We start from the raw sequence: 115343 nt of genomic DNA on the forward strand, positions 1-115343 counted from the left end.
GAGGTCATGGTATCAGATGTCCTACGGAGGGTTATTCTCCAACCACGGGGACTTCGATTCAGTCAATTGATTCGGGGAAATTCACGGATGGAAGTCATTGTATCCTTCTTAGCCTTGTTGGAACTCTTAAAGTCAGGTAAAATACGTTGTGAACAAAGTGCCGAGCAACAGGATATTCATGTGTTTCCAACAGAAAAAGCTTGGGAGTTCGCTGAAGGGGAGTAGATGATGCTGTTTCGTGAAAGAGAAATTGCCGGTGTAGAAGCCCTGCTGCTTGTTGCTGACGAGCCCTTAAAAAAAGATCGTTTAGCTGAAATTCTTCAATTGTGCACGGACGATATATCTGAAATTCTGCTTGAGCTAAAGGAGCGCTACGCCCTACCCACCAGTGGCCTTACACTCGTAGAAGTCAATGGGGGATACAAGCTCGGAACGAAACCAGAGATGTCTCAATATATAGAAATACTCTATCACCAACCCGCTCAAGGACTTTCAGGGGCCGCCTTGGAAGTGCTTGCAATCATAGCCTATAAACAACCAGTTACCAAAGGAGAAGTGGATTTCCTCAGGGGGGTACAATCCGACCGAGCCTTATCAACCCTCGTTGAAAAAGGCCTAGTCAAGGAAGTTGGTCGTAAAGACGGACCAGGTCGACCTATCCTCTACGGCACCACAGAACAATTCTTACTTCACTTCAGTCTCACATCGCTCGATGAATTACCCGATCTAAACTTTGAAAGCCTGCAAGATGTTGCTTCGACCAAAGAAGAATAAAAATAGATGCCTTAATGGGCATCTTTTTTATTTCAGTATAATTCCGCCTCCTTCGGGCATCCTAAACTTTTAGGAGAACACTTCGGAGGGATTTAAGTGCGGATTCTAGCACTCCTGATCGCCGGTTTAATATGGATCGGATTAACCCTATTGGTTCGCGCAACTGTAGATTTTAAATACTGCCGTAGTGAAGAGAATGACCATCTTGAAATCAAACTTTCTGCACTTCATGGATTGTGGACATTTCGCATGTCAATCCCCACAGTGCAGCTTGAATGGGAGAAAGGTCCACAAATCGAAGTACAGCAGTCGTCGGTGGCACCAACCGGGGAGAAGAGAAAGGGCCGGAGACGGATTAAATTCCGCTATTTCCGACGCAGTTTTTTTTATCATTTGATTCCACAAATTCCTAGAATTCTCCACCACTTGCAGCAAGCTAAAAATAAATTTTACCGAGGAATCCATTGTACTTACGTGAATTGGAAGATCGGCATTGGGTATGAAGATCCGTGTCATACCGCATGGGCTGCAGGCACCTTCTGGGGTATGCTGGGGTATTCTCTCGCGAGACTCTATCGGCAAGTTACGATGGAGGCACGAGAACCCCAAATATTTGTCGAACCGAATTTTAAAAAGATCGGCTTTTCCTGTGACCTTCACTGCATATTCAATTTGAGAATCGGACATATTATGTTCGTAGGATTGGACTTAGTTCGGGTTTTTATCCGTGAAAAAGGGGGTAGGCATAAAATGGGGAATCATCCAATTGAAGCTTTAATGAAGACGGCTATGGAAAGCATCCAGCAGATGGTTGATGTCAATACGATTGTGGGAGATCCAGTCGAATCACCTGATGGTTCAGTAATCATTCCCGTCTCCAAGGTGGCTTGTGGCTTCGCTGCAGGTGGAAGTGAATTTCCTCCGCCTGACGGAGATCGGGATCGGGGAGAAGAAAAAGGAGACAAAGCCGCTGCATTACCATTCGGTGGAGGGAGCGGTGCAGGTGTCTCGGTTCAGCCTGTTGGTTTTTTAGTCGTCGGGCATGGGCAGGTTCGATTGCTTCCCGTGGATCACAATGTCATTGTCGATCGAGTAATCGATGAAGTTCCTAACTTGATGGATAAGGTCGCAAGCATGTTTAAGAAGGAAAATCCTCAGAATCAGAAAGAGGAAGTGACCAAAGAAGATATTATTATTATAGGTGATCATTAAATAGAGTGTACATAAGAGCGGTAATACAAGCATAGAGCTGGTATTACCGCTCTTATTTTCGCTTATATATCTACTCTAAAAGCCTTTAAAATGACTAAAAGTGAGCCGAAAAGCTACTGCCCCCCAGTTCCTTTTGCCCCTTTGAAGATGCACCATAGCCTCCCTGAAGGTCTAATCTTCCCCGACCCCTCATAAACATTTAGTCAAGGGGGAGTGGGACATGGTAAATGCCATCTGGTTATTTATGCTTGCCACAGGCATTATCGTAGCGGCTCTAAACGGGAGGATTGATGCGGTCACAGTCTCCGCCATGAAAGCTGCAGAATTAGGTGTAGAGACTGCGATTGGCTTGATCGGCGTAATGAGCCTTTGGCTAGGACTGATGAAGCTGGCAGAGGAAGCAGGGTTCATACGTGCTTTAGCCCGCATATTTGGTCCAGTGATCCGAAGAATATTTCCTTCCTTAAAACCAGACAGTCCAGCACTCGGTGCAATCATAATGAATTTGAGTGCAAACATTTTGGGTTTAGGGAATGCCGCAACCCCTTTTGGTTTAAAAGCCATGCAGGAACTCCAAAAGGAGAATCCTAATCCAGAGGTAGCAAGTCCGGCAATGATCACTTTCTTAGCCTTGAATACTTCTTGTATAACATTGATTCCAGCGACGATTATTGGAGTACGTCTAAAAGCAGAATCCGTAAATCCAACGGAGATCATCGGGACAACCATTTTTGCTACGGGTTGTGCAATGACCCTGGCTATCTTTGTAGATTATCTGATTCGCCGGAGGGCTAAACGATGAGGCTTATTGCCGAAATATCGCGGTGGGCAATCCCACTGCTCTTACTCATTATCCCCATAGCAGCCTATCTCCGTAAGGTCCCGGTCTATGAGTCGTTTGTAACGGGTGCGGAAGAGGGCTTAAAGACGGGTATTCGGATATTACCCTATTTAGTTGCCATGCTCGTTTCCATCCGCGTCTTTGCGGACTCAGGGGCCTTGGATATCTTATCTCGGTTATTACGACCCCTCTTCCTTCGATTAGGACTTGAGTCTGATCTCACCGCGATCATTCCCTTAGCTGTGATGCGTCCTCTGAGTGGCTCCGGTGCTTTAGGAGTGGCAACTCAATTGATTAATCAGTATGGCCCAGATTCTATGATCGGGCGAATAGCCTCTACCTTACAGGGGAGTACGGATACGACCTTCTTTGTCCTTACTGTCTACTTTGGATCCGTAGGCATCAAGAAATATCGTTATGCGCTTAAGTTGGGACTTTTTGCTGACCTAATCGGCTTAGTCGCTTCAATATGGATTGTGCTTTATACGTTTTATTAATAGCTTCTTTGAGCATACTAAGGATGAGCTAAAGGAGGCCGTCTTAGTATGCTTTTTGTCGTATTACCAGCTTACAATGAAGAAGCTGGGCTCAAGGAACTCCTTGACGATATTGAACGTTCAAGTCGTGAGATCCCAACACAGATTATTGTCGTAAATGATGCAAGTACAGATCATACATTTCAGATTGCTAAGGAATATGCTGAGGAATTTGACAATGTGAATGTCCTTTCACACGAGCGGAACAAAGGGCTAGGTGGAGCATTAATGACAGGCTTCAAGCACGCTTTTCGGCTTCGTGAAGACCTAAAAGGACAGAGGGCAGGGGTGGAGCAAACAGGCTGTACAGAGGATGTTATCCTTACGATGGACGCAGATAACACACACCCAGCGGATCGGATTCCACTGATGCTCGCAGAGATATATTCCGGAGCAGATCTTGTTGTTGCCTCTCGCTATGCACCTGGAGGAGAACAGCATGGCCTTAATATCATGCGTAGGACGCTTTCTTGGGGAGCAGGAAAAATCATGAGCTTCTTCTTTCCTGTTTCCGGGCTTAAAGATTATTCCTGCGGTTATAGAGCTTATCGAGCTACAACTTTGGAGCAAGTATACCAAAATTATGGGGAACAAATGATAGAAAATCGCAGTTTTGCCGCGATGGTTGAGCTATTAGTTAAGGTTGTCAGTTACTGCCGAGAAGTTCGTGAAATTCCTTTTTCTCTACACTATGAAAAGAAGATGGGAAAAAGTAAAATGAGGATTATGGCAACGATCTTCGGATATGTTTCACTGATTATCCGTTTGAAAAAAGAAACTTGGGGTTCAATGGAATGGGCTGGAGAGTAAAGAGTGTTTTTTGGGGAATCTTAGTTCTGGGGGCCTTAGTCCGGCTAATAGGGGTAACGAATCCATTACTTGATGATCAGGGTTGGAGACAAGCGGATACGGCAAGTATGGCCTTGAATATGTTAGGGCATCTGGGGTATTTTCCGGATGTCCTTTTTCCCCTGTTGAATTACGATGGGGTAGGCCCACAAAGGGTAGAACTCGAATTTCCGTTTTTACCCTATCTTCTTGCGATAACCTGGACAATTTTAGGATGGGCAGATATATGGGGAAGGCTTTGGGCGATTTCTTTTTCCCTCATAACCCTCTGGGGGATTTTCGAATGTGGACGACTTATTTTCTCGGAGCGGGTGGGATTATGGGCTACCGTTATTTATGCAGTAATGCCTTTAACTGCCTATTATGGCAGGGTTATCATGCCAGAACCCGTTGCCCAAGCGTTTAGCATATGGGCGCTCTATTTCATTCTTTTATGGCGAAAAGAGCCTTCAAGTAAAAGACTTTTTCTTGCTGCACTTCTCATGGCAGCAGCTATATTAGCCAAACTCCCCCAACTAATGATTTTTCCAGCGGCAATAGTCAGCGGCTTTTGGCCAATTAGAGGAAAGCTGCGTGCAATGTTAAAGTATTGCCTACTAGCACTATTCCTACCTATGCTATACTATTCTTGGGTACATAGTGGTGCAGGCGAAGCAAGTCAATTTGTATCAGGAATTCTCTCAGATCAAGTCCTTGAGGGCCCAAAAATGTTTATGACTCAGTTGAAAAATCATCTGTGGGAAGGGTTCGGGTTTCCTCTGCTTCTTCTAGCGGGAGTTGGTTTCCTGAGAATGGTGTGGGTAGCAATACCCCGTAAAATTGTTTCCCTCCAAAAACCGAAAGATGATTATGGAGGATTCCTGGGTATCATTCTGTGGTGCTTGATAAGTCTAATTTATCTTGGAGCAATATGCATCAGGATCCCCTTAGATTACTATCTTGTTCCCGTGGCGTTGCCGCTTGTCCTTTGTGCGGGTTATGCTTTAGATGTATTCGAAGACATACCGGGTTTTGTTCTGGGAGTACTTCTCGTAGGTTTGCTCTTTGTGAGTCAGACCCTCGTAAATGCACCCAAATATACCTGGAATGATCGTTATTTAGTTCAGGCAATTTGGATACGCGAGCATACGAAGACGGAGCAAATCTTGATATTAAGTGACTCCCCGCCAATGACTCTGTATTATGCGCAAAGGTATGGGTTTCGTCTGAAAAGTGTAGAGGATCTGAAGGCTTGGGAAGAACTTCAAGCAATCCCAGGTAACTATTTAGTGGCGCTTCCGGGTTCAAGAGGAGAAGAGTTTTGGAATCGCGTCGAAGCGGAATATCCCCAAGTCGGACCGGGGGTATATCGTTTAGAGAAAAAATAACTCATATCTTGGGAGTTGAATAGATGAACGTTAAAAAAGAAATGAATGACCCTCCTGAGGGTGAGCGCTTGCAAAAAGTCATAGCCCAAGCTGGAATTGCCTCGCGACGTCATGCAGAGCAGATGATTCTTGACGGGCGTGTGCAGGTGAATGGTGAGAAGGTGGTCGTGCTCGGAACAAAAGTCCTACCTAAGGATAGAATTCTCGTCGATGGACGGGAGATTAATTCACTCCGTGAAACCTATGATTATTATTTGCTTCATAAACCCACAGGTTATATTACGAGTGCGAAAGACCCTCAAGGTAGAAAAACGGTGATGGATCTCCTGCAAAAGGTCGAACAGAGGGTTTATCCTGTCGGACGCTTAGATTACGATACTTCGGGTTTGCTGGTCTTAACGAATGATGGGGAATTAGCACATCGCTTGATGCATCCTTCTTATGGAGTGGAGAAGACCTATCAGGTCGAGGTCCAAGGTGCTGTTCCTCCGAAAGCTCTGCTTCAGTTAGGGAAGGGAATTGATCTTGAAGATGGAAAAACAGCCCCGGCACAAGTCCGAGTGATTTCCCAGAAAGGCCAGGGCTCTTTGCAACGTCTAGAAATTACAATACATGAGGGGCGTAACCGCCAGGTTCGACGTATGTTCGAGGCGATTGGTTTTCCAGTGGTCACTTTAAAGCGAATTCGCTTTGGACCACTTCAGCTTGAAGCCACTTTGAGTATGGGAAAATACCGTCCTTTGACTGTCAAAGAAATTAGCCAACTACGTCGAGCTGTAGAACTGAATTGAGATTGATGCAAAAGCCTAGTGATTCATTTGGAGTGAGTGATCGAGTCTTTTATTCCACTTTTCGATATCACGTCCACCAAAGTTCTGGAGGGCATTTGCTACGGAATTAACCTTTTCATGCTCCGTGGTAATGACGACGAGAAAATGACCCGTACGAACTTCATGCTCATAATGGCGGGCACGTTCGGGGCTTAGTCCATAACTCATTAAGGCTTCGGGTAATCCTTGCCCATGCGGTCGATGAAGCAAATCATTCGCTAAAGGTCCAGCCACCACACATTCTCCTAGATTGGGGATATCCATGGGTGGTGCTTGAACTAACCAGGCATTAAAACGGTCTAGGTTTTTCTCAGCAGGGACAAATGCCAACTCATTGGCAATTTCTTCATTGAAGCTACCTTGATGGAGATAGCCGCTGCGAACGATGACCGAGATATAACTGTTGGCTAAAGATTCTCCCTGGATTTCTTCGACAGCTTCTTTCGTTTGTTGTGGACCTTTGAATATCGCAAGAATCGTTCTAGACATTCTTTATCCCCCTTATTGATTTTTGTTAGTATACCCATAAAAAACAGGGTTCACACAAAATAGGCAGGAGAAAATGAAATCTATGACGAATTTCAATTGTTAATCCTTCGATACCTTAAAATTGTTTTTTTCGACAAGCAAGGATATATTAGATGTTTTTCTCACAGAAAGATTCGACGGGGAGATGGGCAATGAAAATTCGTATTGGGAATGAAGTTCTTACAGAACATATCCGGGTGAAGATTCGTCTGGATTTTAAAGGAGAAGGTAAAAGCGGGCGCTTCTTGTTTGGAGGTAAAAGCCGTGAGGAAATTGCCGAGCAGGTTAGGGAACAGGAAGTTGCTATGTTAAGGAACGTACCCCTGCAGGGTATTTTTCTTGAGGATATTGACCTAAGCCTCGATTTATACATTGTCAGCCAATCTGACGGACGTAAAAAGCGCGAGGTGGCCTATGCACCTGTGCTACTCACACTGAGATTAGAAAATTTAGATGATCTTTTACCTTTGATTCTCAAGCCGGAATTTCGTAAGATTGAATTCTTGAGCCCGGAAAGTCTGGCGATTCATCGGCTTGATGTGGAACGTCTCTTCTTTCGTATGAGTCAGTGTCTACAAGAAGAAATAAAAAAGGTCGAGCATAGATTTCAGTAGGATTCCACTCAATTGACTCAGCTTAAACAGCTGGGTTTTTTTTATCCCAAAAGGGTCGATTTTTGCATTCTATTGGTGCTTGCATGATTAATTGAGAATTGCGAATAATAACTTTCGACTTAATATCTATGCAAATGTTTGGAAAGGTGGAATGTTTAATGCCTTGGACCCAAAATTATGCAGCGCTCGGAGGGAGTATTGGCCTAACAGCCCTGGTTGTTTCTTTGCCAATCTTCTTTTTACTGTGGGCGCTTGCAATCAAGCGAATGAAAGGGCATATTGCCGGGATTCTGACACTACTCCTGACGATTGTCGTTGTCATTCTTGTTTACAGAATGCCTGTCACAGTTGCACTTTCAGCGAGTTTATATGGAATCGTTAATGGAATTTGGCCTATCGCTTGGATTGTCGTTACTGCGGTATTCTTATATAATTTAACGGTCGAAGCAGGACAATTCGATATTATTAAGAGTTCCATTTCTTCGATTTCTGATGATCGGCGTTTACAGGCTTTGCTTGTAGCCTTTTGCTTCGGTGCTTTCTTAGAAGGAGCAGCAGGTTTCGGTGCACCAGTCGCAATTTCAGCTTCAATTCTTATCGGGTTGGGTTTTGAACCCTTATATGCTGCTGGTATATGTTTAATTGCAAATACCGCTCCGGTTGCCTTCGGTGCCATTGGTGCTCCGATTATTACAGCGGGCGCTGTCACCGGAATGGGAGATTTTGTTATCTCACAAGCTATCGGGCGTCAGCTTCCCTTTTTATCGCTCCTGATTCCACTTTATCTTGTTGTGTTGATGTCAGGTTGGAAAGGAGCGAAAGAAGTGCTCCCCGCAGCTTTGGTAGCTGGCTTTTCCTTTGCTATTGCACAATGGTGGTCCTCGAACTATCTAGGTGCGTATTTGCCAGATATTATCTCCTCACTGACCTCGTTAGTCGCGCTTACTCTATTCTTGCGGTACTGGAAGCCGAAAAATATCTGGCGCTTTCCTAGGGAGCGGGATAAAAAAGAGGAGAAAGCAGCAGTTAGACATAATTATTCTGCAGGGCAAATTGCTAAAGCGTGGTCTCCCTTTGTTATCCTAACCGTGATGGTCGCTATCTGGGGAACTCCAAGTTTTAAAGCTTGGGCCACAAAAGCGGGTCTTTTTGTGTCAATTCCTCATTGGCCAGGACTTGATGGGATGGTTTACAAAGCAGCCCCAATCGTACCTAAACCTGCATTATATGCAGCAAGTTATAAATGGGACTGGTTCACTGCAGGGGGAACTGCTATCTTGATAGCAGCTATAATTTCTATGTTTGTGCTAGGTGTTAAGCCAGGTAAAGCACTGGAGGTCTTCGGCAAGACCCTCAAACAGTTGACGTTTTCCCTTGTTACAATAGCCACGGTTCTAGGTTTTGCATATCTCGCCAACTACTCTGGACTATCGTATACTCTTGGAATTCTCTTTGCGTCAACAGGCGCCGTTTTCCCCTTCTTATCTCCTGTTCTTGGTTGGTTGGGAGTATTCCTCACGGGCTCAGATACCTCTGCGAATGCTCTATTTGGAAAGCTTCAGCAAGTCACAGCAGAGCAAATTGGGGTTAATCCAGTATTAACCGTTGCAGCGAACAGCTCCGGTGGGGTTGTCGGGAAGATGATTTCACCTCAATCGATCGCAGTAGCAGCTGCAGCGACTTCTTTAGTTGGTCGAGAATCAGAGCTCTTAAGATATACCTTGAAGCATTCACTTTTACTTCTCCTCCTTGTTTGTATCATGGTCACCTTGCAAGCCTATGTTGTCCCAGGCATGATTCCGTCGATCACGGCAGCATTACATTAATGCAATCGAGATTTTAGTTATCTAAGTTAAATGTCAAAGATTCTAAACGTCTTTTGTAAATACGGAAGGAGATATTCCTTCCGTTTCCATTTTTATAAGCATTATTGCAATTTTCTCCTTAAGTTCGACAGAATTCGCGAAGGATAGTGATTTATTTCTTTAATCTTTCTATGTATTGCAAATCGTGAGAATTTATCGTACAATTGTACATGGCTCGGAGGTCAGACCATTTAAAATATTCTAAAAGGTCTGACCGAATAGATGCAAAGGGGAGGTTAGAGGTTAGATTAAATACAATTAACTTTTGGACTTATTAAAAAAGTAACAAAAGGAAATTATTTATTGATTCATTTTGCTAAAAACATTAATTAACAATCAAAAGTATAGAAAGGTGGAATTATGATGCCGTGGACACAAAATTACACAGCACTAGGTGGTAGCCTAGGCTTAACGGCACTTGCAGTCTCAATCCCGATTTTCTTCTTGTTCTGGGCTTTAGCCGTGAAGGGAATGAAGGGGTATGTTGCTGGATTACTTACTCTCCTCATTACAATCGTTGATGTTGTTCTTGTTTATAAGATGCCTGTTTCTATAGCACTTTCCGCAACAGCTTATGGTATGCTCTACGGACTTTGGCCGATTGCATGGATTGTAATCACAGCAGTGTACTTATACAATTTGACCGTTGAATCGGGTCAATTCGAAGTTATTAAAAGTTCTATCGCCTCGATTTCGAATGACCGCCGTATTCAAGCACTTATTGTTGCCTTCTGTTTTGGTGCCTTCCTAGAAGGAGCTGCGGGTTTTGGAGCTCCAGTTGCAATCACGGGTGCTCTTCTCATCGGACTTGGATTCGAACCGCTTAAAGCTGCAGGGCTTTGCTTAATCGCAAATACTGCTCCAGTTGCTTTTGGGGCCATCGGTGCTCCGATCATCACCGCGGGAGCAGTCACAGGTATGGGAGATTTCGTTATTTCTCAAGCCATAGGCCGCCAACTTCCGTTCTTATCTGTCATTATTCCACTTTATCTCGTTGTCTTAATGGCAGGCTGGAAATCTGCGAAAGAAGTTCTACCTGCAATCGCAGTTTCAGGCGTATCCTTCGCAGTAGCACAATGGTGGTCTTCAAACTTCCTTGGTGCTTATCTCCCAGATATTATATCTTCCTTAACCTCTCTCGTTTGCACCACGGTCTTCTTAAGATTCTGGAAACCTAAAACGATATGGCGTTTTCCACATGAGAAAGGCGAGAAGGAGCCGGAAACCCAAAAATATACTGCAGGTCAAATTGCTAAAGCATGGTCTCCATTTGCTATTCTTACTGTAATGGTTACCATTTGGGGAACTCCAGCCTTCAAAGATTTGATTCTCAACAAGCTTCATCTTGCTGTTTATATCAATTGGCCTGGACTAGATGGTCTCGTATACAAAGCTGCTCCGATCGTTGCTAAGCCAACAGTATATGCAGCTTCCTTCAAATGGGACTTCTTATCTGCAGGTGGAACCGCAATCTTAATCGCTGCAATAATCAGCGCGTTTATCTTAGGAATTAAGCCCGCGCAGGCGGTAAAAGTATTTGGCCAAACCATTAAACAATTGATTTATCCAGTGATCAATATGGCCGCTGTGCTCGGTTTCGCTTATCTAGCAAACTACTCCGGTCTCTCCTATACCCTTGGACTTCTGTTTGCATCCACAGGTAAGGTATTCCCGCTTCTTTCCCCAGTTCTTGGTTGGTTAGGTGTTTTCTTGACGGGTTCGGATACCTCAGCAAATGCCTTGTTTGGTAAACTTCAACAAGTAACAGCCGAGCAAATTGGAATTAATCCCGTTCTAACGGTTGCTGCGAATAGTGCAGGTGGGGTTGTTGGTAAAATGATTTCTCCACAATCCATCGCGGTTGCAGCTGCAGCCACCACCTTGGTAGGTCGGGAGTCTGAACTCTTCAAATTCACAGTAAAACACTCACTCTTCTTGTTGGCCGTTATTATGGTGATGATCTATCTTCAAGCTTACGTGGTCCCAGGAATGATTCCGACGATGGCTGCAGCGATACACTAATTGATAATTAATGGATAGACTTCTTCCCTGAAATAGGTTATAATATAAAAACTGATTATTTTTGCATTAGATGTGGGAAGTAGGAAACTGCTTCCCACATATTTTTCTAGAGCAAAGGAGTACCCATCATGGATTTGAAGCCCATCAAGACAAAGCGAATATATGAAGAGATTATCGAGCAGATTCGAGTTTTAGTTACTGAGGGGCACCTCCAGCCAGGGGATCGCTTACCCTCCGAACGTGAACTCGCAGTACAACTTGACGTCAGCCGTGCCTCTGTTCGTGAGGCACTGAGTGCACTTGAAATGATGGGCCTCTTGGAAATTCGAAGTGGGGAAGGAACCTTTATTAAAAAGATAAATATTGATTCGGTTGTAACTCCATTGACTTGGGTCTTGAGTATGGAAAAAGACACTGTATTGGAATTGCTTGAAGTCCGGAAAATGATTGAGGGTCAAGCTGTGGCTCTGGCTGCAACTCGAGCAAAATCAGAAAATCTTCGTGAATTGGAAGAAGCGCTAAAGTTAATGGATGAGGATTTACAGACCGGGCAATTGGGGGAGGATGCTGATCATCGCTTCCATTATGCTATAGCCAAAGCAAGTCAAAATAAAATCCTTCTGCGCTTGATGAATGCTATATCGGATACGATGCATCAGACTCTTAAAGCGAGCCGGATAAGGCTCTATGAAGGGCAAGGTGCGCCCGAAAGACTTTATCAGGAACACAGCCTTGTCTTAGATGCCATTCAACAACAAAATCCAGAACAGGCGAGGCGCATTATGCTTGATCATTTAGCTGGAGTAGAAAACAAGTTATTGATGTACTATTCCGTGAATAAGATTTAAGGGCTATTTTCAAGACTGGCTGCACTATTTCGAAGAAGAGGAAGATTTCTGATAATTTTTTTTATTGAAATTATCAGAAAAGATATTAGAATCAGAATAGAGATATATATTTTAATAAACTGAAATATATCTAGCCTTTAAAAGTTCTGCATGCTAAACTAAGAACATAGAGAAGCTATTTAAAGGAGTAGGGGAAGTTGGATCTTAAACCAATCAAAACACGCAAGATATATGAAGAAATCGTCGAGCAAATTCGCGATCTTGTAGCCAATGGAGACCTTAAACCCGGTGATCGCTTACCCTCAGAGCGAGATTTAGTTGAACGGTTACAAGTCAGTCGTGCTTCGATTCGTGAAGCTTTAAGTGCCTTAGAGATGATGGGACTCCTCGAAGTTCGAAGCGGAGAAGGGACTTTTGTCCGTAAACTGCGCTCAGAGTCGGTAGTGGCACCACTTGCCTGGATGCTTACGATGGAAAAGGGAACAGTTCTGGAATTACTCGAGGTTCGGAAAATTCTTGAAGTTCAGGCTGTCAGTATTGCCGCAGAACGAGCAGATGAAGCTGATATCAGGGAGCTCTTCGCAGCCTTGGAAAGTATGAGATCGGAATTGAGCAGTCCGACGTCTGATGGTACAGCAGATCACCGCTTTCATTATGCCATTACAAGGGCGACAAAAAATAAGATTATGATTCGACTCATGGATACTATATCTGATCTCATGCAATATATGTTGAAGACAAGTCGAGCAAAATTGTATGAAGGAAAATATACTCCTGCTTTACTTTTTCAAGAGCATATGGGGATTTATGGAGCGATTAAAGGCAAGGATAGCCGAAAAGCGCGTGAGCTTATGCTTCACCATTTAAACGGAGTCGAAGAAGAGATTATTAAAGGTTTCAAGAATTAAGGACGGGGATTAGACATCCCTGTTCTTTTATTTTTGAGCATAAAGGGTTATAATTTTTAAATAGAAATGAGGTGAACTATGCTTAATAATTGTCAGATCGTTTATCATAATCAGAACTGTTTAAATACTAAAAAACCTTATGCTCATTCTTGTCGATTATGTATTGATGCTTGCCCTCATCAGGCCATCTCGGAATATAAAGAAATTAACGCCAAACAGTGTACAGAGTGTGGGGTCTGTATGGCCGTCTGCCCCAGTGATGGATTCGTTGACCGAAATACGGATATGCTTCATAACTTTATTGAAACGAGCGATGCAATTATCTTGAACTGTCCGCAGGCTATTCCAGCTGGATTTGAGATTCCCTGTCTTGGGGTAATCGACCGTGAGTTATGGACAACTCTAATGCTTGCTGCACGGGATAAAGAAGTAAAAGTATATACAGGAAAATGTGCTGAATGTCCAGATAAGAAAGCATGTATCCATAGCGTTAGAGCGTTCAAGGAAATCCACGAGGATTGGCAAGACCACCCATCGGTGTTGATTCAGGTTTCCCCAGATCAAGGAGTGGAAACCACACTTTCAAATCTCACACGTAAAGCTGAAGCTTCAGAGAAGGGGGGATGGAAGAAGAAAGGTTGGGAAAAGATAGAGTCCATCTTACCAGGATTGACTGCAGACGAGGCGTACCTAATTCCCCGAACAAAGCAATTATTGACAAAGCACATGGAGTTTAATCCAGAGCAAAAGATTCCTATCCCCGCTTTGAAGATAAGTGATCAGTGTACGAGCTGTGGAGTTTGCGCAGCAATATGCCCTCAAACTGCGCTCTCGAAAAAAGAAAATGGGGATGAGCTCACCTTAGTGTATGAACCCTATAAGTGTGTTCGATGTCAACGCTGCGTTAATATTTGTAATCCAAAGGCTTTAAGCTTTAGTACGAAACCCTTATCCCATCGTTTATTAACAGGGAAGATACTCATTCATAAGGGAAGTCCGCGCCATTGTATTCGCTGCGGAAAGCAAGTCTTTGATCGTTCAGAGCCCGCGATGTGTATTGCTTGTGCGTCAACGAATCCTAACGAGGAAGGATTCTTTATGTAGGATGACAGAAATAGCCATAGTGTAATGTAATAAGAACACGGCATATCATGCCGTGTTCTTATCGTTAGGTTTACATATACTATTTGATGTATTCGTTTCTTTCTTTTCCCAGCCGAAGCGACGGAAAAGGTAGGGAGCACCGAAAGAGGTCCAGAGTCCGGCTAAGGCATAGACGGGCAAATAAAACCCAACCCAGTCATGAGTCAGAGGCCGGAGAAGGAGAATATAGAGAAGCAGAATTCCCAAGCCAGTGACTGTTTTATAGAGCGAATGTCGCCAAGGGGTTCTTTCCTGATAGTCGAGGAAATGGTCCTCGAGAAAATAGCCGCTCGTAAACCCGAGGACGAAGCCGCCCATCTGGAAGCCTTCTTTGGAATGGTAAACAATTAGCGCCAAGAGTGGGAGAAGAATAGAAAGCACGAGGTTTATAGGAAGAGAAAAGGGGAGCTTAAAGAGACGTTGATCAAGCAGGTCGAAACACCAGACGATAAATAATCCCAGTACCCAACCCGCCAAAACGTCTCCGGGCCAGTGAACCCCTAAGTAAAGTCGAGAAAATCCAATTCCGAAGATCATGAGGATACCGAAAACCTTCCAAGCGATCTGAGGATATCTCCTCCAAAGGTATGGATAAAACGTTGCTACACCTTGACTGTGACCACTTGGGAAGGAGTAACCTGGTGCAGAGGAGGTATAGATTGAGCGAATACCCTCTTGACCTATAGGTCTTTGGAACTTGAACACATCCTTTAACCAGGAATTGAGCGCCATGGAAAAGAGAAAAAGTACTGCTAATCGAAAGCCAAAGCGCTTATCTAAGTTCCAAAAGATAAAGGCAAGCATGAAAATATAAACGGGCTCGCTCCCTAGAAAGCTCAGTAGGACAAAGAGGGCGTCTAAAAATTCATTGTGAACGGATTGTATCCATTGATAAAATTCTATCATTGTCAGAATCAGGAGTGGTGGTGTGAACCGCAGTTACAGCCTGGACCGTGAATATGCTGATGGGTATGTTTTGGCTTCTCGTCGCTTTTACGAACGGGTTCTCTTAAGAGTTGGTCCATGAGATGGCGGGTATGAGAAACGGGTTGCTCTTGAATTTCTAAGGCAAGGTTCATTGTCTTGCGAATCTCGTCAGAAGTGACACCTAATGCTTTGGCATCTGTAACGGCTGAGCGAAGGGTCGCTAGAGAATTGGTAGCTGCAGAAGCAGAGATCTGAATAAGTAAAGTCGTTCGTGCATCAAGTTCCATAATTTTTCCTCCCATATAAAAGTTAAGAACTACTATACCATAAAAAGAACCTCAGACACAAAAATCGAGGCTCTCCAATTTTCCAAATCAGATAAATATATGGTAATATAACATATTGATTGTGAAGTTAAGGAAGGAACTAGTATGAGTAAGGAAAGAATTGTTGTTATAGGAGCAGGTGCGGCGGGTTTAATGGCTGCTGGACAAGCGGCTTTCAAAGGAACCGAGGTTTTGCTCGTTGAGAAAATGGAAAAACCGGGGCGTAAGATTGCGATTTCTGGTAAAGGAAGATGTAACTTAACAAATGCAGAAAACGTCGGTGATTTCATCCAAAATTACCCGGGAAATGGTCGATTTTTACATGGAATACTCCGTGAGTTCGATAATGTGAGGTTGTGTGAGTTTTTTGCCCATTATGGGGTTGATACTAAAGTTGAACGGGGAGGCAGGGTTTTCCCTGTATCCGACGACGCAGAAGCTGTTGTTCAGGCCTTATTACAGTTCATCGCGGAAGCAGGTGTCGATCTTCGGACAAATCAAACGGTGGACGAAATATTAGTTTCAGATGGAAGAGTTGAAGGTGTCCGTTTGAATAATCGTGAAGTACTTAAAGCAAGCGCAGTGGTGCTTTGCACTGGGGGAGGATCTTACCCTGGGACCGGTTCAACTGGGGATGGGTATCGTATCGCTAAGAAACTCGGTCACAAAGTCATCACTCCACGCCCCTCTCTTGTCCCGTTAAAAACGATGGAGAATTGGGTTAAAGAGCTTCAAGGACTCTCTTTGCGTAATGTTGAGGCGACTTTATGGTATGGGCGGAAGAAGCAGAAAACCGAATTTGGGGAAATGCTCTTCACACATTTTGGAGTATCAGGACCCATCATCCTAACCTTAAGCCGTTGGGCAGGTGAGGCACTAGCACATAGCGAAAAGGTTGAACTGAAAATCAATTTAAAACCCGCCTTAACCCCTGAGCAGTTGGATTTGCGATTGCAAAGAGATTTTCAAAAGTTTGCCAACAAGCAGTTTAAGAATTCTTTAGATGAGATTCTTCCTAAAAGTTTAATTCCTGTCATTATGGATTTATCCAAAATCCCCGCAGATCGTGTGGTTCACCAAATTACTCGAGAAGAAAGAAAACGCCTGGCACAATTAATGCAAGGGTTGACTTTGACAATCAAAGAGACTCTTCCCTTGGCAGCGGCGATTGTAACAGCAGGTGGAGTTGATGTCAAAGAGATTGATCCGAAAACGATGGCTTCGAAGCGTGTTGAAGGTCTTTTCTGGGCAGGGGAAGTTGTAGATGTGGACGGAGTAACTGGGGGATATAATCTTCAGGCTGCCTTCGCTATGGGTTATCGTGCAGGACGAGCCGCCTCAGATTACCTTTATTATTCACGGGTCTGAGCAACGAGTTTGGCGCATACACTGTTTTTGAGGTGAGTGTTCATGCGCCGAAGGAGAAAAATACCAGGAAATTATACTAAAAGCCTGCCGCAAAGAATTGAGCAAGGCGTCATCCGGACCTTAATCATTGCTTCTGTTCTCTTGGTCTTAGCTCAAATGGGTTTCGGGCTTGCGAAAGATCCAGTCGATTTTTATATCTCTGTTGCTCAGAAAGTAGAAGCCCCAGCGCTGGATATTACTCCTGCTTCAACTGCAGTGAGCCCGGAAATCAACCAAGGTAACACCATGGATAAGACGTGGAACCTAACCCTTAAAGCAAGTCCAGCTGCGCCCATTCGTGTAGTGCAAAATGGTCGTGTTCTGGGAACCTTAACACGAGGAGAATTGGAAGTACCTGTTCAGGCGGGGACGCTCCAACTGGATGGGACAAATGTTTCCCAAATTGTTCGAGTACAAGTCATTAAAAAGGATTCACAGCTCCATGATCCACGACTTAATCAAAGTCTTATTATTGAACATAACCTCCAGAATTTGCGTGTGGGCCCTTAGTGTCCGTTGGACCTTTGGGCCTTGTAAAAATGGACTTTGTAGAATATAATTCTTTTAATATCCATGAACTGAGTAATCCTGCTTCTTAAGTAGGAAATAGGTGGGCTAATCAGGGTAGCACATAACGGTAGGACGGTTATTCGAAAGTATCTTTTTTAGTCGTGTTTAAATGAATAGAGGAAGGATGGTAGGACGGTGAACTTGATGCGAAGGCACCGTTAGGTGTCTTTTTCTTATGTCGTATTTATTAGGGAAAAAGATGTTTTGAGTCCGTATATACGGTTATCCTAATTAAACGGAATAAAATTCGAAAGGAATGGATTGAATATGGTAGCAGAAAGTAAAAAGATTGCAATGGCAGCTCTTCGGATGTCCATGACAGAAAGTCGTGAAGAAGAAGCACATCTAAAGGACGGATTTGGGCGTCATGGAATCCATACAGTTGCAGTGGATTATGGCGGGGAATACATTTCCTCCGTGAGAAAAGTCATTGAACGTGCGGTCGTCGCCGCTAAGCGTGAAGGGGTAATCAAAGAAACCCACGGAGATGAAGGTGCTGTGGCTGGAGCGACACGTGAGGCTTTAAGTCAGATTATGCCAAAGGCAATGGGTTTAAATATCGGTGGAAAGATTGGGATTGCTCGCAGGGATGAACACTTAAGTGTCGCTGTCTTTTTCGGAGTTGGCTTATTGCATCTGGATGAGGTCGCAGTGGGCCTAGGTCACCGAGTAGCTCCCAAAGAATTCAAGGAGTGATAGAGGATGAGAGGAGTTCGTGGTGCGATTACGGTTGAGGAAAATAGTGCAGAAAAGATCAGGAACGCGACTCAGGAACTTTTAAGTGAGATACTAGAAAAAAATTCTCTATCCACAGAGGATATCGTCAGTGCTTTTTTTACAGTCACCCCTGATTTGGACGCTGATTTCCCTGCTTCAAGTGCGCGGAAGATGGGATGGGATCTCGTTCCAATGCTCGACTCCTACGAAATAGCAGTTCCAGGAGCACTCCCTCATTGTATTCGGGTTTTGCTCCATGTTGAGACTCCGCTTTCCCAAAAGGAGATTCGACATATTTATTTGCGCGAAGCTGGAAAATTGCGAAAAGACCTCGCACACCTTCCAGAGATTTAAAGTGATTTACATTCCTCAAGATTAGGCCTAAAATACAACTTAAAGTCATTTTCTGAGAACACTAGGATTGAGGTGCTAAGTTCTCGGAAAGTTACTGAAGAAAAATAGTTTTGAGGAAGGAGGATGTTTGGTGAACTTAATTGCTCGAAGTAAGGAAAAAGGTTCAAAAAGAACAATAGTTCAAGTGGGGGATGTTAGTATCGGCGGACCTCAGCTTGTTATGATAGCTGGACCCTGTGCCATTGAAGGTTTTGATCAGTTTTTGAATACTGCAGAAGAAGTAAAACGTCAAGGCGCTAAAATTCTTCGTGGAGGAGCCTATAAGCCCAGAACGTCGCCTTATGCCTTTCGCGGAAAGGGTGAGGATGGCTTAGAAATTTTATCTGAAGTTAAGAAGATAACTGGCTTACCCGTTGTCACCGAGGTTATGGATGCTCGCGACTTAGATAAAATCGTTGATGTTACAGACATGTTGCAGATTGGTTCGAGAAACATGCAGAATTTCACGCTTCTCAGTGAAGTCGGAAAAACTCGTATACCAGTACTCCTGAAGCGAGGTTTAGCTGCAACATTGGAAGAGTGGCTCCTGGCTGCCGAGTATATACTTACTGAAGGTAATGCAAATGTCGTCTTATGTGAACGCGGGATTCGCACTTTTGAGACTTACACCCGTAATACAGTCGATATTACTGCAATTCCCGCGATGAAAGAATTGTCTCATTTACCTATTCTTCTCGATCCGAGTCATGGAACTGGGAAATGGTCTCTTGTTCACCCAGTTGCACTAGCGGGAGTTGCCGCTGGTGCTGATGGGATTATGGTCGAGGTTCATCCTAACCCAGAAGAGGCTATGAGTGATGGGGCTCAGTCATTGAATTTTGAACATTTCGCTGACCTTATGAGGGATATTAAGCCAATAGCGCTTGCTGTCGGAAGAACGGTTTATCCCACTTCTGCACCGAGTCAAAAGCAATCGAGGATGTAGGCCCCTTTCGGGATGTAGTACAGTAAACTTTCGCTAACATAAAAAGTGAAGCGAATACAAATATAAGTAGGATGGTAGTAAGGAGTTGGGATCATGATTATTGTTTTGAAACGTGGATCCAGTGAAGCACAAGTGCAGGAGATTAGTGATTGGTTAATTCAGGAAGAGTTTAAGGTGCACCTGTCACAGGGCGTGGAGAAGACCTTGATTGGTGCCATTGGTGATCGGTCAAGGCTTGAGGCTCTTGATCTCGAGGCATTGCCTTGTGTAGAGAAGGTTGTTCCGATTCTTGCTCCCTATAAACTCGTGAGTCGGGAGTTCCAAAGTGGGAACTCCATTATTCGCGTCGGAGAGCATGAGATCGGTGGAGAAGAAATTCATATCATGGCAGGACCGTGTAGTGTAGAGAGTCGATCTCAGATTCTCGAAACGGCACACGCCGTAAAAGAAGCTGGAGCTACTTTTTTAAGGGGCGGAGCTTTCAAACCCCGCACCTCACCCTATGCCTTTCAGGGCTTAGAGGAAGAAGGTCTAAAGCTTTTAGCTGAAGCTCGGGAACAAACCGGATTATATGTTATTACAGAAGTGGTAGATGTGCGCGACGTAGAGCTCGTTGCCCATTATACGGATATCCTTCAGATTGGCGCACGGAACATGCAGAATTTCTTCTTGCTTAAGGAAGTGGCGAAGACCAATAAGCCAATTATGTTAAAAAGAGGTCCCTCAGCAACCCTAGAAGAGTGGATGATGGCGGCAGAATATATCATGGATGGTGGAAACTATCAAGTTATTTTCTGTGAGCGGGGAATTCGCACCTTCGAAAATTATACCAGAAATACCCTTGACTTAAGTATGGTGCCTGCGCTTAAGTCTCTCTCTCATCTGCCGGTCATAGTTGACCCTAGTCATGGGACAGGACGCTGGAATCTCGTTCCCTCAATGGCCAAGGCTGCAGTAGCTGCTGGAGCGGATGGACTCATCATTGAGGTTCATCCGCGTCCAGAAAAGGCAGTATCCGACGGGAAACAGTCTTTAACGATTCCCAACTTCCAAGCCATGATGAAGGAATTGGAGAAGTTGTCGATCGTACTTGGACGCCCTTTGAAGGGAGCACGACAATAATGGGGAAAGATTTCGAGGTCGCACTTTCTCCGGGATGGAGGGGATCAAGAACTCCTCAGGCTTGCATCATAGGATTAGGGCTAATTGGAGGTTCCTGGGCGGGGGCTTTGGCACGTCTCGGCTGGAAGGTATGTGCTGTGGATAGTGATGAACGAAGTCTCGGTGCTGCGAAATCAATAGGGTGGATTAAAGAGGGCTGGACTGAGATTCCTGAAAAAGTAGATTTTGATTTAATGATCTTGGCTTTGCCTATTTCTTCCTTGTCAGATTGCTTTTCTCAGATTGTAGGACGCGTTCAGCCTGGGGCAGTAATCACAGATGTGGGGAGTATAAAAAAAGAAATATGTGAGTTATCGAAAGACCTTCAAGATGTATATTTTATCGGCGGACATCCTATGACAGGATCGGAAAGGAATGGCTTTTCCGCCGCTCATCCGGACCTATTTAAGGGGTATCCCTATGTCATCACTCCACAAACCCACTGTCCAGAAGAAGTTATAAACCTCTTTTCTGAATTGCTTCAAAGTCTTGGAGCAACGGTAATTTATAGGGATCATGAGGTTCATGATCGTGAGGTCGCAATGGTGAGTCATGTCCCCCATCTCTTGGCACTCGCCTTGGCATTATCTGCTTCAGAGGGCTTTCCAGAAGGAAAACCGCTTGAGCTTGCTGGCCGAAGTTTCAGAGAATTTACACGGCTAGTGGATAGCTCCCCGGAAATGTGGCGTGATATTCTGATCCGAAATGCGCCTGCAATTTTAAGTTCCTTAGATATTTGGGAAGAGAAGATTCAGGAAATTCGGTGCAAGATTCGAAATTTTGATGGTGAAGGTATCATAAACGTATTCGAGAGGGCTCAACAGGCAAGAGGCCGAGTTTTGAATCGGAGGTTAGCAGATGAATAAAGAAAATCAGGGGGTCTTTATCAAACCGGCAAAACGGATTCAGGGAGAAATCGAGGTCCCCGGAGATAAGTCGATATCCCACCGAGCAGCTTTGTTTGGCGGTATGGCTCAGGGTAAAACACATATCACTAATTTTCTTCCCGGACAAGATTGTTTGAGTACCTTAACATGCTTAGGGAGCTTGGGCGTTGAATGGGAACGTCAAGGTACAGAGGTCTGGATCAAGGGACAGGGATTTCGGAGTTGGGAAGAACCTTCAGATGTATTGGATGTAGGAAATTCTGGAACCACCATTCGATTGTTTCTAGGTGTGCTAGCGGGAAGTCCTTTTAGCACGACTTTAACAGGTGATGCGTCAATTCGCTCTAGGCCGATGCGTCGAGTAACTGCTCCTTTACATGAGATGGGAGCTAGGATTCTGGGTCGGCAGGGGGGAAGTTATGCTCCTCTGACGATTCAAGGAGGCGGACTAGCAGGAATCGAATTTCATTCCCCCGTGGCCTCTGCTCAAGTAAAGTCTGCCGTCCTACTCGCCGGGCTCCGGGCACAAGGAGAAACGATGGTAACAGAGCCGCACCTGTCAAGGGATCATACGGAACGTATGTTGCGTGGTTTTGGTGTTCAAGTTTCCAGCGCAGGAAGGACAGTTCGTGTAACGGGGGGAGCTAATCTAACAGGTCAAGAGGTGTCAGTACCGGGAGATATTTCTTCGGCGGCCTTCTTTCTTGTCTTGGGAAGCTTAATCTCTCAAGGTGAGATTCTTATCCGAAATGTCGGGATCAATCCAACGAGGACTGGGATCTTAGATGCCCTTTTGGAGATGGGGGCAGACATCCAGGTCGAAGAGAGGACTGAAGTGTGCGGGGAGCCCCGAGCGAATCTCAGAGTTCGACCGACAAACCTACATGGAATAGAAGTTAAAGGGGAGATCATCCCGCGCTTGATTGATGAAATTCCAATTCTAGCTGTGGCCGCAAGCTTAGCAGAAGGTGAAACCATCATTCGCGATGCCTCAGAACTTCGGGTTAAAGAAACCGATCGGATTTGTAATGTGGTCGAGGGTCTTCGCGGTATGGGTGCTAACATAGAAGAACTTCCAGATGGGTTGCGTATTCAAGGAAGACCATCACTTCCAGGTGGAGTGGCAAGAAGTCATGGAGATCATCGTTTAGCGATGGCCTGGTCTGTCGCAGGCTTGTTATCTGAGGATGGAGTAAGCGTCGAGGGAATGGAAGCTGCAGCAGTCTCCTTCCCAAACTTCTTGATGATGTTAACAGACCTAATAAAGAATTAAATGAATTTGATTTTTGCATAGGCCACTGCCTATGTTTTTTTTTGCACATGGAAGGATTTGAAAAAAATCTGTCGAATTGTCTATTCAGAAAAATCAAAATATGAAGAATATTGATATCGTTTTTTATTCCATTTTTTCAAATAACCCAAGCAGTCAGGTTCTAAATTATTGCTTCAGTGGAGTAAGAATAATCAGAGTATTCCTAAAGAAACATAAAATATATAAAGTTTTAATTATTTAGAAATCTTTTTGAAAGAAGGAAGGATTTTTCTCGGAAGTGTCGAATTTATAAAATACTAGCAAAGCTTAATATTCTGAATATTAGAAAGCTAGTAACTTTTCTGGTCTTACCAGTGGATAACCTGTATGGTCAGCTACTACTATAAACTGACCGTACCGTATTGAGAGGGGGAATGTTTAAACAGAAAAGGATCAATCGTAGTTATTCTTTTTTACTATCCGGTAGTCCCTTATACATCACTGCTAGGCATAGAAGATGAGGGGAATTTTGAGAGGGGGATTAAAAGTACATGCCAATTAAGTACATGCAAAATTATGATCCGATGGGTAATGTAGTTTTATCAACATTCATGGCTGCGTTGCCAATTCTTGTTTTACTCTATTTACTCGCACTTCATCCACATAAGGATAAACATGGCAATAAGCATATGGGTATTTTCGCTCCTTATGCAGCGGTCACCGCAGCAATTGTAGCTATTCTAGTTGCTATATTCATGATGAAGATGCCAGTTCCTTCCGCTCTAGCTGCTTTTGGTTATGGAGCGCTTAGCGGTTTATTCCCAATCGGTTGGATTATCTTCGGCGCTATTTTCCTTTATAATACAACGTTAATCACAGGTAAATTCGAAATTCTTAAGAACTCAGTTGCTTCTCTCTCTCCAGACCGCCGTTTACAGGCACTGCTTATCGCCTTCAGCTTTGGAGCCTTCATTGAAGGAGCTTCTGGTTTTGGAACTCCAGTTGCGGTGTCTGGTGCTATCATGGTGGGCTTGGGCTTCCGCCCGATGACTGCTGCTGTTATCTGCTTGATTGCGAATACTGCTCCAGTTGCTTGGGGAGCAATCGGTACTCCGATTCTTACCTTAGGTCAAGTTTCAGGAATTCCTGCTGAGCTTATCAGTATGCAAGCAGGTCGTCAACTTCCGTTCTTCTCTCTCATCGTTCCTTTCTGGCTCGTTGCGACCCTAGTCTTCATGGATAAAGGATCCTGGAAGGATGTCTGGGAAGTATGGCCTGCAACTTTAGTTTCGGGTGCTTCCTTCGCTATCACTCAGTTTGCAATGTCTCAAGCTGGAAACGTTATGCTCGTAGATATCGGTTCAGGTATCGTGAGTATGGCTGCGACCGCCCTCTTCTTAAAAGTCTGGAAGCCGAAAAACATCATGGGTCACGACGATTCTCATGATAACAAAGTGGGTGCGGCTACTCAGCTTAATAAGAAGAAACCTATCGAACTTCCCAAATATACAATGGGACAATTGATTCAAGCTTGGCTTCCATGGGCTTTCCTTGCTATCGCTGTATTCCTCTGGGGTATGAAGGATGTTAAGGCTTTCTTGAATGGCATCTTTAATCCACAATTCCCAGTTCCGTACCTGAATAAATTGGTATTCCATATGCCTCCTGTCGGTTCAGGAACATCCCCGATGGCTGCAGTTTATGGCTTTAACATCTTGACAATGGCTGGTACTGGGATTCTGTTAGCGGCTGTTATCTCTGGAATTTTTGTCTTAAGGCTTTCTGCTGCTCAGTGGAAACAAGCGTTCCATATGACTGTCACTCGGTTGGTAGTGCCCCTCACTGTTATTTGCAGCGTTTTAGGATTAGGGTACTTGACCCGTTACGCTGGAACAGATGCTATCCTTGGCTTGGCCTTCACTAAGACTGGTTCGGCCTATCCGTTCTTCGCCTCCATGCTTGGTTGGTTAGGGGTATTCCTAACAGGTAGTGATACATCTTCCAATGCTATGTTTGGTGGTCTACAAAAAATTACGGCTGACCAACTTGGTTTGAACCCGGTTCTCATCGTTACTGCGAACAGTACCGGTGGTGTTATGGGTAAGATGATCGATGCTCAAAGTATCGTAGTTGCGACGGTTGCTTGTTATGAAAACCATAACGAAGGTATGGCTGCAGTAGGACCAATCTTCCGTGCGGTTATCTGGCACAGCTTGGCCTTAGCCATCTTGCTCAGCGGACTTGTCTGGGCTCAGGCTTACATCTTCCCATGGATGCAGGTTCATATGTAAGAAAAATTCAGATCTTCAAAAGGTTACTCCTGGAACGAGGAGTAACCTTTTTTTATTTTTTTAGCTGAGATGACCAGTGCTTTCTAACGAAATGTTTCCGTGTTCGTGTGGGTGGGATAGCGTATCGCAGCATCAAGGTAGACATATTCGGAATCTTGTTCCTGCCTTACCATCCCAACAATTCCTTGATCATGACATTCATTTAAGTAATTTTGAATAAAATATTGGTAGGCCCTTTCGTTCCACGGATCTGTGAACTCATCAACACTTTGAAGATAGGATTCTATAGGAACACGCAAACGGCGATGATAAACCTGTAACGTTGTTATCTCAGGAGTATGTTCTTCTCGTATCGAATCCATAACATTCATTATTTTGACCTCCCGTACATGATAGTTTAGAATTATCCTTAAAGACTCCAGATGGAGTAAAGGGATTATATGAAATAAGTTGCTTTATAGTATTTACATTGCTGTCGTAATTAAGCTAATATTCTTAGTAAGACCTAAGACGAGTGCATAGTATCAGATGGGGTTAGGTGGATTAGGAGTGAATGAATATCGAGAATGATCAAGACCAAAGCAATAGGATTCAAGAGAGTATGAATCAAGGCGTTAAAAATCAAGAAGAAACGAATCAAGAAGATTTTGCTCAAAGCCGAGAACCGCGTAGAAAATTGTCCTGGGTCGATTTAGTCTTTGCACTTCTGGGGATTGCAATACTTTATGTTAGTCTAGGATTTGCTACAGCCTGGGTCGCAGGTTGGTGGCCTTATGAAAGAGTACTTCTCTATGTTAATGGATTTATGACTCAAGGACTCTTTCTTCTTCTTATTTGGTCATTAACCCGCATCCGCGGGTGGAAGTGGACCGACTTTGGGTGGAGTTCGCTCGAAGGAAGAAAATATTTAGGTAGTGTAGTCACTTTTTATCTACTCACTTGGATTATTAATATTTTATATGGTGCCTATCTTCTTCAAAAAGGCTTTACGCCGCCAGAAACGGATGTTTACACCCAGTTATTAGGTAACGTAACCTTGTTTACTTTTATTTTGAATCTCCTCCTCGCAGGTATCATAGCCCCGATCATGGAAGAAACTCTTTTTCGAGGGATAATATTTGGAAGCTTGCAAACGTATCTCGGAAAATGGACAGCCGCAGTAGTAAGTGCCGCCATTTTCTCAGGCTTACATTTTCAAGCGTATGGCTTTCTTCCACGGTTTGTCTTAGGAATGGTACTTGCCTATCTTTACATGAAGCATAAATCGATATATCCCTCGATGGCTATGCATGCTTTGAATAATATTGTGGCCCTATGCCTCGTAGCCTTTGTCAGAGGACTTTAAACAAATAAACTGATGATGCTGCGTCCGGCATAAAAGGTCTACCCTAAAAGCATAAAAGATAAAGCTTAAATGTCTGTGAGAAGTAAAACTCTCCCAGACATTTTTTCGTGTATAAATCTTCCTTTTAAACTAGACAATAATAAGGCTGAAAAGCTTGGAGAATAGAAGGTGAGAGTAAAATGCCCAAGTCGGATTCATATTACCAGTGGGCGAGTAGTAGGGGGATCTCCCGAAGAAACTTTCTGAAATTCTGTACTTTGATGGGGGCAATGTTAGGTTTGGATGCCGGAGAAATTCCTAAAATCGTCCAAGCCTTGGAAACTAAGCCACGAATGCCTGTCATCTATCTTAATCTTCAGGAATGTACCTGCTGTGGAGAGTCCTTCATACGTTCAGCCCATCCGTTGATTTCAGATTTAATTCTTAATATGATTTCTTTGGATTACATGGAGGTTCTACAAGCAGCCGCAGGGGAACAAGCTGAAGCTTCGCGCCTGAAGACTATGAAGGATTTTCATGGACAATACCTTCTCGTCGTTGAAGGAAGCGCTACCATAGGTGATGGTGGGGTGTACTGTACCCTTGGTGGAAAAACAACTTCAAGTATCTTAGCCGAAACAGCTGAGGGTGCTGTCGCTGTGGTGGCATATGGCTCTTGTGCTACAAATGCGTGTGTACAAGGGGCTTATCCCAATCCCACCGAAGCGGTACCGATACGGCGTGTTATTAAGAATCGGCCTGTTATTGATGTTCCGGGTTGTCCGCCGATAGCTGAAGTAATTACGGGAACGATTGTTCATTATTTGACCTATGGGAAAATTCCTGAGCTTACGAATCAAGGACGGCCAAAAGCCTTTTATCAACATCGTGTCCACGATAATTGTAATCGGAGAGCCTTTTTCGATTCGGGGCAATTTGTGGAGGTCTTTGATGATGCAGGCGCGAAGCAAGGGTGGTGTCTCTATAAAATGGGGTGCAAAGGCCCTACGACTTATAATGCTTGTGCCATTACTCAATGGAATGAAGGGTTAAGCTATCCCATTAAATCAGGACATCCCTGTATTGGTTGTTCAGAAAATAACTTTTATGATAATACTCCCTTCTATACACATCTGGCAGAAATACCGAATAACGCCATTGGTAAAGATGCTGACCAAATTGGGCTAGCGGCGTTAGCTGTGGCAGGAGTTGGAGTAGCTGCCCATGGAACAGCGACACTGCTTACGAAGGCCAAGGAAAAAGAAGAGAAGAGGAAGAAATAAAATGGCGACGAGAATTGTTGTTGATCCCGTTACTCGGATTGAAGGACATCTTCGAATCGAGGCTGTGGTTGATGGGAATAAGATTACGGATGCAGTAAGTTCTGGGACCGTATTCCGAGGAATCGAAAAGATTGTTGAAAATCGTGACCCGCGAGATGTTTGGGCCTTTGTTCAGCGTATCTGTGGGGTATGTACCCATATTCATGCTATAGCATCGATTCGATCTGTCGAGGATGCGCTTGATATCCGAATTCCTAAGAATGCAAATTATATTCGTAATATCATGACTCTAAGTCAATTCGTCCATGACCATGTTGTGCACTTTTATCACCTGCATGGCTTTGATTGGATCGACGTGGTAAATGCCTTGAAAGCTGATCCCGTACAAACGAGTGCTTTAGCACGCTCAATCTCGAATTGGCCGATGTCCTCTGAAGGGTATTTCCGAGATGTACAAACGAAAGTGAAGACACTTGTCGAAAGCGGCCAGTTAGGAATTTTTGCTAACGCCTACTGGGGGCATCCTGCTTATCGCTTGCCACCTGAAGCCAATTTACTCGGAGTAGCTCATTATCTAGAAGCGCTTAACTGGCAAAAAGAAATCGTTAAGATCCATACGATATTTGGCGGAAAAAATCCACATCCAAATTACCTGGTCGGTGGAATGGCCAGCACCATTAATATCAATGATAATAGTGTTATTAATATGGAACGCTTAAACTTAGTAAAATCCAAAATCGATGAGGCTGTTACCTTTGTCGATCAGGTGCTTATCCCAGATATTATTGCGATTGCGAGCTTCTATAAAAAAGACCTCTTTGGTGGGGGGGTACGGAACTACCTGTGCTTTGGTGGTTTGCCTTTAACAGATATTCGAGAAAAGGACAGTTTCTTATTTCCTGCTGGCGTTGTATTAGATAGAGATCTAAGCAAGGTCTATGATGTGGATCTTAAAGATCCAGAGCATATTCAGGAGTTTGTGTCGCATTCTTGGTATAAATATGATGATCCTCATGCCGGGCTTCATCCTTGGCAAGGGCAGACCGATCCGTCTTATGATGGTCCGAAGCCTCCCTATCAGAATTTGGATGAGAGTAAAGGGTACAGTTGGATAAAGACTCCTCGTTGGAAAGGACACGAAATGGAGGTCGGTCCATTAGCCCGTGTCGTTGTGGGTTATGCCCGAGGGGATAAGAACATTAAAATGTTAGTCGATGATGCTTTGAAACGCTTGGATCTTCCCATTACTGCACTCTATTCAACACTAGGGAGGACTTTAGCTAGAGCCCTAGAGACCAAATACTGCGCCAATCAGCTGTCGGGCTTCTATAACGATTTAGTAGCTAATATCAAGGCAGGGGATAGCCAAACGTTTAACGGAGAGAAATGGGATCCCCCAAAATGGCCAACTGAAGCCCAAGGCGTTGGTTTCTGTGAAGCACCGCGTGGAGCCTTGGGGCATTGGATCAGGATTAAGAATGGAAAAGTAAGCGCGTATCAAGCAGTTGTTCCCACGACTTGGAATGCCTCCCCACGAGATGGGAAGGGGAAAAAGGGAGCGTACGAGGCGTCTCTGCTAGATACTCCGATGGCGGTTGAAGGGCAACCTCTTGAACTGTTACGGACGATTCATTCTTTTGATCCGTGTTTGGCCTGTTCGACCCATTTAATTAATCCAGATGGGGATTCATTATCCCAGGTAAGAATTCTCTAAGGAGGGAAACTCATGGAAGGAGCTAGGAAGGGTAGCGGGCACCACTCCGGACGTGAACTTGTTTATGTTTGGGAATTGCCGGTGCGAGTATTTCATTGGATTAATGCACTTGCCATTGTTGTTTTGTTCATTACCGGGATGTATATAGGAAATCCGTTTAGCATAGGGCAAGGGGAAGCTGTCCAAGGATTTTTCATGGGGAAGATGCGGTATTGGCATAGTATTTTCGCCTTTTTATTTAGCATTAATCTTTTTGTGAGATTATATTGGTTTTGGAAAGGGAATGATTATTCGAAGCTGAAATTCTGGAGAAAAAATTTTTGGCAGGATTTCGTTGCCACACTTAAGTATTATTCTTTTATCACTAGAGAGCATACAGTTCATGTTGGACACAATGCCTTAGCTCAATTCATGTATTTATTTTTCGTATGGCTTGCAGGCGGATTCATGATAATTAGCGGTTTCGCCATGCGAGGAGGAAATAATCCCGAGGGAATATGGCAGACTCTTTTCGGTTGGGTGGTCCCTGGCTTAGGTGGAGAATATCAGGTGAGAAATCTTCACCATTTATTTGCCTGGGGGTTTGCAGTTTTTTTATTAGGGCATCTCTATATGGTAATCCGCCAGGATATTCTCGATGATGATGGGACAGTATCCTCAATTATCAACGGATATAAGACTGAGCTCACTCGAGAACCAGAGAATAATCCAGAGGGGGTATAACTATGAACGAAGAAATTGGGATTCTAGCTCTAGATCAATTGGTTGATCAGGGGGAAGGACAAGGAATCTTAGATGAATTGCGTCAGGTTATTCCTCCTTCGGTCGAAGTACTTGGGCATCAATCGACAGCTTTTGGACTCTTGGACTTTATTGAACAGCACAAGCATTTAATTGTTTTGGATAGGGATTCGAGTACTTATGGAAAAGGCACGACACTCGGAGAAGTGGAGTATTGGGGACAATTAACGGGTGGAATGCCAGAAGATATCGTTGTAATTGGGGGGGATTCAGTTCAGGAGTCAATCGTCCCTATCTTGGAATGCATAGACCGTTGGAATAGTGTGGAAAGTTGAGTTAAACATCAAATGGTTGAAGAATCGGTAGAGTAATAGATTGTTTGAGTTTGGGACATCATGGTATAATTAAATGTCATCCATAAATAAGTTTAAAGTAATCGAGGTAGGAGAATTTAAGGTGAATATACAAATCGCTATTGATGGCCCAGCAGGTGCAGGTAAGAGCACTGTGGCGAAAGCAATCGCTGAGAAGCTTGGTCTATTTTATGTGGATACAGGGGCGATGTACCGAGTTATTACCTATAAAGCCCTTCGTCTAAATATTCCACTTGATAAGGAAGAGGCAGTTTCACTGCTGGCGTGGGAGACAGAGATCCAGCTTGACCATTCCGAAGCAAAAAAAGTGTATTGTGATGGGGAGGATGTAACGGAAGCGATTCGGAATCCTGAAATCTCCCGATCTGTATCTGTTGTTGCAGCTTATCCTAAAGTCAGGGAAAGACTAGTAGAACTTCAACGCTGTGAAGCAGAGCGTGGTGGAGTGGTGATGGATGGACGAGATATCGGGACCTATGTCTTGCCCCAGGCGAACCTTAAGATTTTTCTAACTGCTTCCCTAGATGAAAGGGCAAAACGACGCTGGCTTGAACTTGAACGATCGGGCAAGAAGCTCGCTATCGAAGACGTTGAGATAGATATGGAGAAACGAGACCGATCGGATGCAGAACGAGAAGTGTCCCCTTTAGTTCCCGCTTCGGATGCGATAATCCTAGATACCACGGGCTTGACTGTGGAAGATATTGTCGGACGAATACTTGCACTCATTAAGGAATAAAGTGGTGGAGGCTACAAATGAGTTTATATCAGTTAGCTAAGGGCCTGTTCCGATTTAAATTCCGTATCATGGGTTGGAAAGTCCATGGCTTAGAAAATTTCCCACCCGATGGTCCGGTGATCATGGTCAGCAACCATGTGAGCCTGTGGGATCCCATAGTCGCTGCAAGCGCTGTTCCGCGAAATGTTTCTTATATGGCAAAAGAAGAGCTTTTTTCGATTCCACTTCTTGGACTAATTATTCGGAAGTTGGGAACCTTCCCCGTCAAACGAGGACAAGGGGATATGAGTGCTATCCGAAATTCACTCAGTATTCTCAAAGAAGGTAAAGTACTGGGCTTATTTCCGGAAGGAACACGATCGAAGACGGGAGAAACTCAAAAAGCTCTACCAGGCATGGTTTTATTAATGGAGAAGAGTAAGGCCCCCATTGTGCCGGTCAAAGTCTATGGGACAAGGCACCTTTTCACTCAGGGTTGGGGGAAATTCGGGGTGGTTATCGGAACTCCTTTGACTTCGGAACTGCTCAAAGCGCCTGAAGGAATCGAGGATCGGCGTGAATGGGTCGCCGAAAAAATTATGGATGTCTTAAGTAAGCTTGATTCAAATCCAGTGGATTTGCCCTAAAGTGTACAATGCATTTTTTTCCGAACGAGAGGGCAATTTAAACCTAATGAAGGAATTTTACGAATGATATCGAAATTATTCGTTATGGTAATTAAGGAGGGGCAAAATTGAAGGTTATTCGGGCAGAAAAAGCCGGATTTTGCTTCGGTGTGAAACGGGCTTTGGATATGGCTGAACGTACAGTCCATACTTCGCCGACTGCGTCGTTAGGTCCTTTGATTCACAACAAACAGGTCGTAGAGAAAATGGCGAATCAAGGGGTACGGGTTGTCGAGGCAGTGAAGGAAGCACATAAGGGAGACACTTTGATTATTCGCTCTCATGGTGTTCCGCCAGAAGTGTATCAAGAAGCCCAAGGAAGCCAAATCCAAATTGTCGATGCGACTTGCCCATTTGTTCAAAAAGCGCAACGTTTGGCTGAACAAGCATCGAAGGGGAGTCATGTGATAGTTGTTGGAGATAAATTGCACCCCGAAGTTCAAGGAATTCTTGGTTGGGCTGGTAAGAATGCGATGGCGATTGAAAAACTTGAAGAAGCCATCGTGCTTCCTTTTTATGAAAAGCTTTCCGTCCTTGCTCAGACGACTCAACCTGCGGCAAATTTTCAGGTGATTGTCGAGGAGTTGCGCAAGCATACAAATGAGCTCATCGTACATAATACCATTTGTAATGCAACTGAGGAACGGCAAACGGTTGCCCGTGAGCTCGCAGGCAAAGTCGATGTGATGATCGTCGTCGGTGGCAAAAACAGTGCGAATACACGCAAATTAGCTGGGATTTGTTCTGAACTAACGAGGACGCATTTAATTGAGACCGCAGCAGAATTGGAAGAAGACTGGCTTGAGGGGGTTGGAACAGTCGGGTTAACGGCAGGGGCCTCTACGCCAGATTGGATAATTGAGGAGGTTTATAACAAGATGTCTGACATGGGACAAAATGAATTTGAGACCAATGAAACGATGGATATGGAAAGCTGGGCCGATAGTATGCAAAAACTTCATCGGGGTGCCTTGGTAACAGGGACAGTGGTGAAGATTACTCATGATGAAGTCATTGTAGATTTAGGCTGGAAATCTGAAGGGATTATTTCCTTAAGAGAGCTTTCTGTGGCTCAAGGAGTTGAACCGAGTGAAGTTGTTTCCCTCGGAGAAAAGATTAAAGCGGTCGTTCTTCGGGTGGAAAATGAAGAAGGTCATCCCTTGCTCTCTAAGCGTAGAGCAGATGAGGAGTCGGCTGGAGAGCGCCTAGAACATCTTGCTGAGTCTAAAGAGGAGATCCAGGCGAAGGTTGCGGATGTCGTCAAAGGTGGATTAATTGTTGATGTCGGAATGCGTGGCTTTGTACCTGCTTCCCAGATTCAACTTGGATTTGTAGAGGACTTGAATCAGTTCAAAGGAAAAACGCTGCGGTTACGCGTGATTGAATTTGATCCCTCAAAGCGCCGAGTCGTACTTTCGCAAAAGGCTATTCTTGAAGAAGAGCAAGTCTCAAAACGAGCCCAACGTTTTGAAACCCTTCAAGAAGGGGAAGTCGTATCTGGTGTGGTCCGGCGACTCGCACAATTTGGTGCCTTTGTTGATATTGGTGGGGTTGATGGGCTTCTCCATATCTCAGATATGGCTTATACACGGGTCAAGAATCCTTCGGATTATGTCAATGTCGGAGACGAAGTAGAGGTTCAAGTGCTTAGACTCGATAAAGAGCATGGAAAAGTATCTCTTGGCTTAAAGCAGTTAAAAGCTAGTCCGTGGGATACCGCTTCTGCGAAGTATGCTTTAGGATCGGTGGTTACGGGGAAAGTAGTACGCATTGCACCCTTCGGAGCTTTCGTTCAGTTGGAAGACGGTTTAGATGCCTTGATTCATATCTCTCAGCTATCGGAGAAACGCGTCAATAAAGTTGAGGAAGTCGTTAAAGTGGGGGATATGGTTCAAGCAAAGGTGATTGAGTGCAAACCAGAAGAAAAACGGATGAGCTTAAGTATCCGTGAGGCTACCGCTGAGGCTCAAGCTGTGCAAGATGCTGAGCTTCTGGCAGGTCAGACTGAGACTCCTCGAGTAACGATTGGAGATATCTTCAATAAAGAAGCCTAAAAGTTTTTGAGATTTAGCATCTATGACTTCTTGCATGTATGCAGGAAGTCATTTGCTGTCCATAGAATAATACGTTAATACTTTTTATGTACGGAACATAAAGCGAGGGATAAGCAGTGCCAAAACAACGAAAACGCTCTTTCCTTGGAAAGTTGCCTAAACCACTGCATGGAGTTGACTATTACTTATTAATTTCTATACTTGCTATTCTTGCTTATGGGCTGGTTATGGTTCTCACGGCCGGTTCAGTCCGTGGCTTTAATGAGACTCAGGATTCCTTCTTTTATGTTTTAAAGCAGATGAGATGGGCCCTATTTGGCGGGGGCGTTGCCCTTGTAGTTACTCGTATCCCCTATGCTTTCTTGAGACGCTTCGCGGGGATAGGCATCGGAATTACTCTAATACTGTTACTTGCCGTTCTCGTTACGGACAAGGGAATGGAAGTCAACGGATCCTCACGTTGGATTAAGATTGGCCCAGTAAATGTCCAGCCCTCGGAAATTGCTAAGATCTCCTTAGTTCTCTTTTTAGCTAATTTTCTTGATCGATATCCAGTAAAACGTATTAAGGATCTGGTGATTCCTGCGATAGTCCTCATCCCAATCCTGGGGTTGGTCTATAAGCAGCCTGATCTGGGGACCACGATGGTTCTCGTTTTCACAGCGGCCGCTTTGCTTTGGCAGACTGAAATCCCAACGCGTTGGTTTCTGATTGCTATTCCAAGTTTGGGAATTCCGCTCGTTTATCTAATTCATAGAACTTCTTATCAATGGGATCGAATTCTCGTCTGGCTTGACCCATGGAAGTACGCGAGTGGGATGGGATATCAGATTACGAACGCTGAAATTGCATTCGGATCGGGAGGACTTTTCGGAATAGGCTTGGGACGAAGTTTGCAAAAGTTTGGCTTTTTGCCTGAGGCCTATACTGACATGATCTTTGCACTGATTGGTGAGGAATTAGGCTTTTTGGGTACGTTGCTATTGATTAGCTTATTTTTCTTTTTCTATGCGAGAGGGTTTTATATCTCTCAAAATTGCCCTGATCGTTTTGGACGTTTGATGGCTTTTGGAATTACGATGTCGCTTGCTACACAAACAGCAATGAATCTGGCGGTGGTTACAGGTGTGATGCCGGTGACAGGGATTACGTTACCCTTAGTGTCCTATGGCGGAAGCTCACTTGTCATTACCTTGGTAGAAATCGGAATCTTGCTGAATATATCGCGCTATTCACAGATTGATATACCTCAGATTCGTTCTGGTGCAACCGTGGCCGATTGAAGGACGAATTTTACGGGAATAATAGGGAAAGTCAGGTACGCAGGAGGCGATACATTTGGCTTTTCCCTTGGGAGACTGGTTAGTTTTCACTATTGGAATATTAGCCTTCGTGGAGTGGCGCACGTTAAATTGTGATCCAAGTCTTAGAATTCTGCCCTTCGCGTGGATAGTGGGTTGGATTCTCGAGAATGCATTGATCCTCCCACAGGCTTGGCATTGGCACTTCTCACGCCTATTCGTCCTTTTATGTTTTTCGTGGATTGCCTGGAAACGGACTCCAGAACGTAAGGTATTCCCCATGCTTATGACAGGTCTTACCTTATTGGGGCAAGATTTATTCTTAATTAATGAACCAGGAATTTTTGCCTATGATCAATGGGTTTTTGCTTTTCTTCTCATGTGTATTGCTTCCTTCAGTGCTCAAAGTCTATGGGGCATGGCCTTGGGCATGTCGGGTGGAATCCTCTTGAATTTAGGTTTCTCTGTTTTCTTATTTGACGGGATTGTAAGGCATTACGATTTGCCTGATCCGTTCCTATGGCATTTTAGCATTACAGCCCTCGTTGGTCTTGTTGTATTGAAGCACGTTCGAAACTATTACCAAGTAAAACAAGCGAAGTCCCGATGCCCCGTACCTATCATCCTTCCGAGGGAATCTATAGCTAAAGATATAAATTCTCTTGAAGAGCATGAATCCACGCTTACCTAGAAGGGTGAGAACAAAGAGAGGATGAAACAGTTTGCCAAAAGGCTTAGTCGTTGCGGCTGTAATTGAAGGTAGCATCGCAGAAGAAATGGAAATAACTCGTGGGGATCGTGTCTTAGCCGTTAATGGTCAAGATTTAACAGATATTATTGATTTTCAATATCAGACTGCAGAGGAAGAGTTCACCCTTCTTATTGAGAAGGAAGACGGTGAACTTTGGGAGATCGAAATAGAACGCTCACCTGGTGAAGCATTGGGCTTAGAGGTACAAGCTGTAAGTTCTCATGGACTTAAACTATGTAAGAATAACTGCGTATTTTGTTTCGTAGCTCAGATGCCTGAAGGTTTGAGAGAGACACTTTATGATAAGGATGATGATTACCGCCTTTCCTTAACACAGGGAAGTTTTATCACCCTCTCGAACCTGGATGATGAAGAATTTGAAAGAATCTTAAGATACCATCTTAGTCCGTTATACATATCTGTACATGCTTGGGATGCCGAGACCAGAGTACGTATGATGAAAAATCCCAAAGCAGGTGATCTGGCCCTACGCATGAAGCAACTTGCCGAGGCGGGAATTCTCATTCACTCCCAGATTGTACTTGTTCCAGGATATAATGATGGGGAGGTTCTTGCTCAGACGGTCAGAGAGCTGGGGAATCTCTATCCTTCCGTTCAATCGATTGCTGTTGTCCCTGTAGGGCTGACTAAGTATCGAGAAAATCTGCCTGATTTACGTTCGTTCACATCGGCAGAAGCCCAGGGGATCTTAGAACAAGGCCACAAATGGCAAAAAGAGTTCTTCGATAAAACGGGTAGAAATCTAGTCTACTTCTCGGATGAATTCTATGCAGTCGCCGGTTGGGATTTCCCTCAGGTTCAAAGCTACGATGATTTCCCACAGCTTGAGAATGGGGTTGGGATGGCAAGTAAGTTCAGAGAAGAATTTGAGAGTGCGCTTACACGAATTCCAGAGGGTATACCGGAACGACGGGTTCACCTCATTACTGGAACTTCGGCTAGGCCCTTTTTCGAGAAATTAACACAGCAATTAGAGAAAGTTCGAGGATTATCGATTGCCGTTCACATGATTGAGAATGAATTTTTTGGTCCGACGGTAACTGTGGCAGGCTTGTTGACAGCTCAAGATATTGCACGTCAAATCAAAGATGTTCAGGGGGAGCTCTTTCTTATCCCTCGTGTCATGCTCAAAGCGGATGAAGAGATATTTTTAGATGATCGAAGTGTCGATTGGTTAGCGGAACAGATTCAGGGGATTCCCTTAGTGGTCGAGAACCAGGGTACATCCTTTTTAGAAGCTGTTACCGGATTGGATTTGGAGGGTGAATATTGTGAGTAAACCAATAGTTGCTATTGTTGGAAGGCCAAATGTTGGAAAGTCTACCCTGTTTAATCGTTTAGCAGGAGGGCTTGTGGCTATCGTTGAGAACCGACCCGGAGTCACACGGGATCGCTTATATCGAGATTCAGAATGGCTTGGACGTAAGTTCACGGTAATCGACACCGGGGGAATTGAGTTCAAGAATGAGAATACCCCGATCCCAGCGCAGATGCGTCGCCAGGCTGAGATTGCCATCGAAGAGGCGGATGTTATTCTCTTTGTTATTGATGCTCAAATCGCCTTAACTCCTGATGATGAGATGATTGCTCAGACTCTAAGGCGCTCTGGAAAGCCGATAATTTTAGCTGCAAATAAGGTAGAGGATTTTACGAAAGCAGAGCTTTATGAATTCTATTCCTTAGGATTTGGTGAGCCTATCCCGATTTCGGCGACACATGGGATGAATGTTGGAGATTTACTCGATCAAGTCGTCTCTAATTTTCCAGATGAAGAGGAGGAGGAAATCGATCCAGATACCATTCGAATCTCAGTGATTGGGCGACCGAATGTAGGAAAATCCTCTTTAGTAAACTCCATGTTGGGTGAGGATCGGGTGATTGTTAGTAATATTCCTGGAACCACTCGGGATGCCATTGATTCTTCGTTTAAGCATGATGGAAAACATTATATCCTGATTGATACGGCGGGGATGAGGAGAAAAGGCCGCATCGATGAACTGACAGAGCAGTACAGTGTATCCCGCTCCTTGAGAGCAGTGGATCGCTCTGATGTCATCCTCATGCTGATTGATTCCACCGAAGGGGTCACAGAGCAGGATAAAAAAATTGCAGGGTATGCCCATGAAGCAGGAAAGGGAATCGTTCTTGTCGTTAATAAATGGGATTTAGTTGAAAAAGATGAAAAGACGATGAATAAGTTCGAGAAGGATATTCGTGTAGAACTCGGCTTTATGCAGTATGCTCCGACCCTATTTATCTCAGCTAAGACAGGACAACGTGTCTCTAAGCTTCTTGATCTCGTAGATTTCGTTGCGGAGCAGAATTCCACTCGGGTGGCTACGGCAACCCTGAATACTCTAGTGAAGGAATGGGTGCATCTAAATCCACCACCAAGTGATCGGGGGCATCGTTTAAAGATTCTCTATGCGACTCAGGTAGGGGTAAAGCCACCGACATTTGTCTTCTTTGTGAATGATCATGAACTGATGCATTTTTCCTACCGCCGATATTTAGAAAACCAAGTGCGTAAAAGCTTTGGCTTTGAAGGGTCACCCATCCGGATGGTTGTCCGACAAAAAGATGAAGAGAGGGAGTAAAAGATGGGGAGCTATGCGATATTCATTATCGCTTACTTGCTTGGGGCTATCCCCTTTGCCTATTTGGCCGGACGCTATAAAGGGATAGATGTCCGCAAACATGGAAGCGGAAATATCGGAACGACAAATGCCTTTCGTTTACTCGGTGCAAAACTTGGTATTCTGGTTCTCTTAGGAGATGCGTTAAAAGGTGCTCTGGCGGCTTGGCTCGGGCATCTTATCTTCGGTCCTTGGGGTGGCATTATCGGTGGCTTGTTGGCCATGGCAGGGCATAGTTGGAATCCCTTCTTTGGTTTCAAGCCCAGTGGCAAAGGAGTCGCGTCAGGCTTTGGCATCATTCTTATTCTTATGCCCGAGGTTACCCTCGTTGCTGCTACGTTGTTCGTAGTCGTTGTGTTTTTCACCCGTTATGTATCGATGGGGTCGGTTATTGGGGCTTTGTCTGTTGGGATTTGTGTATTTCTTTTTCAGGAACCACTCGCCTATAAAGTTTTTGGGGTGATCGCCTGTAGCGTTGTCCTCCTTCGCCATCGTACAAATTTTCAACGTGTCTTAAATGGAACTGAAAGCCGATTTGGAAAGAGTAAATAAGAGGGGAGGAAGATGAATTGGCTAAAATTACTGTTTATGGAGCAGGAAGTTGGGGCACTGCTCTAGCCGTTTCGATGGGTAAAGCAGGTCATCAGGTGCCGTTGCTCGGACGAAATCTCGAAGAAATGCAGCTCATGCATGAACGTCGGGAGAATCTAAGGTATTTACCAGGTGTGGTTTTACCTCAGACAGTTGAGCCGAGTACAGAGCTCAAACAACTTGATTCCGAAATGGTTATTCTTAGTGTCCCCTCACACGGTGTTCGGACGGCTGCGCAACAGATAAGACAATACCTCAAGCCAGGAACAATTCTTGTGAATACAGCCAAAGGACTTGAAGAAGGAACCCATCGACGTTTATCTGAGGTATTAACAGAAGAGCTTCCAGGTTATCCTATCGTAGTGTTATCGGGACCGAGCCATGCTGAAGAAGTGGGTAGGGATATGCCGACGACGGTCGTCGTTGCCTCAGAGGATTTAGAGGCCGCTGAAAAAGTGCAAGATTTAATGATGACGCCGAAATTCCGAGTGTATACGAATCCTGATGAAGTTGGGGTTGAACTCGGTGGGGCTTTAAAGAATGTAATTGCACTCTGTACTGGAATTGCGGAAGGATTGGGTTTTGGAGATAATACCAAAGCAGCACTCATGACGCGTGGATTAGCTGAGATTGCACGTTTGGGTGTGGCTATGGGAGGGAATGCCCTAACCTTTGCGGGCTTAGCAGGCGTGGGTGATTTGATTGTTACCTGTACCAGTCAGCATAGTCGTAATCGAAGAGCAGGTGTAGCTTTAGGGCAGGGTAAACCACTCGACCAAGTGCTTAAAGAGGTCGGTATGGTAGTGGAAGGGGTACGGACCACACGCGTAGCCTACGAACTAAGTCGGCTTCTGGGAATTTCCATGCCGATAACAGAGCAGGCGTATCTTGTTTTGTTTGAGGGAGCAGATCCCAAAGTTGGCGTATCAGCCCTGATGATGCGAGGTAAAAAACATGAGCTTGAGGAAGTAGCTCAGATCGCTTTAGAAAGTAAGTCAATGCATAAGTCCACTCGATAAATACTGAAATGAATAGAATGGGTTGTAAGCCGTAGGAAAAATTCCTTGCGGCTTATTTTTTTATGCTGAAGTGGCATATCTTGATCAAGGTATTCATAGCAATGTAAAGGATTGGGTTTAGTTTCATGGATGCATTGGAAAGGGTCGAAAAGCTAAATTTTTCAACGGGCAAAATTTTATTTGGCATAATTGCCCAAGCCGACAAATATACTTATACTGCGTAACGTGCTAGTCCAGTTATCCGGTATCCATCATCTTGCCACTAGGAGGTGGAAGGGGGATAAGGTGGGGCCCTTCCCCGGTTTTGGGACAGCACTCAAAAAGGGAGGGAATTTTTGTGGAAAAAGTGGACATTTTTAAAGATATCGCAGAGCGTACAGGGGGCGATATCTACCTCGGAATCGTTGGGCCAGTCCGCACTGGGAAGTCCACCTTTATCAAACGCTTCATGGACCTCCTGGTCCTGCCCAATATCATGGATGTTTTTGAGCGGGAGCGGGCGAATGATGAACTTCCTCAAAGTGGCTCAGGTAGACAAATCACGACGACTGAGCCGAAGTTTATTCCATCAGAAGCAGTGGAAATCATGGTCAAGGATAGTATCCAAATGAAAGTTCGGTTGGTGGATTGTGTAGGTTATGCAGTCGAAGGTGCCATTGGGTATGAATCAGAAGATGGCGAAGAACCCCGGATGGTTAGGACTTCCTGGAGTGAGGATCCCATCCCGTTCCAAGAAGCCGCTGAGATTGGTACGCGTAAAGTGATTACCGATCATTCAACTATTGGAATTGTGATCACCACTGATGGTTCAATCACGGACATTCCTAGAGAAGCCTATTTAGATTCTGAAGAGCGGGTTATTGATGAGTTAAAACAACTGGGCAAACCCTATGTTGTTGTACTCAATACCACCCGCCCATACGCTGAACACACAATGGAGCTCTGTCGTTCCTTAGAGGAAAAGTATAACGTTCCTGTAATTCCAGTCGATTGCCTCGAAATGACTCCAGAGGATATCACTCAAATCCTTGAGGAAGTTCTCTATGAGTTCCCAGTGGCTGAAGTGAATATCGAGATTCCAAAATGGGTCGAGGAACTTGAGTCCAGCCATCCCGTTCGGGCGAGCTTTGAAGATGCTGTTCGCCAATCCATCGAGGGAATTCATCGGATACGGGATATCGATCTCGCCTTGGATAAACTAGGTGAATGCCCGAACGCTCAGGATGTTCTCCTCAAGCAGATGAATTTAGGAACCGGGGTTGCGGATATCGAGATGACCGCGATCGATGGGCTCTTTAAGGTGGTTCTTGAAGAGTTAACCGGTGTAACCGTTGAAGGTGAGCACACCTTAATGAGATTAGTGCTAGATTACAGTAAGGCTAAGAGAGAGTGGGATAAACTTGCTCCGGCCATCGAAGAAGTACGAATCAATGGCTATGGTGTAGTGACTCCACATCTTGATGAGATGTTCTTGGAAGAGCCTGAACTCGTCAAGTCGGGAGGACATTATGGCATTAAGCTTAAAGCCAGTGCGCCCTCCTTGCATATCTTACGCGCTGATGTCACCACTGAAATCACGCCACTCATCGGAACAGAGAAGCAAGCTGAAGATCTGGTGCGCTATATTCTCGATGAATTCGAATCCGATCCTAAGAAAGTCTGGGAATCCAATATCTTTGGCAAATCCCTTCATGATTTGGTTCGCGAGGGAGTACAAAATAAACTTTACAAAATGCCAGAAAATGCGCAGCATAAGCTTCAAGATACCCTGCAACGAATTGTTAATGACGGAAATGGTGGTTTAATCTGCATCATAATTTAAAGCAAAGAGGGTTCCGAAAGGAACCCTTTTTTCAGATAACTTTATGACCATGCTTTTTTCCTTATATTCGTTTTATGTTATTTTTTAATGTTGCTTCTCAATGGACATTTGTTTATAATTATTCTGGATATTTAATAAGCAGATAGATATAGGGGCGAAGCATGTGATAACTCGAAACAAAGATTTTTTAATTGTAAGTAAAGATATCCTACCTGAAGCAATCCTCAAAACAGCTCAGGCGAAAGAGCTCCTCGCAAAAGGAGATGTCTACACGGTGAATGATGCCGTGGAACGCGTCGGGATTAGCCGCAGTGCTTATTACAAATACAAAGATGGGGTTTTTCCCTTCTACGAGGCGAGTAAAGAAAAGATTATTACGATTTCTTTAACCCTTGAGAATATCGCAGGAGTCCTTTCGAATGTCTTGAATACGATCGCAAGCTTTCGCGCGAATATCCTAACGATCAATCAAGGAATTCCTTTACAAGGGATTGCCAATGTCTCTATCTCCATAGAAAACGCTGGTATGGTGGATACCCCAGAGAATCTCCTAGCAGGCCTGGGAGAAATCAAAGGAGTTCGCAAGATTGAGGTCGTAGGACAGAATTAAATTCAGTCTTGCATTTTCTTATCAGGTATGGTATTTTATAAAAGTCCCTTAAATCTGGGATATTTCATTCGGGGCGTGGCTCAGCTTGGTAGAGCGCTACCTTGGGGTGGTAGAGGTCGCATGTTCAAATCATGTCGCTCCGACCAGTATTTTCAAGGCTTTCAGCCTTTTCGTGATAGTTAAAAACCAGTAAAAAACCTTATGTAATGCATTTTGTAATGCAATTGGAAATACTCATGTAATGTAATTCATGTAATGCAGTATGCGCTGTTAGTCTCTCTTCGGAGAGGCTTTTTTTCTTGTTAGCAAGCCATTCAAATTCTGTGCGGCTTGCTTTTTTATTTCTGGCATAACGTGAGCGTAGGTGTTTCCGGTTGTTGAGATATCCTCGTGTCCAAGTAATTCTTGTACTGTTTTCAGGCTTTCGCCTCGCTCAAGGAGCCGTGTGGCGTAGGTGTGTCTTAGTGCGTGCAGATTGATTTCGGTGGATAAACCGGCTCGTTCACGGAGTGCTTCAAACTTTCGGGTAAAATTTCTTGGATGGATTGGAGTTCCTAGGCTTGTACAAAAGACTAGGTTTAGGTCTTTGAAATCCTGGATGGCAATTTGTATTTCTCGGCGTTGATGAATTCTGTGGAACCTCAAGGCAACTGCGACATCCATCGGTAAGGGGATGGTGCGCTTTGATTTTCTTGTTTTGGGGGTTTTGAAGATTAGCCCGTTTCTGGTTCGGGCCAAGGCTTCCTTGATTGTAATTGTGTGATTGCGGAGGTTAATATTGTCCCATTTTAAGGCGAGTATTTCGCCTTCCCTAAGTCCAGTTCCCAAGAGGGTTAAGAAGGCAGCTCTCCATTTTGGACCTATGATGGTGGGCCCTATTCTGGCGACTAAGAGCAGGCTTAGGAATTTCTCCATTTCTTCCATGCTCATGGCACGTGCTTCTTTGTCCTTTAATTTCGGTAAGGTCACTTCGGCAGCTGGATTATTGCTGATCAGGTTATTCTTCTTAGCTTGATCTAGGCAAGAATGAATAATTTGATGGTTGCGTCTCACTGTTGCCGGTGCCCGGCCTGCCTCTGTCATCGTTCTGTAATAGCGTTGGATGTGGTCGGTGGAGAGTTCCTTGAGGGTCAATGCACCAAGGGCTGGAATAATGTTCTTATTGATGGTGCGGTAATAATTTTCCCAGGTCGTAATTTCGATTTCCACCTTTTTGTAGTTATCCATCCAAGTTCTAAGCCCGTTTTCAAAAGTAAGGTTAGCTTGAGAAAGTGGGGTTAGGTAAATCTAAGGAGCGTGCGGCTGCCCGCTGAACGTTCCTAGGGATGCGGAAAAGGTTGGATCGGACGTCTCTATGGTGATTTTTCTTTACTAAACAAAAGAGCCGGCAGTTGCCGGCATTATCATTTTCAAGTGTCATCAGACGATAGGTAATCACTTGATTGAATTCTAGGATCCCAGTATTCCACACCAAAGAAAAGTTAGAGGATGGGACCCAGGGATGTTTTAAAAGAATTCCAGTATGAAAGGCTTATGTAGGTGTCATGTGCGATGAATAAAGGAGAGCCGAACGGCCCTCCTTTGTTAATCAGATTGAAATCGTTAAAGCTATTTAAAGATTTTGTCCATTAGAGAATCGGGTATAACACCTGTTCCACCCGTTACATACTTCAGTTTCATCATATCTTTGTTGTAATGAAGGGTATCCATATAGTCCTGGCTCGCGTAAGGTGACAGTAAAAGGATAGGATGCTGACCGAGTGCAGCAAGAGCTGAAGCGGATAAAGCATCCGGGAACGCTTCGGCATTTGCAAAAACAACAGTAGAGTAATCGAAGTTAAACTTCTCAAGTACAGCAAAATTAGTTTGGTAACGATCAATTCCGGAAATACGATCGACATAGCCGAGTGACTGTTTTGAGACCGTAGGGCTAACCACGCCTTCGCCACCCACAATATAAGTTCCTTTTACAAGATTTTCTTTTTGGTACTCAAGGACACTGGGTGGGAGGCTATCTTTTGGCGTCAAAAAGATTGGGATCTGCATCGTTGCTGCGTAAGAAGCAATCGATAATGCATCGGGGAAATTTTCGCCTGAGACCAAAAAGATCGTTTCACTGGGATCTAAAGCATCTGCTACAGCCTTGGCCGTTTCATAACGGTCAGAGCCCCAAAGACGTGTAATTTTAATCCCTCGATTTTCTAAAGTTGTTTGAATTTGAGGTGAAACCACTCCAGATCCGCCAACAAGGAAGACGTTTTTAACTCCAAGTCTTGTAATTTGAGCGTCGATAGAAGGAGGTAGGCTATCCGACTGAGTTAAGAGGATGGGGGCATTGTGCTTTTTAGCTAAGGGCGCTGCACTGAGGGCATCTGGGAAGTTCTCACCATTGGCGATGACGGCATAATCTGATTTGTCCCAACCCTTCGCTGCGATTTGTGCACTGGTTTCATACCGATCGAGTCCACCTAAGCGTGTAAATTCTTGATCCGTTCTAAAGGTTGTTGTATAGGCACTATTGGGTTTTCCAGTATAACTTTGAACTGCGCCTGATGGAACAGTTAAGGTGTAGGTTGTATTATATTTAAGTTCACTCTGAGGAACCGCTACGACGATATTGTTTACCGTTTGAGCGACAACGCTGATGCTATTGTTTGCTGAATCCTTTAGGGTAATATTTGAAAGGTTACTCCCATCGAGTACAAAGGAGTTAAATGCAGTGACGATAGGGGTTGTTACCGTCGCACTCGTTGAGTTCATTTCGGGACTTGCGTCCGTACCCACTAATGCATCTTGAGAGGCTAAATCAACCGCCTCTAGGTAGTGCTGGTTTTTAAAATAAACTGTATCGGGGAGACGTTGGTCATTGACCGAGTTAAGACTTAAATCGATAAAACGATTGTTTTGGTAGCTAATATACTTGATTGGATCATTTGCAGCAATGAGGCCCACTTTCTTAACTTGCTTGGAATCGACCAGTGCGTTGTAATCGTAGATACCGACACGGGAATCATCGAGCTGCATGAAATATCGGTTATGGGCCGGATCAAACGCTACATTTCTAACCATCACATTGCCTAATTCGATGCGTTGACCATTTGAGCTATCAACGATATCTTTTTCGCCAAAGATGAACTTGCCATCCGGAGAGACTGCGTTATTTGAGACAATATACCATAGCAACGTGGTCTTCGTACCGAATTTTCCTTGATCAACGGTTAAACTAAAGGCACCTCCACCCCCAGAGTAGAGGGTTTTGTTGGTTGGGCTATAAACGAGTGTCAGTGGTTGTGCGCTATCGAGTGAGATACTATCAACACGCTGCTTGGTTGCCTCAGAGTAACTGCTTAAGTAACCCTTAGGCGTACCGACGATAACGTAAATGAAACCCTGATCGTCGACTGTAAATTCATGAGGGTTTTCTTGGAGTGGAATTTTATCCAAGGCAGTCATAGATTGAGGGTCAATGACCAAAATAGACCCAGGGGGACCGGCTTTTTCTTCTCTCCAACTAAAAAACGGGATCTTTACTAGACTCACATAAAGTTTGTTGTTTGCAAAGGTTAGTCTTTCTGGGGTGTCCTCAACCGTAAGAGAGGTTATCTGCTGAGTGTCATAGTTATAGGCGTAAACCTTTTTCTCTGAAGGGTTTGTCATATAAGCAATCGGTTTAACGGGATCAAAAACTAAATCTTTTGGCGTAAAGTTCACGGGTAAATAAGGCATATCCGGGTAATTGGGTTGGGGTTCTGAAGCGGTCGGGACAGGTATGGTTTCGAGTTGATAACTGCCCGAGCCCGTCTTGGTTATGGCTAAGAGGTTATTGTTCTGGTAGTGTAACTGCAGGACTTCACCCAAAGCTTGACGGTAGGCAGTTTGCTTGAAGGTGCGATAGGCTAAAGGATTGTTGTAGTCGTAGGCATAGATAAGAATCGTATTACTCGATTTTTTAGAACCATAGAAGTTATTATTGCTGGGATTAAAGGCAATATCGCTGAAGTCTTGGAATAAGAATTTAACGGGGTTTAAATCATAGTCCCAAACTTGTCCGTGATCATCCATCAAGTATTGGCCATCGGGAGAAGCCTTGATAAATGAAATTTTGTAGTGTGAAACACTAATATACCGATCGGAGGTGACCTGTGCGACGGAAGTATACTCTTGCTCAATGTCATTGTGACCCACATAGGTGTCATTATAAAGGTAGACACGGTTTAACTTAGGGTGCAGTAATATTTGATGATAGCTAGAATAGGTCCCCCCAATATTAGAATACCATGCTAAGGTGTATTTTCTTTGAGCTATGGAATAGGCAAGTGGCCAATAACGTTCGATTGGACCTAAATAAATATTATCTCCTTCAACCTCAAAATCACCGAAGGCTTGAGAGAACGTATATTCATCCATTTTCTCTAACGTATCCGGATTAAAAGCCACGATGCTTTTGGACAAGGAAACGTATAACTGATTATTTGATAAAACAACCTTTCTAGGCTTTTCAGCTAAGGATATGCTCTGGATTTCCTTAGTTATAGTGTTGACGGCATGAAGCTTTTGATGATCGGAATCCACCAGATAAAGAACGGGTTTGTCCGGACTTAGAGCAGAATGGACAGGGTGAAAATCCAAGGGAATGACGCTAGTTGTGCTTGTTGCAGCATAAACTGCTGGCATCTGCGAAAGCATTAGGGTTATTATTAATAATAACACAAAGATTAAACTTGGTTTTTTCAATCGAGAATCCCTCCTTATGGGGCATATAGACTACCTTATATAAGAAAGTATATATAGCAATGCTTCTATGTAGCAATGGACAATATTTGGATTTAATTCTTTTTGGGGACAGTGCAAGACGTAGTTTCTAATAAAATTGAACCAACAAAGGATAAAGCAGGTTAGTTTATTGATCATACTAACCTGCTTTTCTAATCGGAAACCTTGAATTGTTATCAAATTTTCTATTGAGGAAAAAATCGGGTTTCTCCGACCTTAGTTACATGGATTAACTTTTATACGATTTAAGATCTGTTGAACTTCCTGGGTTTCTTCTTTAGGAGACTTGTCAAAGGTCATTGTAATTATTTCAATAGCGTAGTTCTTCTTAATTGTAGCGTAGTATTTTTGAGTCAGTTTAACTCCATTAACACTAATAGTGACTTCGAACACATTGAAATCGATTCCCCCAATCTTCTCTGTAAAAAAGGGTTTAGTGGTATCATATTTTAACTCTGCATTACTAAGCGAGTCTTTATTTTTATATTTAATGTAAAGAATCATGTCATTTTGAGTGTAAGGGTGGATTAGCAGGGGTTATAGCCTTGAATACGTTGGCAATAAAGGGATGAGGGATGGGGGCTAATGTGATTGTTGATCGGATTAATTCACTATACCCGACGGAACCACCAAGAGTTTTAAGAATCCTGAGGTAATAAATATGAGAGTCAAATTGACACATCTACATAAAGCATGATGTGTCATTCTTTATTGCGAGTTTTCTTGGAATCAATCAACGATGGTTTAACGAATTTATACGATTACTGAAAGGATAAAGATGATTTAGCCCTTACTGGGCTACTAAAGTAAAAAACAGGTAAATTGGTCCGTCATAACGAAGTAACAAATAATCGACCTGTTGCCTAGCAAGGGATGGGGGTCTCTAAGCTCTTTAGGAGAAGAGGATGGTAGGCTTGAAAAGAGTCCTAAAAGTCATAGCGGTTTTAGTTACAATCTGGATAGCGGTAACCGGTTATTTCATAACTCAACATACCGTAGAAGCGAAAGAAGCAAAACTCAATCAGACCGTTGTTTTTGATGATCTAACTCTCAATCTAGACAGTATTGTGTTTTATAACTTTAAGCGTGAGAGGCCTGATTATACGATAAGTGAATTTAAATATAATTTGGTATCGAAACTTCCGGAAATCCTTGTGAGGCCTTACTTAAGAATGATCTATTTATACAGCATCCCCTATGAAATCGATGGCAAGCATAATCAAGTGGCTCTTTTTGGTAAGTGCCTATATACACCACGTTTCGATGAGTCAAGTGAATACTTTGATTACTTTAGAGAGCATGTAAGCATTATGGTCAAAGATTCAAAGGGAATAAGCTATAGTAGTGGCATTGGTACGCAAGATACGGAGAATAGGCAAGAAATCGATTTTTCCATAAGAGGTCGGGACTTTCCGATTCAAAACTTTCAAGATGGTATTAAAGTCATAGTTAAGCATTTGGAAAGCGGTGAGGAGCGCGAATTTGAGATAACTCCCCAAGATTTTATGGATTATAAGCATAATGATTCGTTAGGAAAACCATTCCCGTTTCCGTTATGATTAACTGCTATCAATGAGGTGAATCATCGATGAAGAAATTGATTTAGCCTTTTATTATTTCTTCGGTTTTAATTCTTTTTGTATCTGCACTATCGAAAGGGTTAATGTGTATCAATTCTCAAAGCATGGGGGATGAGTGAGGGGTAGGTTTATGGATAAAAAGATAATGTACTGTCCATCGTGTTCAAATGAAGTGGCAAAGTCGGCTATTTTTTGCCCCTATTGCCGTTCTAAATTAAGAATTAGTTTAGTCGAGAAGGCATTAGTATTATTCTTTGCATGTTGGTTTGTACTATTTGCGTTAGGCGTAATTGGGAAATTCATGTTGAATTAACATGTTCCTTACTGTGTATTTTTCTTATGTTGCTGCATTGTGTACAGCACTTAACGGAATGGAACTTATCTCGATTGCATATTGAATAATGATTTCATCAACGCAATATCTTTAGAATTCACCTTATTGTATAAACAATAGCGGAGGGTTTTGAATGAAACGATTTATTATGTTTTTAGGCTTAATTTTAGTCCTCATCCTTTTACCTACCTCCTCGCCTAAACATTCCATAGAACTTAAAAATTCAAGTGTTAGTATTGTTAACGACAAAAGTAAGACGGTTTCAATAGGCATACCATTCGGTGACAAAAAGGGACAGAAGCTTGTACCGACAGCGTTGTATTATGAGTTTGTACTCAAGAATGTAGGGAAAAAAGTAGTTGGGGAAAAAGGATTAAGGGTAACAATTGAACCCAATGAAAAATTAGAAGCAAAGTCTAAAGAAATTATGGGGTTTAACATATATAATCCTACTTCATATGAAGGGTCAGGGCTAGGATATGGGGGCGGTGGTTCGTCTCACTCAATACTTAAACCTAATGAAGAATCGACATTCTGTATTTACTATTTATTAGGTGTAAACGAAGAAAACCCAGGCGTAGCACCACTAACTCCTCTAAAAGAAAAATTGAACGAACTTAAAGATAACGCTCTGGATGTTACTTTAGTTGTAATTCACGGAAATGAAGAAATAGCTCATTTTGATTTAAATAGGAACAATGATATAGCGGATACTGCAAGTAACAAAATTAGGGAGGGGATTTAGTAAATCCAATCGGATTCGACTTCACCTTAATTGCCCAAGTAGTGTCTTTCTTATCTTCACAATACTTTTCTGTGGAATTATATACTTCTTTATATATGTTGGAAGAAAACAAAAATACGACAGGGAAATTGTAAAAAAACTAAACCTCATAATTGACCTAATAGAGAATGACAATAGAACCTCATCCAATTGAACAGGAATTGCAATCAGTTAAGTTGACACCCGTGTCGGTTACAATGCTGCAAACACAGGTAAGAGAGACGAAAATTCGCCTCTCTATTTTTAAATGACCTATCGAATCCCCAAAGTTAAAAGGTAATTGGTTGCAATCGTTGAATAGGATATAAAGTAACCATTTTAAGTGCGTGGGCGGGTTTGAGGAGGATTCTTTATGAGTAAAAATTACAAAGGACTGCTGGGATCTTTAGGTATCATATTCTTAGCAGTATTGCTAACCTACAAGCTTCCGCGTGATTCTTATTCGACAATCCAATATTTAATTAAGCCAATAAGATTTGAGTATTCAGCCCTTTATTTATCCGGCGTAATTCCGCTAGTAATGCTTTTTAGTGGAGTTATAGGGTTGTCTAAGGTCGAATGGTTTGCCAAGAGGAGCAAGATTTTGATATTTCTTGTTGTAATCATACTCGTACAGCCGATCATGAGAGCCCCCTTGGATTTGATTAAGGGAGCTTACCTTTCGGGGTTAAAAGATGATCTTAAATCCATTGATTTAAAGGATACGAGCATCACAATTCAAGAAGACATGAATAGGAATGAAGCCATTGTACACGTGAAACTAGCATTAACGGATTATGGCAAAGATGTAAGTGTTTTTAAAGTTAGGATGGGTTTACCTGATTCTTTAAAGAGCCTCTTTAATACAGATTCTCTCGAATTTGATGAAACTTACAAGACTTTTGGTAACCGACATATATTAAACATAGACAAGGCAATAAAGGTACCATTAACGAATGGTTCCGTTACCAAGGATATATTTAATGCACACTGGTATTGGGACACATTTAGGTTTCAACTCTACAACGAGTCAAACTCCACTGAACTTATATACCATGATATATAGCTTTAGATATTGATGGAGGGCAGGAACATGATGAAAATAATATGGTCTATCATACCAAGAAGGGAGGGGAATGCAACGAAGTTTGGTAGTCTCATTGGAGGAATAAGCGCTTTTGTTCGATCCTACATAGCCAAAACCCTAGCAAACGCGGGCATTATGGGTAACGGCTACGCAGCAACATCGAAATTCTCTTATTTTTTTTAATAGTGATTTCTTGCACCTTTTTCTTATATTGCTAAGTATTCGTATCAAGTCTGCAATATGCCAAGACTCGTTATTTCTTTCTTAAGGGGGAGGGATAAAATGAATAAGCTTAACGAGTTAATTCTTACCATAGCTGGATTTTCTGCTTTATTAGTTCTTCCTTTTTTTAAGGAGGTTTATTATGAATCTCTTTACTATTTGGTGGCGGTTATATTATTTTCAATTGCAATATACAGAATAATTAAGAATGAGAAATTTGAGAAGAGGTTTTATCAGAGATGGCATAATGCTAGGAAACAAGGATATTGGATAAATATAGCTCGGGAAGTACTTCGTAAATTCATTTTTCTCACCCTCATGTATATTTTTCTTCCATTTATCATAATCGGTAGTACACCAACTGAAGTTGCTTTATATCTATCTAGAGAAGGATTATTTATTTTACTTATAGTCCTGGGACTTGGTGTAGCTGGAGGAATAATTACTTATAATGATAACGAGAAAAGGTATGAGAGAATTCATGAAAAATATGATAGAACACGGTTTATTTAATTCTATAGGAGATTTCTGGCTCATTGGTAAATTTCAGTTTTACGCATTTTTCTCATATTGTTACGCACTTAAACTGTTCAATAGGATTGAAGTTGGTGTGTGGAGAGAGGTAAAGAAATGTCTATTTTCCCAGCATTTATTAACCCTACACTTGAGACAATTGGTGTTATTATACCACTTATTGGAATGCCTTTCCTGATAGTTGCCTTTGTCATATGGCTTATTAGGAAACTCAATAGGATAGAAAAAATGCTTAATGATATTAAGGAAAAGCTAAAATAGGTCAGAGGGTGCTAACATCTCAAACTGCGACGCATTAGTAGTAAAGTGCGCAATTGTAGGTTGTTTGGAAAAATTTGGGCATAAGCAGGCAATCGAATGATAATACGGAATATAATAACAGATAGGTGTGAAAGGGGGTAATTAAAATTAAAAAACTTATTTTAATTCTTCTTTCATTAGTATTATTATCTACAATAATTTTAGGGTGTTCATCACCAGTTGACTCAAAAAGTATAGCAAAGGAAATTGTCATTAATTATAAGACGCAATTATACAATGTTTCGGATTATACCGAGGTAAATGAGGTTTTTTTAAACAACGATGAACTTATTCGATATATAGAAGGATTTAAAGGATTTATGACCGAAGAGGGGTATAAGCGTTTTTGGGCTAACCGTATTCCGACAATGCCATTAGAGGCAAGTAATAATGGAAAGTTTACTTTAAAAATGATAAGTATTGATTTCAAGATTAATACTGAAGAAAGCAATAAAATCATTATGGAATACAAATTGAATTTACAAGCTTCTTATCCCGATACAAATAAGATTGAACCTTTAGTAGAAACGGGTGAAATAGCACTCATTAAGGAAAATAATACATGGAGAATTAACCACGATTGGTTCAGAGTTGCTGATTTACTCAGACAGGAGCTAAGAATGGGTCAAGGTGCAACTATGAGTTTCTAATTTCATCGCTCTGTGGAGTGCTAACAAGATAAGGCGATGTTCTTTTATTACGCATTTTTCTTTGATGTGTAGTAAAATCAATAGGGTTCAAGGGTCCGCCGTGCTTGGCGGCCTCCGAATTCGGGGGCGTACGGTATCGGATAACAGAGGGTTTGCGACATCGGGGTAGAGCATTTTAAGTAATAACCCGACATTGCAAACCCTCAAAACGTCATACGTCATAACTGGGTCGAAAAATGGATTAAGGAGGAGCGGAAGGATGGCCATAATTGCTAGACATAAAAAGAGCAATAAAGTATATGCCCTTATTGGTACAGGTTACGGTGCATACAAAGCAACTACACCGAGTTTTCTAGGTGGGAATCTATTTCCCCACGAAGAGGAAGGGGAAATACCAGTTGCTGCTGTCACTGATGAAAAAGGAGAAATTCAATGGTTCTATACTAATGAGTTAAATGTGATCGAAATAGATGGGGTGAAGATTGAGGAGGTTTTGGCGCCATATCGAAAGGCATCTGGTAAAACAATAGATGAACCCACTATGAACGTTTGCCCTGCTTGTGATACTGAAATCTCCTCTAATGATAGAGAGTGCCCTTTGTGTGGTTTAGTTTTCCAAGTTGAAGAGGAATAGAGACTGCTACAGCAATTCAAGATTACTAAGCACTAATTATTATTTTCGATTTTCGCATTGACAGGGGGTAATTACATGAATCCAATTAGTGTAGACTACATTGGAATATTTTCGATTTTTAATCTTCTTTTTTTGCTCGGTCTCATTGTACTCACTTTTTACCTCATGGGAAGTGCAATACTATTTTTTAAACGTAAAACTCAAAATGATAGAGAACTACTAAACAAATTAGATAAACTCATCGAACTTCAGACCAAACAGAAGAATGAACCTAATAAGTTTTAATAGTTCTAAATACCTCGGGTTATCGTTTGCCGTTACAACGAATAACATGAGGATTCCAGCGAGGGTACGGTGAAGAGAGTTTTTAGGGCAAGCCGCACCATATGTCCTCTGTCACAAGACTTGTAATTTGGAGTTAAATTAAGAGAAGCAAGTCTTGCGCCAGCTTTGAAGGCACGGATATGTCGGGAATCCTGGTACCGTAAAGTGAAACCTAGGTCGAATTCAGTTTAAACAGACATAATCATAATAGTTAAATTACTTATGAGGAAGATGAAGGATGAGAAATGCCCAGGCAATCTTATGCATGATAGTATGTACATTAGTTTTCGCTTGGATAAATATGGGGGGGCTAGTTGATGGACCTTCACCAGATATTTCGAACCTTCTGATCTCTTTAATATTTTTACTTATTTGGTACAGTTGGGGATATATCCAAGGGAAAAAGCAGAATAAACGTTATTTGTTATATGCAAGCACTTTTTGGGGGCTGGGCATTATATCAACGATTATATGTATAATTTTCTCCGGACTCTCAATACTCACAAGTTTATGGTTATTATCATTTGCTTTTATTGCGCCCCTGAATGGATTTGGGCTTCTGACGCATGATTTAACGATAAACCTTGAATACATTAACCTATTATATAAACCTGTACTGCCGTTATTAGCAACATTGATCGGATATTATATAGGGAAGAAAAAGAGAGTACCCTAGATCAAGACGAGAAATTAAAAGTATTAGTTAATGTTAGTTTCAACTGGCTTTAAATGAACAAAGTGTTCCCGTAAATTTGTTGATATGAATGATTATATGGCACCACTACGGAGCACAAAAGCGTTAAAAGTTATTCCGGAGGTGGGATGAAATGAATGTTTTAATTTTTGGTGGGACTGGTTTTGTCGGAAGAAATCTAACAGAGGAATTACTTGCTACGGGATATCAGGTATATGTTGTAACAAGAAATTCTCGAGCAACTTCTGATCGATTAGGAAATAGAATTCAGGTCATCGAATGGGACAATATTTCCTCTCTATCTCGATTTATAAGGTGGACCCAATTGACGTAGTCATTAATCTAGCGGGTGAGTCAATCGGTAATCGTCGATGGACCAATTCAGTGAAAGAGGAGATTATAGCAAGCAGGATTAAAACTACGGGTATAATAGTTAATGCCATTAATAAGGGTACAATTCAACCCAAAGTTTTTATTAATGCTTCAGCAGTTGGGTATTATGGACCGCGTAAAGATGAAGAGATAACTGAGTCTGAAGAAGTGGGACAGGATTTCCTCGCACAAGTTTGCCGTGATTGGGAAAATGAAGCATATAAGGTCCAAAGTAATTTAACCAGAGTCGTAACCGTGCGGATTGGTTTAGTTTTAGGGAATGAAGGTGCACTAGAAAAAATGGCACTGCCATTTAAATTCTATATGGGTGGCCCATTGGGACGTGGAAGTCAATGGCTCTCATGGATACATGTCCAGGATTTAACTAGAATGATAGGGTTTATTATCGAACATCGGGAGCTAGTTGGTCCAATAAATGCTGTTGCTCCAAATCCAGTAAGGATGAGAGATTTCACCAAGATATTAGGCGAAGTCCTAAATAGACCATCATGGTTACCCGTTCCGGAGTTTATGTTGAGAATAGCATTAGGACAAATGTCTGAAATGTTATTACATGGGCAACGAGCTGCACCGAAAAAAATTCTCAATGCTGATTTTACTTATAGGTTTCCCAAGTTAAAGGATGCTTTAGAAAATGCTCTGGGGAACCGGAAAGGATTCTAATAAAATATTTCCGCAACTATGGGAGGATTCCTGGTGTTAGGAAGCTGCGGAACACGAAAACGTTTTTAAGTAAAGGAAAAAAGAAGAATGAAAGAATATATATTTGTGACACTTTTTATTTCTATATCAGCCATCCTTTTAGGTCATAAATCGAATTGGCTAGTTTTCCTTGGAAAAGGGGGCGAACCAGATCGACTTGAGGGTTTAATCGTATCTGTTATCTTTTTGGTTGCGTTACTCTTATACGGAGTCTATATGGGGTATAAGAAACGAGTGAACTTTATGAAGTTCAACTCATTTTACTGGGGAATTGGCTGTCTAATACCATTTATAGCTGAATTTATGAAACCCATTGGTAAATTTGCATTGATAGTAATCCCTGCGGATATACTTTTCTTGGTTCCGACACTGGGACTCTTTTACTTCATGAAGACCGATTTTATTCTAGTCCCTGTTATAAGTTTTATTTTATCGTGGTCTGCCGGTGCAATTGGATACTTTTTGGGTTCATTTTTAACGATAAAAGTAGAAAGTCCAAAGTAAGAGTCACACGAAGAAATTACTATTTAAGATTGGTATAGGGGTTGAACGAGAAATTACAGATGCACGATTAAAAGAAGTTGTCCCAAAATATATTATCAATTTACAAGAGAAGGAGCTTATTCCTTATAATTTACAGATTGAAGCCATTGATAGGGAAAAGAATAGTTCAAGAATAATAGCCGAAAAGGTTTCTAACTCAACTGTAATAAGATGGGTACAATAGAGGGGAAATTTAGCCGTACCGCATTTGAAGGAAATGATGTAGCTTGGAGAAACCACGAAGGAGAAGGAGTATGGATAGTCTAAATAGGAAGCTCTTAGTAGCATCGATGTTTTGTCTTATGTTACTTCTAAATGGATGTGGCAAGCAAATATTGAGTGCTAATCAAATATTAATTATTGATGAGTTAAGTTATTTGACCTTTAATCGGTATCAATCGGAGTTATTGTTCAAGGTTATTGCTGACAGAGCTGAACGTCGGAGCGTCATCGTCTCGACCAACCTGAAATTTTCAGATTGGGTAACAATATTTGAAAATACTACCATGGTTACAGCTCTTATTGACCGGTTGACATTCAGATCCCATGTGTTGAACATGAATTCTGATCATCCATATAGAGCTGAGTATTCCACGCAAGAGTAATTAGAACCAAGGGAAATACTTGTCAGAGTGTTTCCCTATCTTTAGAAGCCAAGTGGTAAACCTTTTCACTGTCAAAAAGTTAAAAGCGGTAAACAAATTCATTGTCATTACTGGTAAACTAATTCGCTGTCACGTGGTAAAAATATGGTCCTTTCCATAGTTAGTTGAATTTTCGGCCTTTTTCAAGCCATAACAATTTCTTTTTTAACATTTCGAAACTATTACGGCCATACATTATACGCTTTATAACTTTAAGCTTATTTACACTGCCTTCAGCGAGTCCATTATTATATTCATATTTAATGGCATTTTTTATAGCTGTAATATCTCTGGTTATGCCATTTATAAATGAAGTTATTCCACGGATATTTAAGCCTGATGCCCTATGTATCCACTGTTCAAATTTGCCAATATTTTTATTCGACAATATTTCTTTGAATTCATTAACTATGTCTATGATCTCCTTGTACCGTGGATATTGCCTATTCACTCTGTCTAAACATTCGGTATCGAGTCCTTTGATTTTCTCTAATTTCTTAAACAATAGTTTTATTAATGTTTTACGTTCCACTAATTCGATATTCCCTGGCACCTTTTTATTGGCAATGTAAGTATTCTGAATCAGCTTCTTTATACGTGCCATATAATGTCTTAGTGTAGAGGATGAACCAGCATAACCTTTTTGGCGGATTTCTGTTTCAATTACAGGTGAGGAGACGCCTTTATCCATTAGCAAATTTATTTCACGTAGGTATGGATCTAAGATGCTTTTCCTCTTAACACTATAGCTTCCATGAATGGCTGTTACATCTTCTTCCAAATATCTTGAAACCGTCTGCCTAGATAATTGTAGCTCTTCGGAAATTGACCTAATAGAATACTTTTTCTCATGCATATTCCTTACTGTATTTATCAATTCCTGCTTCTTTAACACTCTTTGCTCATGGGAAAGTTCCATAATGCTCCTCACATACCGATTACGTTCTTCCTCGCTCATTCCCATCAATCTATCCAGTGTCCGAATATCCATATTCAACTGTTTGCAAATCTGTGTCTTACCGCAACCTTCTACCAGCATTGACAGTGCTCGGTTTGACTTTTCTTCTAATGTTAGTTTTTTGTTTTTTATAGCAATATCCAATGTTTCCGTCACATCAACTTGAGGTTCTTCAGGCAACTCAATGGTTATTTTTGCTTTGAAATATTTCATAAGGAACTCTTTACAATACGAAGTTAAATTCTTAAGTAGATGAAATCGATCACTTACCTGTATAGCCTTGGGATGAGCTGTTGTTATAGCGTTGTGGTAGGTAATAGAACCGTCTCTTGAAATGACTTTAAGATTTGGATAGGTCTTTAACCATTCTACAACATCATCGCATTCTCTTGACGGAATTAGATCAATCACTCGGTGAGTTTCGATATCAACCATGATTGTTCCATAAGATTCCCTTTTCCTAATTGCAAAGTCATCTATACAGACCAAAGTAATGGATTCCTTATCAATTATCGGTGCTTCTTTTTTTAAAAGATTGCAAATAGTACTTTTACCTACTTTCGCAACACTCGTTTTCAATAGGGCAGATGCTGTCAGAGAGCTTACATTCATGGATAAATTAATTATTTCATCTTCCAGGCGCTTTGTCTTCTTGGCCTTGGCCGGCAGGAAATCAAACGTCTCGGCGAATGTTGTATGTTCACACTCTGGATTATGGCAGAACATTTTTTTGTTTCTAAGAATTACAATGACTTTCTTATTCTGCATCGGTAAATCTTGAAAACTTCTGGCATAATGAGAATGGATTTTTGATGAAGGTTGTCCACAAAAAGGACAGTTAACTGTTTCCCTTATTGAAACAACTCGAATGAAAATCGTATCGTCAATTATCTCATGGCTGACGTACTCTAAATTCCCATCTAATAACTTAATAAACTCATCCATCGAATAGCCTCGTTTCAAATGTTTCTCACTATTCATTTATATCGCTAGTCATCACTTAATTCAACTAACTATGGAAAGAACCAAATATTCGTTGACATTCACATTTAACATTAAGCTCTTAGGATCTTGTGTAATAAGTTGTAATGCAATTTGTAATGCAATGAGGAAAATGTAATACAAAAAAACTAGGGAAATATAAAAAAGAATGTCCGCTCTGAACCAGAGCGAACACCTGAAAGGCGCATAAATAAAGGGTTTTAAGGTTTTAAATGATTGGACATAAAGCTCGGTCGACTCCTTGGGGTGGTAGAGGTCGCATGTTCAAATCATGTCGCTCCGACCAGTATTTTCAAGGCTTTCAGCCTTCTTGAAATAATCCAAAATACGAAAGTAATGCAACCAATTTTTAATTAACTTTTCCTACTAGATTCCTCTCATTTTGGGAGGATCTTTTTTTATCCTATTTTTAATAGACCATTCATTTTTAAATTTGATTCCCAGAGATTAAAAAAGACAGGAAATTCAAAATATATAGTTTTTTTGATATATTTCGTGTGATATAATTAGTAAAATTGCAAAGACAAGTAAAAGGGGAGTAGTTTAATGCTAATTCAATCTGCAGTCGATATTGCTCCATTTCTGCAGCAATGGTACGAGCAAGATATTTCGGTCTTTGTATTCGACACAGAAAAAGTTCTTGCTGCTGTTAACCATCCTAGAATAAACCTTGGAGTTAAAGTAGGCGACCTCTTACAGGATCTAAACACTACTATAAGTTATAAGTCTATAACAACAAATCAACGCGTAATACAGAAGGTAAACATCAATAAATCTCAGTTTGGAATCCCATATGTTGCGATTTCAAATCCAATTCATGATCGAGGCCAAGTTGTAGGAGTAATGACGGTCGTTCTTTCAACAGAATCATTTGATGCCTTACTTAGCATGGGCGAAGAGATATTAGCAGCTGTAGAGCAAATCTCTGCGTCTGCCGAGAACTTAGCTAATGCAAGCGAAGAACTTTCGGCTAATGCTCAAAGTATGAGTGACGAAACAGAATTAGTCCGAAAGGAAATCAATCATGTAGCAAAGGTAACGGATCAAATGAAATCAATAGCGGTCCAGAGTAATATACTCGGGATAAATTCATCAATTGAAGCGGCTCGGGCTGGAGCAGCAGGCAAAGGCTTTGCCGTAGTGGCTGAAGAAATACGTAAGCTGGCTGATACTAGTAAAGCATCTGCAGTAAGTATTGAAGATGATGTGAAAAAGGTTCAGCTATCAGTGAACGTCCTGATTGAATCTTTCGCTAATCTAGCCGCGGTAAGTGAGGAACAAGCTGCAGGAGTAAGTGAATTAACGAAGGCTTTGACGCAGATTAGCCAATTGGCTGAGTCGTTAGTTCAAAATGGAAAGATAGTATAATACTTGTGATATATTAAAAGTTCTGTGCTCCTTGTCTATTTCAAAGTTTGCCTAATGATCATAAACCAGTCAATTATTTTTTTTAGCTTGTATGTTCCAAAGCAAAAGAATCGAAGCAGTAAAACCTGTTGCAGTTAATGATAGCCATAACGGTATTTCAGAAGATGCTTCTGGTACCCCGGCATTCGATGCGGAAAAACTTCCAACTGCCAAAACAAGAGTATAAATTGCGCCCTTAACACTCGATATTGTTGCCAGTATATACCCCCAAGGCTTACGTTTGAATAACCAAATTGCCCCCAAAACAAGAACAGGAATGAGTAGTGATAAATCGAGGGCGAATATTATAGATGTTGGGTGACCTGTCTTTGTATCTATTGGTGGAACCTGCCCTGTTGCTATGAACCCAAGTGATTGGATAATATAAACTGTACTTAAGCCAATGGCAACAAACAACATGTATCCGCCAATAAGCTTTACGGGCGTTTTAGATCTAAAAGATTTGGCTATTTTATTTGCGTCAATGCCTATGAGCGAAAATATAAGTGCATAAATTGAGAGTGTAAAAAGAGCCACATATAAGAGAAAAAGATTCTTAAAAGAAGCCCCAAAAAGGTAAAAAGCAAAATTATAGAGCATGTAATCAAGCATTCCTAGCCATACCAACTGTGCTCTTAGTGAACCTCTCATAGATAAAAGGATTGAAATAGCTAAACCAGGAACTGCAACAAACAGGGTAACTAAGTCATTTCCGCGCCATACGGAATTTACAAAAGTGTTGTCACGGTAGAGGTCGTCGATGAAAAGCCCCCCTAAAGCAGCAATCAAGGACAATACCACAATGGCGATGGATAGCGCATATCCGATTTTGAGTTTGGAATTCATTTCTTTCCTCTTTGTTAAGTATAGTAGTCGTATTTTCAACAAGGGATTACAATTATCCTTCAAGAGTTTTTTCAATTTCTATGTTTCTTTAAAGAACTACACTAGAACGTCATAATTGACCCATTTCGCGCAACAAGTAATTCACCTTTAGTTGTGATGCCTGATGCGACCGATGCTTGGGTGCAGACTAAGTCAGGCAATAAACGATCAAATATAATAAATTTGAAATAGTAAACAGAATGCCCGGAGAATAATCTTCGGGCTTTTATAATGCAAAAATTTAGGGAGGTTCAAGATGAATGGGAAGGAACTAGCTTTCAAGTCAGCGGTGGCAACCGTAGGGACAGCCAATACAGGCTGGTGTGGAATTTCCCTAAGCGACTAGATTATCAAAAATATACTAATTGTATTCATAAAGCGAAGGAAAAGGTGGAAATATAAAACATGAGAGGACAGGCCATTTTATTCAAACAAAAACGTCCACTTGGCCCTTGAGGGTACAAAACAAAGTAGAAGGAGGAAAACGAATTGTCAGAAGCAGAAAAACTCGAACGAGGACTTGCAGCGAGACATATTGAAATGATTGCACTAGGAGGCACCATTGGTGTTGGCTTATTTATGGGGTCAGCGACTTCAATTAAGTGGGCTGGGCCCTCCGTTCTCTTGGCTTACGCCGTTGCAGGTATTTTCCTCTTCTTCATCATGCGTTCAATGGGAGAAATGCTTTATGTAGATCCAACCACCGGTTCTTTCGTTACTTTTGCCCACAAGTATATTAGTCCCTTATTCGGTTTTGTTACTGCCTGGAGTTACTGGTTTGCATGGGTAACCATTGGTATGGCTGAAGTTACGGCCATCGGGATGTACATGAAATTCTGGTTTCCCAGCCTGCCGCAATGGATTCCTGGGGTGTTCTTGATTATCATAATTGCAGCGGCCAACTTAGTATCAGTCAGGTTTTACGGTGAGTTTGAATTTTGGTTTGCACTCGTTAAAGTCATAACCATTGTAGCGATGATCTTCATTGGAGCTGCCCTAATCTTTTTCGGATTGGGCAACAACGGTCAAGCTATTGGCCTTTCAAACCTCTATAGCCATGGTGGATTTTTCCCTGGTGGTTTAAAAGGATTTCTGTTCGCCATACCACTTGTCGTGGCTGCCTACCAGGGAGTAGAGATGATCGGCATCACGGCAGGTGAAGCGAAAGACCCGCAAAAAAGCCTAACTAAAGCCATCGGAAATATTATTTATCGCATCTTGATCTTCTACATAGGTGCTATCTTTATCATTGTAACCCTTTTCCCTTGGGATGAGCTCGGAACTCTAGGCAGTCCGTTTGTTTCAACGTTTGCCAGAATAGGGATCGCTTCTGCTGCAGGGATTATCAATTTCGTTGTCATTACGGCAGCTGCGTCCGGCTGTAACAGCGCGATTTATAGCTCTGGAAGAATGCTATACTCACTAGCTGTTAATGGACAGGCCCCTAAATCGTTGGCTAAAGTTTCTAAAAATGGAGTCCCTGCCAACAGTATCCTATTGACCATTGGAGGTCTGATTATTGGAGTAATCTTAAATTACTTTGCTCCAGAAAAACTCTTCGTTTATATTTACAGTGCCAGTATTCTTCCTGCTATGATGCCTTGGTTCGTTTTGCTCATTAGCCAGCCCCAATTCAGAAAAGTAAATGCCTCTGCAATGAGCGCTCACCCCTTCAAGATGCCCTTCTCCCCGTATAGCAACTATATAACGATTGCATTTTTATTAGCAGTGCTCATCGGCATGTGGATTAACCCCGATACTCGGTTATCTCTGATCGTTGGGATAGTATTTATTGCTCTTGCCATCGTGAGCTACTTTGTATTCAAGATTGGAAAGCTTCAAGAGAGCAATTAGGCGAGTCACAATTAACCATCATATATAATTAGGGTAGCCAACTTGGGGGATTCACACTAGGAGGGCTGACGTTTGGGTAAGAGTACAGTCTTTGATTTAATTGGGCCAGTGATGGTGGGACCGTCAAGTTCGCACACGGCAGGGGCAGTACGTCTTGGCGCTATGGCCTTAAAAATATTAGGAACTGAACCGATTGAGGTAGAGATTACTTTACATGGTTCCTTTGCTGAAACCGGAAAAGGGCATGGTACGAATTTTGCCCTAGTTGCTGGACTTCTTGGTATGCGTACAGATGATGAACGAATTCCTCAAGCAATTCAGCTTGCAGAGGAAAAGGGAATTAAAATCCTTTTCAAGACGGGGAACCTAGGAGAGGTGCATCCCAATACAGTAAATTTTCGTTTAACCGGACGAGATGAGAAGGTCGTCGAAGTGATGGGCTCATCCATTGGTGGTGGCAGAATTGTAGTCAGTCGTATCAATGACTTTCAGGTTGAGGTCATGGGAGATTATCATACTTTGATTATTATTCAAAAGGATTTACCTGGAGTTGTGGCCCATATAACTTCTCTTTTAGCGACCGCTCAAATCAATATTGCCCAGATGCGTGTTTCACGAGAAAAGAAAGGCTCTCAAGCCTTGACAATTGTGGAGACAGATCAGGTGATTGAACCGGCAGTCCTAGTTTTAATTCATAAACTTCCCGCGGTTTATCAAGCAATTGCCATTGAACCACTAGACTAAGGAGGAACATTCATGCGTGCTTATCAAGATTATGTTCAGCTTGCAGAAAAAAGAGGGTTGAAAATTGGAGAAATTATTCTAGCCGAGCAAGCAGAAGAGTCTGAGAAGCCAGAGGCCGAATTACGGGAACGTATGCGTTTAAACTTGAATGTCATGCGAGAAGCTGTGCATTCAGGATTAAGTGGGGAGCGCAAATCGCTCTCAGGGCTCATCGGGGGCGATGCAGCTAAGGTTCAGGCCCGTTGGAAGAGTGGAGAGAGCCTTACCGGGGAACGGATTAGCGGCGCAATTGCCCGGGCCTTGGCTGTTTCTGAAGTCAATGCCACCATGGGGAAAATTGTGGCAGCCCCCACGGCGGGTTCCTGTGGGGTTTTACCGGCTGTGTTGTTCACGGTAGAGGAGGCTCTGAATTGTCCTGAAGACGATTTGGTGACAGCGCTCTTCACTACAGCAGGGATTGGAATGGTTATTGCCGATCGGGCTAATGTTTCAGGTGCAGAGGGCGGGTGTCAGGCTGAAATTGGTTCAGCGGCAGGGATGGCAGCGGCCGCCGCGGTTGAGCTTTCCGGTGGATCTCCAGGCCAGACGGGTGATGCAGCCGCGATAGCCCTTAAGTCCTTGTTAGGGTTGGTTTGTGACCCCATTGCGGGGCTGGTAGAAGTTCCATGTGTGAAGCGCAATGCTACAGCAGCAACGATCGCTCTTGCTGCAGCTGAGATGGTTCTCGCTGGCGTGGAGAGTAAGGTTCCCCTTGATGAAGTGATTGATGCTATGAATGAAATCGGTAAACAGATGCCGTGTAGCCTCCGAGAAACGGCTCAAGGAGGTTTAGCAGTGACGCCAACAGGGCATAGAATCAAAGCTGATTTTCTATAATATCCAGTCCAGAAAAATGGTTCATAGAATCTTAAAAGTGCCAGCATTTTACCCGAAGTAAGAAGGAAGTCTGCACCTGTTAAAGAAATGTAAAACCCGCAAACTTGCATCGTAATCAAGTTTGCGGGTTCTTAATTAAGGTGTTGAATCCAAAATCGATTCAATTAAAAAACACAGGCTTAATTTTCCTGTGTTTTTTCAAACGTCAATTTTTTTTGGCACTTGGGGCAAATAGGTTCATATTCGTTATCATAGTCTATATTGTAGAACTGGAGGATTTGGGAGGGACATGTTGAATCACATTTCACTAATTGTTCAGACATAAAAAACATCTCCTCATCAAATTTTATTTTTCATAAATTAAAATATTCTCTTAATTCTTATTATTATAATACATCAGTTTATTCTAAAATTCAATATCTTTTGAACCGTTTTCAGAACATTCTTTTTCTGTTAAATTTTTAGGTTGTGGAGAGATGAGGTGTACACAAACTTAAAAGCCTTGAAGTAAGCAACTTCAAGGCTTTAAGAAGTCCTGGATCTAATTTAGGTAAAGGCAAATTCGAGGATAAAGAGAGCTATTTTGCAGTGGAGTGAGCAGCTGCATTTTCTCCTGCTATGCGGCCCGAAGTCCATGCGAAACCACTGGCCAGTCCTTCATAAGGAGGATACCCCTTGCCTGCATAGTAGCCACCTGCATTCGTTCCTGTTGCATACAAGCCATTTATGGGGTTGTAGTCTATGTCAATGACTTGTAGTTTCTCATCTACCTTAACTCCACCGATAGTACCTAAGTTTACAGCACGGCAGTCAAAGGCATAATAATCACCTTTTTCCACGGTATACTTTAAAGAAGCAGCAGATTTGTTATAATCTGTATCTTTTTTGTTTTTTACCATGAGGTTGTAACGGTCAACGGATGCTTGAAGTTCATCAGCATTCATTCCAGCCGCTTGAGCTAGATCGGCAACTGTACTTCCCTTAAAGGCAGTTCCTGACTTAACTGCCTGCTCAGCCAGAGCTACGAAATCATCAGGTTTCATGTTGGCACCGGGGCCAGATTTTGAAATACGCATGGAGGTTCCTTTTGTATAATCTTCCAGGGTCGCCTTATCTACAATAAAATAGTATTTTCCATTCGCAGCATAAGCAGCATTTGCCCACAAAGCTGTATCATATACGACATCCTCGTTTACGAAACGGGAGCCTGATGCATCTACCCAAAGAAGGGGAGACATGAGCATCTGTGTCATGCTGGAATTTGAGAATCCGGCAAGGTGTTCGCTGGTTTCAGCAGCAACTTTTGATTCTGCGAGCTGAGCAGCATGAAGGAGGGGAGTTGCGTCCCATCTTATTGCTCCTACTTCTTCTAATGACGCAAGCCCCTCACCATTGTTGGGCATACCCAACTGATTGAGGTAAGCATTGTTGGAAGCCTTTTTCACCTCTACGCTATTGGCACCAAAGCCGCCTGTGGATACAACGGTGGACTTGGCATGGACAGTTAGGATACCTCCGTCCTCTTTGGTAGCTGTAATCCCGGTTATATTACCATCAGCATCCTTAATGATAGATTTCAAACTGGTATTGAGCTTTAGCTCTGCACCCATCTCACCGAGATGTTTGTATATTTTTTCAAATCCGGCAGTGGTATCAACATATTTATGATAGACCTTATACTGATAGGGATCATTCTCATGGGCAAACTGGGTAGTTTCCTGCTGAAGCTTAAATTCCATTCCATATTTTTGCAGCCAGTTGATAGTGTCAGCAGATTTTTCTACTATGGCACGCGTTAATGGACCATTTGAAAGGTATTGGTTATACTCTAATAGCCTTTTTACCGCTTCATCCACTGAGAGGTTCAAATTTTCTGCTTTCTGTAAATCTGAATTTACTGCGAAGAAACCGGAAGATAATCGGGTGTTACCACCTACGGCTGCCGTTTTTTCTATGATCATGACCTTGGCTCCCTTTTCTGCAGCAGCAAGAGCAGCTCCAGTACCGGATCCACCGGCACCTACTACTACCACATCGACGGTAACCTCTTCATTGGTCCCCTTTTTTGCGACCTCTTTGTTTTTCCATGCATTTACATCAACACCCGCCTGAGTAAGAGCTTTTTCCACTGCAGCTAACACAGCATGACTGGTCACACTGGCACCAGATATAGCGTCTACCTTCAGACTTTGGGCATCTACAATGGCCTTTGCCAGCTTAGGAGCTGCCTGGCCACCTATTGTGGGAGTCTCTTTGCTTGCATCAACTTCAATGGCGGATACCGAACCTTTGTCCGTAACTGTAACCTTTACAGTTACGTCACCGCCTAACCCCTTTTCGGTAGCGGTATAGGTTCCCGCCTTGACAGACGATACTGTGGAAGTTGTTTTACTGCAGCCAGCCAGTATCGATAGGAGCAGCGTAAAAGTTAGCATGATGCAAAGAATTTTTTGAACTCTCAATTTCTGTTTCACATGATCTCCCCCTTTTTTTGTTTCTTGAAACTTCCTCTTATTTGTTTAATTACAGGAACTAAGAGCAATATATCACAAACATCAGCTATACCACATGTATCTATCATTGCAAGAAAAGTGGTTTATTTTAAGATTTGAGAGCAATTTTTTTATCTACACACTTTTAATTGTAAAGCAGGGCATGGCAGAGTATACTTTAATCATATTTTTACTCTTTCTGCTAATCCTCGAGATATCTGGATTTTTACAGATTAACTGATTTGAATACTTCACCAATGGAGGTTATATGACATTTCAACCTGCCTCACAAATTAGACGGATTTCAAATGAGAAAAGTAGTTATTTTTTTCACTTAGATAAAATGACTGGCTACTATATTCAGGAGTGCACAGCTTTTGAAAAGGACAACTCCCTTTTTGCATTGGCTGCCCTCCCGACTGACGGCGTGCCCGTTCATTGCTCTAGCACCTATATAAGTATACTTTTCTGTCATGGTGATGCCTATGTACTCATAGATGGCCGTAAAACGACGTGCTTTGGAGGAAATATATTTCTGTTTCGCCAAGGATGCAACTTTATTGTAGAGCCGCAGGGTGGAGCAGAGATTTATTTTGCTCTTTTTAAGAAAGAACTGTTTGATACCTTATTCTTCTCACAGATCGCAGATTGTCCACTTATATATGACTTTTTTCTTTTAAAAGATTGTGACAATGAATTCTTGTATTTTGATTGCAGCAATGAAACGCCCATCTGTTTATTTGCTCAAGCTCTTGAACTGGAACTCTGCAGCGCGGATAGCCTGACAGATAAGACTGTGCGCTGTTCCACCGTCCTATTTTTATCTAATCTTCATCGCGTACATCGCAGCAACTTAGTAATCGCTGAGTCAAGCATGATGAAGAATTATATGATCGGAAATATTCTAAAGTATATGGCTGATAATTATGATACCGCCACCTTATCCAATACAGCCGCCCATTATAACTATCACCCAGCTTACTTTTCCACTATGTTTCGGGAAAAGGCATATTGCAGCTTTACTACAAAGCTACACGAAATACGATTGGAGCAGGCTCGCCGCATGCTGGTGGGCACTAAGCTTTCCATTCAGCATATATGCGATAGTATTGGCTTTCGGGAAAAAAGCTATTTTTATCGCTGTTTTAAAAGAGCTTACGGAGTTACACCCGGTCAGTACCGGAAAAAATTCAGGTGCTGAATAAACATCGATTTGAGAAAATCTGACTTTACTCTCCCGCGACTGTCTATATGGCGTCAGACAATAGAAAATACAATTAACCCGCTTAAAGCGGGTTTCTTTTGTTCAACAATTTGTCAGACTGAGGTGATATAATCTAGTCTAAGGTGGTGGATTACTCCTTTAGCACTAAAGATAGGAGGGAGGTATCATTATGAACGAGGAGAGAATAGTCGGGGGTATTTTAGGCGTCGTAACAGGTGATGCACTCGGTTTACCTGTACAGTTTCTGTCACGTACAGAAGTGCGTAAGAACCAAGTTAGTGAAATGCGCGGTGGTGGAGCATATAATACACCACCAGGTACCTGGTCAGATGATGGCTCTTTGACGCTCTGCTTAGTGAAAAGTCTTATCGAAAATGGATATGATTTGAAGGATATTGCTGACCGATTTGTATGCTGGTTTCGAGACGGCTATTGTACACCCTTTGGTCAGTCCTTTGATATCGGCCATGCTACAACGGTTGCTATGAGGCGTTTAATGAGCGGCGTACCCCCCTTGGAGGCTGGCCCTGCGGATGAGAATAGTAACGGGAATGGTTCTCTTATGCGGATATTGCCTGCGGTCCTCTACTTTTCTAACCTCCCAGACACCGACCTGATTGAGAAAGTCTGTGAGGTTTCGAAAATTACACACGGGCATCCACGTAGTCAATTAGGATGTTCTTTGTATGCACTGTTTGTTAAAGGGTTATTAGCGGGTGAGCACCCAGACGAAGCTTACAAAAATCTAAGGGTTAAGGGACAAACGGTTTTTAGAGGTACAGAACTAGAGAGCGAGTTACTCTACTATCAGCGCATAATGGATGGAACACTCATCGAATTAAACGAGGACGAGATTAAATCTTCAGGATATGTTGTACATACCTTAGAAGCAGCAGTTTGGTGTTTTTTAACCACTAAGAGTTTTGAAGGAGCTCTAGTTAAGGCAGTTAACTTGGGTCTTGATACAGATACAGTTGGGGCGGTAACAGGTGGTTTGGCTGGGGTGTACTACGGCTTAGCGGGTATTCCGGAAGAGTGGATGACACAAATAGTTAAGTACTCAGAAATTCTAAACTTAGGTCGGGCATTTGCCCAAGATGTTATTCAAAGATGAAATAATAGTGATCTATTGTTCGAGTAAAGGGCCGCCTACGTTTGCCTGAGTTAAATTTGACTTGCAAAAGATTGTGCAATAATATACAATTAGTCCGTAAACTATCCTAAAAAGTATCGTACTGAAGGCATGAGGGTTAGTCCCAAATGAGAAGGCGAGAGAATAGTTGTTATTGATTCGGGTAATCTATCTACAAGATTGTCTGCAATTCATATACTATCCTTGTCCTTCTAAGCGCAAGGATAGTTTTTTATTTATTGACTAATATGAGAGGAGTTCATTAATGGATTCAAGAATTGCCATTATCGCAATCATCGTTGAAAATAAAGATTCAGTAGCAAAGTTAAACTCTATTCTTCATGAGTATAGTGATTATATCGTAGGAAGAATGGGGATTCCCTATCGGAAGCGTAACATTCAGGTCATCAGTGTTATTGTGGATGCACCGAACGATGTCATTAGTGCACTCTCTGGAAAATTGGGCATGTTACCTAATATAAACACTAAAACTGTTTACTCAAATGTGTCGCATACGGCAAATCAATAATCAGGAGGCTGTTTAATGTATAACAGTAAATCTAAAGTTGCAACTGAATTTATCAATGACGAAGAAATTCTGGACACACTTGCCTATGCGCAAAAAAACAAAAGTAACCGTGAGCTCATTAACAGACTTATCGAAAGGGCTAAGGATTGTAAGGGCTTAACCCACAGAGAAGCTGCAGTATTATTAGAATGTGATTTAGAAGATGAAAACGAAAAAATGTTTAAACTCGCTAAGGATATCAAGCAGAAGTTCTACGGGAATCGGATTGTCATGTTTGCTCCTCTTTACCTTTCTAATTACTGTGTAAACGGGTGTGTTTACTGTCCTTATCATTATAAGAACAAAAGTATCTCAAGGAAAAAGTTGTCACAAGAAGATATTGTACGTGAGGTTATTGCGCTTCAGGATATGGGACACAAGCGTTTAGCGTTGGAAACTGGAGAAGATCCCGTAAACAGTCCAATTGAATATGTCCTTGAAAGCATCAAAACAATTTATGGTATAAAGCATAAAAATGGAGCCATCCGTCGTGTCAATGTCAACATTGCTGCGACTACGGTAGAAAACTATAGAAAATTACAAGAAGCAGGGATCGGAACGTATATCCTTTTCCAAGAGACCTACAACAAGAAGAGCTATGAAGAGCTGCACCCAACAGGTCCCAAACATGATTATGCCTATCATACAGAGGCTATGGACCGCGCTATGGAAGGCGGGATCGATGATGTAGGGCTTGGCGTCCTTTTCGGCCTTAATATGTACAAGTATGACTTTGTAGGTTTACTCATGCATGCTGAGCATTTAGAAGCAGCCATGGGAGTAGGACCACACACCATCAGCGTTCCACGTATCCGCCCTGCTGACGATATTGACCCTGAAAACTTCTCCAATGCCATATCAGACGATATTTTTGCCAAGATCGTAGCCGTTTTACGTATCGCGGTTCCCTATACAGGAATGATTGTATCTACACGTGAATCTCAAAAAATTCGCGAACGTGTCCTTGAACTAGGTATATCACAAGTGAGTGGGGGCTCCAGCACCAGTGTAGGAGGTTATGTCGAACCTGAAGCAGAGGATGATAATTCTGCACAGTTTGATGTGAATGACACTCGAACTCTCGACGAAATTGTGAATTGGCTGATGAAAATGAACTATATTCCAAGCTTCTGCACGGCTTGTTATCGAGAAGGAAGAACGGGTGACCGTTTCATGAGCCTGGTTAAATCAGGACAGATTGCAAACTGTTGCCATCCTAATGCTTTGATGACGCTTAAGGAATATCTGGAGGATTATGCTTCTGAGGATACGAAGAAAATAGGCGAAGCCTTGATTGCAGAGGAAGTTAACAAGATACCGAATGAAAAGGTTAAAGCAATAGCAAAAGAGCATCTAACAGAATTAAAGGATGGAAAACGGGATTTTAGATTCTAAATGTGTTTAATGCAAAAAGGCGAGTTTAAGCTCGTCTCTTTGTGTTTTATAGAGTACGCTCCTACTATTTAACTCTAGTTACTGCCACTCGCCAAACTTCAGGACCTTCCTCTAGATACGTCCAGTCATACTGCTCTGGGAAGTCTAAAGGGAATTTGTGCTTGAATATAGGTTGTAAATCATGATCATTAACAAGCTCCATTTTTTCACCCATCTTCAACGATTGAAACGTTCTTTGTACCGTTGGATATCTATCCTTATGAGGTGATATTTCCCGTATATCTACTCTTCCAGCGAATTCAGACATGTGCAATTCCTCCTCATACTCATGAAAACTAAGTTCTTTTATTATATCCTGTATGTACACTCAAAATTACGTCTAGTAATAGGTCTAAATGTCTCCTTGACCTCCAGAAAACTCATCCTCAAAGGTTTATTAATATCTTTTTGCTTCAATAATTAAAGAGATGGTATAAACCCGCAATCCCTGTGAATTACGAATAGGGAATTTGTGGGTTTTCTTAATGTGTGGACTGAATATTATAAAGTGCTTACGATTTAATTGAATAGGGGGAGATCTTTGAGGATTAAATGTTGAATTTTAATACATACTAAGACATTAATGGGATAATCCTTTTCATGGAGGAATAGATAATGAACCTCGACAAAGCATTTTATCAGAGCCTTATGAAGAATTTGTTCGCTGATCCTTGCGAAGTAAAGTATTGGGATGGGGAAGTGGTGAATTATGGAGGGGGGCAGGCTCAATTCAAAATTGACTTTAAGGAGCCGATTGCCAAATCAGAATTAATAAGTGACCCCTCCATAGCCTTTGGCGAAGGGTATATGCAAAAGAAGATTGACATTGAGGGAAGCGTCCAAGAAGTGATTGAATCCCTCTATAATAATCAGCACAGCTTTCTGAACCAGAAAAATCCTTATGTAAAACTCGCGAAATTCATCTCAAATAATACGCGTAAGAGTAAAGAAAATGTTCAATTTCACTACGATATTGGTAATGATTTTTACCGATTATGGCTGGATGAGAGCATGACGTATTCCTGCGCCTATTTTAAGACACCTAATGATAGTTTGAATCAAGCACAGAAGAACAAAGTGGAGCACATACTTCGCAAACTTAATTTGCAGCCTGGGCAAACACTTCTCGATATCGGCTGTGGGTGGGGAGAACTTATTCTTACCGCTGCAAGAGCATACGGAGTCAAAGCGCTGGGGATAACCTTGAGTTCAGAGCAACTCGACCGTGTCAGGGAAAGAATTCAGACTGAGGGCTTGAACGACCTCGTTGAAGTCCAGCTCATGGATTATCGGGAATTAAAGGGACAAACCTTTGATCGGGTGTTAAGTGTTGGGATGATCGAGCACGTAGGAAAGGAGCATCTGGAGGAATACGTCTCTACGGTCCACTCTCTCTTGAAGGAAGGGGGCGTGTCGCTCCTGCATAGCATCACAGGATATGTAGGAGCGGGGACAAACAGTTGGATTAGTAAATACATTTTTCCAGGGGGGTATATTCCTTCTGTTCAAGAGCTGGTCTCACTTGTGGCAGCGAATAACTTCTATCTCATCGACCTAGAAAGCCTTCGTGAGCACTATACTAAAACCCTAGAACGCTGGGCCCAAAATTTTGAAAAGGCTATGCCACAGATCCAAAAGATGAAAGATGAGACCTTTATACGGATGTGGCGACTCTATCTTAATTCCTGTGCCGCTTCCTTTCATTGCGGGAACATCGATCTTCATCAGTTTTTGTTTACCAAAGGAGTTAACAATTCTTGGCCAACGACCCGTGAATATATGTATAAATAATATTAAAAACCTGCAAAGCGCTTTAAAATGCGTTCTTGCAGGTTTTGTTTACTTACTCCATATTAGACAGGGGAGCATGCAATATTGGCAATGCTCGCACACTACTTATACCTTGGCATAGCGTTTGCATAGATAAGCATTATATTCCGTGCTTAATTCCAGCGCAAGCAAGGGAAGCTAGGATGTGCATGAGAATTATTTAATAAAGTTAAACGAAAGGAGAGAGAAATACGGCGATGGTTTTTACACGACTCGGAGATGGCTCGATATTGAATGCCACGGTCGATCAGATTCGAACAGATCTTGAAGCTGGAACGTTAGATGCGGCGGAGAGAGCGAGTATCCCGACGCTCTCAGAAGATGAGCTAGCACGTTTACATGAGATTATATGCCGACCGGGCAAATTTGTTGGGGTCGAAAAGGGGAACGAAATCATTATGACTGGGGATTCACCTTCCATTGGGGCAGTCCCACGGGGATTTATGGTGAATCGGATTCAGCTCTTACAAACGTATGAACGAGTATTAGGGATGGATTCTGCAGAATCAGGTTTTATTGACTACAGCTACAAAGCAGTAAAGGGGATCGCTTCTGAGGAGAGGGCAATCATTGAGCAGGCTTCCCAGGTTCTTACTATTCCACTCTTTTATGGGGCAATGCCTAATCTGGGGCTTTACAGTCGTCCTGATGGGCCAGTGCCCAATTGGGCAGAGCTTCTTCCTCAAGGAAGGATCGCTGAGGCACAAGCAGCACAGGAAGAAGCGATCGATTACTGCGTTGAAGATCTTGTTTATGTCGCCAGTGAGGTATATGAAGGCGGTGCTCAGGGAATCGACTTTGATACGAGCGGGGCGGCGGGAGATGCTGATTTTTATGCAGCTTTGAAGGCGACAGAGATATTAAAGAAGAAGTATCCGGATATCTGCATCGAAATGGGAATGGCTGGAGAGTTTGTCCTTGGTATGCATGGGAATCTTTATTATGACGGAGTAAGGTTAGCTGGGCTCTATCCACATGAGCAAGTCAAGTTGGCTCAAAAGGCAGGGGTGACGATTTTTGGCCCGGTGGTGAATAATATCTGCAATAAATCCTTTGCGTTTAATTTAGCTCGTGCAGTGACCTTCTGTAAATCGTGTGCCGATGCTTCAGATATCCCAGTTCACGCGAATGCAGGATTAGGAGTAGGAGCAGTGACGACGGTAGAAGTCCTTCCTGTGGATATTACAAGTCGTGTATCTGTTGCCATGGCTGAGGTCGCGAAGATTGATGGGTTATAGGTAGGTTCGGGTGATCCCTGTGGGATGATTGCAAGTCATACACTCGCCTCGGGCATGGGCGGATTGCGTACAGCCGGAGATCTGGTTGCTCGGATGCAAATGACCCGTGGTATGAGAATTGGCGAAGCTAAGCAATATGTTGCAGAAAAACTTCGTGTATCTACCCTGGAATTAAGTGATGAGGTCATCATGAACGAGGTCAGAGAGGATCTGAACATCGGTCGAGTAACCGCTCCACCCGGAAAAGCCAGGGGGATTCAGGCGCAAATGAACATTGGTAAAGTTCTAGGGATTGAGATTAACTCAGTCAAACGCTTCTTAGATAAACTGATTTAAGGGGGGAATGCAATGGAGTTATTTGCAGCCGCTTCAAAATCGATAGTCGATATGGATTTGGCGAAGGCTGAAGAAATTGCCCGACTCGGATTGCAACAAGGAATTGACCCTTTGGAGTTAATGACCCAAGGGTTTATTCCAGGAATTGTTCAGATAGGAGAGCTTTTTGAAAGGGGTAAAGTCTTTTTGCCTGAACTCGTCATAGGCGCAGGGGTGATGGAAAAGGTATCTAGTATTGTCAATGAGTCCATACACGTCTCGAACACTTCACGGGAAGGGATCGCAGTCATCGGAACTGTGAAAGGTGACGTTCATGATATAGGAAAATCTATTGTCGTTTCTTTGTTCAAAGCCAATGGAATCCAAGTCTATGATGTCGGGAGAGATGTTCCCACCCATAAATTCATTGAGAAGGCCCTTGAGGTCAAGGCAGATATCATTGGGACGAGCGCCTTGTTAACCACGACGATGCAGGAGCAGAAAGCGTTGGAAGATACCCTTCGTAAAGAAGGCTTGCGGGATCGGTTTGTCACGGTCGTCGGGGGGGCCCCCATCACAGAACGGTGGGCAAAGAGAATCGGCGCGGATATCTATGCAGAAAATGCGATCGACGGCGTCAATAAAGTACTAAGAATTTTGCGAGGAAAAAGGTCTTTATCCTAATTCTAAACCGTCTTGAACCCATCCAGCCAAACCGGGCTATATGGGTTCTTTTGCTTCTATCTAGATTAGGGTATAAATCCGGAATTGGAGCGTAAGTTGCAATAATACAGAGCGAGGAGAGTAGGAGATAGGAACATATATAGAGGATAAGAAAGTATAAGAAAGAGGGGTAGGGATGAACAAACGCTCACGAGCTTTTTTGGCCGATTCGTCGTTGATTCTTATAGGGATGATTTGGGGACTGAACTTCACTTTAATTAAATTCGCTATTGGAATCATTCCGCCCATGGAGTTTATCGGACTCAGGTTTTTCATTGCAGCCCTCATCCTTATGATCTTTTTTCAGAAGCACTTACGAGTAACCCAGCGTGCTGAATTATTGGCAGGGAGTATTATCGGGATTTTTCTCTTCCTCGGATTTCTCACCCAAACGATAGGCCTACAGTATACAACTCCTGGAAAATCAGGCTTTATAACAAGTTTGTACATCGTTATTGTTCCCTTTATGGCCTCCCTACTGAAACGAAAATTTGTAGGCTGGGTTCCGATCACCGGTGCAATTCTCGCCTTGAGTGGCTTGTGCATGATCTCAATCTCCCTGAATGAACTTTTCTTTCTAAGCAAAGGGGATTTACTTTCAGTCGTCTGTGCGGTTTTCTATGCGTTTCATATCCTTGCAGTGGAGCATTACTCCCTAAAGTATAATCCTTATGTTTTAACTATTGTACAAATCGCGTTTACAGGAATTATGAGTATGGTGTATTCATTGACCTTTGAACCCGTTCAGCTAGAAATCCCCCCTTTCGTTTGGGGAGCTGTACTTTATACGGGTTTACTTGGGACTAGTTTTGCCTTGGTCATCCAAAATGTTGCTCAGAAATATACTTCTTCCTCTCATGCGGCTCTCTTGATGGGACTTGAGGCACCTTTTTCTTTGCTTTTTTCGATCTGGATCTGGGGTGAAGCTCCTTCACCACGCGGCCTCATCGGTAGTACCCTGATCTTTATAGCGATTCTCTTCGTTGAGCTTGGGCCTTCTATATTAAGTAGATACCTGACGAAAAGTCAGCAGTCGGGTGCCCAAAACGCGCTTACCAGGAAGAAGCAAAATTTATAGGGAGGTGCTTTGTGGGCTGAATGAGCATAATTACATGAGCAAGATGGAATGAGAATTGCATATAAGAAAGCAATAGACTGTGAAGTCGTTAAGATCCCTTAATATTGCTTACTAAGAACATGAGGTAGGGAAGGGGGACGTTGATGAAGACTCGATAGAATGTAAATAAAGTGAATTATTAGAAAAAAATGGAAGTAGCAGAAGGAAAAGAAGCTTATCTGTAGAAATCAAGTACGGTAATATTTCTGGATATTTAGAATATTCCTAAAATGGGAGGTTGATAGGAATGATTATCGGAGGCTGTCCGTATGGAACACATCGTGTCTTAGAGCCAAAAGGTGTTTTACCTCAACCGGCATGGAGAATAGACAACACAATGGAGATTTATGATAATGAGTTACTTATCCAAGTGGACACCTTAAATATCGATGCAGCAAGCTTTACTCAGATTAAGAAACAAGCGAATGGAATTCCTGAAGAGATGGCCAAGACGATGTTGGACATCGTTGCAAAACGCGGCAAGCATCATAATCCTGTCACTGGATCCGGCGGAATGCTTATGGGGACAGTGATAGAAATCGGGCCGAAGTGGGAGGGGAAGACGCCTGTTAAGGTAGGTGACCGGATTGCTACCCTTGTCTCACTCTCTTTAACTCCCCTCCAAATTGATGAGATCAAAGCGATTCATATGGAAAAAGAACAGGTTGAAGTAGAGGCAAAAGCAATTCTTTTCAGCAGCGGAATTTATGCAGTCTTGCCCCAAGATATGTCTCCCTCCTTAGCCTTAGCCATTCTTGATGTGGCCGGGGCACCCGCTCAGACGGCCCATCTGGTTAAACCGGGTCAAACTGTTTTGGTAATCGGTGGCGGTGGGAAATCCGGTATGCTCTGTTTATATGAAGCTAAAAAGAGAGCCGGGATTACAGGGAAGGTTATCGGTATCGGCTCAGGCAAAACCAGCTGTGAGCGGATGCGTCAGCTGGGGTTCGTAGACGCTGTCCTTCAGGTGGATGCGACAGATCCCTTAAAAGTAATGCAGAGTGTGGCAGAAGTTACGGAAGGTAAAATGGCAGATATGACCATCAACTGCGTAAATATACCGGGCACGGAGATGGGCTCGATCATGGCGACTCGAGAGGAAGGAACGGTATATTTCTTTAGTATGGCAACGAGTTTTACTGCTGCTGCACTCGGAGCAGAGGGCATCGGGAAGGATGTAACGATGTTAGTCGGGAACGGCTACTGCCGAAATCATGCGATCGTAGCCTTACAGACCGTAAGGGAAAGTTCCGTTCTTTGGAATATCTTCCAAGAACTTTACGCCTAAGCGATGTTTAACTGGGCCAGACTCCTTGAGCATGATCCAGCAATACTTACCGTTGTGGGCATGGCGAAGAACGCAGGAAAGACTGTAACCCTCAATTATATACAGCGCCATCTCCATGCCCAAGGTCGTACTTTAGGACTAACATCTATCGGCAGAGATGGAGAAAGATTTGATTCCTTAACTCAACTTCCGAAGCCTTCCATTACAGTTCAGCCTGGCATGATCCTGGCGACAGGAAGCAAGCTTATACCGAATACGCATACATTGGAACGTGTCGAGAAAACAGGAATTCATACTCCTCTTGGGGAGATAGAAATCTATCGTGCCTTGCAAGAAGGGCAGGTCATTCTTGCAGGGCCGAGTAAGAATTCTGAAGTCAAAGAGGTCCTAGGACGGTTAGCTCGTCATGGGGCACAGTGTATTCTTATAGATGGAGCGTTTAATAGACAAAGTTCTGCTGATCCCAGCCTAACTCATCACGTGATTTTATCCAGTGGAGCGACCTTGAGTCGAGATCTGGAGCAAGTCGTCCAAATGACAAAATCACGTGTCGAACAGCTGACTCTTCCAATCTGTTCTGAACCTGATCTCTTGGATAAGGCTAAGCAAATGGAAGCGAAAGTGGCCTGGAGATGTGGCAGTAAATTCTATGAAATTCCGGGAGTAACCGCCCTTTTGACAATGGAAGAGTGGGTCGAGCTCTTTGCAAAAGGAATATCCACCCTCTTCATCAAGGGGGCAGTCAGTGATGCCTTAGGGGAGGCCTTACGCAGAACGGAGAATCCTCCTAACGTTATCCTTAAGGATGGTAGTAAAATTTTTTTAAATCCTGGCCTTTGGAAGCAGCTCAACTCGCATGGCGTGAGTTTTGAGGTGGTACATCCGATTCAGCTACTCGGTGTAACCGTAAATCCAACATTCCCTGGGGGAAAGGGCTTTCAGGCGGAGGAGCTACTTAATGCGATGGGGAGGGCCTTAGATCCTCTTCCTGTAGTCGATGTTTTGAGAGAGAAAAGATTTAAGGCATCAAGGTTTTGAGGAGGAGTAAAGCTTGCAAAGACACTTAGAGACTGAAGCAGATATCTACCTTGTTTTGGTTTTGAACCAAATTCAGGAGGCAGTACAGGTTGTAAATTCAGACGGAATTACCGTTTATTACAACCGTGCAGCCGCGGAAATGGATGATTTGGATCCTGCTGAGGTATTGGGTAAGCATGTTTTGCAAGTCTATCCTTCTTTAACTTTGGAAACCAGTAGCCTAATGCAAGTGCTAAGAACCGGGGAGCCCGTACTGAACTTGCAACAAACTGTCGTCATCAGTACGGGCAAGATAGTGACGCTCCTTTATTCTACTTATCCGCTTTTTCGTAACGGGGAGCTCATCGGAGCCTGCGATATATCACAAGATATAACTGCGATTAAGGAATTATCGGAGCGGGTAAGAGATTTACACTCGGAACTTTTGGATACCAAAGTCAGTGCTCGAAAGAAATCTAAAGTTGAACCGGGGTGTATGGCCCGTTATCAGTTTAATGACATCATTGGGAGTTCGGAGTCCATGGTTCAATTAAAGATCTTAGGCCAGCGCGTGGCTGCAAGTTCGTCTCCTGTACTCGTGATTGGAGAGACTGGGACAGGTAAAGAGCTTGTCGTTCAATCGATTCATAATGCTTCCCCGCGCAAGAACGAGCCTTTTGTTGCACAAAACTGTGCTGCACTTCCCTCTACTTTATTAGAAAGTATCCTGTTTGGAACCGTGAAAGGGAGTTTTACGGGTGCGGAGGATCGTCCAGGGCTCTTTGAGTTAGCGGATGGGGGCACGCTTTTCTTAGATGAGATCAATTCCATGCCCTTGGAACTACAGTGCAAACTACTCCGAGTATTGCAAGAAGGCACGATTCGGCGCCTCGGTGACATAAAACTTCGTCCCGTTAACGTGAGGATCATCGCCTGTATGAATGTTGACCCTGAAGAAGCGGTACGCAATAAAGAGTTGCGTATTGATCTGTACTATCGTCTGAATGTCGTCTCTATCAATGTCCCATCCCTACGGAATCGGAAGAAGGATATTCCCGCTCTGACGGACTCCTTTATTAAAAGGTACAACGAAACTTTGAAATGTCGTGTTAGCAAGTTAAGTGAAGAAACCAGCCAAGCCTTTATGTCTTACCACTGGCCAGGGAATGTGCGCGAATTGCAGCATGCGATTGAACATGCCATGAACATGGTATCTGGACAGACGATTCAGCTTGAACATTTACCGTTCCACTTACAAAAATGGTTCGAGAATCAATCGGTTGAAGCCAAAATGTCGCCGTCAGAAGGGAGTTTGCCTGAGCTTCTCAATTACTACGAAAAGAAGCATATAAAAGAGGCAATGGAAAAGTGTGCAGGAAACATTTCTAGAGCAGCCGCCTTGCTAGGGATACCTCGTCAAACCCTTCAATACAAGCTTAAACTTCACGAGATAACGAATTGTGAAAGACTTAATCTATTAAAGGGGGGGATCAATTGAATCCAAAACTTCATCTTGATCCAGTGCTTATCGCTCGGGGGAGGGAGTTAGCAAATCAAATCGTTCAGAAGATCCAAGAGCAGATTGAGACACGGACGACCGTCACGGTCGAACGCTCGGTTCTTCGATTATTAGGAACGGATGGGGTGGATCAGGCAGAGATTCCACTCGTAAATAGTGTGGTTGATAAAATTCGCAATGCTGGTGGGCTAGGAAAAGGTGCCCTATACTGGGTTTCTAATGCCATATTGCAGTTAAAGTTATCCCCTCAACAGATAGCAGAAGGGGTTGCTCACGGGACAATAGATTTGATGAGTCTTCCTGTGAGTCCGAAAGATGAGATTGAAGCTTTAGCCTTGAGCCTAGCAGAAAAGGCCTTAGCACAAATCAAAGCTCGTCGCGAAGAACGGGAAGCTCTACAAAAACAATGGGGCAAGGGGCAAGAACCCCTTCTCTACGTCATTGTTGCAACGGGTAATGTGTATGAGGATGCTATTCAGGCTCAGGCAGCAGCCCGACAGGGAGCAGATATTATCGCCGTGATTCGAACCACGGGACAGAGCCTCTTGGATTATGTACCCTATGGGCCTACGACTACAGGCTTTGGGGGAACCTACGCCACACAGGCAAACTTCAAGATTCTCCGCCAAGCCCTCGATGAAGTGGGGCAAGAGGTGAATCGCTACATTCATCTTACAAACTATTGTTCAGGTTTATGCATGCCAGAAATCGCAGCGATGGGTGCTATGGAACGGCTGGACGTAATGTTAAATGACTCAATGTATGGGATTATTTTCAGGGATATCAATATGCAGAGAACGTTTGTGGATCAGTTCTTCTCTCGGCTGATCAATGGTTATGCCGGAATTATTATCAATACCGGGGAAGATAATTATTTGACCACAGCAGATGCCCTCGAAAGTGCACATACCGTGATAGCCTCAGAATTAATCAATGAACAGTTTGCCTTCCGTTGTGGTATGAGCGAAGAACAACTTGGCTTAGGGCATGCTTTCGAGATTGATCCGAAGGTGCAGGATGGCTTCCTGTATGAATTGGCTCATGCGCAACTGGTTCGCGAGATTTTCCCGAATCATCCGATTAAATACATGCCCCCTACAAAGTATATGACAGGAAATATCTTTAAAGGGCATGTCCAGGACTCACTCTTTAATGTCTGTTCGATCATGACCCAGCAAAGCATTCATCTCCTGGGTATTCTTACGGAAGCCATTCATACTCCACTGATGCAGGATCGCTATCTTAGCATAGAATCTGCTCGCTACATTTTTAATACCATGAGAAGTCTATCGGAAGAAATCAGTTTTAGACCCGAGGGTTTCATCCAACAAAGAGCGAGCCATGTCTTGAACGAGGCAGTTCTTTTCTTAGAAAATGTAGAGAAGATTGGTCTGATGGATGCCTTAGAAAGAGGATGGTTCGCAGATATCTCCCGTTCTCCGCTAGGTGGAAAGGGTTTGGAAGGGGTAATCAATCGTGAACCGGATTACCTGAATCCCTTTATTCCATTGATTCTGAAAGGAGGAAGGGGCTGTGCTTGATCTCACTCACATTAAGCCCTATGGGGACACCTTAGATGATGGAATCGTTCAGTTAGCTTTTACCTTACCCGTAGAGCTTTCCGGAAAAGCAAAAGAAGGGGCTAGACAGCTAGCGCTACAGATAGGATTTGAAGAGGCCTCTGTCGTTTATGCAGAGTCCCTGAGCACGAACTTTAGCTTCTTTGTGCTTTATGCAAAATGTGCCAAGAGCATTGATCTTACCCAAGTCCTTGTCCCTGAAGCGGAGTTGAAGCTTCTAAGTAAACAGGAAGTCGATGAAACGATACAAGTGAAATTCCAGCGCAAATTGACGGTCATCGGGGCTTGTATCGAAAGTGATGCCCATACAGTGGGTATTGACGCGATAATAAATATGAAGGGCTTTAATGGGCATAAAGGTCTCGAGAGCTATCATGAGATTAATGCTCTGAATCTAGGAGCCCAAGTAACCTGTGAAGAAGTGATCCGCAAAGCCTATGAGGTAAACGCGGATGCGATTCTAGTATCCCAGGTGGTAACTCAGAAAAATATCCATATTACCAATCTCACAAAATTAGCAGACATGCTTGAAGCAGAAGGATTAAGGGACAAGATTGTCCTCGTGGTCGGAGGCCCAAGAATTAGCCATGAACTCGCCAAAGAGCTGGGTTATGATGCAGGCTTTGGACCCAATACCTATGCAGAGCATGTCGCTTCTTTTTTAGTGGAGGAGTTAAGCCGAAGGCAAAAGGTTTGAAAACTGAGGAGGGGAGACTATGGAAGAAGTGATCATCCGACTTCGAATGAGTCATCATGATGCTCATTATGCAGGTGGACTCGTCAATGGTTCCAAAATGCTCGATCTATTTGGAGACGTTGCAACCGAGCTACTTATTCGATTGGACGGTGATGAGGGATTATTCGCTGGCTATGGCAATGTCGAGTTTAAAGCTCCGGTTTACGCAGGAGATTTCATCGAGGCCCGAGGAAAAATCACGAAGATCGGAAACACCTCTCGTCGAATGGAGTTTAGCGCAGTGAAAGTCATAACACTTGAAGGGAGTTTGGACGTTCCCTCAGCTGCCAAAGTCTTACCCGAACCCGTGGTGGTCTGCGTAGCTAGTGGCACCTGTGTCGTTCCGAAAGAACTACAAAGAGGGGGAAATCAGATTGGATAAACTCATCATCACTGTTGCCCCAGTCGGAGCAGAAGCCACACGTCAAGATAATCCGAATCTTCCTCTAACTCCCGAAGAGATCGCTAAAGAAGTGGTGTTGTGTGCAGAAAAAGGGGCATCTATTGTCCATCTCCATGTGCGAGATGAGGAAGGAAAGGCGACTCAATCCCGAGGGGTCTTCGAGAAGACAATGCAACTCATCAAAAAGGAGTGTAACATCATCCTTCAAGTTTCCACAGGTGGAGCGGCCTGGATGACTACGGAAGAGCGCTTGCAACCCGTCACACTGAAGCCTGAGATGGCCACTCTCACTACGGGGACCGTGAATTTTGGGGACGATGTCTTTTCTAATCCTCCAGGAGTCATAGAGTATTTTGCCCGAGAAATAAGTGCTTACGGAGTAAAACCCGAGATTGAAGTATTTGATGTTGGGATGATTCAGAATGCTCTTACCCTTGTGAAAAAGGGGTTATTATTGCTCCCCCTTCATTTTGATTTTGTCATGGGGGTACCTGGTGGAATTCCGGGGGATCCAAGACATTTACTCCATTTAGTGGAATCGATTCCAGAAGGATGTACTTGGACCGTAGCAGGGATTGGGCGCTTTGAACTTCCTTTAGCCACTATGGCGATTCTTATGGGTGGAAATGTTCGAGTAGGCTTCGAGGATAATATCTTTTATAAAAAAGGTGTTTTGGCTGAAAATAATGCGCAACTCGTCGAGAGAATTGCGAGATTATCTGGAGAGTTGGGACGTCCAGTGGCAACGCCTGATGAAGCAAGGAAAATTCTAGGCATATAATCTCGGACCTGATGACCTGCCAAGAATTGAGCAATAGCGCTTAATTCTTGGCAGGTAATGTGAATGGAAAACTCAGATATGAATTTACTTCTTATAGCTTACTTTATGGAAAACAGATGTTAAGAAATCGTCAATTTAGTCATCATCGTCAGTTCTTGTGTTGTAGGCATCTTGCATAGAGTTAAGTTAAGACCTTATTAGTAATATGGCACAAAGGTTGCATAAGAAATCTAATATGCAATTGAAAAAGGTAATTAAGTTATTGGCTTTATTATCTGAATATTAGAAAAAGTTTATCTGTAATAACCATCCTTCTAACGTCTTTCTAAAATGATGGCTTTGGGAACATAGTGTTCCTAAAATAAATAAAAGGAGGAATGGTTATGAGTTCTAGTAGTGACGGTCATGAATTACACAGAAAGTTAGGTCCGCGGCTTGTTTCGATGATTGCTCTCGGGGGAGCAATTGGTACAGGTCTATTCCTAGCCACAGGGTATGCGGTCAATACCGCTGGTCCAGGAGGAGCATTAGCAGCGTATGCAATTATCGCATTCATGGTTTATTTCATAATGACAGGCTTAACGGAAATGGCCACCCACATGCCAGTCGCTGGTTCATTTGAGACCTATTCTACAAAATATGTCGATCCAGCCCTCGGCTTTGCCATGGGATGGAACTATTGGTTCGCTTGGGCTATTACCTTAGGGGTTGAAGTTGTCGCTGGTGGAATTTTGATGAAATACTGGTTTCCGAATGTACCGGTTTTAATCTGGAGCATCTTCTTCCTCGTCCTTTTGATTGGGCTTAACTTATTGTCAGTTAAAGCCTTTGGAGAAGCTGAATTTTATTTTGCTGGAATCAAAGTGGTCACTGTTATTATCTTCCTTGTTGTAGGCTTTCTGATGATATTCGGAATTCTTGGAGGTCAGAGAGTTGGAATGAGCAATTATATCTCGAACGGTGGTCCCTTCCCTCATGGCTTTATGGCAGTCATTCAGATTGCATTTGCAGCGGCATTTGCTTTACAAGGTACGGAGTTACTCGGAATTGTGGCAGGAGAAAGTGAAAACCCAGAAGAAACGCTTCCGAAAGCCAATCGTTCCTTAATCTGGCGGGTAGTTCTCTTCTACGTAGGTGCGGTATTTATCGTCGGTGCCTTGATTCCATGGGCGGATGCCGGAGTTGAGACGAGTCCGTTTACACTCATTTTTGAAAAAAGCGGAATCCCTTATGCTGGAGATTTAATCAACTTTGTTATCATTACCTCTGTCCTATCTTGTGGAAACTCAGGAACATATGCAGCGTCTCGAGTACTATATGCCTTGTCTAACGAAGGAAAAGGGCCAGAGATTTTTGGTAAGGTGAATAAAAACGGGGTACCGGTGTATGCCCTCTTAGCAACCGGAGCAGTGGGTTGTGTTGCCTTTTTAACCGGTTTCTATGCGGAATCCTCTGTCTATATGTGGTTATTGGCTATGTCAGGGTTGACAGGTCTTTTTACATGGCTCGGAATTGCGTTTACCCATATCCGCTTCCGTAAAATATACCTTGCTGAAAATGGAGACCTATCCAAACTTAAATATGTCGCACCGCTTTATCCTATAGGATCGATATTAGCTTTCATCATCTGTGCGATTGTTACCGTGGGCACTCTAATCGATCCCGCATCTCGGCTCTCTGTTTATCTAGGCGTTCCGGCCTTCGCTTTACTCTGGATTGGGTACAAGATTAAATATAAAACGAAATTTGTAACGGTAAAAAGTATTAATAATTCAAAGGGAATAAGTGGGTAAAGTTTTTAAGCCTAAGTAGTTGTAGTGCATAACATGGCTGCCTCGCTGAAGGGCAGCCTTCATTTCTCCTTAAAATACGTTTTGAATTTTCTCTGCCCGAAACTATGCAGTCGATGCCAATAACAGGGCAGAAGAGTAAGGCGAGCCCCGCGAATATCCTCCTTCCCCTCCTATATTATGCCTCGATGTTAAGCCAAGTTCCCTGGCACAGATATTGCAAATATAGTGTAGTAAACATCGTGGTGCTAAACATCAGGGAGGGAGCGGAGAGTATGAGGGATTATCATGATATCCCCTTGTGGGCAGAAGTTACAGAGGAACAGTGGTTTGACTGGCATTGGCAAGTCGCTCATCGGATAACTTCACTCGACCAATTAAAACAGGTATTTGATCTAACCCTTGAGGAAGAAGAAGGCATCGTGAATTGCTTGAAAAGCTTAAGAATGGCGATTACACCTTACTACGCTACACTCATTGATCCGAAGGATTTGAACTGTCCCATACGGAAACAAGCAATCCCCACTTCAGCTGAGTTGCATCATGGCCTATTCGATATGGATGATCCCTTACACGAGGATAAAGATGCGCCTGTTCCAGGACTCACACATCGATATCCAGATCGGGTGCTGTTCCTTGTGACAGATCAATGTTCTATGTACTGCAGGCATTGTACTCGTCGTCGGATAGCTGGAGTTCATGATCAGGCTCGTTCAACGGAATCTATTGATCGTTGCATTCAGTACATTCGGGAGAATCCTGTTGTCCGCGATGTTGTTTTATCCGGAGGAGATAGTTTCTTAATCTCTGATGAGAGAATCGAATATATATTAAAGTCACTTCGCCAAATTGAACATGTGGAAATCATCCGGTTTGGCACGCGTACTCCGGTAGTCCTGCCTCAGCGTATTACTCCTCAACTCATCGAGATTCTTAAACGATATCATCCTATTTATGTTAATGTACATTTTAATCATCCCAAAGAAATTACACCTGAAGCGACTGAAGCTTGTGCTCGTCTAGCTGATGCGGGTATACCCATCGGAAATCAGTCCGTTCTCCTAAGAGGGGTCAACGATTGTCCAGAAACTCTCAAAAAGCTCATGCAGCAACTTCTGAAAATTCGGGTTAGACCTTATTATATCTATCAATGCGATTTGTCCCAGGGAATTGAACATTTTAGGACCTCGGTCAGTGCAGGAATTCAGGCGATTGAGTACCTGCGAGGGCACACTTCTGGGTTAGCGGTTCCAACTTTCGTTGTGGACGCTCCGGGTGGAGGGGGGAAGATTCCGGTTATGCCACAATATCTAATCTCTCAAGGCCCAGGGCGAACCATATTAAGGAACTATGAAGGGGTAATAACGACCTATACAGAACCCAAGCAAATGATTGATCCTGAGGCTCTGTGTAAAATCTGTGGGGGAAATCATCACGAGACGAAGATTGGATTAACGGGTCTACTCAGTGGTCAAACGATTTCTTTAGAGCCCAATAATCTGTTACTGAGAAAAACAGAAGATTGACAGGACACGGCATGGGATCGGGGTATTTCGGGCTAAAAAACGGGTGGTAGAAAGTAGGCTGTAAACAAAGGCTGTTTACAGCCTTTTCCCAAAAAGACAATTGGAAAAGCAGAGGAGGATTAGGTATGGCCAAATTTTCTTTCGAGAGTCAACCCAAGGTAAGACTCTTAAGTCATAATCAAATTGAACTGCTGCATGAAAAAGCACTGGTTATCTTAGAAAAGACCGGAGTCAATTTTGATTCGGAAGAAGCTCTACAAATCCTTCAACATCACGGGGCCAAAGTCGACTTCCAAAGCCGAATCGCTAGAATTCCGCCCCAGCTGGTTATGAGCGCACTAAATAGTGTGCCGGAAAGTATTCAACTCTATGACAGGGAAGGCAAACCTTCAGTCTTTTTAGGTGGGAATGTGCCACATTTTGACCCAGGATCGGCACCGATGAATTTTATGGAATCCGATGGGAAGACAGTTCGGCCTGCAGAAGCTCAGGACCTAATGAACATATCCAGAGTCAATGATGCTTTAGATCATATCGCACTGCAGTCCACCTCCGTTGTATTACACGATATTCCAAGCGAAATCGGAGATAGTTATCGTCTGTATCTTCTCCTGAAAAGTTCGCCCAAACCCATAATCACAGGGGCGTTCAGTATCCAGGGATTATCGGATATGCGGGATATGTTGGCTGCTGCTGTTGGGGGATACGACGTTCTTAAGGAGAAGCCCTTTGCCGTTTTTGATATATGCCCCTCTCCACCGCTCAAATGGACCAAGATCAGTTCTCAGAATATCATCGATTGCGCAAGATATGGTTTGCCTTTGGAAACGGTATCTGTACCCATGCCCGGGGCTGTGGCCCCAGCTACACTTGCCGGGTGTTTGCTCGTTCATACGATAGAGACCTTAAGTGGGATTGTTCTTGCTCAATGTGTTAATCCGGGCACTCCGGTCGTTTATGGTGGGGCGCCGATGTATTTCGATATGCGGCAAAGTACGACATCCTTAAATTCGATTGAAACTTCATTAATCAATACCGGTTATGCGCAGATGGGCAAGTATTATGGTATCCCGACGCATACCTATGCAGGTTTAAGCGACTCTAAACTCATTGATGCTCAGGCGGGACTGGAATCCGCTATGAGTGCAACCGTTGCGCTTTTGGCAGGAATTAACGTAATCTCAGGAGTCGGTGTTATGGAGTTTTGTAATACCTTTAGCTTAGAAAAGTTAGTTATTGATAATGAAATTTGCGGAATGGCTCTGCGTTATGATCGAGGAATAGACTTCTCTGAAGAGTCTTTAGCAGTAGATCTTATCTGTGAACTCGGACCAGGGGGGGATTTCTTATCCACTGATCATACATATAAATGGTTTAAGAAGGAACCCTATCTCCCTTCTAGAGTAATTGACCGGAGAGGCCGGAATGGATGGGAAGAGAACGGAGCATTAAGTGCTTTTTCTCAAGCTCAGGAACGAGTTCGGTCGATCCTTGAAACCCATCATCCACGTCCATTAAGTCCGGAAAAAGCAAAAGATCTTGATCAGGTGATCTCAAATATTATGAGAAGACATAGCATTGCTAGCTTACCTTTTGGACCTGAAGCATAATTCCTATAAAATGCCGAAAATTGAGCATTCCACTATCTACTTTTCGGCGTTTCAGGGCAGGGAAGCTGCTTGAGAATCTTGGCATGGTGCTTGCAAAGTATCCTTGATAGTCCTATAGGATAGGAACTGGTTGTTGAATCTAAAGAAATGAGGAGATGGGGTATGGCCGATATCTGCACTGCCAAACAAGCTATAGAAAGCATTACTGAAGGAATGACCTTAATGATTGGGGGCTTTTTGGGAGTAGGGACACCGGATGGATTAGTTCAAGCCCTCGTGGAGCAAGGAACAAAGAATCTAACTGTGATTTCTAATGATTCAGCCTTTCCGGGTAAAGGAATCGGGAAGTTACAAGACAATCGACAAATCAGTAAACTTTATGCTTCATATATTGGCGGTCATCCAGGTACTGGCAAGATGATGGAATCAGGTGAGTTGGAAGTCATTTTAGTTCCACAGGGATCCTTAGCTGAAAGAATCCGGGCAGCGGGGTCAGGGTTAGGAGGGGTCCTCACTCCGACGGGGGTAGGGACAATAGCAGCTCAGGGTAAACAAGAAATATCAATGGAGGGCAAAAACTATCTACTCGAACCCCCCCTTTATGCAGATGTAGCTCTATTGAAAGCGTACAAGGCAGATCAAAGCGGAAACTTACTCTATCGATTGTCCGCACGGAACTTTAATCCACTCATGGCAATGGCGGCAAAGCTCGTGATTGTCGAAGTTGAAGAAGTGTGTCCAATCGGTTTACTTGATCCGGACCATATCATTACACCGGGGATTTTTGTGGATTGCCTGGTTGAAGAGGGGAGTTAAACCATGATACTCAGAGATAATCGACAAATAATTGCCCAAAGAGTTGCTCGTGAGTTGCAAAATGGAGACGTAGTTAACCTAGGGGTTGGAATGCCAACTCTGGTAGCGAATCATTTACCCGAAGGAGTAACCATTATCCTTCAGTCAGAAAACGGATTTCTTGGGCTTGGCCCACAGCCTGAACCGGGAACAGAGGATAAGGATCTAGTCAATGCAGGGGGTAAACCCGTTACACTAAAACCCGGAGGTTGTTGCTTTGATAGTTGTACCTCGTTTGCAATTATACGGGGTGGGCATGTTGATGTGACGGTTCTTGGTGCCTTAGAAGTGGATGAACAGGGGAATTTAGCCAATTGGATGGTTCCGGGAAAGATGGTCTCCGGAATGGGGGGCGCCATGGATTTGGTCGTTGGCGCCCGGAAAGTGATCATTGCGATGGAACACTTAAGCAAAGATGGCTCTCCGAAAATCGTGAAACAGTGCACCCTGCCTCTTACTGCGAGAGGAGAAGTAGATCTGATCGTGACAGAACTCGCAGTTATTTCTGTTCAGCCGGATGGATTACATCTTCTGGAGATTTCAGAAGATACCACACTCGAGGAAGTTCTCACAGCCACCAATGCAAAGCTGATCCTACCAGAAGGTATAACCCAAACGTTCTAAGTCTACTATTGGACAGCGTCCAATAGTATGACATAGACAGATAAATACGTAGGGAAAAAGGAGGTTAAACCTGTGTCAAAATTCTTTACCCGCATGGGTGACGGATCGGGAATATACATGACCGAAGACGATATTCGCTATGACCTCGAAGAAGGTACTCGAGACGCTGCAGACCGAGGGAAAATCCCTGAACTGACAAAAGAAGAGCTAGAACGTCTTTATGAGATTATCACCATGCCCGGAATCGTCGTTGGTGTAGAACGAGGAAATGAAGTCGTCACAACGTCCGATTCAGGGGGATGCAAAATTACTTATCATGCGAACATAGCGATTGATCGATCAACTGCAGTTCTAATCCATGAGAAGGTCCTTGGAGCGGATTCTCTGGATATTGGACATATCGACTACAGTTACAAGGCAGTTAAGTCGGTACTCCACGATGAAGCAGCAGTGATGGAACTCACACAACTTAATGCTGTCATGCCTGTTTTATACGGTTCCATGCCAAACTTAGGTCTTTATACGAAACCGGATGGGCCAGTGGAAAACTGGGCTGAATTACTCCCTCTCGGGAAGATTGCAGAGGCGAGGGCGGCACAGGAAGAAGCAGTTGAGCATGCTGTGAAAGATATCGTCTATGTCGCCAGTGGAATGTATGAGGCGGGAGCAGACGGGATGAACATCGATACTTCTGGGGCCTCGGGAGATGCGGATGTCTTAGCTGCACTTCAAGCGATCGAGATCATCAAGCAGAAGTATCCCGACTTCGGAATTGAAATGGGGATGGCCGGAGAATTCATCCTCGGTATGCACGGAAAGCTCGAATATGATGGGGTGAGATTAGCTGGACTCTATCCTCATAAACAAGTGAAGCTCGCAGAAAAGGCAGGAGCCAGTATTTTTGGACTCGTTGTGAATACCAATAGCAATATGTCCTTTGCATGGAACCTTGCCCGTACAGTGACCTTTGTTAAAGCGTGTACGGAGGTGGCGAATATCCCGGTTCATGTGAATGTTGGGATGGGGGTCGGAGCGGTACCGATGAATGAAGTACCTCCGGTCGATGCGGTATCGCGTGCAGATAAAGCCTTGATAGAAATCGGAAAAGCCGATGGATTATAGATAGGCGTAGGTGACCCCTTTGGGTTGGAAGTAGCTCATGAAGTATCTGCAGGCATGGGCGGAATACGTACTGCCGGAGATCTGGTATTACGGATGCAACTGTCTAAAGGCATGAAGATTCATGAAGCGAAAGCCTATGTTGCTGAAAAACTTGGAATTGATCCCATTGACTTAAGCGATTGTAACATCATGCGCGAGATTAGAGAGGATCTAAATCTCGGGCGTCCGATGCCACCCGATCGTGTTGCTAAGGGGATGGAAGCCAAGATTCGAATTGCCAAAGTATTAGGGTTAAAGATTAACTCTGTGGAGCGGTTTTTGCAGAAGGCAGGGCTCGTTTAAGGTGTTCGCAGTTGCGTATCTGAGAAGAGAATGAAAGAGATGGGGTCGTGTAGCTTCTCGCACATCCGGACCTTCGGGCGTGAATCTCCACCGGAGACTCACGTACTTGGCGCTCCGGGGTCGTCTCACTCGCTTCCAAGGGAGCACCTTCGGCGGATGAGCATCATTTGTGGAATGCCGCCTCGGGCGAAAATGTCCACTGGACACTTTCGTTGCCAAACCCTTCTGCTTTCTGCATGTGAACCAGGTGGCGCTGCCGCTAAGGCGCGAAAGCCTACGACGGCTTTCGACCCCCTGGAAGCCTCGTTCGCCTTTACGCCCCTCCACGCAAATCGTTCTCTCCTATGCGAGAAGCTATGCTTTCGGGTCTTTTTAGTTTTTTATTGAGAGGAGAGTGTAATTTTGACGAAAGAAGCGATCATTAGCCAAGCACGTGAAGCAATTCTTAATTGTGATGCAGAGAAAGCTGTCGTCATTGCGAAGCAAGCTTTGGAAAAAGGAATCGATCCCGTAGAGGTGTTGACGCAGGGGTTCAGCGTTGGAATTCGTGATATCGGGGATCTCTTTGGTCGTGGGGAGGTTTTTTTACCAGAGCTTATCCTATCAGCTCAGGCTATGAAAGAGGCTACGATTATTCTTGAAGCAGCTCTTGAGGCAAAGGACCTGCAGAAAAAAGGAAAAATGTTGCTAGCCACTGTTGAAGGCGATGTTCATGATATTGGTAAAGGAATCGTTGTTTCCATGATTAAAACTCAAGGGCTTGAGGTTATTGATTTAGGAAGGGAGGTCCCTGTTCATAAGATTATTGAAAAAGCGGTTGAATATAAGGTCGATATCATTGGTACAAGCGCTTTGCTCACCACCACTCTTCCAGAACAGAGAAAGTTAGAAGATGAACTGCGTAAGCATGGGCTCCGTGAACGATTTAAGACTATGGTCGGTGGTGCACCCTGCACACAACGCTGGGCAGATCGGATTGGGGCTAATGCCTATGGTGAGGATGCGGCGGAGGCCGTAACGAAAGCCCTGGCGCTCCTCCAGGGGGTGACCTAATGACGCGAAGAAACCGATCCGCTGGAAGTAGTTTCATAGAAGGCTTTGGTCTCAATGTGTTTTCTAAGGAGGCACTGGATCGTATACATCAAGCAACCTTAGAAGTGCTATGGTATGAAGGGATAAAGGTCTTTAGTGACTTAGCTCTGGAGATCTATTCCGGTGGGGGCTGTACAGTCGACCTTAAGAGCAGAAAGGTTTATATACCGTCCCATGTCGTAGAAGAATGTATTCGTACTGCCCCATCGAGTGTCCTCCTTGCAGCTCGTGATCCGAAGAATGACGTCGTCCTCGACGGGACTCGAGTAAATTTCTGCAACTTCAGTAAAGGGGTCTACGTGGTCGATCCCTATACAGGGGAAGTGAGGGATTCACTAAAGAAAGATGAGGCTACTGCAGCAATTCTGGTGGATTATCTGGATCAATATGATGTGCTCGATGTTGCGGTTGAAGCAAGGGATGTAGACCAGCGTACAGCCAACCTGGAATGCTATGAAGCTATGGTTACGAATTCAACGAAACATAGCACGCAATCCCCACATAATATCGCTGAAGCTGAAAAACTTATCGAGATGGCCGCAGCCGTCGTCGGCGGTAAGGATAAACTTAGGGAACGGCCTATTACCTCAGCCACGGTATGCCCGCAAAGTCCGCTATCCTTATCGGATGAAACCTGTGAAGCAATCATCACTTATGCAAGGCACAGCTTGCCCATGAATGTCCTCTCTATGGCCATGGCCGGAGGAACCTCCCCAGTAACCTTAGCAGGGACCTTGGTCACCCATAATGCAGAAGTATTGAGCGGGATTGTCCTAGCCCAGTTAACGAACAAGGGGACGCCGAACATGTATGGTAGTTCCACGACAATCATGGATCTTAAGTTGGCTTCCGCCTCGATAGGCTGTCCCGAACTAGGGATGATTAGTGCAGCAGTATGTAAGTTGGCACAGTATTATATGATACCAAGTTATGTAGCGGGTACATAGACAGATAGTAAAGTCGGAGATGAGCAAGCTGGGCATGAAAAAACTTTAACAATGATGCTTGCCGCGTTAGCAGGTGCTAACATGATTTATGGGCTAGGCATGATTGATCTGGGAATGACCCTAGATTTTGCTCAACTTGTCGTAGATAATGAGATAGCTAAAATGGTTCGCACAGTGGTTGGAGGAATCCCTGTAACGGATGAGACTCTCGCAGTGGATGTGATCCGCAAGGTAGGCGCCGGTGGACACTTCCTCATGGAGGATCATACAATAAAACACATGAGAACAGTTCAATCACAAAGCAAACTTTTCGATCGGACGACTCGTCAATCCTGGGCAGAGAGAGGATCAAAAGACCTCGCAACCCGCGCTGCTGAAGAGACCCGCTATATCCTAGAACACCATAAACCCACTCCTTTACCCCCAGGAGTGGGCAACAGACTCCGCGAAATTATCGAAGCAGCCGAAAAAGAGTGGGGAGTCCCGAAAAAATAAAGCAGCAACGGCACTTTTCCACTTTAAAGGAAAAGTGCCGTCACAGTTATTACGAAGAAATCTTATCACATTCCGTCTCACAGTCCTCACAAAACCCCCATAAGATAGAGTGAATACGTGAGGAATTAAGAGCAATACAAGCAAAGAGTGAAGTATTCTCATGAATTAGAGTCCAGAAAGAGATTTAAACGGTATTTTTAATTCTTTTTATTGACAACCTGTGACTTTATGCTAAAATTGTTTTCGATAGGAATTTGGGTCACCGAGCATTTTAATGTTCGGCTCGGATTCCTACCTATTTTAATAAGGAAAAGGGGGCAACGATGACAAGATGAGCAATTCTCTGGGACGTCATGTGTTGGCTGAGATCTATGGTTGTTGTTTCGACATTCTGAATAATCGGGAAGAGGTCGAAGCGATCATGGTCAACGCAGCCCTGGAAGCAGGCGCTGAAGTTCGCGAAGTGGTATTTCACAAGTTCAGTCCTCAAGGTGTGAGTGGAGTCGTAGTTATTTCTGAATCTCATTTAGCCATTCATACTTGGCCGGAACTTGGATATGCCGCTGTCGACGTCTTTACTTGTGGGGATCGTGTCAATCCCTGGGACGCCTGCAATTATCTAACCGAGCAGTTTAAAGCAGGTCATATGACCGCAACGGAAATGAAACGTGGAATTGTCGAGGATCCGAAAGAAGCGGTAAATCTTTAGGAGGGATATTTATTTTATTCCAGACTGAGATAGGGCTGGCCAAATAGACCTTGTAACGGGAGAGTTGCAAGGTCTATTGTTTTCTCGAACGCATTGTAAATAATTTCTAAGGAATTCTTGGATGTTTTTCATTCAGATGTAAAAAATATGTCATAATATCTGTTTCTATATACGCGAAAAGGGCAGGAATTTGAGAAGTCGTCTAGAATACTAGTTAGGTTAGCCTCTAAAATTAAGGAGAGATGGCATTGTTTCGACTTAAAGAGAACTTCAAGAGGGAACTTGAAGAGATAAAAAGTACATTGGGACGTGAAATCAGGTTCAAAGCAGGGGAATTTGACGAACTTATTGATTTGGAGTTTAGCGAGTTAGATAACAATGCATGTGCTCTAATCGTCTTGTCAATCAATCAAGCTTTTGGAGGAAATGCCCGACCTGCCATAGGATTAGCGACGATCATTCAATATATTTTTATGGCCGATCAGGTTCACCGCATGATGAAGGATGACTCCAATCTGGAGGAAAGCAAGCGGCAATTTCCTGTACTTGTTGGTGATTATCTCTATGGAAAGTTCTTTCTCGGCTTATGCAAAGAGAAACTTCTTCGTTTTCTAGCTCCTATGGCTCAGGTCATTGGGGAGATGAATGAAGGCGCGATTTCTCGTTGGTTGTCACAAAGAGAAAAAATCAGTGTAGCTGAGCAAATTCATATTTTAGAAATGGAACGTGCCTCATTAACTGGGCTAGCAGCGAGATTAGGTGCTGACCTTGCAGGATGTTCAGATAAAGTGCAACAGCAATGTGAAGCCTTAGGGTGGCAGTTAGGGGTTGCTTGGGCTGCATCGCAGGATCACATGGAGAAGTCAGTCATCGAAAAGGCCTTGAGTCAAGCTCGAGATATCCTTAAAGACTGGTCTGGTTCGAAGGAGCATTCATTATATGAATTAGTAGATTATATGGAAGGAAATCTCGGGGGAGCATCATGAGTAAATTTAAAGTATTCCTAGAGATGATTAAGATTGAACATACTATTTTTGCCTTGCCTTTTGCCTATCTGGGAGCATTTTTCGCTTCTCGGGGGATTCCTACCGCTTCGGATTTAATTTGGATCACCTTGGCGATGGTAGGTGCTCGGACGGCAGCTATGTCTTTGAACCGTTTGATTGACCGCCATATCGATGCCCGTAATCCTAGGACCTCTGCAAGGGCTATCCCCTCAGGCTTATTAGGGGTTGGGGAGGTCTACATCTATACTCTCATTTCATTTTTGATTTTGGGAGTATCTGCTTATCAGCTGAATTTATTGGCCTTTAAGCTCATGCCGATTGCTATGCTTTTTCTCGTGCTTTACCCCTATACCAAGCGCTTTACCTGGGCCTGTCATTTAGTCCTTGGAATTGCCCTTGGGTTGGGGCCGCTTGGGGCGTGGATTGGGGTGACGGGTCAGTGGGCTCTTACTCCTGTGCTATTGGGTCTTGGAGTTATGCTTTGGGTAGCGGGTTTTGATATCGTCTATGCTTGCCAAGATGCAGAGTTTGATCGAAGAGAAGGTCTTCACTCGATCCCTTCTGTATTCGGGTTAACCCGAGGTTTAGAAATCTCTACTGTTTTTCACGTGATAGCCCCCCTCTTGTTTATCATTGTTGGGGTGTTAGCAGGCCTTCATTGGCTCTACTTCGTTGGTATCGTGATATCTATTTATCTTCTATTTCGTCAACATCGTATTGTATCGGCCAGAGACTTATCAAAGGTCGGTGTTGCCTTTTTCAATCTAAATGGATATTTAAGTGTGGTACTCTTCCTGTTTTCCATCGTCGATCTTTTACTCGTAAGATAATTAAAGCTAGGCTAATAATGGCAACAGAGCATGTGCTGAAGGAGGGATAGAGATGCTGTCACTTTTCGCTCAAAGCGGATTAATGGATTTGATTGAAAAAGTAGAACATGGCGAGCGCCTCAATTTCGAGGATGGAGTCCGCTTGATGAAGAGCAAGGATATTTTGGCCTTAGGGTATATGGCTAACCTGATTCGAGAGAGGAAAAACGGAGACCGAACTTACTTTATCGTCGACCGTTCTCCCCAGCTTATGAATGAGAATTCCAATTCCTTCCTCTCAAGTCTTCAAGAGGTTGAAGAAACTAGCCGTGCAGCCATGGGTGAACATAAAACGTATGCGTCGATGCTCTATGGTTCCACTGAGACAGCAGAGGATAGAGTGGACCAACTTTTGAAGCTACGCTCGCTTCAAGATAAGACTCAAGGGTTTTTAACCTTTATTCCATTACCCGTTTATCCGAAAGATACTTTGTGGGAAGGCTCTATGGGAGTGCAGACGTCTACAGGCTTCGAAGATTTACGGATGCTTTCTGTTTCTAGGATCCTTCTAGATAACTTTGATCATATTAAAGCATTCTGGATTCTTTTAGGCCCCAAATTGGCCCAGGTTTCCTTGAACTTTGGGGTAGATGATCTTGATGGCACGGTTGTGGAGGAACGGATAAAGAATTCTGAAGGCACTAAGACCGAGCAGGTCATGAGCCTGAGGAACATGCTTAAAATGATTCACAAAGCGGGTCGTCATGCGATTGAGCGGGATACCCTTTATAAGGTCCTGAAAGACTTCGGACGGGAAGGGGGAAGCCTATCATGAAGTCAGTCGATCAAAGAAGTTTAGAAATTCTAGAGAGGCGTTTGGCGGGCCAACGGTTATCACTTGAAGAAGGGGTTTATCTTTTAGAACATGCGGAACTGATTCTGCTAGGTCAAGCCGCAGATCGGGTTCGCGAGCAGATGCACCCTGAAAAGATCGTGACTTTTGTCATCGATCGTAATATTAATTATACAAATGTATGTACCTGTAAGTGTAAGTTTTGTGCGTTCTACCGTAATCCAGGCCATTCAGAAGCTTATGTTTTGTCACGAGAGGAATTACATGCTAAAATTGAAGAGACTCTTTCCCAAGGAGGTACTCAACTTCTCATCCAAGGAGGACTCAACCCCGATTTGGGATTAGACTATTTTGAAGAGATGCTTAGAGATATTAAGATGCACTTTTCAATTCATATTCACTCCTTTAGTCCGCCTGAGATTTGGGACCTTGCTCATAAATCGGGACTACCTATCCGGGAAGTCATTCAACGGTTAAAAGCAGCGGGACTGGATTCAATCCCTGGCGGGGGAGCTGAAATCTTAGATAATCGCGTTCGTGCATTAATTAGTCCGAATAAAGTTACATGGGAACAGTGGATGGAAGTCATGACTACTGCTCATTCTCTAGGTATGAAGACTACGGCTACGATGATGTTTGGACATGTGGAAAGTTCTGAAGAGAGAATTCAGAGCATGATTCGTATTCGGGATGCTCAGGATCAGACAGGAGGTTTTACCGCCTTTATTCCTTGGAGCTATGCTCCCAATTTCACTGAACTGGGTGGAGAGGGCAGCACTGGAATCGAGTACTTAAGGACGTTGGCGGTTGCCCGACTGATACTGGATAATGTCCCAAGTATGCAGGCCTCTTGGGTCACTCAGGGTGCTAAAATGGCTCAGGTCGCACTACGCTTTGGAGCGAATGACTTCGGTAGCACCATGCTTGAGGAAAATGTGGTTCGGGCTGCTGGGGTACAGACGCGTGTACCGCTCGAAGAAATCATTCACTGCATCGAGGATGCTGGATATACAGCGGTTCAACGTAATACCCATTATGAGCGTTTGAAGATTTATGGGAAGGATGTGTGAGGATGCGTAGGCGGAAGCGGGAAGATCGAAACATGCCGCTCATGGAGCATATTCATGCATTGCGCAAAGTTTTCTTGTTCGCAGCGTATGGAATCGCTCTTGGAACGATTATCGGCTGGATCTATAGTGACCAGGTATTCGGGTTTCTTGCTCAACCCGCAGTAAATCTTGAAAGGGTTGACTTTATCACGACAACTCCGATGGAACCCGCCATGGTGAAACTGAAGGTTTCGCTGTATGTCGGTATTGTTATCGCGCTCCCCATTATTTTATGGCAGTTATGGAGCTTCATCCTACCAGCCCTCAAGCAAAGTGAAAGAAAGTATCTATACATGATTGTGCCCTGTTCTCTCCTTTTGTTTGTCGGTGGAGCAGCATTCGCTTTCTTGCTCGTCATTCCTATGGGGATGAAGTTCCTCCTTTTCATGGGGGGAGGAGCAGTTCAGTCCACTCCTTTTCTCACCAAATCCTCCTATTTAAGTTTCATCCTAACCTTTCTCCTGACCTTTGGCTTAGTGTTTCAATTACCGGTCGTACTACTTCTATTAATTCGGATGGGGCTTCTCTCGCCTAAGACTTTAGCTAAAAAACGCAAATGGGCGTTTTTCGGGATTGTTGTTATCGCGATGATTGTCTCTCCAACCCCAGATTTAATGACCCAGGGACTTATGGTAGGCCCCATGTATTTATTGTATGAAATGAGTATTTGGCTCGGCTATTTAGTGGCACGGAACAGAGAGAAAGCTTTGCAACAGTAGGGGGGGAATAAAATGAGCTTTTCTGAACTCATCATATTAATGGTCATTGCCTTGATTTTATTTGGTCCAGAAGACCTTCCGGATGTGGCTCGTACAGTAGGGCGTATCGTCTTCGAAGTGAAAAAGATTGCGGGCGATATGACTCGCGAATTCCAGAATGCAGTAGATACTCCTTCTAATGTTCTCGAAAAGGCTTTCGACCAGACCGTAAATAAGACCTCACCTAAGGCCGAAAATAAGGTGGAAAAAGAGGATTCTTCAGATATCCCTGAGAAGAGTGTCCAAGAGACACCCCCCTCTAAAGTAGATGATCAAGAAGAACTATTAACCTATGAAGAAGAGGATCCTCTTGCGGAGCTTCCACAAGAAATGGTTTCCTATGAAAAAAAGGGTGCAAGCAGGTGAACCAGTTTTGAAACAACTTTGGCTTTTTAACCAGATCAACTCGGACCTTCATCGGGTTGAGAAAGAACTTTATAACTTTATTAAACCAGATTTCCCTGTGTTAGAGGATTCAGCAGTTCAATTACTCGAAGCTGGAGGAAAACGTTTGCGCCCTGCCTTCACCCTTTTAGCTGGTAAATTTTACAATTACCCGATTGATAAGCTCCTTCCGGTAGCCATGGCTTTAGAGCTTATTCATATGGCAACTCTGGTTCATGACGACGTCGTTGATGATTCTATGACACGTAGGGGTCGCCCGACCGTTAAGGCGAAATGGGGTAATATTGTTTCTATAGCAACGGGAGATTACCTCTTAGCAAAAGCTCTCGAATTGCTTGCTCAGATTAACCAGCCTGAGGTATCACAGATTCTAGCAGAAGTTAGTATCGAGATGAGTCAGGGCGAAATTCAACAGATTAAGGCGTCCTATGATGTACGCCAGAACCTTAAGCAATATTACTATCGTGTCAAACGTAAGACAGCCTTGCTTATTTCTGCCAGCTGCAAATTAGGCGCTCTTGTGTCTTCAGCCCCCCGCAGGGAAGTGTGGGCACTTGGAGCTTATGGTCATTCCTTAGGGATGGCTTTTCAAATCGTGGACGATATTCTCGATGTGACGGCAGAGGCTTCTCAGCTTGGTAAGCCTGTAGGCGGAGATATCCGACAAGGTATTATGACCTTGCCGATGATTATCGCTTTAAGAGAATCAAAGGAAGCAGCACGACTTGAGGAACTTCTCATTAAATCTGAAAAGACGGAATCAGAAGTTTCTGAAGCTATTCGTTTAATTAAAGAATCAGGTGCTATCGACGAGTCCATGCGGTTTGTCGACTTGTACATCCATAAAGCTAAGGCTTATCTACAGGAACTGCCCAATGTACCCACTCGTAAAGCCTTAGTCGATTTAGCCCAATTCATTAAGGAAAGAAAATTCTAGATAGTTGACGAGAATTTAGCAATATCACATCGATCGGGGTGCAATTTAGGTGTACTCTTATCGGTGTTTTTTACTACCATCATTTTTAAGTATTATTTACACAAACTGTAACACTGAAAGCGAAGAGTTTTTTTAGAACAGTAACTTAGAGAAATATGTATAATGTGACATTTATTAGGAATGTAAAGTGTTGGATAACGGCGAATTTAAGCAATTGATGGCGTATTTGAAAGGGAATATGCTGATAACTTGTTGCAACAACCATTAAACTTAGATAGCGGCCAAAAAAAGTAGAATTTGACGAATCGGCACATTTTGATTTGCTTCATTTATATGTTATTCTTTTATCAAGCAAATAACTGCAGCGCATTTTTATTGTTTTCTTCTTTTTTTTTGCTTTTATCTATCTATATTAGCGCATTTGCAGTGATTTTTGTTTTTGCACAATGGTGAAAATTCGGGTAAGTACTAAGTCAGGTTTTTTAGAGAAAGGGGTTGTTTCATGTGTCAAAGTTCGATGTAAAATTAACTCGACGTTTAGCTTTGAAAATCGGAGCTTTAACCGCTGCAGCAGTTGCTGTTGGAGTCCCATTGGGTAGTTTTAAATCGGCTAGCGTACAAGCTGCAGGGACAGAGGCAAGTGCGCCCAAACAATTAGGCTTCATTTATGATCAAGGCAAATGTATTGGCTGTAAAAGTTGCTCATCGGCATGTAAAAAAACGAATAATTGGGAACCCGGTGCAGAATGGCGTAAAGTGCTGACAAAGACTACAGCGAATGGTCCTGTTTTCCTATCCATGAGTTGTAATCATTGTGAAGAGCCTGCCTGTGCGAAGGTTTGCCCCGTTGGCGCCTATTCCAAACGTGCCAAAGATGGAATTGTGGTGCATAATTCGAAAAAATGTGTGGGTTGTGGCTATTGCCTCTATGCCTGCCCTTATCATGCTCCACAGTTTGTTAAAGAAGGTACTGGAGCAGTTTCTAAATGCAGCTTCTGCTACCAGATTCAAGACGAAGGTGGCAAACCAGCCTGTGTATCCGCTTGCCCCACAAAGGCACTTGGATATGGCGATATGAAGGATATTAAGAAAACTCAAGGTGCTGTTGCACCGGAAATCGGCGGACTCCCTTCAGCTAGCATCACAAAACCTTCGTTAGTCATTGTACCGAAGAAAGCCTAATTTAAATAAGGAGGAGTAGACATGCATCTACATTGGGGATGGTTAATCGTTATATATCTCTTCTTAGGAGGCTTAGGCGCTGGAGCGTACCTGACTTCCTATGCCGCTGGGAAAGGCTGGTTGGGTCATTCACCTGCGCTGCAACGTGTAGGTTATTATATCTCAGGCCCTATCGTTGCTTTTGGTACTCTACTCTTAGTGTTTGACCTTGGGCAAGGTCTTAAGAAACCTTGGCTCCTTATTGGGTTGATTATGAACCCTCGGTCGGTAATGACGTGGGGTGTATATATTCTCGCAACCTTTATCGTTGTCGCCTTACTCGTAGCTTTCTTCGTGCTGAAGAAGAAGGACGCTCCTAAGATTCTTGTAAATATCGGAGCAGTTCTTGCTCTTGCTACTTGTGCTTATACAGGATTACTTGTAGCAGTCGTTAAAGCGATTCCTTTTTGGAACACTTACTTGATGCCGGTCTTATTCGTAGTCTCTGCGTTTTCCACTGGATTATCGATTACCATGCTTGTGGCTCATATCCTGGAGAAAGGCTTGGAAGCTGACGAGCAAAAAGTTACAAAAACCCATCTCTGGCTTGTTGGAACGGAGATTGTTCTTCTCACTGTTCTTCTTGGCTTGATGGCTTCTGGTTCGAATGGTCCAATCGCAGCAGAGTCTGCAAGCAAGTTGATTTCCGGGTCGTTAGCCATTTCTTTCTGGGTCATACTCGTTGGTCTAGGTCTTGTTGCGCCGCTCCTCGTTTCTATCTATGGACTAAAGAAACTCTCTCCAGCTCAAAGTGGACGGGCCCTGCAACCAGATTTAGTCGCTGCAGTAAGTGAAGGTGCTGCTACACGTGAAGGAGCACATGGCGTAACCAATGTTCTGCTGCTCAGCGATGCAGTGGTCGTTCTCGGCGGATTTGTCCTACGATATGTTGTCATCTTTGCTGCAATCCCGATTTGGAACGGAATTCTTAACTAAGTATAAAAGGAAAATTTCACTATAAGGCAAAGCTCTAGCAGATTTGAGAGACAAAATTAAGAGCTTTGCCTTTTTTCTGTAGAAAAATATAGTTAATATATGTCCAAGAGTCCCCAAGCAATTATGTTCTTTATGTGAAGGATATGTCTTTTCTATGAAATATTATGACTATTCTATGAAACCTCGCTTAAATGTATATAAAAACTCTGTAAATATAGTAAAATATGGTTAATGAAATAATCCTTTGATCATGCAGCTTTAATTTTTTGAGTGGAGGGTGTTATGAGCGGAAAGTCAGATGGGTTAGTCGAAAAAATCTGGGATGTCTTTAGTTCTATGAAAACTGGGTTGGCTCTGCTGGGAATTGTGGCGATTGTATCGGGTATTGGCACACTCATTCCCCAAGAAGCCTTAGACCCAGAGGGTGCTAAGACAGTGAGTAGCTTTTGGAAAGCCATGGGCTTTACCAACCTTTACGCCTCGGTTTGGTTTCAGGTTCTCGTAGGTCTACTCTGTATCAATCTTGTGGTTTGTAGTGTCCATCGATTTGGAGGAATTTATAAGCTAACCTTCAAGCCGAATGCCCCCAAAACGAGTGGAAATGTCCCCTCAAAGATTCAGGACAAAGTTTCTGGAAGTGATGGTGAGACATTAAAACAAGGGGTCCAGGAGGTACTTAAGGGTAAAGGCTTCAGGGTTGTCAGTACTGAACAAGACGGAAAGTGGAGCTTTATCGCTCAAAAACGCAGGTGGGGGAATTGGGGCTCATTTATCACTCACATTGCGTTTATCGTTTTAATTCTTGGAGCGCTGATTGGCTCACTCACTGGCTTTAAAGGCTACTTAATGGCGGGCGAAGGGGATACGGTTCCCATTCGAAGTATTGATGTCAGCAAGGGAAAAGTGAGTGAGAACTTTAGTGTCAAGATTAACTCGGTCGAAGATAGAATTTTAGAGAATGGGGAACGGGATAATTGGTATTCTGATTTGAGCATCCTAGATGCGGGTAAAGAAGTGGCCCGGCAGACGATTTCGGTCAATCATCCCTTATCGTATAAGGGTGTAACATTCTATCAATCGAGTTATGCACCGGGAGCAATGTTTACCGTAGACCTTAAAGGTCAGAAGATTCCTGTCGTGCTCCAGAGCCGGGGCGGAAATTATTATCAAGCTCCAGGAACGGATCTCTTCCTCATCCTCGCAGCGATGAAAACGGATCCCAAAGAGCCTGTTATACTCTATCAAGTGTTCAAAGGGAATGGGCAGCAGCCTATTAAGATGGGACAACTCACCCCAGGTCAATCCGAGAACATAGAAAATACATATACGTTAACCTTCGATAAAACCTCTGGATTCACAGGTTTACAAGTTAAGAAAGACCCAGGAGTATCCATCGTTTGGCTGGGTTGCGGGCTCTTAATGCTCGGCTTACTTCTGTCCTTCTACTGGAGACCTATTACACTCATGGGAATCCTTGAAAAGCAAAAAGAGTATGTCCTGACCTTGGGGGCTTTGTCAGGTAAACTGAGTCTGGGTATTAAGGACGAATTTGAACGAATTGTCGGCGAGCTGAAAGGAAAGCAGAACGCCAAAGAATAGCGAAAAGGAGAGGATATCATGGGTGGTTCCTTTGCAAACTGGGAAGTCACAATGTTTTACCTCATGGTTCTTACATTTCTTTCAAGTACAGTGATGTACTGGGCTTGGCTTGCGTCAAAGAAGGATATTATCGGGCATCTCGCGACTCTCTTAGCAGGAGTCGGGTTAGTGGGTAACATTTTAGCACTTGCCTTTCGTTGGATTATCACGGCCAGACCCCCTTTATCGAATGGCTATGAATTTATTCTCACCTTTTGTTTGGGAATTGTAGCGGTCTATTTGTTTGCTGAATTCCGATACAAGCTCAAGGCTTTAGGAAGTTTTGTTATGCCTATTCCTTTCATTTTGCTCGTATTCATTATCATGAAAATGGGACCGAGTGAAAGGGTTGCGGCAGCGATCCCACCTGCTCTGAAAAGCCAGTGGTTAACCTTCCACGTCTTTACTGCCATGCTAGCTTATGGAGCGTTTGCTATCTCCTTCGGGCTGGGAATTATGTATCTGCTCAAGGCGGGTTCAAATGAATCCAGCGGAAAAAACTCTAAGGAAAGTTGGATTTCGAGATTTCCAGATAAAAATGTCCTTGATGAGCTTTCCTATAAGGTTATTGGTTTCGCTTTCCCTATGCTGACACTTTGTATCGTTACTGGGGCGATTTGGGCGAACTATGCCTGGGGTACCTACTGGTCGTGGGACCCTAAAGAGACTTGGTCTCTTATCACGTGGATTATCTATGCAGCATATCTTCACGCAAGACTTATGTATGGTTGGAAAGGGAATCGAGCAGCATGGATGGCAATTCTAGGCTTTGTCGCTGTTCTCTTCACATTCTTTGGCGTAAACTACCTACTTCCTGGCTTGCATTCTTACGCTTAAGAAAGGTGGCCTGCACGTGTCACATTATTACCCTATCTATGTGGAATTACAGAATAAGCCGGTCCTCGTCGTGGGCGGGGGTATAGTAGCCTTTCGAAAAGTAAAAACCTTGCTTGAGCATGGAGCAGTTGTAAGGATTGTATCCCCAAAGGTGTTGCCTGAGCTCAAGGAGTTGGTGGATTTTGTCCGCTGCTTTTGGGAAGATAAGGAATATTCCCCTGGCGATATTCAAGATGCAACCCTCGTTTTTTCTTGTACAGAGAAAGAGGACGTTAATGCTGAAGTATCGAGAAATGCGAATGAAGCCTATCGGCTTATTAACGTTGTTGATGATCCTGAGAAGTGTACTTTTATTGTTCCTTCTATCTTGGAGCGCGGAGATTTGAACATTGCCGTTTCAACAAGCGGAAGTAGCCCTATCGTTGCTCGGCAGATTCGTGCTGATCTAGAAGAGCAATATGGAAACGAAATGAAGGAATACTTAGCCTTATTGAAGAGCTGGCGAAAACCTGTAAAGAGCCAGCTCACCACGGACCAAAAAGAAATCTTTTGGGCGAAGGCGACGAATGGAGAAGTTCTTGAATTGATTAAAAATGGAGAGCTCGATGAAGCGAAAGGGGTGATCGAGAGATGTTTCCGGTCATTGTTGGTTTAAATCACCGTACTGCACCGGTTGAAATTCGTGAAAAAGTGAGTTTCCATCCCTCAGAAATCTCTTCGGCCTTACACGAATTAAAGGCTTACCCAGCTCTCCAAGGAGTTGTTCTGCTGAATACCTGTAACCGTCTGGAGATTTATGCGGCTACAACAGAGGTCGAAGCGGGAATTAACTCGATCAAAAACTTTTTGGCGCTACATGCAAACCTTGAGGAACAGGATCTTTTTCAGTACTTATATGTTCATACCCTCTATGATTCGGTACGGCATTTGTTCCGAGTGGTTGCCGGACTTGATTCGATGATTATGGGAGAAACACAGATTCTGGGTCAGGTCTCACAGGCCTACGAAAAAGCGTGTGAGGCTGGCGTAACCAATAAAGTGATCAATGTATTTTTTCAAACGGCACTGACCGTAGGGAAACGGGTTAGGACAGAAACTCAAATCGATCAGCACCCAACCTCGATTTCCTATACCGCTGTAGAATTGGCGAGGCAAACCTTTGGAGAACTTAAGGGACGAAGTATTTTAATTCTCGGAGCAGGCGAGATGAGTGCTCTCACTGCGAAGCATCTCGTTACCAATGGAGCCTCTACCGTCATGGTCTCTAACCGCTCATATGAACGAGCAAAAGCTTTAGCGGCTGAGTTCTGTGGGAAAGCCATTCTTTTTGATGAGCTTGATGAGACCCTGGTGGAAACGGATATCCTTATTTCTGCGACAGCTGCTGCTAATTTTGTTATTATGCCTGAACGGATTGGTCAAGTGATGGAAGCACGCAAAGATCGTCCCCTCCTTCTCATTGATATAGCTGTTCCTCGGGATATTCATCCTGAAGTTGCAACGATTGAGGGGGTTAAACTCTTTGACATCGATGATTTGCGGGGTGTTGTTGATACTCACCAAAAAGCCCGGGAACAGGCTGGAGTTCAGGCGGAGAGAATCATTGAGGAAGAGATGACACAATTCTTAAAATGGCATAATTCCCTCTACGTTATTCCAACGATTGTTGCGTTACAAAGTCGGGGGGAAGAGGTTAAGAATGCTATGTTGAACAGTGCTCTCGATAAATTAGGCGATCTTAATCCCAAGCAAGAAAAAATTATTCGTTCTATGGCGAATTCCATCGTTACTCATCTACTTCATGCACCTATCACGAATTTAAAAGAAGTTGCAAATTCAAGTCAAGGACATTTATATACAGAAATTCTTCAAAATCTGTTTAACCTGGATGTGACAGGCGAGGCTTCAAGGACGATGAGAGTAGCTCATCAAGCTAGAGGCCATCATTCCAACCAGGGCTAATAGGAGGACAAAATGAGTACTATTCGTATCGGTACACGAGACAGCCTGCTCGCTCTTTGGCAGGCGGAATGGGTTAAAGCGCGCCTATCGACCATTTACCCCGAATTAGAATTTGTACTTGTTCCCATGAAAACGAAAGGAGATAAGATCCTTGATGTTCCCCTGGCTAAGATTGGGGATAAGGGACTATTTACAAAGGAATTGGAACTCGGTCTGTTGAGCAGGGAGATCGATCTTGCTGTACATAGTTTAAAGGATTTGCCGACCCTATTGCCGTCAGGGCTGGATATCGCTGCATTTTGTGAACGGGAAGAGCCAAGAGATGTCTTCCTAAGTAAAGACGGAACAAGGCTCGCGGAATTACCACCGGGCTCAATCATCGGTACAAGTAGCCTTAGGCGTAAAGCCCAACTTCAGAACTTCCGTCCCGATTTGGTGTTCGTAGATTTACGGGGAAATCTTCAGACCCGTTGGCGCAAACTTGAGGAATCGGAAATGGCTGGAATCGTTCTGGCGGCGGCTGGTGTAAAACGCCTTGGTTGGGAAGAGAGAATCACGGAGATTATCTCGGAGGATTTGATGCTTTCTGCCGTGGGACAGGGTTCCATAGCGATAGAAATCTCCTCTGAACGAGAGGATATTCGTCAATTACTTCATGAAATTAATCATTCTACGACAGAGCGTGCAGTTCTAGCTGAACGAGCGCTTCTCCGTCGCTTAGAAGGAGGGTGCCAAATTCCGATCGGAGCACTTGGAACGGTTGAAGCTGGCCAAGTTACCCTTAAGGGGATAGTGGCTTCCTTAGATGGACAGCGGATTCTTAAAGCAGAAGCCGTCGGTGGAGATCCTGAGGATTTGGGAAACCTTGTCGCAGAGAAGCTCATTGCTCAAGGTGCCTTGAAAATTCTCGAGGAGATTCGTATAAGCAATGAGGCGTAAGGACGCATGATATTCTTAGTGATAGGAGTGTTCTAATTTGGACAAAGGGTATGTTTATTTAGTGGGTGCTGGACCTGGCGACCCAAAGTTGATTACGATTAAAGGTGCAGAGTGTATTACTAAGGCTGATGTACTTGTCTATGACCGTCTCGCCTCTCGGCGGCTTTTGACCTTAGCCCGTCCGGATTGTGAATTGATTTATGTCGGAAAATCTCCAGATCGTCATACCCTGCGCCAGGAAGAAATTAACGAAGTCCTGGTGAAAAAGGGAAGCGAAGGTAAGATAGTCACTCGACTTAAAGGTGGCGACCCTTTCGTTTTCGGACGGGGTGGAGAAGAGGCAGAGGATCTACTTAAAGCTGGAATTCCTTTTGAGATTGTTCCAGGGGTAACCTCTGCGATCTCCGTGCCTGCCTATGCTGGAATTCCTGTAACGCACCGTGACTTGACCTCTTCCTTTGCGGTTATTACCGGTCACGAAGATCCAACGAAGAATAGTTCGGCTTTGGCCTGGGAGCACCTGGCTAATTCACATGGTACCCTGATCTTTTTGATGGGTATGGAGAATTTAAGTCTCATTGCCTCGAAGCTCATTGAACATGGACGTGCCCCTTCCACTCCAGTCGGGATTATTATGTGGGGGACTCGGCCTGAGCAGAGAGTCCTTGTGGGAGAGCTTCAAAATATATCGGACTTAGTGGAAAGTGAAGGGTTTGCAAATCCTTCGATTATCATCGTCGGTGAGGTTGTTAAATTACGGGAGAAGCTGCAGTGGTTTGAGAAGAGACCGTTGTTCGGACAACGCATCGTTGTGACACGCGCAAGACATCAAGCAAGCGTGCTCTCCCAGGCGATCGAGGATTTAGGGGGAGAACCTTGGGAGTTCCCAGCGATTGAAATCGCTCCACCGTCAGATTCCAGTAAACTGATTGAAGCAATCCAAAGCCTCAAGCGCTTTGAGTGGCTTGTCTTTACCAGTGTGAATGGGGTAGAGGAATTTTTTAAAGAACTACAAAACCAAGGAAAAGACATTCGGGATTTAGCCGGGATTGAGATCGTTGCCATTGGACCAGCAACGAAAGCTGCCCTGGAGAAGCGGAGTTTAAAGGTTTCCTTTGTACCTGAGGAATATCGCGCTGAGAAAATCATCGAAGGACTTGCAAGTCGAGTATTACCAGGTCAAAGTGTCTTACTTGCGAGAGCTGAAGAAGCTAGGGATATATTGCCGGAATCCTTGAAGGCTCTGGGTGCTGACGTTTGGGATGTTCCTGCTTATCGGACCGTCTTAGGAAATGCCAATAAAGAGGAGTTACGTAAGCTTTTGCGCGAAAAAGCAGTGACGGCTGTCACCTTTACGAGTTCCTCGACCGTTCGTAATTTCTTACAGCTCCTCGACGGAGATAAGGAGCTTTTAGAGGGCGTGAAGCTTTACTCCATTGGACCTATTACGAGTCAAACAGCAAAAGAATTAGGCTTAGATATTTTTAGTGAAGCCAAAAAATATACGATCGACGGACTTCTTCAAGCTTTGTTAGAGGGGGTAGGGAAATGATAAGCGTTACGAAATTACTTTTTAATACCGAGTATTTTGGCGATTCCCTACGTTATAGCGATAGTTCAAAGGGAGCAATCCATGGGACGACGAGTGGTTCAGGACCTGTAGTCGTTTGGAACTCAACGCGGACCTGTAATTTGAAGTGTGCTCATTGCTATATGGATTCTGATGCACAAAAATATCAAGGGGAATTGACCACCGAAGAGGCTAAGCGCTTTATTGATGATCTCGCTGAATTTAACGTGCCAGTCCTTCTATTCTCCGGCGGAGAACCCTTAATTCGTCCTGATTTCTTTGAGCTCGCCGAATACACAGTTTCCAAGGGGATTCGCCCTACACTGTCTACGAATGGTACGTTAATAACCCGTGAGGTTGCTCAGCGGATTAAAGATATTGGGGTCGGGTATGTCGGGATTTCCCTCGATGGTTTGCAGGATGTCAATGATAAATTCCGTGGCCGTGAAGGTGCCTTCCAAGCCGCTATGGAAGGAATTCAGAACTGCGTGGCTGTAGATCAACGTGTTGGGTTGCGTTTTACGATTAACAGCCATAACTTAGCTGAGTTAGATAATATCTTTGATTTCATCGAAGAGAAGAATATCAATCGCGTGTGTTTCTATCATTTGGTGTACTCTGGCCGTGGAAATCAGATGATTAAAGAGGATGTTACTCCTCCAGAATCACGCCAGGCGATGGAAACCATTATTCGTCGCACAATCGATTATGAAGAGCGCGGACTGAAAAAAGAAATCCTGACGGTCGACAACCACTGTGATGGGGTGTATCTCTATCTTCGTACCTTGAAGGAAGATCCAGAAAAAGCACAGTCCATTAAGGACCTGATTAGCATGAATGGTGGAAATCGCTCTGGAATCGCTTTTTCAGAAGTTGATCCTCTTGGTTATGTTCACCCAGACCAATTCACTCAGCATATTACCTTTGGCAATGTGCGTGAACGCAAATTTGGCGATATCTGGACGGATATGTCCCACCCGATTTTAGCAGGCATGAAAGATCGTAAACCGCTCCTCAAAGGGCGTTGTTCAAAATGTCAGTACTTAGACAATTGCAATGGGAATTTCCGCACGCGCGCAGAAGCCGTTACCGGTGATTTCTGGGAGTCTGATCCAGCTTGTTATTTAACAGATGAAGAAATTGGTCTTAAATAGATTATTGGGAGGGATTATTGATGGAACTGATTCGACGTCCACGAAGGCTGCGGAACGGTGAAGTCATTCGTAAGATGGTTCGGGAAAATCATGTTCGAGTTGAGGATTTGATATACCCGATGTTCGTGATGCTTGGAGAGAAGAAAAAGGTGGAAGTCTCTTCCATGCCAGGGGTTTATAATTACTCTCTTGATGAATACTTGATCGCTTTGAAAGAAGTAGTTGAATGCGGCGTCCTAGCAATTCTTCTCTTCGGTATTCCCGAGACAAAGGATGCAGTGGGAAGTGGAGCGTATCATCAGCACGGAATTGTCCAAGAGGCCGTGCGACTCGCGAAGCAACACTACCCTGAATTGTATGTCATCACAGATGTTTGTCTGTGCGAATATACCGATCACGGTCACTGCGGGATTATCCAGGAAGGGCAGGTCTTAAATGATCCGACCCTCGATCTCTTGGCTCAAACTGCAGTGTCTCATGCACAAGCGGGTGCAGATATGGTAGCTCCCTCAGATATGATGGATGGCAGAGTAGGGGCAATCCGTAAAGCACTCGATCAGGCAGGGTACACCGATGTCCCCATCATGTCCTACTCCGCAAAGTTTGCTTCAGGTTTTTACGGACCTTTCCGAGATGCTGCTGGATCTACGCCACAATTTGGAGATCGTCGATCCTATCAGATGGACCCACCCAATGGAAATGAGGCGATGATTGAAACAGCACTTGACATAGAAGAAGGTGCAGACCTCATCATTGTAAAGCCAGCTATGGTTTATGGGGATATTATGTACCGTACGAAGCAACGCTTTGGCCTGCCCGTCGCAGCTTATAATGTCAGTGGAGAGTATGCTATGGTTAAAGCTGCCGCAGCGAATGGCTGGATTGATGAAGAGCGAATCGTTATGGAGACTCTAGTAAGCATGAAACGTGCGGGGGCGGATCTTATCATTACCTACCATGCGCTAGATGTCGCTCGTTGGTTGCAGAAGTAAAAGCTGAATGAGCTCGTATTTCAAAACTGTGCATCGATAGATAGTCGATCCAAGTGCAAGGAGGATAAACGATGATTGTATCCTGGAATACTACGAATGATTGTAATATGTATTGTGATCATTGCTATAGAGATGCTGGATGTAAAGCGGATGAAGAACTCAACACAGCTGAAGCTAAGACCTTGCTTGAACAAATTGCCAGAGCTGGGTTTAAAATCATGATTTTCAGTGGTGGGGAGCCCTTGATGCGCCCGGATATCGTCGAACTTGTGGCCTATGCAAAGTCACTCGGGCTTCGTCCCGTCTTCGGAACGAACGGTACCTTACTGACTGTAGATCTCGCTCGTCGACTCAAAGAAGCGGGCGCTATGGGCATGGGGATTTCACTCGATTCCTTAGATAGAGAGAAACACAATGAGTTTCGTAAATACCCTCGTGCTTGGGAAGAGGCTGTCCAGGGCATGCGCAATTGCCGAGAAGTTGGTCTGCCGTTCCAGATTCATACGACAGTCATGGATTGGAATCGGAGTGAGTTAGAGGCCATTACTGACTTCGCAGTGGAAGAAGGCGCCGTAGCCCATCATTTCTTTTTTCTCGTCCCGACTGGACGTGCGGTATCCATCGAGGAAGAGTCTTTACGGGCAGAAGAATATGAAGATGCCCTTACTCGCATCATGAAGAAGCAGCAAACGGTAGATATCGAATTGAAACCAACCTGCGCGCCCCAATTCATGCGGATTGCTAAGCAGATGGGGATGGATATTCGCTTCGGTCGTGGGTGCTTAGCCGGTACTTCGTATTGCATTATTAGCCCACGCGGACAAGTTCAACCCTGCGCCTATCTTAATATTCCACTTGGGGATGTCCGAGAGACCCCTTTTGATGAACTATGGAAGAATCACCAGGTTTTACAGGAGCTTCGCACTTTGGACTACAAAGGAGGCTGCGGAGCGTGTGGCTATAAGAAAATCTGTGGCGGTTGCCGCGCCCGAGCTGCTTACTATGAAGATGGAGACTATATGGCGGAGGAGCCCTGGTGTCTATACCATGGGCGGAAGGGGGCAAAATAGGAATGGACGCTCTCGATCGGTCCCTATTGAATACCGTCCAGACTTCTTTCCCGATCGATGCTCGCCCTTATCAGGTGCTAGCTGAGCTTACAGGAACGACTGAGCAGGAAGCTTGGCAAAGAGTTCAGGCTTTAAGAGCCGAGGGTCTTATCAGACGGTTAGGGGGAGTTTTTGATTCTCACCGTCTCGGCTATAAAAGTACGCTTTGTGCTGCAAAGGTTCCTGAAGATAAGATTCAGCCTCTTGCGGAGTTGTTACAGGATATACCGGGGGTAACCCATAATTACTTAAGAAGTCATAAGTATAATATGTGGTTTACCCTTATTGCTCCTTCCCAGGATGAAGTGGAACAAACACTTAACAAAGTGAAGGAGGCTCTAGGTAGTCCTGAAGTTTATTCTCTCCCTGCGACCCGCTTGTTTAAGATTAGAGTCGATTTCGATTTCAATACTGAAAAGTCGGAGTCGGAATCGGCTAGGCAGCCAGAGCAGGAGCAAGACTGCTTTTCTCCTGGGGCATGGAACAAGGCGGAAAAGCCTGAACCGTATCCTTTAGATCAACAGGATAAAGCGATGATTCGTGCGCTTCAAGGGGACCTCCCAGGAACGCTTACCCCGTTTGCTGACCTAGCGCAGGAACTCGCCTGGGAGGAAAGGACAGTCCTGGACCGCACTCAGAAACTACTTGAGGCAGGGCTTATTCGTCGTTTTGGCGCAGTTCTTCGTCATCAGAAAGCAGGCTTCACTGCGAATGCTATGGGAGTATGGATCGTTCCCGAAGAAAAGGCAGAAGAGATCGGAAAGATCATGGCGGCGTTTCGCGAAGTGAGCCACATTTATCAAAGACCTACTCTTCCGGATTGGCCGTATAACCTTTTTACCATGATTCACGGCCGTTCTGCTGAAGAGTGTCAAGGTGTTATGAAGAGTATTTCCCAGACAGCTGGAATTCAAGAGTACGATATGCTCTTTAGTCAGAGGGAATTGAAGAAGAGCAGTATGCAATACTTCATGGAAGAAGACGATTAGGAGGGTTAATTTTGGGCTTTCAGGATGAACGGAGTAAAGTGGCCTTTGCCCGGGCAAGGAAAGTCATTCCGGGAGGAGTTAATTCTCCAGTGCGTGCTTTCAAATCAGTGGGGCGGGAGCCTGTATTTATCGAGCGGGGGGAAGGAGCCCGACTCTGGGATATCGATGGTAATTCCTATCTGGATTACGTCCTGTCCTGGGGGCCGCTCATTCTTGGGCATGCTCATCCAGAAGTAGTGGAAGCAATTAAAAGAGCTGCTGAACGGGGTGCAAGCTATGGTGCTCCGACTGAGATAGAGACGGAATTGGCTGAAGAGGTATTGAAAGCCTATCCTTCCATGGAAATGATAAGGATGGTTAACTCGGGAACAGAAGCGACCATGAGCGCTTTGCGCTTAGCGCGTGGGGTTACAGGTCGGAATAAAATCGTAAAGTTCGAAGGCTGTTATCATGGGCATGCGGATTCTTTACTGATCAAAGCAGGAAGTGGTGCTTTAACCTACGGTGTACCAACGTCTCCGGGAGTTCCAGCCTCGACAGCCTCGAACACGATTTCGGCCCAGTACAATGATCTAGAAGGGCTAAGAGAGATCTTCCTGCAGCAAGGGGAAGATATCGCTGCTGTGATTATTGAACCCGTGGCAGGGAATATGGGTGTCGTTCCCGCTGAACTTAGTTTTCTTAAGGGCTTACGGGAATTAACGCAGCAGTACAGTGCACTTCTTATCTTCGATGAAGTGATGACGGGTTTCAGAGTGAGCTATGGTGGTGCCCAAGCGCGCTTCGATATCGACCCTGATCTGACCTGCTTGGGTAAAATAATTGGTGGAGGTTTACCCGTCGGGG

The 115343-nt window shown here is 43.6% G+C and carries 103 protein-coding genes, 1 tRNA gene and 5 pseudogenes (2 of these 109 only partly in view); 99 read left to right on the plus strand and 10 right to left on the minus strand.

Annotated elements, in window-relative coordinates:
* From ACZ42W_RS08765 to ACZ42W_RS08800, 8 genes are all read left to right on the plus strand, one after another.
* Positions 1-225: the final stretch of a segregation and condensation protein A gene (locus tag ACZ42W_RS08765; protein WP_464170031.1), read on the plus strand. It extends 540 nt beyond the left edge of the window; the window shows 225 of its 765 coding nt (coding positions 541-765); the start codon falls outside the window, past its left edge; the stop codon is at positions 223-225.
* Positions 226-228: 3 nt separating this feature from the next.
* Positions 229-774, plus strand: coding sequence for an SMC-Scp complex subunit ScpB (gene scpB / locus ACZ42W_RS08770; protein ID WP_464170920.1), 546 nt, complete (start codon positions 229-231; stop codon positions 772-774).
* Positions 775-1524: 750 nt separating this feature from the next.
* A complete protein-coding gene (gene ytfJ, locus ACZ42W_RS08775; RefSeq protein ID WP_464170922.1) occupies positions 1525-1986 on the plus strand; it encodes a GerW family sporulation protein in 462 nt (153 codons plus the stop codon).
* Between the two features lie 220 nt (positions 1987-2206).
* Positions 2207-2788: a nucleoside recognition domain-containing protein gene (locus ACZ42W_RS08780; protein ID WP_464170033.1), complete on the plus strand. Its 582-nt coding sequence runs from the start codon at positions 2207-2209 to the stop codon at positions 2786-2788.
* Entirely contained in the window at positions 2785-3324 is a 540-nt protein-coding gene (locus tag ACZ42W_RS08785) for a spore maturation protein (protein ID WP_464170034.1), read from the plus strand. The genes ACZ42W_RS08780 and ACZ42W_RS08785 overlap by 4 nt, the downstream gene beginning before the upstream one ends.
* A gap of 48 nt (positions 3325-3372) precedes the next feature.
* Complete coding sequence (locus tag ACZ42W_RS08790) at positions 3373-4173, plus strand: glycosyltransferase family 2 protein (RefSeq protein ID WP_464170035.1); 801 nt, start codon at positions 3373-3375, stop codon at positions 4171-4173.
* Positions 4158-5579 carry an ArnT family glycosyltransferase gene (locus ACZ42W_RS08795; RefSeq protein ID WP_464170036.1) on the plus strand — a complete coding sequence of 474 codons (1422 nt, stop codon included), beginning with the start codon at positions 4158-4160 and terminating at the stop codon, positions 5577-5579. The genes ACZ42W_RS08790 and ACZ42W_RS08795 overlap by 16 nt, the downstream gene beginning before the upstream one ends.
* Positions 5580-5602: 23 nt before the next feature.
* Positions 5603-6370 (plus strand): pseudouridine synthase, encoded by a 768-nt coding sequence (locus ACZ42W_RS08800; protein WP_464170037.1) that lies wholly within the window; start codon positions 5603-5605, stop codon positions 6368-6370.
* 15 nt (positions 6371-6385) lie between these two features.
* Here ACZ42W_RS08800 and ACZ42W_RS08805 read toward each other — a convergent pair whose 3' ends face one another.
* Positions 6386-6898, minus strand: coding sequence for a hypothetical protein (locus ACZ42W_RS08805; protein WP_464170038.1), 513 nt, complete (start codon positions 6896-6898; stop codon positions 6386-6388).
* Between the two features lie 191 nt (positions 6899-7089).
* On the opposite strand from ACZ42W_RS08805, the gene ACZ42W_RS08810 reads away from it, so the two are divergent.
* The 6 genes from ACZ42W_RS08810 (at position 7090) to ACZ42W_RS08835 (ending at position 14298) form a co-directional block, all read left to right on the plus strand.
* Complete coding sequence (locus ACZ42W_RS08810) at positions 7090-7551, plus strand: hypothetical protein (RefSeq protein ID WP_464170039.1); 462 nt, start codon at positions 7090-7092, stop codon at positions 7549-7551.
* A 158-nt stretch (positions 7552-7709) separates the two neighbouring features.
* Entirely contained in the window at positions 7710-9377 is a 1668-nt protein-coding gene (locus ACZ42W_RS08815) for an L-lactate permease (protein ID WP_464170041.1), read from the plus strand.
* 402 nt (positions 9378-9779) lie between these two features.
* The gene (locus ACZ42W_RS08820; protein ID WP_464170924.1) at positions 9780-11438 is read left to right on the plus strand and encodes an L-lactate permease; all 1659 of its coding nucleotides are present in this window, start codon (positions 9780-9782) and stop codon (positions 11436-11438) included.
* A 128-nt stretch (positions 11439-11566) separates the two neighbouring features.
* Positions 11567-12286: a FadR/GntR family transcriptional regulator gene (locus ACZ42W_RS08825; RefSeq protein ID WP_464170042.1), complete on the plus strand. Its 720-nt coding sequence runs from the start codon at positions 11567-11569 to the stop codon at positions 12284-12286.
* Between the two features lie 197 nt (positions 12287-12483).
* A complete protein-coding gene (locus ACZ42W_RS08830) occupies positions 12484-13194 on the plus strand; it encodes a FadR/GntR family transcriptional regulator (protein ID WP_464170043.1) in 711 nt (236 codons plus the stop codon).
* Positions 13195-13272: 78 nt separating this feature from the next.
* The gene (locus ACZ42W_RS08835; RefSeq protein ID WP_464170044.1) at positions 13273-14298 is read left to right on the plus strand and encodes a 4Fe-4S dicluster domain-containing protein; all 1026 of its coding nucleotides are present in this window, start codon (positions 13273-13275) and stop codon (positions 14296-14298) included.
* A gap of 45 nt (positions 14299-14343) precedes the next feature.
* Here the strand turns inward: ACZ42W_RS08835 and ACZ42W_RS08840 are convergent, their stop codons facing one another.
* Positions 14344-15141, minus strand: coding sequence for a phosphatase PAP2 family protein (locus ACZ42W_RS08840; RefSeq protein ID WP_464170045.1), 798 nt, complete (start codon positions 15139-15141; stop codon positions 14344-14346).
* 110 nt (positions 15142-15251) lie between these two features.
* Entirely contained in the window at positions 15252-15551 is a 300-nt protein-coding gene (locus ACZ42W_RS08845) for a carboxymuconolactone decarboxylase family protein (RefSeq protein ID WP_464170047.1), read from the minus strand.
* 144 nt (positions 15552-15695) lie between these two features.
* On the opposite strand from ACZ42W_RS08845, the gene ACZ42W_RS08850 reads away from it, so the two are divergent.
* The 9 genes from ACZ42W_RS08850 to ACZ42W_RS08890 all read left to right on the plus strand — a co-directional run bounded on the left by ACZ42W_RS08850 (position 15696) and on the right by ACZ42W_RS08890 (position 25214).
* Positions 15696-16958, plus strand: a complete 1263-nt coding sequence (locus ACZ42W_RS08850) for a BaiN/RdsA family NAD(P)/FAD-dependent oxidoreductase (protein WP_464170049.1) — start codon at positions 15696-15698, stop codon at positions 16956-16958.
* A 42-nt stretch (positions 16959-17000) separates the two neighbouring features.
* Complete coding sequence (locus tag ACZ42W_RS08855; protein ID WP_464170050.1) at positions 17001-17507, plus strand: hypothetical protein; 507 nt, start codon at positions 17001-17003, stop codon at positions 17505-17507.
* A 327-nt stretch (positions 17508-17834) separates the two neighbouring features.
* Positions 17835-18263 carry a HutP family protein gene (locus ACZ42W_RS08860; RefSeq protein WP_464170052.1) on the plus strand — a complete coding sequence of 143 codons (429 nt, stop codon included), beginning with the start codon at positions 17835-17837 and terminating at the stop codon, positions 18261-18263.
* A 6-nt stretch (positions 18264-18269) separates the two neighbouring features.
* Positions 18270-18638 (plus strand): chorismate mutase, encoded by a 369-nt coding sequence (gene aroH, locus ACZ42W_RS08865; protein WP_464170054.1) that lies wholly within the window; start codon positions 18270-18272, stop codon positions 18636-18638.
* A 130-nt stretch (positions 18639-18768) separates the two neighbouring features.
* On the plus strand, positions 18769-19623 hold the full coding sequence (gene aroF / locus ACZ42W_RS08870; protein WP_464170056.1) for a 3-deoxy-7-phosphoheptulonate synthase: 855 nt from the start codon (positions 18769-18771) through the stop codon (positions 19621-19623).
* A gap of 93 nt (positions 19624-19716) precedes the next feature.
* Positions 19717-20745 (plus strand): 3-deoxy-7-phosphoheptulonate synthase, encoded by a 1029-nt coding sequence (gene aroF / locus ACZ42W_RS08875; RefSeq protein WP_464170058.1) that lies wholly within the window; start codon positions 19717-19719, stop codon positions 20743-20745.
* On the plus strand, positions 20745-21650 hold the full coding sequence (locus ACZ42W_RS08880; protein ID WP_464170059.1) for a prephenate dehydrogenase: 906 nt from the start codon (positions 20745-20747) through the stop codon (positions 21648-21650). The genes aroF (ACZ42W_RS08875) and ACZ42W_RS08880 overlap by 1 nt, the downstream gene beginning before the upstream one ends.
* Positions 21643-22944: a 3-phosphoshikimate 1-carboxyvinyltransferase gene (aroA, locus tag ACZ42W_RS08885; protein ID WP_464170060.1), complete on the plus strand. Its 1302-nt coding sequence runs from the start codon at positions 21643-21645 to the stop codon at positions 22942-22944. Before ACZ42W_RS08880 ends, aroA begins: the two co-directional genes overlap by 8 nt.
* A gap of 530 nt (positions 22945-23474) precedes the next feature.
* On the plus strand, positions 23475-25214 hold the full coding sequence (locus tag ACZ42W_RS08890; RefSeq protein WP_464170062.1) for an L-lactate permease: 1740 nt from the start codon (positions 23475-23477) through the stop codon (positions 25212-25214).
* 83 nt (positions 25215-25297) lie between these two features.
* Here ACZ42W_RS08890 and ACZ42W_RS08895 read toward each other — a convergent pair whose 3' ends face one another.
* A complete protein-coding gene (locus tag ACZ42W_RS08895) occupies positions 25298-25585 on the minus strand; it encodes a hypothetical protein (RefSeq protein WP_464170063.1) in 288 nt (95 codons plus the stop codon).
* 182 nt (positions 25586-25767) lie between these two features.
* Here ACZ42W_RS08895 and ACZ42W_RS08900 point away from each other — a divergent pair, with 182 nt between their 5' ends.
* The 17 genes and pseudogenes from ACZ42W_RS08900 (at position 25768) to ACZ42W_RS08980 (ending at position 43005) form a co-directional block, all read left to right on the plus strand.
* Positions 25768-26559 (plus strand): lysostaphin resistance A-like protein, encoded by a 792-nt coding sequence (locus ACZ42W_RS08900; protein WP_464170065.1) that lies wholly within the window; start codon positions 25768-25770, stop codon positions 26557-26559.
* A gap of 179 nt (positions 26560-26738) precedes the next feature.
* Positions 26739-27821: a hydrogenase small subunit gene (locus ACZ42W_RS08905; RefSeq protein ID WP_464170067.1), complete on the plus strand. Its 1083-nt coding sequence runs from the start codon at positions 26739-26741 to the stop codon at positions 27819-27821.
* A 1-nt stretch (position 27822) separates the two neighbouring features.
* Entirely contained in the window at positions 27823-29535 is a 1713-nt protein-coding gene (locus tag ACZ42W_RS08910; RefSeq protein WP_464170069.1) for a nickel-dependent hydrogenase large subunit, read from the plus strand.
* 12 nt (positions 29536-29547) lie between these two features.
* Positions 29548-30258 carry a Ni/Fe-hydrogenase, b-type cytochrome subunit gene (gene cybH / locus ACZ42W_RS08915; RefSeq protein WP_464170071.1) on the plus strand — a complete coding sequence of 237 codons (711 nt, stop codon included), beginning with the start codon at positions 29548-29550 and terminating at the stop codon, positions 30256-30258.
* Positions 30259-30260: 2 nt separating this feature from the next.
* Positions 30261-30611 carry a hypothetical protein gene (locus ACZ42W_RS08920; RefSeq protein ID WP_464170073.1) on the plus strand — a complete coding sequence of 117 codons (351 nt, stop codon included), beginning with the start codon at positions 30261-30263 and terminating at the stop codon, positions 30609-30611.
* Positions 30612-30684: 73 nt separating this feature from the next.
* Positions 30685-31389: a (d)CMP kinase gene (gene cmk / locus ACZ42W_RS08925; RefSeq protein ID WP_464170075.1), complete on the plus strand. Its 705-nt coding sequence runs from the start codon at positions 30685-30687 to the stop codon at positions 31387-31389.
* Between the two features lie 17 nt (positions 31390-31406).
* A complete protein-coding gene (locus tag ACZ42W_RS08930; protein ID WP_464170077.1) occupies positions 31407-32015 on the plus strand; it encodes a lysophospholipid acyltransferase family protein in 609 nt (202 codons plus the stop codon).
* A gap of 107 nt (positions 32016-32122) precedes the next feature.
* The gene (locus ACZ42W_RS08935; protein ID WP_464170079.1) at positions 32123-34108 is read left to right on the plus strand and encodes a bifunctional 4-hydroxy-3-methylbut-2-enyl diphosphate reductase/30S ribosomal protein S1; all 1986 of its coding nucleotides are present in this window, start codon (positions 32123-32125) and stop codon (positions 34106-34108) included.
* A 116-nt stretch (positions 34109-34224) separates the two neighbouring features.
* Positions 34225-35413: pseudogene (ftsW, locus tag ACZ42W_RS08940) on the plus strand (putative lipid II flippase FtsW).
* Positions 35414-35446: 33 nt separating this feature from the next.
* Positions 35447-36100 (plus strand): hypothetical protein, encoded by a 654-nt coding sequence (locus ACZ42W_RS08945; RefSeq protein WP_464170081.1) that lies wholly within the window; start codon positions 35447-35449, stop codon positions 36098-36100.
* An 85-nt stretch (positions 36101-36185) separates the two neighbouring features.
* Entirely contained in the window at positions 36186-37460 is a 1275-nt protein-coding gene (locus ACZ42W_RS08950; protein ID WP_464170926.1) for a DUF512 domain-containing protein, read from the plus strand.
* Complete coding sequence (der, locus tag ACZ42W_RS08955) at positions 37453-38778, plus strand: ribosome biogenesis GTPase Der (RefSeq protein WP_464170083.1); 1326 nt, start codon at positions 37453-37455, stop codon at positions 38776-38778. Before ACZ42W_RS08950 ends, der begins: the two co-directional genes overlap by 8 nt.
* Before the next feature lie 3 nt (positions 38779-38781).
* Positions 38782-39369, plus strand: coding sequence for a glycerol-3-phosphate 1-O-acyltransferase PlsY (gene plsY, locus ACZ42W_RS08960; protein ID WP_464170085.1), 588 nt, complete (start codon positions 38782-38784; stop codon positions 39367-39369).
* 17 nt (positions 39370-39386) lie between these two features.
* A complete protein-coding gene (locus ACZ42W_RS08965) occupies positions 39387-40427 on the plus strand; it encodes an NAD(P)H-dependent glycerol-3-phosphate dehydrogenase (RefSeq protein WP_464170087.1) in 1041 nt (346 codons plus the stop codon).
* 337 nt (positions 40428-40764) lie between these two features.
* Positions 40765-42249, plus strand: coding sequence for a stage IV sporulation protein A (gene spoIVA / locus ACZ42W_RS08970; protein WP_464170089.1), 1485 nt, complete (start codon positions 40765-40767; stop codon positions 42247-42249).
* A gap of 163 nt (positions 42250-42412) precedes the next feature.
* Positions 42413-42859, plus strand: coding sequence for an ACT domain-containing protein (locus tag ACZ42W_RS08975; protein ID WP_464170091.1), 447 nt, complete (start codon positions 42413-42415; stop codon positions 42857-42859).
* A 69-nt stretch (positions 42860-42928) separates the two neighbouring features.
* Positions 42929-43005 (plus strand) — tRNA-Pro (locus ACZ42W_RS08980).
* A gap of 124 nt (positions 43006-43129) precedes the next feature.
* On the opposite strand, the gene ACZ42W_RS08985 is transcribed toward ACZ42W_RS08980, so the two are convergent.
* Positions 43130-44086 carry a tyrosine-type recombinase/integrase gene (locus ACZ42W_RS08985; RefSeq protein WP_464170093.1) on the minus strand — a complete coding sequence of 319 codons (957 nt, stop codon included), beginning with the start codon at positions 44084-44086 and terminating at the stop codon, positions 43130-43132.
* A gap of 381 nt (positions 44087-44467) precedes the next feature.
* Positions 44468-47593 carry a cell wall-binding repeat-containing protein gene (locus ACZ42W_RS08990; RefSeq protein ID WP_464170095.1) on the minus strand — a complete coding sequence of 1042 codons (3126 nt, stop codon included), beginning with the start codon at positions 47591-47593 and terminating at the stop codon, positions 44468-44470.
* A 944-nt stretch (positions 47594-48537) separates the two neighbouring features.
* Here ACZ42W_RS08990 and ACZ42W_RS08995 point away from each other — a divergent pair.
* The 11 genes and pseudogenes from ACZ42W_RS08995 to ACZ42W_RS09045 all read left to right on the plus strand — a co-directional run bounded on the left by ACZ42W_RS08995 (position 48538) and on the right by ACZ42W_RS09045 (position 56997).
* Complete coding sequence (locus tag ACZ42W_RS08995) at positions 48538-49191, plus strand: hypothetical protein (RefSeq protein ID WP_464170097.1); 654 nt, start codon at positions 48538-48540, stop codon at positions 49189-49191.
* A gap of 488 nt (positions 49192-49679) precedes the next feature.
* Positions 49680-50291 carry a hypothetical protein gene (locus ACZ42W_RS09000; protein ID WP_464170099.1) on the plus strand — a complete coding sequence of 204 codons (612 nt, stop codon included), beginning with the start codon at positions 49680-49682 and terminating at the stop codon, positions 50289-50291.
* A 391-nt stretch (positions 50292-50682) separates the two neighbouring features.
* A complete protein-coding gene (locus ACZ42W_RS09005; protein WP_464170101.1) occupies positions 50683-51375 on the plus strand; it encodes a hypothetical protein in 693 nt (230 codons plus the stop codon).
* Between the two features lie 303 nt (positions 51376-51678).
* The gene (locus ACZ42W_RS09010; protein ID WP_464170103.1) at positions 51679-52131 is read left to right on the plus strand and encodes a hypothetical protein; all 453 of its coding nucleotides are present in this window, start codon (positions 51679-51681) and stop codon (positions 52129-52131) included.
* Between the two features lie 99 nt (positions 52132-52230).
* On the plus strand, positions 52231-52413 hold the full coding sequence (locus ACZ42W_RS09015) for a hypothetical protein (protein ID WP_464170105.1): 183 nt from the start codon (positions 52231-52233) through the stop codon (positions 52411-52413).
* A 359-nt stretch (positions 52414-52772) separates the two neighbouring features.
* Positions 52773-53102 (plus strand): hypothetical protein, encoded by a 330-nt coding sequence (locus tag ACZ42W_RS09020; protein WP_464170107.1) that lies wholly within the window; start codon positions 52773-52775, stop codon positions 53100-53102.
* A gap of 259 nt (positions 53103-53361) precedes the next feature.
* Positions 53362-53736, plus strand: a complete 375-nt coding sequence (locus tag ACZ42W_RS09025) for a hypothetical protein (RefSeq protein WP_464170109.1) — start codon at positions 53362-53364, stop codon at positions 53734-53736.
* Positions 53737-54298: 562 nt separating this feature from the next.
* Complete coding sequence (locus ACZ42W_RS09030) at positions 54299-54736, plus strand: hypothetical protein (RefSeq protein WP_464170111.1); 438 nt, start codon at positions 54299-54301, stop codon at positions 54734-54736.
* Positions 54737-54887: 151 nt separating this feature from the next.
* Positions 54888-55810: pseudogene (locus ACZ42W_RS09035) on the plus strand (TIGR01777 family oxidoreductase).
* Between the two features lie 87 nt (positions 55811-55897).
* On the plus strand, positions 55898-56353 hold the full coding sequence (locus ACZ42W_RS09040) for a hypothetical protein (protein WP_464170112.1): 456 nt from the start codon (positions 55898-55900) through the stop codon (positions 56351-56353).
* 341 nt (positions 56354-56694) lie between these two features.
* Positions 56695-56997, plus strand: coding sequence for an ATP-binding protein (locus ACZ42W_RS09045; protein ID WP_464170928.1), 303 nt, complete (start codon positions 56695-56697; stop codon positions 56995-56997).
* A 160-nt stretch (positions 56998-57157) separates the two neighbouring features.
* Here the strand turns inward: ACZ42W_RS09045 and ACZ42W_RS09050 are convergent, their stop codons facing one another.
* Positions 57158-58939 carry an ISL3 family transposase gene (locus ACZ42W_RS09050; RefSeq protein WP_464170113.1) on the minus strand — a complete coding sequence of 594 codons (1782 nt, stop codon included), beginning with the start codon at positions 58937-58939 and terminating at the stop codon, positions 57158-57160.
* Between the two features lie 603 nt (positions 58940-59542).
* On the opposite strand from ACZ42W_RS09050, the gene ACZ42W_RS09055 reads away from it, so the two are divergent.
* The gene (locus ACZ42W_RS09055) at positions 59543-60364 is read left to right on the plus strand and encodes a methyl-accepting chemotaxis protein (RefSeq protein ID WP_464170114.1); all 822 of its coding nucleotides are present in this window, start codon (positions 59543-59545) and stop codon (positions 60362-60364) included.
* A 69-nt stretch (positions 60365-60433) separates the two neighbouring features.
* Here ACZ42W_RS09055 and ACZ42W_RS09060 read toward each other — a convergent pair whose 3' ends face one another.
* The gene (locus tag ACZ42W_RS09060; RefSeq protein ID WP_464170115.1) at positions 60434-61249 is read right to left on the minus strand and encodes a hypothetical protein; all 816 of its coding nucleotides are present in this window, start codon (positions 61247-61249) and stop codon (positions 60434-60436) included.
* A 579-nt stretch (positions 61250-61828) separates the two neighbouring features.
* Here ACZ42W_RS09060 and ACZ42W_RS09065 point away from each other — a divergent pair.
* The 3 genes from ACZ42W_RS09065 to sdaAA all read left to right on the plus strand — a co-directional run bounded on the left by ACZ42W_RS09065 (position 61829) and on the right by sdaAA (position 64762).
* Complete coding sequence (locus ACZ42W_RS09065; protein WP_464170930.1) at positions 61829-63142, plus strand: amino acid permease; 1314 nt, start codon at positions 61829-61831, stop codon at positions 63140-63142.
* Between the two features lie 72 nt (positions 63143-63214).
* The gene (sdaAB, locus tag ACZ42W_RS09070) at positions 63215-63886 is read left to right on the plus strand and encodes an L-serine ammonia-lyase, iron-sulfur-dependent subunit beta (RefSeq protein WP_464170117.1); all 672 of its coding nucleotides are present in this window, start codon (positions 63215-63217) and stop codon (positions 63884-63886) included.
* 12 nt (positions 63887-63898) lie between these two features.
* Entirely contained in the window at positions 63899-64762 is an 864-nt protein-coding gene (gene sdaAA, locus ACZ42W_RS09075) for an L-serine ammonia-lyase, iron-sulfur-dependent, subunit alpha (RefSeq protein ID WP_464170118.1), read from the plus strand.
* Positions 64763-65340: 578 nt separating this feature from the next.
* Here the strand turns inward: sdaAA and ACZ42W_RS09080 are convergent.
* A complete protein-coding gene (locus ACZ42W_RS09080; protein WP_464170120.1) occupies positions 65341-67236 on the minus strand; it encodes an FAD-dependent oxidoreductase in 1896 nt (631 codons plus the stop codon).
* Between the two features lie 286 nt (positions 67237-67522).
* Between ACZ42W_RS09080 and ACZ42W_RS09085 the strand changes: the two genes are divergently transcribed.
* From ACZ42W_RS09085 to hydG, 4 genes are all read left to right on the plus strand, one after another.
* Positions 67523-68455 carry a helix-turn-helix transcriptional regulator gene (locus tag ACZ42W_RS09085; protein ID WP_464170122.1) on the plus strand — a complete coding sequence of 311 codons (933 nt, stop codon included), beginning with the start codon at positions 67523-67525 and terminating at the stop codon, positions 68453-68455.
* A 193-nt stretch (positions 68456-68648) separates the two neighbouring features.
* Positions 68649-69593 (plus strand): ADP-ribosylglycohydrolase family protein, encoded by a 945-nt coding sequence (locus ACZ42W_RS09090; protein WP_464170124.1) that lies wholly within the window; start codon positions 68649-68651, stop codon positions 69591-69593.
* Positions 69594-69876: 283 nt separating this feature from the next.
* Positions 69877-70140, plus strand: coding sequence for a TM1266 family iron-only hydrogenase system putative regulator (locus ACZ42W_RS09095; RefSeq protein WP_464170126.1), 264 nt, complete (start codon positions 69877-69879; stop codon positions 70138-70140).
* A 15-nt stretch (positions 70141-70155) separates the two neighbouring features.
* Complete coding sequence (gene hydG, locus ACZ42W_RS09100) at positions 70156-71574, plus strand: [FeFe] hydrogenase H-cluster radical SAM maturase HydG (RefSeq protein ID WP_464170128.1); 1419 nt, start codon at positions 70156-70158, stop codon at positions 71572-71574.
* Positions 71575-71638: 64 nt separating this feature from the next.
* On the opposite strand, the gene ACZ42W_RS09105 is transcribed toward hydG, so the two are convergent.
* Entirely contained in the window at positions 71639-71881 is a 243-nt protein-coding gene (locus ACZ42W_RS09105) for a DUF2249 domain-containing protein (protein WP_464170130.1), read from the minus strand.
* A 347-nt stretch (positions 71882-72228) separates the two neighbouring features.
* On the opposite strand from ACZ42W_RS09105, the gene ACZ42W_RS09110 reads away from it, so the two are divergent.
* From ACZ42W_RS09110 to hemL, 40 genes and pseudogenes are all read left to right on the plus strand, one after another.
* Positions 72229-73404 carry a class I SAM-dependent methyltransferase gene (locus ACZ42W_RS09110; protein WP_464170132.1) on the plus strand — a complete coding sequence of 392 codons (1176 nt, stop codon included), beginning with the start codon at positions 72229-72231 and terminating at the stop codon, positions 73402-73404.
* 236 nt (positions 73405-73640) lie between these two features.
* A pseudogene (mtbB, locus tag ACZ42W_RS09115) lies at positions 73641-75017 on the plus strand ([dimethylamine--corrinoid protein] Co-methyltransferase).
* A 12-nt stretch (positions 75018-75029) separates the two neighbouring features.
* Positions 75030-75680, plus strand: a complete 651-nt coding sequence (locus ACZ42W_RS09120; protein ID WP_464170134.1) for a cobalamin B12-binding domain-containing protein — start codon at positions 75030-75032, stop codon at positions 75678-75680.
* Between the two features lie 175 nt (positions 75681-75855).
* Entirely contained in the window at positions 75856-76797 is a 942-nt protein-coding gene (locus ACZ42W_RS09125) for a DMT family transporter (protein WP_464170136.1), read from the plus strand.
* A gap of 286 nt (positions 76798-77083) precedes the next feature.
* On the plus strand, positions 77084-78124 hold the full coding sequence (gene kdd, locus ACZ42W_RS09130; RefSeq protein WP_464170138.1) for an L-erythro-3,5-diaminohexanoate dehydrogenase: 1041 nt from the start codon (positions 77084-77086) through the stop codon (positions 78122-78124).
* A 3-nt stretch (positions 78125-78127) separates the two neighbouring features.
* Positions 78128-79162, plus strand: a complete 1035-nt coding sequence (gene kamB, locus ACZ42W_RS09135; RefSeq protein WP_464170140.1) for a lysine 5,6-aminomutase reactivase subunit KamB — start codon at positions 78128-78130, stop codon at positions 79160-79162.
* Between the two features lie 13 nt (positions 79163-79175).
* Positions 79176-80639 carry a sigma-54 interaction domain-containing protein gene (locus ACZ42W_RS09140; protein ID WP_464170142.1) on the plus strand — a complete coding sequence of 488 codons (1464 nt, stop codon included), beginning with the start codon at positions 79176-79178 and terminating at the stop codon, positions 80637-80639.
* Complete coding sequence (kamD, locus tag ACZ42W_RS09145) at positions 80636-82201, plus strand: lysine 5,6-aminomutase subunit alpha (RefSeq protein WP_464170144.1); 1566 nt, start codon at positions 80636-80638, stop codon at positions 82199-82201. Before ACZ42W_RS09140 ends, kamD begins: the two co-directional genes overlap by 4 nt.
* On the plus strand, positions 82194-82937 hold the full coding sequence (kamE, locus tag ACZ42W_RS09150; RefSeq protein ID WP_464170146.1) for a lysine 5,6-aminomutase subunit beta: 744 nt from the start codon (positions 82194-82196) through the stop codon (positions 82935-82937). Before kamD ends, kamE begins: the two co-directional genes overlap by 8 nt.
* A gap of 19 nt (positions 82938-82956) precedes the next feature.
* On the plus strand, positions 82957-83358 hold the full coding sequence (kal, locus tag ACZ42W_RS09155; protein WP_464170148.1) for a 3-aminobutyryl-CoA ammonia lyase: 402 nt from the start codon (positions 82957-82959) through the stop codon (positions 83356-83358).
* The gene (kce, locus tag ACZ42W_RS09160) at positions 83351-84160 is read left to right on the plus strand and encodes a 3-keto-5-aminohexanoate cleavage enzyme (RefSeq protein WP_464170150.1); all 810 of its coding nucleotides are present in this window, start codon (positions 83351-83353) and stop codon (positions 84158-84160) included. Before kal ends, kce begins: the two co-directional genes overlap by 8 nt.
* A 383-nt stretch (positions 84161-84543) precedes the next feature.
* On the plus strand, positions 84544-85953 hold the full coding sequence (locus tag ACZ42W_RS09165) for an amino acid permease (RefSeq protein ID WP_464170152.1): 1410 nt from the start codon (positions 84544-84546) through the stop codon (positions 85951-85953).
* 272 nt (positions 85954-86225) lie between these two features.
* Positions 86226-87476 (plus strand): lysine 2,3-aminomutase, encoded by a 1251-nt coding sequence (kamA, locus tag ACZ42W_RS09170; protein WP_464170154.1) that lies wholly within the window; start codon positions 86226-86228, stop codon positions 87474-87476.
* Positions 87477-87601: 125 nt separating this feature from the next.
* Positions 87602-89086, plus strand: coding sequence for a trimethylamine methyltransferase family protein (locus ACZ42W_RS09175; protein WP_464170156.1), 1485 nt, complete (start codon positions 87602-87604; stop codon positions 89084-89086).
* A gap of 162 nt (positions 89087-89248) precedes the next feature.
* Positions 89249-89902: a CoA transferase subunit A gene (locus tag ACZ42W_RS09180; RefSeq protein WP_464170158.1), complete on the plus strand. Its 654-nt coding sequence runs from the start codon at positions 89249-89251 to the stop codon at positions 89900-89902.
* Positions 89903-89905: 3 nt separating this feature from the next.
* Positions 89906-90565, plus strand: a complete 660-nt coding sequence (locus ACZ42W_RS09185; RefSeq protein ID WP_464170160.1) for a 3-oxoacid CoA-transferase subunit B — start codon at positions 89906-89908, stop codon at positions 90563-90565.
* Positions 90566-90682: 117 nt separating this feature from the next.
* Positions 90683-92029 (plus strand): annotated as a pseudogene (mtbB, locus tag ACZ42W_RS09190) ([dimethylamine--corrinoid protein] Co-methyltransferase).
* 402 nt (positions 92030-92431) lie between these two features.
* The gene (locus ACZ42W_RS09195) at positions 92432-93082 is read left to right on the plus strand and encodes a corrinoid protein (RefSeq protein ID WP_464170162.1); all 651 of its coding nucleotides are present in this window, start codon (positions 92432-92434) and stop codon (positions 93080-93082) included.
* Positions 93082-94563, plus strand: a pseudogene (gene mttB / locus ACZ42W_RS09200) ([trimethylamine--corrinoid protein] Co-methyltransferase). Before ACZ42W_RS09195 ends, mttB begins: the two are co-directional and overlap by 1 nt.
* 331 nt (positions 94564-94894) lie before the next feature.
* Positions 94895-95272: an adenosylmethionine decarboxylase gene (gene speD, locus ACZ42W_RS09205; RefSeq protein WP_464170164.1), complete on the plus strand. Its 378-nt coding sequence runs from the start codon at positions 94895-94897 to the stop codon at positions 95270-95272.
* A gap of 248 nt (positions 95273-95520) precedes the next feature.
* Entirely contained in the window at positions 95521-96258 is a 738-nt protein-coding gene (locus tag ACZ42W_RS09210; RefSeq protein WP_464170166.1) for a polyprenyl synthetase family protein, read from the plus strand.
* On the plus strand, positions 96255-97109 hold the full coding sequence (locus tag ACZ42W_RS09215; RefSeq protein WP_464170168.1) for a UbiA-like polyprenyltransferase: 855 nt from the start codon (positions 96255-96257) through the stop codon (positions 97107-97109). The genes ACZ42W_RS09210 and ACZ42W_RS09215 overlap by 4 nt, the downstream gene beginning before the upstream one ends.
* A 52-nt stretch (positions 97110-97161) precedes the next feature.
* Positions 97162-97923 (plus strand): FO synthase, encoded by a 762-nt coding sequence (locus tag ACZ42W_RS09220; RefSeq protein WP_464170170.1) that lies wholly within the window; start codon positions 97162-97164, stop codon positions 97921-97923.
* Positions 97920-99011, plus strand: coding sequence for a cyclic dehypoxanthinyl futalosine synthase (gene mqnC / locus ACZ42W_RS09225; protein WP_464170172.1), 1092 nt, complete (start codon positions 97920-97922; stop codon positions 99009-99011). Before ACZ42W_RS09220 ends, mqnC begins: the two co-directional genes overlap by 4 nt.
* Positions 99012-99013: 2 nt before the next feature.
* Positions 99014-99769: a twin-arginine translocase subunit TatC gene (gene tatC, locus ACZ42W_RS09230; protein ID WP_464170174.1), complete on the plus strand. Its 756-nt coding sequence runs from the start codon at positions 99014-99016 to the stop codon at positions 99767-99769.
* Positions 99770-99781: 12 nt separating this feature from the next.
* The gene (locus tag ACZ42W_RS09235) at positions 99782-100174 is read left to right on the plus strand and encodes a twin-arginine translocase TatA/TatE family subunit (protein WP_464170176.1); all 393 of its coding nucleotides are present in this window, start codon (positions 99782-99784) and stop codon (positions 100172-100174) included.
* Between the two features lie 7 nt (positions 100175-100181).
* Positions 100182-101150: a polyprenyl synthetase family protein gene (locus tag ACZ42W_RS09240; protein WP_464170178.1), complete on the plus strand. Its 969-nt coding sequence runs from the start codon at positions 100182-100184 to the stop codon at positions 101148-101150.
* 504 nt (positions 101151-101654) lie between these two features.
* Positions 101655-102332 (plus strand): 4Fe-4S dicluster domain-containing protein, encoded by a 678-nt coding sequence (locus ACZ42W_RS09245; RefSeq protein ID WP_464170180.1) that lies wholly within the window; start codon positions 101655-101657, stop codon positions 102330-102332.
* 21 nt (positions 102333-102353) lie between these two features.
* Positions 102354-103307, plus strand: coding sequence for an NrfD/PsrC family molybdoenzyme membrane anchor subunit (gene nrfD, locus ACZ42W_RS09250; protein WP_464170182.1), 954 nt, complete (start codon positions 102354-102356; stop codon positions 103305-103307).
* 282 nt (positions 103308-103589) lie between these two features.
* A complete protein-coding gene (gene resB / locus ACZ42W_RS09255) occupies positions 103590-104906 on the plus strand; it encodes a cytochrome c biogenesis protein ResB (protein WP_464170185.1) in 1317 nt (438 codons plus the stop codon).
* 18 nt (positions 104907-104924) lie between these two features.
* Positions 104925-105782: a c-type cytochrome biogenesis protein CcsB gene (gene ccsB, locus ACZ42W_RS09260; RefSeq protein WP_464170187.1), complete on the plus strand. Its 858-nt coding sequence runs from the start codon at positions 104925-104927 to the stop codon at positions 105780-105782.
* A gap of 16 nt (positions 105783-105798) precedes the next feature.
* Positions 105799-106437: a precorrin-2 dehydrogenase/sirohydrochlorin ferrochelatase family protein gene (locus ACZ42W_RS09265; RefSeq protein ID WP_464170189.1), complete on the plus strand. Its 639-nt coding sequence runs from the start codon at positions 105799-105801 to the stop codon at positions 106435-106437.
* Positions 106413-107744 (plus strand): glutamyl-tRNA reductase, encoded by a 1332-nt coding sequence (hemA, locus tag ACZ42W_RS09270; protein WP_464170191.1) that lies wholly within the window; start codon positions 106413-106415, stop codon positions 107742-107744. Before ACZ42W_RS09265 ends, hemA begins: the two co-directional genes overlap by 25 nt.
* A gap of 12 nt (positions 107745-107756) precedes the next feature.
* Positions 107757-108683 (plus strand): hydroxymethylbilane synthase, encoded by a 927-nt coding sequence (gene hemC / locus ACZ42W_RS09275; protein ID WP_464170193.1) that lies wholly within the window; start codon positions 107757-107759, stop codon positions 108681-108683.
* 37 nt (positions 108684-108720) lie between these two features.
* The gene (gene cobA / locus ACZ42W_RS09280; RefSeq protein WP_464170195.1) at positions 108721-110235 is read left to right on the plus strand and encodes a uroporphyrinogen-III C-methyltransferase; all 1515 of its coding nucleotides are present in this window, start codon (positions 108721-108723) and stop codon (positions 110233-110235) included.
* Entirely contained in the window at positions 110232-111407 is a 1176-nt protein-coding gene (gene nirJ1, locus ACZ42W_RS09285) for a putative heme d1 biosynthesis radical SAM protein NirJ1 (protein ID WP_464170197.1), read from the plus strand. The genes cobA and nirJ1 overlap by 4 nt, the downstream gene beginning before the upstream one ends.
* A gap of 20 nt (positions 111408-111427) precedes the next feature.
* On the plus strand, positions 111428-112399 hold the full coding sequence (hemB, locus tag ACZ42W_RS09290; protein WP_464170199.1) for a porphobilinogen synthase: 972 nt from the start codon (positions 111428-111430) through the stop codon (positions 112397-112399).
* A 71-nt stretch (positions 112400-112470) separates the two neighbouring features.
* A complete protein-coding gene (gene nirJ2, locus ACZ42W_RS09295) occupies positions 112471-113469 on the plus strand; it encodes a putative heme d1 biosynthesis radical SAM protein NirJ2 (RefSeq protein WP_464170200.1) in 999 nt (332 codons plus the stop codon).
* Between the two features lie 2 nt (positions 113470-113471).
* On the plus strand, positions 113472-114497 hold the full coding sequence (gene ahbB / locus ACZ42W_RS09300; RefSeq protein WP_464170932.1) for a siroheme decarboxylase subunit beta: 1026 nt from the start codon (positions 113472-113474) through the stop codon (positions 114495-114497).
* Positions 114498-114508: 11 nt separating this feature from the next.
* A protein-coding gene (gene hemL, locus ACZ42W_RS09305) for a glutamate-1-semialdehyde 2,1-aminomutase (protein ID WP_464170201.1) crosses the window boundary here: on the plus strand, positions 114509-115343 show its 5' portion. It continues 467 nt past the right edge of the window; 835 of the gene's 1302 nt are visible here — the first part of the coding sequence; it begins with the start codon at positions 114509-114511; its stop codon lies beyond the right edge, outside the window.

The organism is Desulfitobacterium elongatum (genome assembly GCF_055378975.1).

Coding starts and splice junctions, on each gene's coding strand:
- ACZ42W_RS09215 (WP_464170168.1), top strand. CDS start 96,255: ATGAGTAAATTTAAAGTATTCCTAGAGATGATTAAGATTGAACATACT.
- ACZ42W_RS09050 (WP_464170113.1), bottom strand. CDS start 58,939: ATGGATGAGTTTATTAAGTTATTAGATGGGAATTTAGAGTACGTCAGC.
- ACZ42W_RS09060 (WP_464170115.1), bottom strand. CDS start 61,249: ATGAATTCCAAACTCAAAATCGGATATGCGCTATCCATCGCCATTGTG.
- nirJ2 (WP_464170200.1), top strand. CDS start 112,471: ATGATTGTATCCTGGAATACTACGAATGATTGTAATATGTATTGTGAT.
- speD (WP_464170164.1), top strand. CDS start 94,895: ATGAGCAATTCTCTGGGACGTCATGTGTTGGCTGAGATCTATGGTTGT.
- ACZ42W_RS09055 (WP_464170114.1), top strand. CDS start 59,543: ATGCTAATTCAATCTGCAGTCGATATTGCTCCATTTCTGCAGCAATGG.
- nrfD (WP_464170182.1), top strand. CDS start 102,354: ATGCATCTACATTGGGGATGGTTAATCGTTATATATCTCTTCTTAGGA.
- ACZ42W_RS09180 (WP_464170158.1), top strand. CDS start 89,249: ATGGCCGATATCTGCACTGCCAAACAAGCTATAGAAAGCATTACTGAA.
- ACZ42W_RS08890 (WP_464170062.1), top strand. CDS start 23,475: ATGCCAATTAAGTACATGCAAAATTATGATCCGATGGGTAATGTAGTT.
- ACZ42W_RS08790 (WP_464170035.1), top strand. CDS start 3,373: ATGCTTTTTGTCGTATTACCAGCTTACAATGAAGAAGCTGGGCTCAAG.
- ACZ42W_RS08835 (WP_464170044.1), top strand. CDS start 13,273: ATGCTTAATAATTGTCAGATCGTTTATCATAATCAGAACTGTTTAAAT.
- ACZ42W_RS09105 (WP_464170130.1), bottom strand. CDS start 71,881: ATGTCTGAATTCGCTGGAAGAGTAGATATACGGGAAATATCACCTCAT.
- ACZ42W_RS09185 (WP_464170160.1), top strand. CDS start 89,906: ATGATACTCAGAGATAATCGACAAATAATTGCCCAAAGAGTTGCTCGT.
- aroA (WP_464170060.1), top strand. CDS start 21,643: ATGAATAAAGAAAATCAGGGGGTCTTTATCAAACCGGCAAAACGGATT.
- ACZ42W_RS08780 (WP_464170033.1), top strand. CDS start 2,207: ATGGTAAATGCCATCTGGTTATTTATGCTTGCCACAGGCATTATCGTA.
- scpB (WP_464170920.1), top strand. CDS start 229: ATGCTGTTTCGTGAAAGAGAAATTGCCGGTGTAGAAGCCCTGCTGCTT.
- ACZ42W_RS08795 (WP_464170036.1), top strand. CDS start 4,158: ATGGGCTGGAGAGTAAAGAGTGTTTTTTGGGGAATCTTAGTTCTGGGG.
- ACZ42W_RS08810 (WP_464170039.1), top strand. CDS start 7,090: ATGAAAATTCGTATTGGGAATGAAGTTCTTACAGAACATATCCGGGTG.
- ACZ42W_RS09065 (WP_464170930.1), top strand. CDS start 61,829: ATGATTGCACTAGGAGGCACCATTGGTGTTGGCTTATTTATGGGGTCA.
- ACZ42W_RS08985 (WP_464170093.1), bottom strand. CDS start 44,086: ATGGATAACTACAAAAAGGTGGAAATCGAAATTACGACCTGGGAAAAT.
- ACZ42W_RS08850 (WP_464170049.1), top strand. CDS start 15,696: ATGAGTAAGGAAAGAATTGTTGTTATAGGAGCAGGTGCGGCGGGTTTA.
- kal (WP_464170148.1), top strand. CDS start 82,957: ATGGAAGAAGTGATCATCCGACTTCGAATGAGTCATCATGATGCTCAT.
- tatC (WP_464170174.1), top strand. CDS start 99,014: ATGCGTAGGCGGAAGCGGGAAGATCGAAACATGCCGCTCATGGAGCAT.
- ACZ42W_RS08920 (WP_464170073.1), top strand. CDS start 30,261: ATGAACGAAGAAATTGGGATTCTAGCTCTAGATCAATTGGTTGATCAG.
- ACZ42W_RS09235 (WP_464170176.1), top strand. CDS start 99,782: ATGAGCTTTTCTGAACTCATCATATTAATGGTCATTGCCTTGATTTTA.
- hydG (WP_464170128.1), top strand. CDS start 70,156: ATGTATAACAGTAAATCTAAAGTTGCAACTGAATTTATCAATGACGAA.
- ACZ42W_RS08910 (WP_464170069.1), top strand. CDS start 27,823: ATGGCGACGAGAATTGTTGTTGATCCCGTTACTCGGATTGAAGGACAT.
- plsY (WP_464170085.1), top strand. CDS start 38,782: ATGGGGAGCTATGCGATATTCATTATCGCTTACTTGCTTGGGGCTATC.
- ACZ42W_RS08815 (WP_464170041.1), top strand. CDS start 7,710: ATGCCTTGGACCCAAAATTATGCAGCGCTCGGAGGGAGTATTGGCCTA.
- ACZ42W_RS09110 (WP_464170132.1), top strand. CDS start 72,229: ATGAACCTCGACAAAGCATTTTATCAGAGCCTTATGAAGAATTTGTTC.
- ACZ42W_RS09165 (WP_464170152.1), top strand. CDS start 84,544: ATGAGTTCTAGTAGTGACGGTCATGAATTACACAGAAAGTTAGGTCCG.
- cybH (WP_464170071.1), top strand. CDS start 29,548: ATGGAAGGAGCTAGGAAGGGTAGCGGGCACCACTCCGGACGTGAACTT.
- ACZ42W_RS08880 (WP_464170059.1), top strand. CDS start 20,745: ATGGGGAAAGATTTCGAGGTCGCACTTTCTCCGGGATGGAGGGGATCA.
- nirJ1 (WP_464170197.1), top strand. CDS start 110,232: ATGATAAGCGTTACGAAATTACTTTTTAATACCGAGTATTTTGGCGAT.
- ACZ42W_RS08840 (WP_464170045.1), bottom strand. CDS start 15,141: ATGCTTGCCTTTATCTTTTGGAACTTAGATAAGCGCTTTGGCTTTCGA.
- kamB (WP_464170140.1), top strand. CDS start 78,128: ATGTTTAACTGGGCCAGACTCCTTGAGCATGATCCAGCAATACTTACC.
- ACZ42W_RS09220 (WP_464170170.1), top strand. CDS start 97,162: ATGCTGTCACTTTTCGCTCAAAGCGGATTAATGGATTTGATTGAAAAA.
- ytfJ (WP_464170922.1), top strand. CDS start 1,525: ATGGGGAATCATCCAATTGAAGCTTTAATGAAGACGGCTATGGAAAGC.
- ACZ42W_RS08895 (WP_464170063.1), bottom strand. CDS start 25,585: ATGAATGTTATGGATTCGATACGAGAAGAACATACTCCTGAGATAACA.
- ACZ42W_RS09085 (WP_464170122.1), top strand. CDS start 67,523: ATGACATTTCAACCTGCCTCACAAATTAGACGGATTTCAAATGAGAAA.
- ACZ42W_RS09175 (WP_464170156.1), top strand. CDS start 87,602: ATGGCCAAATTTTCTTTCGAGAGTCAACCCAAGGTAAGACTCTTAAGT.
- ACZ42W_RS09000 (WP_464170099.1), top strand. CDS start 49,680: ATGAAACGATTTATTATGTTTTTAGGCTTAATTTTAGTCCTCATCCTT.
- ACZ42W_RS09040 (WP_464170112.1), top strand. CDS start 55,898: ATGAAAGAATATATATTTGTGACACTTTTTATTTCTATATCAGCCATC.
- ACZ42W_RS08860 (WP_464170052.1), top strand. CDS start 17,835: ATGGTAGCAGAAAGTAAAAAGATTGCAATGGCAGCTCTTCGGATGTCC.
- ACZ42W_RS08820 (WP_464170924.1), top strand. CDS start 9,780: ATGCCGTGGACACAAAATTACACAGCACTAGGTGGTAGCCTAGGCTTA.
- ACZ42W_RS09095 (WP_464170126.1), top strand. CDS start 69,877: ATGGATTCAAGAATTGCCATTATCGCAATCATCGTTGAAAATAAAGAT.
- ACZ42W_RS08950 (WP_464170926.1), top strand. CDS start 36,186: ATGGAAATAACTCGTGGGGATCGTGTCTTAGCCGTTAATGGTCAAGAT.
- resB (WP_464170185.1), top strand. CDS start 103,590: ATGAGCGGAAAGTCAGATGGGTTAGTCGAAAAAATCTGGGATGTCTTT.
- ACZ42W_RS08785 (WP_464170034.1), top strand. CDS start 2,785: ATGAGGCTTATTGCCGAAATATCGCGGTGGGCAATCCCACTGCTCTTA.
- sdaAA (WP_464170118.1), top strand. CDS start 63,899: ATGCGTGCTTATCAAGATTATGTTCAGCTTGCAGAAAAAAGAGGGTTG.
- ACZ42W_RS09045 (WP_464170928.1), top strand. CDS start 56,695: ATGTTACTTCTAAATGGATGTGGCAAGCAAATATTGAGTGCTAATCAA.
- ACZ42W_RS08905 (WP_464170067.1), top strand. CDS start 26,739: ATGCCCAAGTCGGATTCATATTACCAGTGGGCGAGTAGTAGGGGGATC.
- mqnC (WP_464170172.1), top strand. CDS start 97,920: ATGAAGTCAGTCGATCAAAGAAGTTTAGAAATTCTAGAGAGGCGTTTG.
- kdd (WP_464170138.1), top strand. CDS start 77,084: ATGATTATCGGAGGCTGTCCGTATGGAACACATCGTGTCTTAGAGCCA.
- ACZ42W_RS09125 (WP_464170136.1), top strand. CDS start 75,856: ATGAACAAACGCTCACGAGCTTTTTTGGCCGATTCGTCGTTGATTCTT.
- ACZ42W_RS09090 (WP_464170124.1), top strand. CDS start 68,649: ATGAACGAGGAGAGAATAGTCGGGGGTATTTTAGGCGTCGTAACAGGT.
- kamA (WP_464170154.1), top strand. CDS start 86,226: ATGAGGGATTATCATGATATCCCCTTGTGGGCAGAAGTTACAGAGGAA.
- ACZ42W_RS09025 (WP_464170109.1), top strand. CDS start 53,362: ATGGCCATAATTGCTAGACATAAAAAGAGCAATAAAGTATATGCCCTT.
- ACZ42W_RS09005 (WP_464170101.1), top strand. CDS start 50,683: ATGAGTAAAAATTACAAAGGACTGCTGGGATCTTTAGGTATCATATTC.
- ccsB (WP_464170187.1), top strand. CDS start 104,925: ATGGGTGGTTCCTTTGCAAACTGGGAAGTCACAATGTTTTACCTCATG.
- ACZ42W_RS08845 (WP_464170047.1), bottom strand. CDS start 15,551: ATGGAACTTGATGCACGAACGACTTTACTTATTCAGATCTCTGCTTCT.
- ACZ42W_RS09120 (WP_464170134.1), top strand. CDS start 75,030: ATGGAGTTATTTGCAGCCGCTTCAAAATCGATAGTCGATATGGATTTG.
- hemB (WP_464170199.1), top strand. CDS start 111,428: ATGGAACTGATTCGACGTCCACGAAGGCTGCGGAACGGTGAAGTCATT.
- aroF (WP_464170058.1), top strand. CDS start 19,717: ATGATTATTGTTTTGAAACGTGGATCCAGTGAAGCACAAGTGCAGGAG.
- hemA (WP_464170191.1), top strand. CDS start 106,413: ATGTTTCCGGTCATTGTTGGTTTAAATCACCGTACTGCACCGGTTGAA.
- ahbB (WP_464170932.1), top strand. CDS start 113,472: ATGGACGCTCTCGATCGGTCCCTATTGAATACCGTCCAGACTTCTTTC.
- ACZ42W_RS09020 (WP_464170107.1), top strand. CDS start 52,773: ATGACCGAAGAGGGGTATAAGCGTTTTTGGGCTAACCGTATTCCGACA.
- cmk (WP_464170075.1), top strand. CDS start 30,685: ATGTCATCCATAAATAAGTTTAAAGTAATCGAGGTAGGAGAATTTAAG.
- ACZ42W_RS08800 (WP_464170037.1), top strand. CDS start 5,603: ATGAACGTTAAAAAAGAAATGAATGACCCTCCTGAGGGTGAGCGCTTG.
- aroH (WP_464170054.1), top strand. CDS start 18,270: ATGAGAGGAGTTCGTGGTGCGATTACGGTTGAGGAAAATAGTGCAGAA.
- hemC (WP_464170193.1), top strand. CDS start 107,757: ATGAGTACTATTCGTATCGGTACACGAGACAGCCTGCTCGCTCTTTGG.
- ACZ42W_RS09030 (WP_464170111.1), top strand. CDS start 54,299: ATGAGAAATGCCCAGGCAATCTTATGCATGATAGTATGTACATTAGTT.
- ACZ42W_RS08930 (WP_464170077.1), top strand. CDS start 31,407: ATGAGTTTATATCAGTTAGCTAAGGGCCTGTTCCGATTTAAATTCCGT.
- ACZ42W_RS08825 (WP_464170042.1), top strand. CDS start 11,567: ATGGATTTGAAGCCCATCAAGACAAAGCGAATATATGAAGAGATTATC.
- ACZ42W_RS08805 (WP_464170038.1), bottom strand. CDS start 6,898: ATGTCTAGAACGATTCTTGCGATATTCAAAGGTCCACAACAAACGAAA.
- ACZ42W_RS08900 (WP_464170065.1), top strand. CDS start 25,768: ATGAATATCGAGAATGATCAAGACCAAAGCAATAGGATTCAAGAGAGT.
- ACZ42W_RS08995 (WP_464170097.1), top strand. CDS start 48,538: ATGGTAGGCTTGAAAAGAGTCCTAAAAGTCATAGCGGTTTTAGTTACA.
- ACZ42W_RS08855 (WP_464170050.1), top strand. CDS start 17,001: ATGCGCCGAAGGAGAAAAATACCAGGAAATTATACTAAAAGCCTGCCG.
- ACZ42W_RS09010 (WP_464170103.1), top strand. CDS start 51,679: ATGAATAAGCTTAACGAGTTAATTCTTACCATAGCTGGATTTTCTGCT.